The organism is Halomicrobium sp. HArcel3, assembly GCF_058933135.1.
This window is the reverse complement of sequence record NZ_JBZYDN010000003.1, coordinates 339,340-453,365: the sequence shown is the minus strand read 5'-3', so window position 1 is coordinate 453,365 and position 114,026 is coordinate 339,340. Positions and strand designations below refer to the sequence as shown.

The following is a 114,026-nucleotide window of genomic DNA, read 5'->3' as shown; positions in this document are numbered from 1 at the left end:
TGAGCGACTGTGCTCGAGGCCGCGGGCCAGTCACTAAACCCCTGACGACCCTAGCTGAACTGTGATCCCCGATATCACCGTCCTGGGACCGTACACGTACCTCGCGACGGAGGTGGCGTGGGGCACCATCGCCATCGCGCTCCTGTGGTACGCCGACGCGTTCCGCGCGGCCGCGCGCACCATCGCGATTCTATACCCCTTCGCGTTCGTCTGGGACTGGTACACGCTGGAGGTGGGCGTGTTCGCCATCCCGATGCGAACCGGCGTCGAACTGCTCGGGATTCCCATCGAGGAGCACATCTTCATGGTCGTCGTGCCCGCGATGGTCGTCGGCGTCCACGAATCGCTCCGCTCGTTCGACGAGGACAGTCACTGACGGACGGCGGACCGAGTCGCGGTGCGACTAGCGACTGGGTAAACACCTCACAGACCTGCCAACTCTGCTTGCCATTGTTACGCAAACGGTAGTGAGCGACGAACGCTGTCAGCATCGATCCGAGCGCGGATCACGCCCTCTTCGGGCGGTTACTAGGTCATTATATTCGTCAATACACACGGAAGATCACCGACGCAAGGTATTTGTGTTGGCGAAGTGATTTTGACAACGAGGTGAACCGATCTATGTCCGCCACCCCCCACATCGAACTGTACGTCCGCTCGCTTCTCCCCACCGGCGCCCACGAGCGCCAGGAGGCAGTCGTCGATCAGCTGCAACGGCTCGACCGAGAAGACCAGATCGGCGACTTCTCGGTCATCGTCTGGGGCAAACAGGTCGCTCGCGACTCCGCCGCCGCCCACACCGAGGAAGGCCAGTACATTCTCAATCGCGTCGCCGAGTTCAAGCAGTGGGCGCTCTCGAACAACGTCTCGCTCGAATCGTTCTACCAGACGAGCACTGTGGACAACGAAGTCACCGAGGACGCCTACACCGCCATCACGCTCCCCGTCATGGGTCTGGCAGAGTACAAGAACGGGGAGCTCCAGCACGTCGCCCCCTGTACGAAGGGCGACGTCGTGCACACGATCATGGATCGGCTCGAACGCCTGGAGCACGGCGAACCGTCCGCACTCGAACAGGAACGGCGGACCGCGAGCGTGGTCTGAGCGTCGAACGACCGAGCGGGCAACGAGTTCTCCCGATTCTCGAACCTACGCGCTGGCGGCCGCGCTGGCGACCGGTAGCTCGACCGTGAAGGTCGCGCCCTCGGCGTCGCCGTCTTCGACCCAGACGCTCCCGCCGTACTGCTCGACGAGCGTCGAGACGAGATAGAGGCCGATACCCGTCCCGCCGCTTTCGGGCCCCATTTCACCCTTGCCGAAGATATCCTTCTTGCGGTCGTCGGTGATGCCCGGTCCGTTGTCCGCGACGGTTATTCGAACGACGCTGTCGGCTACCGTCGCCTGGACGGTTACCCGCGGCGTCGACGCGTCGTTGTGACGAACGGCGTTGGCCAGCAGGTTACCGAACACCGACTGAAGCGCCTCGTTCGCCTCGACTGGAACGGCAGGGAGATCCCCCGATACGCTGATCTCCGCCGCCTCGAACACCGCCTGCTTCTTGGCGACTTCCGCGGCAATCACCTCGGAGACGTCGACGTTCTTCAGATCGACGTCGCCGCCGCGTAGCGAATCGACGAACTCGCCCACGTTCGCCGTGAGTTCGGCGATGTGGTCGCAGGTGTCCCGGATGCGGTCGACGTGTTCCTGCCCTTCGTCGTCGACGTGGGCAGAGAGCGCATCGGACCACCCGAGGAGGAGCTGGACGTCGTTGTTGATGTCGTGGCGGACGAGCCGGTTGATCAGCGCCAGTTCCTCGCTCCGGGACTGTAATTTCTGCTCGTGTCGCTTCTGCTGTGTGATGTCCCGCGTGATGAACTGGACGGTGCTGGCGTCGTCCGTCTCCCGGAGCGGCGTGACGACGTTGTGAAAGTGACGGACGCCGATGTCGTCCTGGAACGTCACCGCGCTACCGGCCGTGACCGCCCGTCGACCGTGTTCGAGACGGCCAGCCGCGACGTCGGCCGGCAGGACGTCCGACAACTGCTCGTCGATGAGTTCTGCCCGCGTTGTCCCGTGCGCCCTCGCCATCGAGTCGTTCGCCGCGAGAATCCGGCCGTCCGTCGTGACCTCGACGATTTCGTCCGGCGTGTTGTCGACGAGTTGCTCGTACTTGCGCCGCGCCCGGTGCTGGGAGACGACGTTGTGGATCCTGTTGGCCAGCAACTGGAGTTTGTCCTCCTCGATGATCCGGTTCTTCAGCAGGTAGTCGTCGACGCCGGCGCCGATGGCCTCGCTCGCCACAGTCTCGTCGCCCCTGCCGGTCAGCAGGATGAACGGGACGTCGAACTCCTCGTCGATGCGCCGGAACAGTTCCAGCCCGTTCATTTCCGGCATCTGGTAGTCGCTGACCACGCAATCGATCTGCTGGTCGCGAACGACCGCCAGCGCCTCCTCCCCGGTCTTGGCCGTCTGCGTGGCGATGTTGTGTTTCCCACCTAGCGTCTCCGCCGTTATGGCGACGAAGAACTCGCTGTCGTCGACGACGAGCACGTTGGCGAGACCGGCATCTTCCATGCGTATGGCTGGAATTCGTCCGATTTAACTCGTCTGGCCGAGGTATCTCTCCTGATAATCACGGTGCGGATCGCGTCCGACCCACGCGTCACTGGCGAAGGACGGCGGCGCAAAAGTAGTGGGTTTGGGTAGAAGCATAATATGTCATTTCGCGCCACCCCTTGGTTCACCAAAGGAGGGGCGATTCACGAACTCCTTCCCCCGTACTTTTCTGTTCTCGAACTGGCTTTGCTGGTCATAGCGGTGCTTCTGGATACTGACTCGTCTCCGCGCTCAGCAATCTTCTCTCCTACCATTCCGCAGTAAAGGTTCTAGATGATTAACCCGGTACAGATCTGATGCCGTTACCAGGATCACAAGTAGGCGCCCGCATAGAGACAGTCAATATAGCCCACTTATCAAGATTGTGTCTATTTGATTTTCAGTCGAGTCGGGCAATAACCCTATCTCTACAAGTTCACTACTTAAGTATGTGGGAAGTGTCTATACGACAAAATTTCAAACCAAAAAGTATATTAAATTGTCCTTTGGAATGTAATTGTATGTCTGATAACAGATCATACAATCGCCGTAAGGTAATCAAGACTGTAGGACTGTTCGGTTCGTTAGGAGCGATCCCTGCTACTGCGGCCGCATCAAATGATGGTAAGAATCACTTCGAGGTGGTTGATGAAGCTGGAAATTTCTCAACGTGGAAACTTTGGCTTGATAACGATAACACAAAAGACATTGTTGAATTGATAAAAAATACTGGTAAAGCTATTGAGATCGGATCGGCAGCACTTCTTGCTGCAACTGGCGGCTCAGCCGCGGCCCCTGCAGGGGCAGCAGCGACCATCGGTGCTATACTTCTTGGTTCGGCGGGATACATTAGCGATGAAAATGAGGGTAAAGGAATTATTTTAAAAATGCATTATCAGGGTGCGAAAAGACTGTGGTCCGAAGTTGATTCACAGGGTGAGGGAACGGACTGGAGCCCAATCTAAGAATAGAATACCTGTTGAACTTGGCGTGAAGCAGAAGAATCACTCTTAAAAAGAGTGCTAAGAAGTATAGCAGGCCTGGCCCTGCGTGAAAATTAATCCATTTTTCAACTTGTATATTGGATTAATGAAAATCAAACTGAATACACGTTGGATTGTTTGATTTGAAAAACTTTAAAAAGAAACAATGGGTTTGGGCAGATTTGAACTGCCGGCCTCCTCCATGTCAAGGAGGTGTCATAACCAGCCTAGACCACAAACCCTCGCTGGCTTCCTCTGCACTCATTCGTAAATCAGGGGTATAATTGAAGGTTTCGAAATCGCGGTTCCGTATGGGGGTGTTGACGATGCGCACGACCAGCCCTCGTGACACGATGTTCTCCTTGGCATTACGATCCGCGTGGGATGAGAATATAGAGAGAGTGCGGTGGCACTAGCATCCGCGCGAACGAAGTGAGCGTGGTTCAACCGACGGCGAGACCGCAGGTCGAGCCGTCGGCCTTTTTTCATCGACGTTCGTCAGAGCGAAGTCGTACGAGAGAGCGGAGCTCTCTCGTGATGACGAGGGACCTACGGTCCCTCGAACCACTCTGACGCAGCCCATCAGAAGTGCTTCGCACTTCTGAGGACGTTTTTTGTGGGGGGTTGAGCGCTCGACGGAGGAGAGCGCGATGCCCCCCACGAAAAAAGGTCGGTCGAAGGGCTTATGCCGATGTACTGATTCGTACATTACAACACGAAAGCGTCCATTGGTGACACACAATGCAGGACTACATCGAACGCGTGACCGAGGGAGAGGACCTGAGCCAGGACGAGGCGCGGACGGCCGCGACGGCGGTGTTCGGGGACGCCACCGAATCACAGATAGGGGCGCTCCTCACGGCGCTCCGGGCCAAGGGCGAGACCGAGACGGAAATCGCCGGCTTCGCCGAGGGGATGCGCGGTGCCGCGCGGACCATCGAACCCGACCGGACGCCGCTGGTCGACACCTGCGGCACTGGCGGTGACGACTACAACACGATCAACGTCTCGACGACGAGCACGTTCGTCGCCGCTGGCGCTGGTGTCCCCATCGCCAAGCACGGCAACTACTCGGTCTCCTCGTCCTCGGGGAGCGCCGACGTCCTGGAGGAAGTGGGCGTAAACGTCGAGGCCGAACCGCCCGCCGTCGAGGCGGCCATCGAGGCCGACGGCATCGGGTTCATGCTCGCGCCGGTGTTCCACCCGGCGATGAAAGCGGTCATCGGCCCGCGCAAGGAACTCGGGATGCGGACCATCTTCAACATCCTCGGGCCGCTGACGAACCCTGCCGGCGCCGACGCGCAGGTCCTGGGCGTCTACGACGACGACCTGGTTCCCCTGATCGCAAACGCGCTCGCGCACATGGACGTCGAGCGCGCGATGGTCGTCCACGGCTCGGGCCTGGACGAGATAACCATCCACGACGAGACGACCGTCGCCGAGGTGTCGGGGTCGTCCATCGAGGAGTACACGCTCCACCCCGAAGACATCGGCCTCCAGCAACACGACATCGAGGCGGTCGCTGGCGGTCAGCCGTCGGAAAACGCCGCCGACATGCGCGGCATCGTGGAGGGGTCGGTCGACGGCGCCAAGCGCGACATCATCCTCGCCAACGCCGGCGCGGCCGTCTACGTCTCCGGCGAGGCATCCTCCCACCGCGAAGGCGTCGAGATGGCCGAGCAGGCCATCGAGTCCGGCGGCGCGGCCGACAAGCTCGACGACCTCCGGAGTGCGAGGGTATGACGCGGGTGAAGGTCTGCGGCATCACGAACCCCGGAGACCGCGACGCGGTCGTCGCCGCCGGGGCGGACGCGGTCGGCGTCATCTCCGGCGTCTCCGTCGACACGCCCCGAGAGGTCGACCAGCAGACGGCCGTCGAACTCGTCGCCGGGGCCCCGCCGCTCGCGACGAGCGTCCTCGTTACGATGCCCGACGCCGTCCAGAAGGCGGTTCGTCGCGTCGACGCCGTCCGGCCCGACGTCGTCCAGGTCCACGCCGGACTGGATCCGAACGAACTCGGTGCACTCGGCCGCCGGGTCGACGCGAAGGTGATCGCGGCCGTCGACGCCGAGCAGTCCGACGTCGCGCAGTTCGCCGACGTGGCGGACGCGCTGCTCGTCGATTCGGTCGACGCCGAAGGCGGCGGCGGCACAGGCGAAACCCACGACTGGAACCGGACGCGCGAGTTCGTCGCAGACCTCAACGTCCCCGTAATCCTCGCTGGCGGCCTCACGCCCGATAACGTGGCCGAGGCCGTCGAGACTGTCGAACCGTTCGCCGTCGACGTCGCGTCGGGGGTCGAATCCGAAGGCGGCCTCAAGGACCACGAGGCCGTCGAGCAATTCGTCGCGGGTGTGAGAACGGCGGATCCCGGCGGTCCCGGTGCGGAGGTGTCGACGTGACCCTCGACGTCTCCCGCGAGGAGTTCGTCGACCTGGCTGCGGAGGGGGACGGACCCACGGTCGTCCGCGCCGTCGCCGACCTCGACGTGGCCGTCGAACCCCTGGCGGCCTACGCCGCGCTGACCGGGCGGACGTCGGACGCCGAGGGCGCCGGCGACAGCGACTACGCCTTCCTGCTGGAGAGCGCCGAGAAGGTCGCCTCCAGCGACCCCGACGGCGCCTTCGCCGCGACGACGGACGACCGGCACGCCCGCTACTCATTCGTCGGCTACGACCCGGACGCCGTCGTCACCGTCGACGCCGACGACACTGCCGTCGAAACGCTCGACGACCGACTGGACGGACTGATCACGACCAACGGCGGCGACGTGCTCGACGACCTGCGGGCCACCATGCCCGACGTCGATTTGCGGGGCTTCCCGGCACACGACCGTCAACTGCTCGACGGCGGCCTCGTCGGCTTCCTCGCCTACGACGCCGTCTACGACCTCTGGCTCGAGGAGGTCGGCGTCGAGCGGCCCGACTCCCGGTTTCCGGACGCCCAGTTCGTCCTGAGCACGGCGACGCTCCGGTTCGACCACGCCGAGGATTCGGTGTCGCTGGTGTTCACCCCCCTCCTCAGTGACGGTGCGGACGGTCACGATGGTGACGATGAGGTCGCCGACGGTGACGACGCCGGCGAACGCTACGACGAACTCGTCGCCGAGGCCGAGCGCGTCGAGGCGGCCCTGACGACCGCCGACGACCTGGAGACCGGCGGGTTCACGCGGGAACACGAGGACGCTGGCCCGCGCGACGAGTACGAGGCCGCCGTCGAGAAAGCCAAGGAGTCGGTGCTCTCGGGTGACATCTACCAGGGCGTCATCTCGCGCAAGCGTGAGCTCTACGGCGAGATGGACCCCATCGGGCTGTACGAGTCGCTCCGCGATATCAACCCTTCGCCGTACATGTACCTGCTCGACTTCGACGGCCTGAGCGTCGTCGGCGCGAGCCCCGAGACGCTCGTCTCCGTCGCGGGCGACCTGATCACCTCGAACCCCATCGCGGGCACGTGCTCGCGCGGAACCAGCCCCGTCGAGGACCGCCGGCTGGCCGGCGAGATGCTCGCCGACGACAAGGAGCGGGCCGAGCACACGATGCTGGTCGATCTGGCGCGCAACGACGTCCGGCGGGTCAGTGAACCGGGTTCGGTTCGCGTCGAAGAGTTCATGAACGTCCTCAAGTACAGCCACGTCCAGCACATCGAGTCCACCGTGACGGGGACGCTGGCCGAGGACTGTGATGCTTTCGACGCGGTGCGGGGCACCTTCCCCGCGGGGACCCTGTCTGGGGCGCCGAAGATCCGCGCGATGGAGATCATCGACGACCTCGAACGCGAACCACGGGGGCTCTACGGCGGCGGCGTCGGCTACGTCTCGTGGACCGGCGACACGGACTTCGCCATCGTGATCCGGTCGGCCACCGTCGAAGAGACGGGAGACGGCCGGCAACGAACGACCGTTCAGGCCGGCGCCGGCATCGTCGCCGACTCCGTCCCCGCGAGCGAGTACGAGGAGACCGAGAAGAAGATGGGCGGCGTCCTCGACGCCGTCGAGGCCATCGAGGAGCCGGCGAGGGCCGAGTCAGCGGGTGACACCGCGCCCGGGGAGGTGACCCGATGAGCGCCACGGCCGTGGACGCGAAGCGGGTTCTCTTCGTCGACAACTTCGACTCGTTCACGTACAACCTCGTGGAGTACACGTCCGAACACGCCGAGACCGAGGTGCTGAAGAACACCGCGTCGCTCGACGAGATTCGGGCGGCCGACCCGGACGCGATAATCATCTCGCCCGGGCCGGGCCACCCGAAGAACGACCGCGACGTCGGCGTCACGATGGACGTCCTCCGCGAGGTCAGTCCCGAGGTGCCGACGCTCGGCGTCTGTCTCGGCCTGGAAGCCGCCGTCTACGAGTACGGCGGGACCGTCGGACGGGCCCCGGAACCCATCCACGGCAAGGCGTTCCCGGTCGACCACGACGGCCGCGGCGTCTTCGCCGGCCTCGACCAGGGGTTCCAGGGCGGGCGCTACCACTCGCTCGTCGCGACCGAGGTGCCCGACTGCTTCGAGGTGACGGCGACGACCGAGGCCGAAACGGACGACGGGACGGTCGAACTCGTGATGGGCGTCCGCCACCGCGAGTACCCCATCGAGGCGGTGCAGTTCCACCCCGAGTCCGTGCTGACCGCTGTCGGCCACGACGTCATCCGGAACTTCCTGGACGGCGTGTGAGGGCAGCACAGGCGATACCCACGCCCAGTTCTGTTGCTTAGACCGCGACGGCCAGCGGGGCGCCGACCATCCCGAGCAGCCACAGCACGCCGACGACGACGAGTGCGACGAGGACGAGTTTCCAGGCGATCTGGAGGACGAACCGGCCGACCAGGATGACCGCCGCGAGGGCGAGCAAGCCGAGAAGGATCGAGGGAACGGAGCCGAGGGGACCCAGCGTCTGTAGCATGCCAGATACTATCCACTCGCGAGACAAGTATCTTGTCGCCGAGGCAGGGAACGGGCGTCGCGATCGAGTCCCGTCTACCCAAGACCTATAAGAATCAATATGTAAAACGTGGCGAGCGGACGCCGAGTCACTGACTCGACCGTTCACCGGGTGGGTCCCGACGCATAGCGGGCACCGATTCGTTCTCGGATTTCCACTGCGAACCGGGAGACGACACCCACCTCACAGAGATCCAGTGTCACTTTCACTGCGGTCTAAACACCATTATTATGCCACCGCTAAATTGTACTGTACGGACGCGAATCACGCGCGATGGCCACTGGGCCGCGGCTGATATAACCCACCAGTGATATATTCGAATAGAGAGCGAACACCCACCGACCGAAGGGTTATTGGGTCATCCAGCAGAACACGGTTTCCGTCACAAATGAGAGGATATCGGACAGACGCCGAGAGGGGAATAGCCCGACAGACAGTCGCTGTCGGCAGGAGGACTGACGAATGAGCGACGCCGACGTTTCCGCCGACGAAATAGACCTGCCGATCAAACGCACCACCGGTGACACGCTCGAGGAACGCCTCACCGGCAACGCGTATCACAACATCCTGCCCGCCCGATACCTCCGCAAGGACTCGGACGGCGAACTGATCGAGTCCCAGGAGGACCTGTTCGTCCGCGTCGGCCGCAACGTCGCCCTCGCCGAGGCCGTCTTCGAAGCCCGCCGACGGGACACCACGGTCACCGTCACGCCCGACCAGCTCAAGCCCGACCACCCGCGCCGCGACGAACTCGCCGCGGAAGTGTTCGGCGCCGGGACGACCACCGAGGACGACGTCGAGACCGACCTCTCGGTGTACAACGTCAACAAGTTCGCCTACGAGACCGTCGTCCCCGAACTGCCAGATGAGATCCGCGAGCACGTCGAGACGACCGCCGCCGAGTTCCAGGAGGCCATGGAGAAGCTCTCGTTCATGCCCAACTCGCCGACCCTGATGAACGCCGGCGACGAACTCCAGCAGCTCTCGGCCTGCTTTGTCGACTCGCCCGACGACGACATCGACGACATCCACCAGACGGCCAAGGAGGCCGCTCAGGTGTTCCAGTCCGGCGGCGGCATGGGCTACGCCTTCTGGCGCCTGCGCCCCTACGGCGACCCCGTCGGGTCGACCGGCGGCATCGCCAGCGGTCCGATCACCTTCATGCGGACGTACGACCAGATGTGCGAGACCATCGCGCAGGGCGGCGCCCGTCGTGGCGCCCAGATGGGCGTCATGCGCGTCTCCCACCCGGACGTCATCCAGTTCATCCACGCCAAGAACAAGGACGTCTCGCTCGCCGAGACCCTCCGACTCAACGACCCCGACGACTTCACGCACAACAGTTTCGCCGAGGCCCTGGAGGAGTCCCGCGAACTCATCACCGACGACGGCCAGGTCCCCAAGCACCTCCGGAACGCCGTCGAAGGCCACCTCTCTAACTTCAACATCTCCGTCGGCATCACCGACGACTTCATGGAGGCGGTGAAGGCAGACGAGGAGTTCACCTTCACCAACCCCCGCACCGGCGAGGCACACGTCGCCACCGAAGAGACGAAGGAACTGTACGAGATGTTCGACCTCGGCGAGTACGTCGAGGTCGGGGAAGAACTGTCCGTTCCCGCCGAGGAGCTCTGGGAACGCATCGTCGACGGCGCCCACGAGAACGGCGAACCGGGCGTCATCTACCTCGAACGCGTCAACAAGCGCCACTCCTTCGACGTCGAGGAACACCCCGACCACCGCATTCTCGCGACGAACCCCTGCGGTGAGCAGCCCCTCGAAGAGTACGAGGCCTGCAACCTCGGCCACATCAACCTCTCGACGCTCGCGGACATGGAAGCGCCCGACTGGCGCATCTGGTCCGAACAGCACCGCGACGAGTACGACTCGCTGGAAGACGCCGTCGACGCCTTCCTCGCGGACGCACTCGACGAGGCGGAACTCGACCGTCGCATCCAGCTCGGCACCCGGTTCCTCGAGAACGTCGTCACGATGTCCGACTTCCCGGTCGACAAGATCGAACAGAAGGTCCGGGAGATGCGAAAGATCGGCCTCGGCATCATGGGCCTGGCACAGCTGTACATCCAGCTCGGCGTCAAGTACGGCTCCGACGAAGCCGACGAGATCGCCCGCCAGATCATGACCCAGATCAACCACGAGTCCAAGTGGACCAGCCACGAACTCGCCCAGCAGCGCGGGCCGTTCGCCGACTGGGAGGACTCGAAGTACGCGAACCCCACCGAGTACCGCGACTGGTTCGAGGGGCAGACCGGTCTCGACGCCGACGACTGGGAAGACGGCTTCCCCGTCCGGAACCACAACACGACGACCATCGCACCCACCGGCACGACGTCGATGGTCGGCAACACCACCGGCGGCTGTGAGCCCATCTACAACGTCGCCTACTACAAGAACGTCTCCGACGACGTCCAGGGCGACGAGATGCTCGTCGAGTTCGACGACTACTTCCTCCGCGTGCTGGAGGACAACGACATCGACATCGACGCCGTGAAGGAAGAGGCCCAGGAGCAGATGGCCAACAACGAGTTCGACGGCGTCGACGGCCTCACCACCGTCCCGGACGCCGTCGGTGAGCTGTTCGTGACGACGGGTCAGCTGACCCCGAAGCAACACGCGGGCATCCAGTGTGCCTGCCAGCAGGGCGTCGACTCCGCCATCTCGAAGACCGTCAACGCGCCCAACGACTCCACCGTCGAGGACGCCAAGGAAGTGTTCGAGTACATCTACGAACACGGCGGCAAGGGCGTCACCTACTACCGCGACGGCACCCGCTCGAAGCAGGTGCTCACCACGCGCGCGGACAACACGGAGTTCGCGGACATGGACGAGGGCGAGATCGTCGCACAGATCGAGGAGGTCTTCGGCGGCATCGAAGGGTTCCTCGAGAACGAGGCCGTCCAGGCCGCCATCGACGACTCCGTCGCCGACCTGCTGGAGGTCGCCGACGGCGAGAAGACCGTCTTCGCCGAGAAGCAGACCCGCCCGGACGTCCTCCACGGCGTCACCCAGCGCATCGACACGGGCTACGGGAAGCTCTACGTCAACATCAACGAGGACCCCGAGCAGGAGCGACCGTTCGAGCTGTTCGCCAACATCGGGAACTCCGGCGGGTTCACCGCCTCCTTCACCGAGGCGCTGGCCAAGACCATCTCGACGGCGCTGCGTTCGGGCGTCGACCCCCGCGAGATCGCCGACGAACTCCAGGGCATCCGCTCGCCGAAGGTCGCCTGGGACAAGGGCGAACAGATCCAGTCCATCCCGGACGCCATCGGCACCGCGATGCGCCGGTACCTCGACGGCGAGGTCGACAAGGCCTACCCGCAACAGACCACGCTCGAGGAGACCGCCGACGACGCCGACGGCGAGTCGGCCGACGACCCGAACCGCGACGCGCCCTCGCCCGAGACGGACGGCGGTGGCGTCTCGGCCGAGAGCGGCGGACAGGACGCCGGTCCGAGCGACGCCGACCAGCAGTCCATCATCGACGCGGGCGAGAGCCCCGAGTGCCCCGACTGCGGCGCGATGAGCCTCTACTACTCCGAAGGCTGCAAGACCTGCGAGTCCTGTGGCTGGTCGGAGTGCTAGGAGAAGGTACGTCTTAGTGCGGTAATTTCTGCGGCCCTTTTCGGATTGTCGGCCGAGTCGACGATGCAACTGCAGAGACGTCGAACACCTCGAAAGCCCCCGGTCGCTCGTCGGCTACGACTCGCTGCGTGCACTCACTGCGTTCGTGTGCTTACTTCGTCTCGCTCGACGAGCGACCGGCCCCTTTCAGTCCCACCCGACTGGTTGTGGCACCGAGCAACAGGAACGTGGATAGTGACTCACCGCACCGTCTTCGACACCCACCCGGTCGCGCCGTTGGGGAACGCCTCCCTCCGGGTACCGGACTGGAGCGTGCCGTCGTCTTCGACCGCGCGGACGACGACTTCGTGGCTTCCACCTGGTGGGTCGTACTCGTCGACCCACTGTCGCCAGACGTCTTCTCCCGGGAGGGGGTCGGAGAGTCGAGCCTCGTTCCAGGAGTCCCCACCGTCAGTGGAGATCTCCACTTTCGAAACGCCGCGCGTCCCGGCATAGGCGTGGCCGGCGACCTGTTTGCGGCCGTCGTCGAGGTCGTTGACGGCCCAGAGCTTGGCGACCGTCGACACCGGGCCGGTGCCGTGCCAGCCGCGTTGCTCCCAGTACCCCTCGGCGTCGCGTTCGAGGAACTCGATCTCGGTGAGCCACTTGACCTGGACCTCGCCCCAGTGGCCGGGGACGAGCGCGCGGAGGGGGTAGCCGTGGCCGCGGGGCAGGTCGCGGCCGTTCATCTCGTAGGCCAGGAGTCCGCCGCGGAGCGCCTCGGTGGGAAACACCTGGAAGTAGCCGTCGGCAGCGTGGAGTTTGACGCAGTCACAGTCGCCGCCGGGGTCGGCCGCATCGATCAGTTCCTCAGTGGGGACGCCGGTCCAGAGCGCGTTGTCGAGTTTCTGGCCGTTGAGCGAGTCGCCGACGCATCGCAGGGTCGAGAACTCGGTCCGCTCGTCCATCGAACGGAGGTCGTCGAGTGAGTACGTCACCACGGACTTGACCGCGCCCGTCACGGCGAGCGACCAGTCGTCGGGGTCGACCCGCGGGTCGGCGGCGTTGATGTCGACCTGGTAGAAATCGCGGCTCACGAGGGGTTCGATGCCGGAGACGTCGAGGGAGCGCTCGGACGCCAGTTCGAGGCTCTCGCGGACCGATTCGGGAACGTCCGCCGAGAGCGGCTGATCGGGACGGCTCGACGGCGATGACCGCGTGAGGGCGACGGTCCCCAGTCCGAGCGCGGCGGCGACGCCACCGACGACGCGACGCCGCACGGGGTCCGGGCTGCCGCCGATGCTCGCCGTCGCCACCGGCAGGAAGCCGGCCGTGGAGACGACGAACGCCGCACCGGCGGCCGCACCCGTTGCGGAGGCGAAGTTGACCGTCACCAGGGCGGTGGCGGCCCAGACGAACGCGGCCCCCAGCACCACGGGGACGGCCCGGTTCCGGAGCTGGTCACCGACGCGAATCGCCAGCCAGACCAGCACGGCCACGGCGAGTGCAGTCAGGAACGACGCGAGCAGCAGGTTCAGCTGCTGGCCGACGCTGCCGAGCCGTTCGATCGCGACGGCGACGACCGGGCCCGGCATCGCACGGGAGAGGACGCGTTCCAGCGGCGAGCCCAGGAACGCGGGCGCGAGCCCGACCGCTGCGTAAGAGCCGGCGACGGCACCCACGCCGGCGAGCACGGCCACGAGAGCGTCCGCGACCGCGGGGAAACGCGTGGCCTCGGTCATGGCCGGATCGAAGGGTGTGAGCGACTTAACGGTTCTTCGGATACCGTGCCGAATTCCACCCCGCAAGAGCCAAGCCGCCGCGGGTCGACGCGACGAGTATGACCGACAGTGGTGGTCGGCCGTGCCCGATGTGCGAGACACCCATGTACCACCGCCACTGCAAGTACGTCTGTCCCGTCCACGGCGTCGTCTACGACTGCGCCGACACGTTCTACTGACGGGCCCAGCTATCAAATCTGGGAACTCACGACCCGAGTTTATAGTGGTCGAGCGGCGACTCTCCTACAATGACCGATGCGGATGGAGGCGAGATTTGCGTCCTCCACGTGGACGACGACGCCGACTTCGCCGAGATGGTAGGGATGCAGTTACGACGCCAGAACGAGGAGATCTCGGTCGTCACCGAAACGAGCGTCGACGACGGCCTGGCGCGCCTCCAGACCGAGGACGTCGACTGCGTCGTCAGCGACCACGACATGCCCGGGAAGGACGGGCTCGCGTTCCTCAGAGCGGTGCGCGAGGCCTATCCGGAGTTGCCGTTCGTCCTCTTCACCGGGAAGGGGAGCGAAGAGATAGCCAGCGACGCCATCTCCGCGGGCGTCACGGAGTACCTCCAGAAGGAGACGGGGACCGACCAGTACGCGGTGCTGGCGAACCGCATCGAACAGGCCGTCTCGTCCGACCGGGCCAAGCGCGCGCTCGAGGAGTCCGAGCGACGGCTCTCGACGCTCATCTCGAACCTGCCGGGGATGGTCTACCGGTGCCGGAACGAGCGCGGATGGCCGATGACGTTCGTGAGTGACGGGGCGGCGGCGCTCACCGGGTACTCGGCCGACGCCATCGAGTCCGGCGACGTGAGCTGGAACGAGGACGTCATACGCGAGGCCGACCGCGAAGCGATGTGGGAGCAGGTCCAGAGCGCCGTCGGCGCGGACGAACCGTTCGAGGTGACCTACCGCATCGAGACCGCCGACGGCGAGGAACGCTGGGTGTGGGAGCGCGGTCGCGCGGTCGAGACGGCGGACGAGACGGAGGTCATCGAGGGGTTCATCACGGACATCACGACCAGGAAAGAGCGCGAGCGGGAACTCAGGGAGGAGCGGGAGTTCACGGAGACGGTTCTCGATTCCCTGGACGACGTGTTCTACCTCGTCACACCCGCCGGATCGCTCCGCCGCTGGAACGAGCGCTTCGCCGAACTCACTGGGTACGCAGACGACGAGATCGCCTCGATGAACGTCTTCGACTTCTTCCCGTCGGAGTACCACCAGGAGATAACCGAGGAGACGAGGCACGCGCTCGTCGAAGACGACGTGGCCGAGTTCGAGGCCGAGCTCGAGGCGAAAGACGGCGAGCGGATCCGTCTGGAGTGTCGCGGGAGGCCGGTGACGGACAGCGACGGCGAGGTCATCGGCGTCAGCGGCGTCGGTCGGGACGTCTCGGAGCGGAAGGCCCAGGAGCGGGAACTCGAAGCCTTCGCCAGCCTCGTGAGTCACGACCTCCGCAACCCGCTCAACGTCGTCCAGGGGCGCGTCCAGCTCGCACTGGAGAGCGGCTCCGTCGAGAACCTGGCGGCCGCCCGCGACGCCGCCGACCGGATGGAACGGCTCATCGACGACGTCGTTCGACTGACGCGACAGAACCACGAAGTCGGAGACGTCGAGCCCGTCGAGGTGGCCGACGTCGCGACCGACGCGTGGGACCAGTTCGAAGCAGACGGGTCGTCACTGACGGTGGAGACGGCCCGGACCGTCGAGGCGAATCCCGACCGCTTCCGCGAACTCCTCGCTGAGCTCTTCCAGAACGCGGTCCGACACGGTTCGGACGACGACGAGCCGGTCGCCGTCCGGGTCGGCGACACCGACGAGGGATTCTTCGTCGCCGACGACGGGGTCGGTATCGACCCCGACCGCCGCCATGACGTGTTCGAGGAGGGGTACACGACCAGCACGGACGGCACGGGGCTCGGCCTGCCGCTCGTCGAACGCATCGCCGCTGCCCACGGCTGGACCGTCACGGTCGCCGAGAGCGAGGAAGGTGTTCGCTTCGAGATAGCCGTTTAGGAAGGCTGGTCCCGCCAGACGTGCCGATACGTCGGCCCGGCCAGGACGAGCAACGCGACCGCGGCGGAGACGACGACCACGTGGAGACCGGCGCCCAGTCCCTGCATCGAGAGCTGACGCATCGACGCGCCAGCGAGGACCTCCAGGACCACCCACGGAACTTCGCCGACGAACGTCCCGACGACGAACGCGCGTGAGGACACGCCGGAGACGCCCGCGCCGTAGGAGACCGGGTCGGCGGGAATCGGCGAGAGACGGGCCGCGAGGACGCCCCGCGTCGCACCGGTGACCTCGACGACTCGGCGGCCGGCGGCACCGAGCCGATCGACGATCGTCTCTGGGGAGTCTTCCGGGTCGTCCACGCCGACGTAGCGAGCGAAGAGGAACGGCGGGACACACGTCAGGGTCGCGCCGACGAGGGCGACCGGGACACCGTACGTGACACCGAGGACGTAGCCGACCAGCGCGGAGATGGGGCTGATCGGCCAGGCGAACAGCGGGCGGACCAGATAGAGGACGACGAGCGCGCCGCCGAAGAGGACGGGACGCGTCGAGAGCCCGGCCAGTTCGGCGAGCAGGCGCGCCGGCGAGAGGAGAATCGTCGCCACGAGCGCGACGCCGACGAGCAGGACCGACCCCGCAACCTGGCGCCGCGACAGCCAGTTCATCGAGTGAACACCGCGTTCGAATCGTCAAACCTCTTGTGGTCTCCCGGGTCCGAGCCGTCCCAAACGCTTAATCCCGGCGGCGGCGTCGCTCCCGGTCGTGACGGACGACGACCGCATCGAACTCGGCCTCGAACTGCTCGCCCACCTCGAACACGGCGAGCTCTCGGTCAAGGAGGCGATGGACCGCATCGAAATCGTCACGACGAGTCCACAGTTGCAGCGGGACATCCTCGACGAGGCGGCCCGTCGCGGCGTGGTCGAGCGCGAGGGCGGGACGGTCCGACCGGTCGCGGACGGGACGTACGTGAGTTTCGAGAGCGACGTCGTCGTCAAGGAAGGCGAGTTCTCGTGTCAGCGCTGCGGCGCCGGCATCTCGGAGGGCCACTTCGTCCAGTTCGACGCCGACGAGATGGGGCCGTTCGGGTCGACGTGTATCAGAAAGGTGCTCGGTCGGGAGTGATACTGTCGGTTGTACCAATTTTCAGCAGGCACACGCCACCCAGGGTGAACTGGGGCTGAACGAACTGACGACGCAAAACACCGGAAACGAATTACAACCGACAGTACGAGGTGGTGGCCGCTCAACGACCGCGGCGGAGTTCCTCGATGAGCTGCTTGACGGTGCGCTGTTGCTGCTCGAGGAGCTCGTTCTGCTGTTCGACCGCGGCCGTCAGGTCTTCGAGCTGGTCGGTGACGGCTTCGAGATCGTCGCTGCTGGCGGCCGTGGACTCCGCGGCGGTGCTCGCGGCGTCGGCGGCCGACTCCAGATCGACGGTCGAGGCGGCGGTCTGGGCGGACTGGCCGGTCGAGGAGTCGCGCTCCCGCGTCGCCGTCGAAGCAGTGCCGGTGCTGGCCTGCTCGGACGATGGTTCCGGTTCGGCGGCGGATTCCTCGTCGTCCGAGTCGCTGACGAGCGGGTCGATGCCCGAATCGAGGCCGAGGCCGCTGGAGTGGTCGTCGCTCTCGTCGGCGTTGGGATCCGCCGTCTCGACGGCGATTTTCCGGTTGAGCGCGTCGAGCGAGTCGACGTCGTGGTAGTCGAACAGCGCCTCCTGGAGCGTCCGGCGGACGACGCCGGCCTGCTCGTTGGGCGCCTTGATGCGTTCGGGGCGCCCGTCGGCCTCGATGACGACGGCCGTCGCGACGCTACCGTCCTCGAAGTGCAGGCCCGTCACGTCGTCGTAGTCGTACACCTCGAAGTCGCCGTCCCAGGTGTAGCTGCCGACGTGTTTGAGTACGCGCTGCTGGGCGACGACGAGCGTGAGTTCGCTGAAGCGGAAGACGCCAGTCACGGACTCGTCGTCGTCGAGCACGCCCTCGATGCGGAGGTTGCTCTCGACGAGGCGTTCGAGCACCGGGTCGGTCCGGTTGCCCGGGACGGTGAACTTCTCCTCCCGGTCGACGTAGGTCATCGTGTACTTGGTCTTGCGTCGGCCTTCGGAGACGGCGAGCCGTTCGAAGTCGTGTGCGTACTCCGAGACGCCTTCGTCACTCAGGAGTCCCTCACTCCGGTAGACGAGCGATCGCGTCGGGGTGAAACAGATCGCGTCATCGTCACCGAGCGACACCCCAGCCTGAATCTCCTCGTCCCCGAGCGACTGCCGGACGAGGTCTGGTACGTCCATGCTCATGACGTACTCGTCCGGTGGCTTAAATCCGCGGGTGAAACACCACGACCGAAGCCCGGTCTCGACGGTCGAACGTGACGGCCGACAGACCCCTCGAATGCCGGCGATTTGTGACTTCATCGGGTTCGGTGATCGACGGGACGGCGAGGCACGAGACCGACTGACGGAGCGCCACTCAATGAGAACGTTAAAGACGACCTCCGGCCAACCACTGATTGCACCCGCGCCCGGGTGGCTTAGCTGGACATAGCGCCGCACTCATAGGGTCGTCAGACTCGCGCGGCACCATTCCGGCATGTCTCGGTGGGCTTTCGTCGAGCCTGTGACCTGGGGCATGCGGAGATCGAGGGTTCGGAGCCCTCCCCGGGCATTTTCCACAGTCGCGAACGCCAGTGAGCGACTGCGCCGGAAAATGCCCGGGGAGACGCGGAGAACCCGTAGGTCCTCGCGAACGCACGTGAGCGAGGGTACGAGAGACGAACGAAGTGAGTCTCTCGGGAGTTCGGAGCCCTCTCCGGAGGTTTTCGGTGGTTTCGGCGCCCTCGCGGGCACGATACCGTTCGACCGGGCTCGTGGGGCGACGGACGTGAAACCGGTCCCTCTCTCACGGGAGAATTCATCCGAGGAGGTTCTGGAGCGTCAGGACGACGAAGAGAGCGATGACCGCCTCGGAGATGATCCACGTGTTGTCGTTCATCCAGTCACGGATCTCCGGGAGTACTGCTTCCGCCCGCCCACCGATGAGGAGCACACCGAGCGAAGGAAGTGCGAGAATGAAGAGCGTGAGCGAGACGAATCCGGCCGCGTCCGTGACCGGGTCGGCGTTCGCCGCGAGGAACGTTCCGACGCTGATCGAGGTGACGACGTTGGTCGGGAAGACGCCCAGCAGGAGGAATCCCAGCTTGAACGAGAACCCGGGTGTCGCGTTCGTCAGCTTCCCCATCCACGTCGGCGGCTCCGATACCTCCCGCTTTCGGTAGGTGTCGACCCCGGCGTAGAGGAGGAGCACCAGGACGACGAGGTAGAGCAGTTGTCGTGCGCTCGCACCAAGCAGACCGCCACCGCCACCGAAACTACTCCCGAGTAGGTAGGCGAGGGAGACGACGAGACTGATAGAGAGGGACGCACCGAAGACGTAGGCCGCCGAGTTGGTCCGCCATCGCTCACTCGTCGCGAGGAAGATGGAAGAGAGTATCTGTGGTCCCGCGATCATCACGATAGACAGGGGAAGCACTTCGACGAGGCTCACGGGTCGTTCTCACCGGAGTTCGATCCGTCACCACCGGTCGGCTGAGCGACACGGGCGAACGATCTGTCGTGTGTCATTGTTTGGAGTCACGTGTTCGTCCGGACCGGCCTCCGAATGCCGCCCGGGGAGCGTTCCACGTGCTACCTACACCGGCGGTACCGTTTAATGTTACTGAGGTAACAATTATTCGCCCGTCTCCCGTCGCATCCTCGATTCCGGCCCCATCAGCCGTCCACGGCGGCCGCGTACCCCTCGACACCGGCCCGGAAGACCGACCGGAAGCGCTCGACGTCGAGGTCGACCGCGACCGACGTGTTGGGTTCGGCGTCGCAGACGCCGTACCGGTCGCAGACGACTGCGCCGTGGGAGGGGCCGCCGGTGGTGTCGACCTCGCAGAAGTACTCCTCGAAGGTGACGACGTCGGGGTCGACGAGGGCTGCCGCGACGGCCGCGTCGTGAACGGCCAGTCGGTCCTGCCCGACGCCCTGGGCCGCCTCGGGGTAGCCGATCCAGTCCGCGACGGCGGCGAACCCGCCGCCCCGATCTTCGTACGTATCGATCGTCTCGGGCGCGGGCGAGGCGCCGTTGGTGACGTCGAGGCCGACCATCCTCGGGTCGGCGTCCTGGATCACCCGGCTGGCCGCCGCCGGGTCGTTGTGGAAGTTGGCCTCCGCGACGGGGGTGACGTTGCCGCTCTGGAAGGCCGCGCCGCCCATCAGGTAGATTTCGTCGACCATCGCGGGGAGGTCGGGTTCCTTCGCGAGGGCGAGCGCGAGGTTGGTCTGCGGACCGACGGCGGCGATAGTCAGATCGTCGCCGTGTTCGCGGGCCTGTTCGACGACGAAGTCCGCGCCGTGCTCGTCGATGGGCTCGGACGTCGGGTCCGGGAGGTCGCCGCGGAGGCCCGCGTCCCCGTGGATCCACTCCGCCGTCGTGAGGTCGTCGACGAGCGGCCGCTCGCAACCGCGCGCGACCGGGACGTCGAAGTCGCCGTGGTCGAGGATCGCGAGGGCGTTCCGGGTCGTGTTGGCGACCGTCGAGTTGCCACAGACCGTCGAGAGGCCGACGACGTCGACGGCGTCGTGGCCCAGCGCCATGGCGAGCATCACCGCGTCGTCACAGCCCGGGTCGGTGTCGAACAGGACTTTTGGCGTCATCGGTTCTAACAGGGACAGTACCAGTCACTGACGGTTAACAGTAGCGTCGAAACAACCGGCGCTATCGCCGGGCGCGCCTCACCAGCCCTCGAACTTGTCCCGGCGGTAGAAGTCCAGTTCCTGGACGACGTTCGGGGGCTCCTGCTCGGCGGCGAAGGCGATGGCCTCGGCGACGTCCTCCGGTTCGGCGGCCTCGTCGGGCGAGAGGACGTCTTCCGAGGCCTGGTCGTCCTCGGATCCGAACTCCGTTCGAACCTCCGTCGGGTTGACGACCGTGACGCCGACGCCGTCGGAACCGACGCTGCCGGCCAGCGACTTGGCGAACCCGCGGGCCCACCACTTGGTGGCGGCGTACACCGGGTTGCCCGGGCGGGGGTACTGACCGGCCATGCTGGCGAGGACGACGAGGATGCCGTCCGTCTCCCGGAGGTGCGGAATCGACTCCCGGGCGGTGAAGAACAGCCCCTCGCAGTTGACGTCCATCATCTGTCGGAAGGCGTCCGTCTCCATCTCCTCGACCGAGCCCTCGCGGGCGAGGCCGGCGTTGGCGACGACGGTGTCGAGGCGGCCGAACTCGGCGGCCGCTGCTTCCACCAGGTCGGCCACCTGCTCGTCGTCGGTGACGTCGGCGGTGTGGACGAGGACGTCCACCCCGTACTCCTCCCGCAGCGACTCGGCCAGTTCCTGGAGTCGTTCCTCGCGGCGGGCCGAGATGGCCACGTCGGCGCCGCGGCTGGCGAGTGCGTGTGCAGTGGCGCGGCCGATGCCCGAACTCGCGCCGGTGATCAGTGCGCTCGTCTCCGCCAAAGTGCTCATAGCAGGGGTGAGGGACTCTGGTGGCTTAATCCCCACCGCCGTCGAACGCGGTGACCGTCTCCAGGCCGTCCCTCGTAATCTGCAGTCGCTGGTTCGCGGCGACGTCCTCGAAGGTCTGCTCGGTGCCGTCCGGCCAGGAGACAGCGATGTCGACGCTTTCGGCCGAGCCGAGACCGACGTGGCTGACGCGGCTGTCCTGCGAGAGGTAGTCCGTCCGCCCGTTCTGGACGACTGTCGTCGTGTCGCCGCCGGCGTCCACCTCGACGGTCGCCCCGAGGGCGAGTTCGCCGTCGTCGCCGACGGCACGGAACTGGACGCTATTGCTCTCGTTGACCGTGTTCTCGTAGACGACGTAGGGCTGGTTGTAGTTGGCCGTCACGACGTCCTGGTCGCCGTCGCGGTCGTAGTCGAGCGTCACCATCCCGCGGCCGTCGTGTTTGTCGAAGCCGCGGTCGGAGGCGTCGAGCGAGGTGTAGCCGCTCCCGTTGTTCTGCCACACCATCGGATAGGGGTAGTGGGGGTCCTCCTGGTCGATGGTGACGACGTTCTGGGTCGTGTGGATCAGGTCGGGCCGACCGTCGTTGTTGAAGTCGGAGAGGCTCGCCGCCCACCCCCAGCCGCCCTGCCGGACGCCGAACTCGTCGGCCTGGTCCGCGAACTCGCCGTCTCCCTGGTTGACCATGAGCGTGTTCCCCTTCGTCCGGCCCGAGTGAATGACGTACGAGAGGAAGTACTCGACGCGCTCGTAGCGCTCGTGGCCCATCGTCTGGGGCGAGATGGGGAGATAGATGTTCGTGACGAAGACGTCCTGGCGGCCGTCACCAGTCACGTCGGCGACTTCCGAGGCCATCCCGTTCCGTTCGGTCGACCCACGCAGGTTGCGTTTGTCGAACGTCCCGTCGCCCTGGTTGACGTACAGCACGTCGCTGTTGTAGTCGTTCGCGACGTGGATATCGGGGTGCCCGTCGCCGGTGAGGTCCGTGAAACTCGCCGCGAGGCTCCATCGGTCACCGTCGATGTCGGCGTCGTCGACGCGCTCGAACTCACCGTCCACGTTCTCGTAGAGGATGTTGGGGTTGCCGTTGTCGTCCTGGACGGTCCCGTTGGGCGTGAAGTAGCCGGCTGGCTTGCCCACGCGCCAGTTGCCCGCCTGGTAGAGGAAGATATCGCGGTCGCCGTCGCCGTCGTAGTCGGCGGCCGCTGCGCCGAGCGGGTAGGTCACGTTTCCGAGGCCGGTGTCGACGCGCTCGAAGGAGCCCTCGTCGTTGTGGAGCGTGACGACCGACCCGTTGGTCGGCAACAGGAGAATGTCCTCCCAGCCGTCGCCGTCGTAGTCGACGATCGCCGCGCTCTTGAACGTGCGATTCAGGGGTGGGAGCGCGTCGCTTTCCTCGTAGGTCCCGTCGTCGTTGCGGAACAGCGCCGGCCGCTCGTCGCCGATGGCGAGCAGGTCGGTCCAGCCGTCGTCGTCGAAGTCAGTCGCGTAGATGCCGGCGTTCCCGTTGCCGAAGCCGGTGTCGATGCTGTCGGAGTACGACAGTCCGCTCTCCGCGGTGGCGTTGCGGAACTGTATCTCGGGTGGCGATTCGCCGAGCGCCGAGCAGCCGGCCGTGACGGCCAGGAGCGCGACGCAACAGGTGACGAGCGCGATTCGCGCCCGCTGTGTGTTCTGGGTCACGTTAGATAGTCGGGAGTGCCCGCTGGTCTCGCGGCGGGACGACGTAGCTGCCGCGCGCTCTCGTCTCGAGGTAGTCGACGATGCCGTGGTCGTCGTCGGCGACGTCGACGTCGTACTCGTCGACGTTCATCGCCGTGCGCGTCTCGACGAACGCGTCCATCGTGGCCTGGATCGAGTGGAAGTTGAAGCCGACGCCCTCGGCGACGTCCGTGGCCACGCCCTCCGTCCGGCGGAGGATCTGTGGCCGAAAGTCCTCGTCGCGTGCACGCGCCACTTTCTGGGAGTGACCGAGCCGACCGTGTTCCTCGGCGATTTCCTCGACGTTCTCGGTCATCTCCTCCGTTATCTCGCTGGTGGAACCGAGGCGGTCACCGACCGGTCCGACGTCGGCCGGGTCCTGCGTTGGCGAGAACATCTCGGCGAAGCGTTCCTCGTCGTCCTGTTCGTACCACCGGTCCAGGTCGATGTGCAGGCGGGAGGCCGCGAGCATGGTACCGCCGGCCATCGGACCGTCGTCGATGGTGACCGCCTCCTCCGAGGGCTGCGTGTCGCGGAACCCCGAGCGAAAGCCCATCGACAGCGGCGCCGACGGCGGTATCGAGTCGTTGTCGACCTCGTCGGCGACGTTCCCGCGACCGACGACGCCGGCCCGGCGTTCGCGCCGTTCAAAGATATCCTCGAAGGTACCCTCGACGGCCTGGCCGTTGATCCGGTCGCGTTCGCCGAACAGCGCCTCCTCACAGCCCAGCAGGATGGAACCGTAATCGCTGTTGAGCACGAGGAAAGCGTCGTGTGGGTCGGCCATCGACGGGTCCTCGCCGACGGCCTCGAGGACGTCTTCCGGCGGGGTGAGCCCCTCGACGCTGGCGTCCATCCGGTCGAAGTACCGCGGCGAGTAGCCGAGTAACGTCAGGAGCCCCTCGTTGAGCGACGCCGACGTCGCCCCACCGGTCCCCCACTGGTGTGCTCGCTCCAGGGACTGTAACGCGGCCTCCACCTCGCTCCGTTCTTCGTCGGTCGGCGGCACCGATCCCACGTATTCGAGGCCGAGGACGACCTGGTGTTGCGGAATCGCCGTGTTCCCGTGGGCGTCCGTGACCAGGTACTCGTTCCAGTTGTGCTGGCCGTCGGGAAGCGACGCGGGGTCGGACCCGGTGGGAAACTGGGATTCGCGCTCGGTGTCCTCCGACACCATCGGGGCTTCCCGACCGAGACAGGCAGACAGCGCCGCCGACCCACCGATCGCCACTGCAGACGCGACGAAGTCTCGTCGAGAGATGCCGCGAGAATCACCCGAAGGCATTGCCATCCATTCCCAATCACCGCTCAAATATCTTTCGCGTCGGCCGCTGGGCGTCTGAAGGCGGCCGGATCGGCCGGCAACCAGTCCTGGATACCGCTACGATCTGGGCGACGTTCGCCCCCGCTGCGGGGCCCGGTTCGCCGACGACCTGCGACCCAACTCGGTTTCCGCTGACGAGCCCGGTGGCTGCCAATTTGTGACCGGGTACCCAAAGGAATATATGGTATAATTATCCAATCAAGCCCATGGAACGGGAGGAGCGCCACGCGACAGGTGGGACGACGTCTCGACGACGGCTGCTCGAGACGATTGCGGCAGGGAGCGTCGCCGGACTCGGTGGGCTGGCCGGCTGTATCTCCGACGGGAGCGGCGGCACGCCGACGCCGGATTCGGCGCCGACCTTCCTTCTGTCGACGGTACAGTCCGGCCCGTACTCGCGTCTCGGTGACAAGGAGCGGAACGGATTCGAACTGGCGGTCAAGCACATCAACGAGGGTGGCGGACTCGTCGAGGCCGGCGCGTTCGACGAGCTGGCCGGTGACGGTCTCCTCGGGCACCAGGTAGAGTCGACGATCGTCGACAACGAGGGAAGCGGAGAGACGGCGCGGTCGAACGTCCTCCCCCACGTGACCGAAAACGGGGTGACGATGATCTGTGGCGGAGCCAGGGCGAGCACCGCCAGGGCCCACCGCGATATCGCTATCGAACACGAGGTGCCCTTCATGGCTGGGACGTGTCTGCTCGACGCGCTCAGCGGGGAGGAGTGCGCCGCGACGATGTACCGGGAGATGTACTCCTCGCGTGCGCTCGTGCGAGCCCTCGGACCGACGCTCGCCACCAGGACCGGCGAACGGGCCACCTACGTCCAGTTGTACGCCGATTCCCCGGAAGGGAAGGACCTGCAGAACGCGGTCGACCGGTACTTCGCCGACTCGGGCACGCCCCGCTGGGAACCGCGGGGGAACGAGGCCATCCAGCCCGGCTCGACGGGCTACGAGGACGACCTCACCCAGATCACACGCGGTCGACCTGACGCCCTCTTCCTGAACCTGTTCGGAATCGACGCCATCAACGCGCTGACGGCCGCCCAGGACGTCGTCCCCGAGGAGACACAGGTCGTCGTCCCCTTCATCGACGACTCGCTGGGCTACGTCGTCGGCTCCGAGGTCGCCGACGTCCTCGGAACGATGCCGTGGGAAGCCGGCCTCGACGGTGAGTACGCCGAGGCGTACGATTCGGCGTACGTGAGCAACTACGGGACGATCGCCGGCGGCGACGCCGCGACCGGGTCCGGCACGGCGCACGTCACCTACACCCAGACGCTCCAGTTCGCCGCCGCGGCAGCGCGCGCCGAGTCGTTCGAGCCCGGCGCCATCCAGTCGGCGCTGGAAGGCTACGAATACGACGCCGGCGGCGGAGACCAGCGCCTCCAGGCGTGTAACCACCAGGCCAGCCGTGCCGTCCCGGTCGTTCGCGGCAGGTCCAGTCAGGACTCCGGCGGGAACTACTTCGAGCTACTCGACCACCGCGATGGCGTCGTGCCGACCTGCGAAGAGGAGCCCGCCACGTCCTGCTCGCTGTAGCTCCGGGTCGACTTTTTTCGACGATCTGACGCCCCACGAGCGACAGTGACCGGCCCCGTCAGTGGAGACGCGAGACCGCAACCGATGCGTCACCGGGTGACGGGACGCAGAGCTGACTGGATCGAGCGCGGGAACGATATCGAAAAAGGCGTCGGGGACGGCTAGTCCGAGAAGCCGGACTCCTCGCCCACGTCGGTGTTCGTCCCGGTGTCTGCGAGGTTGCCGTCGCTCAGTTCGGGACTGTTCCAGTACGAGTGGTCCTCGTCCTCGCGGAAGCAGGCGACGCGCTGTTCGCCGGCCTGGTAGTCCGGCGGGGTCTCCTGCTTACACACTTCTCTGGCCTCCGGACATCGCGTGTGGAACCGGCAGCCGCTCGGCGGGTTGACCGGGTCCGGGATGTCGATCTTCCGCATCGGCGGGTCGCCGGTCTCCCTGAGCGAGAGGTCCGGCGTCGCCCAGCGCAACACGTTGGTGTAGGGGTGACGCGGGTCGCCGATCATGTCCTCGGCGGGACCGATCTCCGCGAGTTCGCCCAGGTACATGACGCCGATCTTTCCGCCGGCGTGGGCGGTGAAGTACCGGGCGTTCGAGAGGTCGTGTGAGATGAAGACGAAAGACGTGTTGAACTCGTTCTGGAGTTCGTGCATCAGGTCCATCATCTCGACACGCAGGGAGACGTCCAGCGCGCTGATGGCCTCGTCGGCCAGGATGACGTCCGGGTTCATCAACAGTGCGCGGCTCAGCGCGACGCGCTGTTTCTCGCCGCCAGAGAGCTGGTGGGGGTAGCGTTCGGCGAAGTCGGCCGCCGGGTTCATCCCGACGCGTTCGAGCAGCGCGTAGATCCGCTCGCGCTTCTCGCTCCGGCTGAGTTCTGCGTTGACCTGGTTGAGCGGCTCGGAGAGGATAGAGAGGATACGCCGGTTGGGGTTGAGCGAGGCACCCGGGTCCTGGTGGATGATCTGCAGCGACGTGCGGATCTCCTTCCAGGTGATGTCGGCGTCCGATTTCCCGTCGCGGACCTCCCAGATATCGTGGCCGCGGAACTTGACGCTCCCGCCAGTCGGCCGCTGGAGGCCGATTGCGGTCTTGCCGAGCGTCGTCTTGCCACAGCCGGACTCGCCGACCAGCGAGAGGACGTCGCGTTCCTCGAGCGTGAGGTTGACGCCGTCGACGGCACGAACCGTCTTCGTCTCGCCACCGAAGTCGAGCAGGCCGGGTTTGTCCTCGAAGTGGACCTCGACGTTCTCGAGTTCCAGCAGCGGTGGTTCGCTACTCATCAGTCGTCACCTCCGCTGGCCGCGCGGTCACCAAGCGAGTCCGCGTAGTTCAGCGAGATCTGGTCGATCGCCTCTTCCCAGTGATAGCAGGCGACCTCGTGGTCCTCGCCGGCGTCGAAGAACTCCGGCACCGTCGACCGACACTGTTCGTCGGCGAGCGGACACCGCGGGTGGAACGCACAGCCCGTCGGGACGTTGATCGGCGCGGGCTGGTCGCCCTCGATGGCCTCCATCTCGTCCAGGGGCGCGTCGAGGTTCGGCGTCGAGTTGAGCAGCTTGCGCGTGTACGGGTGGGCGGCGTGTTCGATCAGCTCCCGCGTGGGGCCGACCTCGACCAGCTTGAAGGCGTACATGATGGCCATCCGGTCGGCCAGCGCGGCGACCAGCGGCAGGTCGTGCGTGATGAACACCATCGTGAGGTCGTACTTCTCCTGGAGGTCCTCGAGCAGACGGAGGATAGAGCGCTGCATCAGCAGGTCGAGCGCGGCGGTCGGCTCGTCCATCACGAGCATCTCGGGTTCGAGCACGAGGCTGAGCGCGATGAGGGCGCGCTGTTGCATCCCGCCCGAGAGCTCGTGGGCGTAGGACTCGAGGATGCGTTCGGGTTCGAGGTAGAGGTCCTCGAGCAGTTCGTGGGCCAGGGCCATCCCCTCCTCGACGTTCGCGTCGTGGGCCTTCAGCGTCTCCACGAAGTGGTCGCCGACTTTCATCGTCGGGTTGAACGAACTCATCGCGCCCTGGAAGACCATCGAGACGTGCTCCCAGCGCAGGCTCCGGATCCCTTCCTTGTCGAGGTCGAGGATCTCTATCGGTTCGTCGTCCGGCGGGTTGTACCGGATCCCCCCAGTGAGGAGACCGGGGTCGGGGATGGCGTCGAGCATCGACGAAGCGAGCATCGACTTGCCCGAACCGCTCTCGCCGATGATACCGACGATTTCGCCGCGGCCGATGTCCAGCGAGACGTCGTCGAGCACGTAGGATTCGCCCTCGTCGTAGGTCACCGAGGCGCCTCGCATCTGGATGATTGGATCCTCGACTCCGCGCTCGGAGCGAGGGTTGCTATTCTGCGTCGCCATTAGACTCCCACCATGAGTTGAGTGTCATCATCTTCTTGTGTAGTCGTTTCGGACTCGCCGGAGAGTCGAGTCCGAACTCGGGGGGTAAATGCGCGGTTGCGTCCCCGGGTGCGTCTGAACGTATCGACGCCGAGAAACGCGACGGTCCGGTCGACCAGACCGGCAGATCCGAGCGGCAGAAACGGAATCGCCCCGAGCGCGATTCCATCGGCTGCCAATGTTGCAAGAACGGCCCGCGCAGTCCGTTCGAGACAGAATCTCACACCCGATTACTTTCGCTTCATAGCTATAGTAATTGTGGTTTATCCCACCAGGCGCGGGGAAACGCCCGTCGGGTTCCCGGCGGACTAATGGCCATCCGGCGACGTGGTCGAGTCGTCGGAGACGCCTGTGAACGGGCGTCTCCGTGGCGGACGCCCGGTTCCGGATTTGCAAACTTATTTAACGGGATGGCGGGACGTTTGTGAACGATGCAGACCAACGGTGACGACCACCTCTATCAGCGGCCCGACGCCGCCGTCGACCGCCGCGTCGAGGACCTCCTCGACCGGATGACTGTCCAGGAGAAGGCCGGACAGCTGGTCGGGACGTGGGGCGGCAAGATGGGCGAGTTCAACAGTCTCGACGACGTGAAAGACGCGGTTACCGAGCACACGCTCGGGGCGGTAGCGACGTTCGGATGGGGCGGGTCCATCGGGACGGAGCCCGGCGAAATCGTCGACACCGTCAACGAGATACAACAGCTGGCACGCGAGGAGACCCGTCTGGGGATCCCCGTGCTGTTCAACGTCGACGCCGTCCACGGGCACGCGTACGTGGCCGGGTCGGCCATCTTCCCGAACGGGCTGGGGACCGGGGCGACCTGGGATCCAGACCTGGCGGAGAGAGCGGCCGATATCTGTGCGACCGAGGTCCGTGCGACGGGGGCCCACCAGAACTACTCGCCCACCTGCGACGTGGGCCGTGAACCCCGGTGGGGTCGCGTCTTCGAGACGTTCGGCGAGAGCCCGCGGCTGGTCGGCGAGATGGCCGCCGCGAAAGTCCGTGGGTACCAGGGCGACGGGATCGGGGGCGAAGAGAACGTCGTCGCGACGGCGAAGCACTTCCCGGCCTACAGCGGCCCGGAGCGTGGCGAGGACGCCGCGCCGGCCGAGATATCAGAGTACCGGCTCTGGAACACGTTCCTCCGCCCGTTCGAGTCGGTCGTCGGCGAGGGCGTGACCTCCGTGATGCCGTCGTACAACTCGACGAACGGCGAGCCGATGCACGGCTCCCACCGGTTCCTCACCGACCTCCTGCGGGGCGAACTCGGGTTCGACGGCCACACCGTCTCTGACTGGGGCGGCGTCCGGCACCTCCACGAGGACCACCACGTCACCGAGGACTGGCGCGAATCGGTCTACCGCTCGCGGGAGGCCGGCCTGACCGTCGCCTCTGTCGGGACGACCGGGCACGTCGACCACCTCGTCGACCTGGTCGCAGCCGGCGACCTCGACGAGTCCACCCTCGACGGGAAGGTCCGCCGCGTCCTCGCACTGAAGTTCCGCATGGGACTGTTCGAGGACCCCTTCGTCGACAGGGACGAGGCACTCGAGACCGTCGGGCACGAGGACCACCGCGAGGTGGCCCGCGAGGCGGCGAGGGACTCGATGACGCTCCTGAAGAACGACGACCTGCTCCCCCTCGACGGCGCCGAGGACGTCTTCGTCGCCGGGCCCAACGCCGACGACAAAGTGAGCCAGGTCGGCGGCTGGAGTGTCGACGCCGAGGAACACGTCGCCGGCGACAGCCTGCTCGACGCCATCGAACACCACGCGGACGGCGCCGTCACCTACGAACAGGGCGCGACGGTCAACGAGGCACGCGACGTCGAGGCCGCGGCGGCGAAGGCTGCCGAGGCGGACGTCGCCGTCGTCTCGCTCGGCGAAGGCTGGTACATCCACGAGTTCGGCCCCCAGGACCAGGCCGGCGTGGAGACGGGCGAGTGGCCCCACCGGTCGAACCTCCGCCTGGCCGACGCCCAGCGCGAACTGGTCCAGGCGATCCACGAGACCGGGACGCCCACCGTCGGCGTCCTGATCACCGGTCGGCCGCTGATCGTCGACTGGATGGCCGAGCACGTCCCGGCGATTCTCATGGCCTACTACCCCGGTTCCGAAGGGGGGCACGCCATCGCCGAGACGCTCTTCGGGGACAACGAGCCGTCCGGTCGCCTGCCGGTCACGATGCCGTCCGACGAGGGCGACCTCCCCCAGCACCACGACTACCAGCGCCAGCCGCGACCCATCGGCGACGACGAGCACCCCGACACGTACGACCCGCTCTATCCCTTCGGTCACGGGCTGAGCTACACCGAGTTCGAGTACGGGGACCTCGACGTACTGTCCCGGGAAATCGGTCCCGGCGAGGCCGTCGAACTCGAAGTGACGCTCTCGAACGTCGGCGACCGGTCCGGTACCGAGGTCGTCCAGGCCTACGGGTCCCAGCGCTCGCCACAGCTAGTGCGACCCAACAGTGAGTTGCTCGCCTTCGAGCGCGTCTCGCTCGACGCCGGCGAGACGAGGACGGTCGAACTGTCCATCCCGGCCGCGGAGATGGGCTACTATCGCCCGGGCCGGGGCCACGTCCTCGAACGTGACACCTACGAGCTAACCGTCGCCGACGAGACCGTCAGCGTCTCCGTGGACGGGACGTACCTCTAGGCGGCCACCAGACAGGGTCGCTGAACCGGGCGTCGGAGAAGCGTCAGTTTCCGCCGGGGAGTTCGTAGAAGAGCCCCTCGAAGGACGTCACCCGGGCAGCGGTCTCGTCGACTCGGTTACGGAACTCCTCGACGCGAGTCGTTATCTCGGCGTAGGCGTCGCTCTCTGCCAGTTCCGCTCGGCTCTTCTGGGCGTCGAGCGTCGCCTTCTTCGAGACGAGGGCGAAGTACTCCTGCATCTGGTCGTCGTAGGTATCGCGCGTGAGCATCTCCTCGACCGATTCGGTCAGTGCCTCCCGGGTGACGGGCTTGATCAGGTAGTCGTCGAACGGCATCTCGACGATGTCGAACCCGGGGTCGACGGCGGTCACCATGACGATTCGACAGTCGAGGCCGCGTTCGTCCAGGACTTCGAGCACCTCGTCGCCCGACCGGCCCGGCATCTGTCTGTCGAGGAAGAGGACGTCCACGTCGTCGTCGGCGAGTTCGAGGGCCTGGCTCCCGTCGTAGGCGACCTGGACGTCGTGGTCCACGTCGAGCCAGTTCGCATAGAGGTCGGCGACGGCGCGCTCGTCGTCGACGACGAGCACCCGTCCGGACCGGTTCGTTGGTGTCATCGGCCCAACACGTCCCTCCGTGGTATCAGCGTCCCCCGAATCATACGCCTCAGTCGTTGATCGATATCGACCATAAAACCACCCCGTCGATTATCACCTGTGGATCCATATCAGAAGTCGGCCACCGCACGACTCGTGCATTCCAGTCTCGTGGGCGACGGACGTTTCTACGAGGCATCCGAACCTCGACTCGACAGGAGGCGACGGCACCACGATGACACGATCGAACGACCCGGCCGTTGTCGACACCGTCGTCGTCACGGCGGCGGATCTCGTCACTGCGCTCGAGGCGAGCCGGCGGACCGGGAACGCGGACACGGTGCTCCGGATGACGCCGCCGTTCAGCGGTCGGATGCGAGCGCGCCTCCACGTCCGCCAGGGACGCGAGACCGAGGACCAGGCACCCGTTGTGCTTCCGGCGGAGGCGTTCGTGAACGACCGCTGTCCGGCACCGCCCGACCCTGACGGCGTCGAGGACGCCCTTCGCGCCGACCCGACCGAAACGTACAGCGTCGAACGCCATCGGGAACGCTATCGGGTCGCGCTCCAGCAGTGGCGGTCGTCGGTCCCAGAGTACGTGCGCACGGAAACCCAGTTGCCAGGGACGGACGAGACGATTACCATCTCTCTACTCGGGACCGTCCCGGACGAGTGAGACGGCGCCGAAACCGGGCGTCGCCGAGCCGTGATCGAACGTCCAGAAATCGCGAGACGGCCTGAGCGTGGGGAATGAAAAATATCGACCGATGTGAGTCGGTCGTGAAACGTGCTAGTCAACGTTTGCCACGTTGAAACGGTGTGAAACGACCCGAACGCTCGGCCGGTTATATGGGGTCGGCACTGGTGGCATCTGGTGGGTGTCCCCGATGTCCAACTCCTCCGCAAACGACCTTCGCACCGCCCTCCAGGCCGCAGGAACGGTCGTCCGCCCCGGCGAGAACGTCCTCGGACCAGTACGTATCCTCTCGTTCTGGGTCGCGGTCGCCCTCCCGTTCCTCTACCTCCCGCTGTTGGCGAGCGGCCTCGGCAGTAGCTCCGTCACCATCGCGTTCCTCGCCCTCCTCGCGGCGAACGCCGTGACGCTCTTCGTCGGCCACCCCCACCGTCGGGAATGACACTCGCTCGACGGTGGAGACGGTCGATTTTCCACCCCAGTGCCAAACGTTACCACTGGCAGTATATTTATCAGCCTGCACCGTGAAACGTATTTCATGGCCGCTTACGGCCGGCCGTCACTGAGAGACCTGTTCGACGAGTCACCGACGCCGCACATCGCGCATCCGCCGCGCACACACCACCGCGACTTCTACATCGCTACCGACGGATCCTACACGGACGCGAGCGGTGGGCTCGGTGCCGTCATCGAAACGCGAGACGGCGAGCGCGTCGCTCGGCTCTCCCTCCCGGACAACGCGCCGGACAACAACGTCGCGGAGTATCGGGCGTTACACCTGGGCCTCGACGTACTCGCGTCTCGTGCGCCAGCCAGCGCCAGCGTCGGACTCCTCATCGACCACGACGACCTGGCTGCGAACGTCAACGCCGCGATGCTCGCGGCCGACGACCCCGCGTCGGTGTCCCACCACGACGTCTCCGTCCCCGTCGCGACGGGACTCCACTGGCGCGGCATCCGCGCCCGGATCAACGGCTTCGAGGAGATTCGGGCCGCGCGCATCCCGAGCGACGTCAATCCGGCCCACGCGCTGGCCAACGCGCCCGACCAGTACGCCCACGTCAACGACGAACCCGCTCGTTGCGTCCTGCCCGAGTCCCCGGGCGTCGACGAGCGCGTCCCGCCGCCGTCACGGGCCAACCGGGGCGGAGCGAGCGACTGAACGGCAGTCTAAACACTGCCTAAAGTCGGAGCGATTACTCGTTCTGTGCGTCGACTACCGCCACGCCCGCGAGGTTGACGATGTCTTTCACTTCGTCGCCGCGCTGGAGCACGTGGACGGGTTCGTCCATGCCGACGAGCATCGGACCGATAGCCTCGGCACCGCCCAGACGCTGGAGCAGTTTGTACGCGATGTTGCCCGCTTCGAGGTTGGGGAAGACGAGGACGTTCGCCGGCCCGTCCAGGTCCGAGAACTCGTAGGTGTCGGCGAGGATGTCCTCGACGACGGCCGTGTCGGCCTGCATCTCGCCGTCGACCTGGAAGTCGACCGCGGGGTCGTTCCGAAGTCGCTCCGCGGCGCGACGGGGTTTCCGTGAGCCCGGGCTGTCGACGCTCCCGAAGTCGGAGTACGACAGCATCGCCGCGCGCGGTTCGACGTTGAACCGGCGGGCCAGGTCGGCGGTGTGACGGGTGATCTCGGCCAGGACCTCCGCGTCGGGGTCGGTGTTGACGGTCGCGTCGGCACAGAAGACGACTCGGTTTTTGAACGTCAGCATGTAGACGCCGGCGGCGTAGTCGGCCTCCGGCGCGGTGCCGACGACCTGCAGCGGTGCGCGCAGCGCCGACGGGTAGTGGTTGGTCAGGCCGGTCAGCATCGCGTCGGCGTCCCCCATCTCGACCATCACGCTGCCGAGGTAGTTACCGTCCTCGACGAGGTTGCCGGCCTCGTGGCGCGTGACGCCCTTGCGCTTCCGAAGTTCGTACAATCGGTCGGCGTAGGCCGCCAGGTCGCCCTCCGCCGGGTCGACGATATCGGGGGCGAAGTCGAGGCCGAGCGTCTCGACGATGGCGCCGATCCGGTCACGGTCGCCGATGAGGACCGGTTCGGCGATGCCCTGGTCGACGAGCTGGGCGGCGGCGCGGATCATCTTCTCGTCGTCGCCCTCGGCCAGCACCACGCGTTTGGGGTCGTTCTTGGCCTTGTTGAGGACGACGCGCATCATCTCGCGGGACTTCCCGAGACGGGCCTCCAGTTCCTCGACGTACGTGGGCAGGTCGACGTCGGTACGAGCGACGCCGGTCTCCATGGCGGCCTCGGCAACCGCGGGGGTCACCTCAAACAGGACCCGAGAGTCGAGGGGTTTCGGGATGATGTAGTCGGGGCCGAACTGCAACGGGTCGTCGCCGTACGCTTTGACGACGGCGTCCGGGACGTCCTCGCGGGCCAGGTCGGCGAGCGCCTCCGCAGCGGCGACTTTCATCTCCTCGTTGATGTCCGTCGCGCGAACGTCCAGCGCGCCGCGGAAGATGAACGGGAATCCCAGGACGTTGTTGACCTGGTTCGGGTAATCGGAGCGCCCGGTCGCCATGATGACGGTGTCGTCGCGGGCGTTCTTCGCCGCCTCGTACCCGATCTCCGGGTCGGGGTTGGCCATCGCGAACAGGATGGGCGTGTCGGCCATCGACCGGACCATCTCCTGGTCGACGATGCCGCCGACCGCGAGGCCGACGAACACGTCCGCGCCCACCATCGCGTCGGCCAGCGTCCCGCCCTCGCCCTCGGTGGCGAAGGGTTCGACGTACTCGTGGAGGCCCTCTTCCTCGACGCGGGCCTCGGTGATGATCCCGCCCTCGTCGGCCATGGTGACGTTCTCGGGGTCGACGCCGAGAGAGACGTAGAACCGGGCCGAGGCCAGCGCCGCGGCGCCCGCGCCCGCGAACGTGACGTCGATGTCAGAGAGTTGCTTGCCGGCGATGTCCACCGCGTTCAGCAGCGCCGCGCCGGAGATGATCGCGGTGCCGTGCTGGTCGTCGTGGAACACCGGCACGTCCATCTGCTCGCTCAGCCGCCGCTCGATCTCGAAACACTCCGGGGCGGCGACGTCCTCGACGTTGATACCGCCGAAGGTGGGTTCCATCGGCCGGACGGTGTTCACCATCTCGTCGACGCCGTCGACGTCCAGTTCCACGTCGAAGACGTCGATGTCGGCGAAGCGCTTGAACAGGACGCCCTTGCCCTCCATGACGGGCTTGCTTGCCGCTGGACCGATGTCACCCAGCCCCAGCGTCGCGGAACCGTCCGAGACGACGGCGACGAGGTTCCCCCGGGCAGTGTAGGTGAAGACGTCGTCGGGGTTCTCGTCGATGGCCCGGCAGGGGGCGGCGACCCCCGGAGAGTACGCCAGCGAGAGGTCCCGCTGGGTGCTCGTCGGCTTCGTCGTCGAGATGGCGATCTTGCCGGGCGGGTCGCTACTGTGGTAGTCGAGGGCGTCCTCGTCGAGTCCCATGGGTCAACGCCAGCAGGAACGAGTATAAAGCTCGTGTTGCGCCCAAATGTGACGGGAGGCGAGCGAACACGCCCCGTTTCAGAAACCGGGATCGAAGAGGGGGACCTATATACCTCAGGACCCAAGCCGGCGCCATGGATCGCCGGTTTCGGAACCTCCTGTTCGGGTCGACCGCGGCGACGCTCGTCCTGATGCTGGTCGGGCTCTACACCGCCTTCGTGGGGGCGGGACTGACCTGCGAACGCCGCTGGCCGTTCTGTGACGGCTGGCTCGGGCTGTTTCCCGCCAACTGGACGAGCTTCGTCGAGTGGTCCCACCGCCTGCTGGCGATGCTCGTCGGATTCGCGCTGCTGGCGACGCTGTACCTGGCCTGGCGCGAGCAGGACGACCGCCGCGTGAAGTGGGCCGTCACCGCCGCCGTCGGACTGTTACCGTCCCAGATCATCCTCGGCGCACTCACCGTCACCGAGTTCACCGCGGTCATCACCGCCGCCCACTTCGTCACCGCGTCGCTGATCATCCTGTGTCTGGCTGCCGCGTGTGCCTGGACCGTCGAGACGCCCTCGGTCGAGACGCTCCGGACACTGGTGATCGCCGCGATCGCGCTCGTCCCGCTCCACCTCGTCCTCGACGGGTCCCTCGTCGTGATGCCCCTCTGGGCGCTCGTCGGCTTCTACGCCGTCTCGTTCCTGCTCTCGTGCGGGCTCGCAGCGGGGGCGCTGTGGGCGCACGCGCACGGCCTCGGTCGGACCCGGTCGCTCCTCGCCGTCGGGAGCGTCGTCACGTGGTTCGATATGCTCGTCGCGCGCCGGAAGTTCGGCCTCGATCAGGCGCTGACGGACGTCGGTGCGGTCGTCGTCCTGCTGGCGCTCCTCGCCGTGGTCTGGACGCTCTCGAAGCGCTCGACGGGCAGCGCTCTCGCCGGCGTTCGAGCCGACTGAAACGAGCAATTGGGGGGTCGTGAACGCGGACCCGTGTGAGAATTGACCTGCGACGGCCGACGTCGCACAGGCCACGGGACGATTTCGGACGCACACGTCGAATAGTCTGAATCTCCCCGGAACAGCAGCGACGCCCCCGTTTCCAGATACTCGCCACTGACGAACGTCACATGGGATCGAATTTGACACCTCCTACGGCACGGAATCACGGCCGACGCCCGGAAGGGACCGCGACGGCCGTTTGAACGGGGAGAGTGCCGCGGTTTGCCCGACGTTACCGCTGGCAATCGGATCCAACTGTGGGAAACGATAGGCGCGGTTTATGCGCGTCTTGTCGGTAGTCTCGTGGCATGGAATCGCACGACGACGGAGCGACAGAGCCGCGAACACGCGCCCACCGGGTCGCACGCAGGTGGCCAGTCGTCGCCGTGACGCTGGTGATGGTCCTCAGCGTCTCGGCCCCGATGGCGATCGGGGGAGTGGGGGCAGCACCCGTGGAAAGTGTCGCCGACGCACCGCCGGCGAACGTCGGGGACGGGCCCGCCCAGCAGACGGACGGTCCGCCAACGGACGGCCCCCCGACGGACGAGCAGTGGACCACCCCTCCGGCGCAGGTCGGCCAGACAGAAGCTAACGGGACGGTCGACGGGGAGAAACGCGAGGCCGCGGAGGAGGGCGTCGACGAGGCCGTCGCGGCGCTCCAGCGGCAAGGCGTCTCGGTGAACCAGACCCAGCGCGCGGCGGCGGTCAACGGGACCGTCGACGCGGTGGCCCAGCACCAGAACGCCTCGGTCGAACAGGTCCAGAACGCCTCCTACGGCGCGGTCACCGGGGCTTTCCTCCAGAGCCAGAACGTCAGCGCCGAGCAGGTCCAGAACGCGACGGCCGGCGGGGCCGGCGGCGCGCTCTCCCAGTACCAGAACGCGAGCGCGACCCAGCTCCAGCACGCCGCGTTCGGCGCGAGCCACGGCGCCGTCGCCCAGCGGCAGAACGCGACGATAGAACAGGTCCAGGTCGTCGCCCAGGGCGCGGCGGCGGGCGCGGCCCACGAGGCGGGCAAGCGCGACGAGAACGAGTCGCGGGAGAAAGCTCACCCGGGCGCCATCCGTGAAGCGGCCCAGGGCGCGGCCTTCGGCGCGCTGACCCAGACGCAGAACGTCTCCGTCGAGCAGCGCCAGTCCGCGGCGGTCGGCGCCGCCGAGGGCGCGCTCAGCCAGAACCAGTCCGTCGCGGTCGAGCAGCGCCAGACCGCGTCGGTCAAGCAGATCCAGGTGGCTGCGATGGGCGCCGCCGAGGGTGCGCTATCGGTCACCCAGCAACAGGCAGTCACCGTCGAGCAGGTGCAGGCCGCCGCACGCGGGGCCTGCAAGGGCACGCTCGAACAGAGCCAGTCGGTGTCGGTCAGCCAGATCCAGTCGGCCGCATACGGCGCGGCGAAGGGTGCCATCAGCCAGTCACAGACGGCGAGCGTCACCCAGATCCAGCACGCGGCGACCGGCGCGGCGAAGGGCGTGCTCGTCCAGTCCCAGTCAGTCAGTATCACCCAGATACAGTACGCCGCAACCGGCGCCGCGAAGGGCGCCGCCAGCTCGGCCGCCCAGAGCCAGGTCGTGAACGTCGAACAGATCCAGGCCGCCGCGGCGGGCGCCGGCCAGGGCACAGTCATCCAGATCCAGGAGATCAACATCGTCCAGATCCAGATCATCAGCGAGAGCGCCGCCGGCGGAGCGCTGTCGCAACACCAGACGGCCAACGTCGTCCAGATCCAGTCGGCCGCCCGCGGGGCCTCCGAAGGGTCGCTCGCGCTGACCCAGCGCCAGGAAGTCACCGTCGAGCAGACGCAGATCGTCACCCGGCGGGCTGCCTCCGACACCGCGGGGACCGCCGCGCAGCTGAACGTCGACGTGGACGTGACGATATACAACTACGCGAAGGGATCGGCGCAGGACCCCGACGACGGGCAGGACGGCGCGGCCGACGGCGACGAGCAGCTCCGGAGCCTCTTCGCCTCGGCGGAGGGCGAGACCATCTTCCTCGCGAACCCCAACGACGTCGCCGTGACGGTGACGATAACGAGCGACGACGGCGACGTGGAGACGGTGACGCTGGCACCCGGCGAGTCGACGAACCTCCAGCGCGACCGGGGAACCTACACCCTCACCGCCGAGACCGCCGACGGCCAGGACGTGGAACTCGCGGGCCGGGCGGAACTGACCGTCTCCGTCGGGGACGCGCTGCAGTCCCTGACCGCGAGCGTCGAGAACGGGAGCCTTTCGGTCGTGAACCCGAACGACGAGCGCGTCACCGTCGAGGTCACCGGCGACGAGGAGACGTCGTTCCAGGTGCCCGCCGACTGGGACCTGACCCGAGCGTTCGGCCCCGGGAACTACACGGCGACGGCGGAGACCACCGATGGCACGGCCGTCCAGATAAACGATCAGGACGCCTTCGAGTTCAGTATCGAGTCCGCGGACCCCCCCGACACGCCCCCGGAACCTCCTGAACCCGTCGACGTGAACGTCACCGTCAGTAGTGGCAACATCTCGTTCGACAACCCGAGCCAGACGATCGTGACGGTCACGGCGACCGACGAGAACGATTCGGAGCAGACCGTCGACGTGCCCGGCGGCGAGAACGTCACGGAAGCGTTCGATCCCGGAACCTACGAACTCACTGGTTCGGCCGCCGACAACCGCACCGTGACCCTTGACGGCCAGGCGGAGTTGACGGTGAACGTCTCAGAAGCACCACTGCCAGAACCGGACGAACCCATCGATCTAAACGTCTCGGTGAGCGGGCAGAACGTCTCCGTCGAGAATCCGAGCGGGACCAACGTCACGGTCACCGCGACGAACGAGTCAGACGGCGAGCGAACCCTGAACGTCAGCGCCGGTGCGAACGTCACCGAGCAGTTCGAGCCCGGAAACTACACGCTGACGGGTGAGAGCGACGACGAGCGCGAGGTGCTCCTCGAGAACGAGTCGGCCCTGGACGTACAGGTCGCGGAACCCGACGAGGACGTCGACAGCCTGAACGTCACAGTCGAAGGTGAGAACGTCACCGTCGACAACCCGAACGACGTGGCCGTGACGGTCACCGCAAACGCGACGGACGCGAACGCGAGCGACGCGGCGAACCGGACTGTCGACGTCGGTCCCGAGTCGAACGTCACGGCGGCGTTCGAGCCCGGAAACTACACGCTGACCGCGGTGGCCGACGACGGCACGACCGTCCCGGTGAACGGCGAGACGGAACACGTGATCACCGTCGAGGGTGCGGAACAACCCGAGGACGGTGAGCGAACCATCGACTCCTGTACCGTCGTCGACGAGGCCGGCCAGTACGAACTGGCGGGCGACGTCGAGGGCGACACCGACGGCGTCTGTCTCAGGATCGAAGCCAGCGACGTGGTGATAGACGGGAACGGCAGCACCCTCGCCGGCGACGGCGGGGAGAACAACACCGGGATCCAGACGTACGATCCCGACGGGAACGACGTCGAGAACGTCACGGTCCGGAACCTCGAAGTCCGGAACTGGAACAACGGTGTCGAAATCGGCAACTTCAGCGACGACGTGCCGGCACAGGCCCGACTGGAGAACGTCACGATAACCGAGAACGACGGCAACGGTGCGTTCCTCGTCAGCGCCAGCGGGACAGAGTTCGAGAACGTCTCGTCCACCCGGAACGGTGCCGGGATCCGCCTCTGGGAGACGGAGAACGTGACGTTCGAGCGGATCGACGCCTCCGCCAACGACGGGTACGGGCTCCACCTCTGGGATCTGGTCCAGGATAGCGAGTTCAGCCAGGTGAACGCGAGCGGGAACGGGCTGGAGGGCGTCTTCGTCGGCGTCGGCGCGTCGGGCAACACGCTCTCCGGATTCGTCGTCGCCGACAACGGCGAGACCGGGATCCACTTCTCGGACAGCGCCGAGAACGTCGTGCGCGACTCGCTGGTCGCGGACAACGACGGCGCCGGGATCAGCTCGAACTTCATCAGTACCCAGACGCTCGACAACGTCACCGTCCGGAACCACACCGACGCCGAACTCAACCCGCGTGACACCGGCTTCGAGCCCGGACCGTTCACGGCCACCGACCTGCGACTGGCCCCCGTCGGCTCGCTGGCGTTCGACGAGGAGGCCGTGACGCTCGACGTAGTCGATAGCGACGAACTCCCGTCGCTCCCCGAGAACGCGACGACGATTCAGGACGGGCTCAACGTCACCGAACTCGAGAACAGCACCGACGCGACGCTGGCGTACCAGGGTGCGGACCCCGACGCCGAGGTCGAACTGTGGCGCCACGACGGGAGTGAGTGGACCCAGGTGGAGACGTTCGACGCCGGCGACGCCAACGGAAGCGTCGAGACCACCCTGACAGCGGACGGAGTGTACGTCCTGGCACAGTCCGAGGAGGCACCGGCCTCGTTCTCCGTCTCTGACCTGGCCCCCGCCGAAGCGAACGTCAGCCAGGGCGAACCGATCGACGTCTCCGCGACGGTCGAAAACGTCGGCGGCGAGTCCGCCACCCAGCCCGTTGAACTCCGGATCAACGGGACGGTCGTCGACGATCAGGAACTCGAACTCGACGCCGGTAACTCGTCGAACGTCACCTTCGAGGATGTCGACACGAGCGGCCTCGCACCCGGCGAGTACGAACACGGCGTGTTCACGCCAGCGGACAACGCGACGGGGACGCTCACGGTCGAAGCCGAGGCCGAACCCGGCGTGGAGTACCTGAACTGCACCACTGCACAGGTCGACGGAAGCTACGACCGACTCGGCGTCACGCTCGGCTACTACGCCGAGGACGGGAACGCGACGAGCGAGTACACCTGGACGCCCACTGACGTGCCGACCGATCGACCGGTCGACGGCCAGACGGTCGTCACCGTCGGCGAGCAGAACGAGACGACGGTGACCGGGGATGGCACGCTGATGATCCAGCTTTCGGACCCCGGCGCGTTCGGCGACGAGAACCGGAGCTTCGTCGCGAACGTGAACACCTCGGCGAGTCCGACCGGCCAGGAGGACCTCTCGGTCGCACAGCCGAACGCCCAGCAGTGCCGCGAGGACGTCCGTCCCGAACTGCCGACCCTCGCCAGTGAGCAAGTCGAGGTCGTCGACAACGAGACGGCGCTGGTCAACTTCAGCTACGAGAACCCCAACGACGCGCCGATGGAACCGGCCGAGAGTCAGTTCACCAGCGGTGACGTCGCCGGCGAACCGCCCGCAGTGCTCGACGCCGGCCCGAACTTCGTCGTCGTCGAGTGGACGCCCGTGTCCACGGCGGAGTCGGTCACCTGGACGCTGAACCTCTCGAACTTCGACCTGCTGAACGTCTCGTCGGCCGGGCCGACCGCCGCCGACGTCCCGGGCCTGCTCGAACCGCCCGCGGAGACCGAAACGCCGACGGAGACGGAAACGGCGACCGAGACGGACAGCCCGACGCCGACGGAAACTGCGACGCCAGAAGCGACCGAGACGCCGACCCCTGAGGACACGCCGACGCCGACGCCGGAGGAGACGGAGACGTCGACCGAGGAACCGACGACACCGTCCACGACGCCGACTACCGCCACGGGGGACGAAAGCTGAGACAGCCCGCTCCGGACACATCGAAACGTGGTCACGCCGAGCGATACAGGGACGCAACAGCGCGAAACCACGCGAGACCTCCTGTGGATCGGAAATTCCTTTCCGGCCGTGCGGCGATAACGGAGCTATGGCCCCAGTCATCGGTGCAGCGCTCGCGCTTCTACTGACCGTCCTCGTGGCTCTCATCGTCGGCATCCGGTACCGGCGAGACGCGGTCTCCACCGGACGGGCGATGTTCAGCGCGGGCCTCTTGCTCGCCGGCGTTTCGGCAATGCTCAACGGACTCTCGATCGGTGGCCCGATAGCGTCGGGAACGACGGTCAACCACGTCGTCGACGCTCTCTCACTCCTGGCCGCTCTGGCGAGCGTCTACGCCCTCTATCGCGGCTGGCGGATCGGCTGGGAAACGGATCCGGTCGCGGAGGGATGAGGCGACTCGGACGTGGAGACCGAATCCCCGCTCGCTGGACGGGCACCATGATGGCCCCTGAATGTGCGACGCTGGCCAGTACTCCATTCCTGTGACGTGGCCGTCACAGCCGCTCGACGGAACCGTGAACGCCTGGGACTTCGACGCCGACCGAGACTGCCGTCCTTCCACGGTACTGAAGAGACGGTCGGCGGGCGAAGGTAACGGTGACCTCGCCGCCGTATCTCACTCCGACTGAACTCCGTCCCTGAAGCGTCATCGACGACAACCGCGACTCACCGGTCACATAAAGTCCGAGAGCCCGGACTGGCTCTGGTCATCCTCGGCGTCCTGTGAATCGATAGAATCGTCGTCCTCGTCGTCCGCCGCCTCGGCGTCGTCTGCACCGTCGTCGAGTGTCACCTGGTCAGCGTCCTCGTCGTCAGCGGCGCCGGTGGCGTCGTCTGTCTCGTCCCCATCTCCGGCCTCACCGGCGTCGGTCTGGCCGGCCATCGCGCCCTCGAAGGCGCCGTCGGAGTGTTCGACCGCCTGCGCTTCTTTCAGTTCCTCGGCGTCCTCGACGATGGACTGGACCTTGTTGGTGTCCTTCCCGCTGCCGGTGACGAAGGAGACGTGGGAGGCCTCCATGTCGTACTGGGCCGCCATGGCGACGGTGAGTTCCCGATTCTTGCAGTGGTGGGTCATCGTCGCGAGGAACGGCATCACGTCGCGGCGGGCGGTGCGCATCGAGACGCCGTTGACCGCGGCGATCTGCTGGGCGATGTGGTCGCGCGTGTTGCGGGTGCCCTTCGAGCGGCCGAGCTTGGACCAGTAACTCGGTGGGCCGTAGCGCGTCCAGCCGCTCTTCTTGCCGTCGCGCGAGGCCGCGACGCCGGCGGTCATGTTGTCGCCCGCGTACTTCCAGAAGGTGTAGTTCTGGGTGGCGCGAACGCGGCCGAGCCAGCGGTCCGCGTTCGCGAGGAACCCGTAAGCCTTCGCGAGTTCAGCGCCCTCGTAGTCCTTGGGCATGTTGTCCTCGATCCAGTTGATGAGGTCGTCGGGCGTCTCGTCGACGTCGTAGGAGGCCTTCAGCGCCTCCTCCGCGCCGGCGGTCTTGATGACCTCGTCGAGGTAGTCGAAGATGCCCTCGCTCTTGTCGCGCTCGCTGGTGACGACGTCGTCGGCGGCGAGGTGCTCTTTCCCGTCGGCCAGCGCCTGGAGGTCCTTGACGGCGCCCCGGAGGTCGCCGTCGTTCATCTCGGCGATCTGTGTCAGCGCGTCGTCGTCGAAGGTGACGTCCTCCTGGCGGAGGATGTCGCGGAGCACGGGGACGATGGAGCGTTTCCCCACGTCGCGGAACTCGATGTCCTCGCACGAGTTGCGGAGCCCGTTGCCCATGTCGTAGAACTCGTTGGCGATGAGGATCATCGGCTGGCCCGCCTCCTTGACGAGCGAGGTGACGGCCCGCGACCCGCCGCGGTCGGCGTTGCCGTGGATGTTGTCCGCCTCGTCCATGACGACGAGTCGACGGCCCGCACCGCCCTCGGTGAGCGTACCGCTCTTTGCCGCTTCGCCGGCGACCCGTTCGATGACGTCCTTCGTCCGCGAGTCGCTGGCGTTGAGTTCGATGGTCGGCCACCCCATGTCGTTGGCCAGCGCGTGGGCGGCGGAGGTCTTCCCGATGCCCGGCGCGCCGTGGACGATGACGGCTTTGCGGTGGTCCTCCCACGAGTCGGCCCACTCCTTCAGTTTGTCCCGGGCCTTGTCGTTGCCGCGGACCTCGGCGAGGGTGCTCGGACGATACTTCTCCGTCCAGTCGGTCATTACAGGGAGCAGGCGGCAGGCGCGTTTATTGGTTGCGGAGCGCTATTCTTCGTCTACGGTTCGGAGATCCAGGCGGGGAGCGAACGACTCGTACGACTCGTCGCTAGAGACGACCGTGTCACCGTCCGACTCGACCAGGTGGAGCGCGTCGAACGGTGTGAATCCGTGGTTCTCGACGTACGTCGCCGCGGCGACGACGGTGTCGACGTCACCGCGGATGTCGACGAGGTTGGCGGCGTTCGCCACGACCCGTTCCGTATTCCGTTCCTCTCGATAGGCGACCATCAGCAGTTCGATGAGGGAGAACTGGGACGTCCACAACTCGTCTCGATGTTCTCGGTACACTGTCTCGGCCGCATCTCCAAGCCAGTCTTCGTCCTTGATCAGCGCGAGCAGAAAGTCGGTCTCAGCGTACATCTATCGCCCGGCCTCGTCGAGGGCTGCTTCTCGTCCGTCTCTACGAAGTTCGTCTACCGACCTGTCGACGTCCGAAAACTCGTCTCTGAGCGCGTCGAGCGGGTCGTCGGCGATGGGAACTAATTTGATCCCGTCGGGAAGCTGAACGACGTGATACCGGTTACCGTATCGCTCGCGTACCTCCTTCGGAAGTGTGAGACGACCGCGGTCGTCCAGCGATGCATCAGACATATTCCGTAGTATGGTGGGCGAATGTAAAAACATTCCCCGAATGGGGAATAATACCCATCAGAACGAGGGCGGGTGAGGCCCCAGGCTGGTGCCCCCCGCGTTTTTCCCGGTCCGGGGAAAATACTCGGGCATGTACGACCGGATTCTGTTCCCGACCGACGGTAGCGACGCCGCGAACGCGGTGCGCGACTACGTGCTCGACCTCGCAGCGGCCGAGGACGCCACCCTGGAGGTTCTCTACGTCGCGAACTCGAACGAGAACAGCGTCACCCGGGTCGGTGGCGAAGTGGTCGACGCGCTGGAGCAACACGGCGAGGAGGTCGTGGCCGACGTCGAGGACCGGGCAGCCGACCGCGGCGTGGACGTCCGCTCCACGGTCGAACAGGGGGACCCCTCCGGGACGATACTGGCGTACGCGGACCACCGCGACGTCGACCTGATCGTGATGTCGACCCACGGCCGGCGAGGGCTGGACCGGATGCTCCTCGGGAGCGTCACCGAACGCGTCGCCCGGAAGGCGGGGCGGCCGGTGCTCACCGTCAGGCCCGACGACGACGTCCCCCGGCGGTACCCACCGGAGTCGGTGCTCGTGCCGACGGACGGCAGCGCCGTCTCGAAGCGGGCCGTCGACGAAGGGGCCGCACTCGCGGCCGAGCGGGACGCCACGCTCCACCTGCTCACGGTGATCGATCCCTCGGTGTTCGGTGGCGACGACTACGCGGTGATGCCGACCGACGTCTTCGAAGAACGGGCGGAGTCGATCCTGGACCGAGCGGTCGCGCGAGCGGAAGACGCCGGCGCCACGGACGTCGTCCGGGCGACGGAGTTCGGGAATCCACGGCGGACGATCGGTCGGTACGCTGGCGAGGAGGCGGTCGACCTCGTCGTCATGGGGACCCACGGGCGAAGCGGCGTCGACCGGTTCCTCATGGGAAGCGTCACCGAGGGCACCGTGCGGACTGCGCCGGTGCCGGTGCTGACCGTCCGGGGCACGGACGACTGACGCGGCGCGGCCGACAGACCATGTCGAGTGAGTCCGGCGTCCCGGAACCGTCTCGTAGTGTCGGTTGTACCGATTTTCAGCGGGGACACGCCACCGAAGGTGAACTGGGGCTGAACGAACTGGTGATCGGGGAACGCTGGAGACGAATGACGACCGACACTGTCGGTCTTTCTGTTCACGCGGCAGGTTCCCCCAAAACATATACCGACACCACGCGCCGTTCGACCCGATATGCCCACAAGTGAATCGCGAACCGGACTGCTCGGCGGCATCGGCGGTGGCGTCGCCGCGTTCGGACTCGGCTACCTCCTCACGTACGCGCTGACCATCTCCACGGTCCGCGACTCCTCCATCGCGCAACTCGCCGAGGCGTTCGGCGACGGCGGCGCGGCCTGGAAGATGGTCGGCTGGGTGTTCTTCAACGCCCACGGCGCCACGACGACGCTGAACGTCAACGTCCCCATCTTCGGCGGCACGTCGGCCGTGAACTTCATCGCCGAGTCCGAGGCCTTCTCGACCGTCCTGTACGGGATTCCACCGGCGCTGCTCCTGATCGCCGGACTGGCCGCCGCGCGGATGGCCGGCGCCACCGAACTCGGCGACGCGCTCCGCATCGGGCCGGCGGTCCTCGCGGGCTACCTCCCGCTCGCGCTGATCGGTGCTGTCCTCTTTACCATCAGCGTCGAAGGGTCGACGGGTGAGCCCACGCTCGTGACCGCGATCGGTCTGGCCGGCGTCGTCTACCCCGCCGTCTTCGGAACTATCGGCGCGGCCGTCGGAACGGTCCTCGCATCGGGAGAGAGTCGACGCGAAGCGGCGGCGTGACCGACGTTCGATACCCTTTTTGCCGCGTCGGATAACTACACCAGTAGTTCAATGACGCGCGGCCCTCGCGAGGAACTCGCAGAGAAGATGGCTGGCGAGGTGGCTCTCTCGAACGACCCCGGCGAGACCATCCGCAAGTGGCGCACCGACTTCGAGGTGTCCCAGACCGAACTGGCGAGCAACCTCGACGTCTCCCCCTCGGTCGTCTCCGACTACGAGAGCGGGCGCCGGGACAACCCCGGCATCGGCGTCGTCCGCCGGGTCGTCGACGCCCTGCTCGACATCGACGAGGACCGCGGCGGCGAGTTCATCCACCAGCACGCCCGCGTGCTCTCCTCGGGGTTCGACTCCGAAGTCGTCCAGGACCTGCGGGAGTACTCGGCGAACATCCCCCTCGAACGCTACTACGACGCCATCGGTGCGACCGAACTGGTCGCCGGCGACAGGGACACCGTCGCGGGCCACACGGTCATCAACTCCATCGAGGTCATCACGCGCCTCTCTTCCGACGAGTTCTACCAGCTCTACGGCCAGTCGACCAACCGGGCGCTCGTGTTCACCAACGTCACCCGCGGGGAATCGCCACTCGTCGCCCTCCGGGTCGTGACGCCGACGCCCAACGCCGTCGTCCTCCACGGCCTCGACGAGGAAGACCTGTGGGACCACGCCGTCGACCTCGCCCGCATCGAGGGGTTCTCGCTCGCCATCGCCGACGGCGACATCGACGACATGCTCTCCGGGATGCGGGAGTTGCCCTGAGACCAGTCGCGAGTCGTCTCTAGCTGTCCAGTCCGGCCGGTTCGACCGGGTCGAGGTCCCGTTCCACGACGAAGTCGGCCAGGAACTCCGCCCGTGATCCGATCTCGTCGGGGTAGTGCGAGTCCGTCCCCAGCGTCACGCCCACGTCGTACTCCCGGAACGCGTCGAGGAGCCCCTCACTCGGATGGACCAGGTCCAGATCCGTCAGTGCCCGCCCGGCGTTGATCTCCGGCACGGTCCGCGACTCGGCGAAGGCCTCGGCGACCCTGTCGTACTGGGCCTCGGTGGCTCGTCCGCGCAGCGGTCCAGTCCGCTCGATCAGGTCCGGGTGGGCGGCGACGTCGAACAGTTCCGACTCGACGAGCGAGACCAGCCGGTCGAAGTACTCGTCCACGAGCGCGTCCAGCGCGTCGTCGGACCGGTCGGCGAAGTACGACGGCACCTGGACGTTGACGCCGTCGAGTTCGTGGACGCTCCCGACGGCGTAGTCGAAGCCGGCCTCGTCGAGGAACGACCCGATGGCGCCCTCGTCCCGTGGGTCGTAGTCCATCTCGACCGAGTCGTAGACGACCAGGTCGAACTCGTCGCAGAGCCGCTCGATCCCCCGCCGCCGGCGTTCGTAGGTCATGTCCAGGTTGAACGCGTACTCGGCCCGCTCGCCCCGGCGGTCCTCGCGCTCGGTGACGGTGCAGTGGTCGGCGAAGCCCACGCCGTCCAGCCCCGCCTCGTCGGCGGCCCTGGCCATCTGGAAGAGGAACCGCCCGTCCGAGTAGTTCGAGTGGACGTGATAGTCTCTCACGGTCAGACAGGAGGACGCGGTGGGTAAAGTGGATTTCGTCGACAGGACGGGCAGATATCTGGCCGGTCACTCGTCGTTCTGGTCGCTGTCGTTGGTCATGCTCTGGTCGATTGGGTTGGTGACTGTATGAGTGGTCGACTAGTCTTTGCGGGGACTCGTTTGACCCGCTCGAAGAATCGGAGTAGTCGATCTCGACAACACGTCGAAAGCCCCGGCGCGCTCTCAAGAGCCGGAACCGGAACTGACGACGACAGTTAGAAAGCCCTCGGCGCGCTCTCGGGAGTCGCAAACGAGACCGCCAGCAATAGCTCGAAAGCCCTCGGCGCGCTCGACTCGCGCGGCTCGTTGCGCGCCTCCCTCCGGTCGGTGCTTACGTCGCCGTGCTTCGTCGAGCCCGCCTCGCCCTTTCAGTCCACCAGGGTCCGCGCTGCTCGCGCACGGAGCCGCTCGCGATTGGAACCACCACACCTCCCCGGATTCGCGCCTCGCTCACGGCTGGCGCCGTTCGCGTTGAGGTGGCGCTACGCGCCACCCTCCCGGCGCGAATCACGCGTCCTTCCGCAACCGCGCGGCGGTCGGCCGGGAGCGAGTAGCCGAGCGACGGGCGGGCCGAGTGCAGCGAGGGCCGCCGGACGGGCGAGCGGGAGCGAAGCGACACGCGAGCCGCGAGGCTCTCGCGACCAGGGGAAGGGCAGGGCTGCGGTGCTGTGCCGTGCCTGGAGGACTGAAAGGGCGAGGCGGGGTCCGGGAGCCCCGGACCGATAAGCGCCCGCGAGAGCTTCGCTCTCGCGTAGTCCTCAGCTCCGCTGAGGGCACCGGAGCGCAGCGAGGAGCGCAGGTGGGCCGCGGGACCGGAGCACGCCGAGGGCTTTCGAGGTGTTGCTGTCGGTATTCGTTTCACTAGTTCAAACGAGAATCACCCACTCACTACACACGCACAATCCACCACTCAAAAGCCCGCAGAGACGTCCTAACCGAGAGTTCCGTTATCGAACGTACCGGTACTTCCGCTCGCCCATGCGGCCCCAGCCGTCGAAGACGAACTCTTCGCTGGGGGTGGTGAGTTCCTCGACGTCGGTCTCGGAGTCGTGGTTGTGGGCGTCGTGGATCCGCTCGTACTCCTCGAAGGTGATCTCGTAGCGGTCGGCGAGCTGTTCCTCGACGTTGAGCTCGGCTATCTCGTCCTCCCAGCCCGGGACGACGGTCTCGTGGTGGATCTCTGCCTGGGCACCGGAGCCGTAGGAGGCGAGCAGCAGTTTGGCGTCGTCGAGGTCGCGGTCGTTCCGGCTGGCGTGGCGGAGGCCGGCGGCGCGGGCGACGTGGACCGAGCCGGTGTACCAGTTGCCGACCTCGCGGGCGATCTCCAGGGTCGGCTCGATGGTCTCGGCGTACCAGGCCTGGTAGCGCTCGGTCTCGGTGAGCGCGTCGGTGTACTCGGTGACGGCGTCGAAGTACTGCTCCTGGGTCTTGAACTCCTCCGGGCGGGGCTGGCGGCCGATCTCCTCGGCAACGGTCAATTCGACGTCGGTGTCGCGGATGATGTGCCGGTAGCCCAGCGCAGCGGCCTTGCGGACCATGCCGGGGAACGGCGTGTGGAAGGGGATGAGTTCGAAGTCCTCGGGGTGGACGCCGCCGACCTGGCTCTCGTAGTCTTCGAGGGCCTCACGCAGGCGAGCGAGGTACACCTTCATCGAGCGCTTGCCGTCGACGGAGGGGAACTGCTGGTTGGGCTTGAGGAAGTCCGTCTCGTCGGCGCTGCCGAAGCCCTGCTCGGTCGAGAGCTCGACCAGGCTGGGATCCTCGTCGACGAGCATCGCCACGGCACCGGCGCCCTGGGTCGCCTCGCCGGGGTCGTCGCGGGCGTACAGCGCCGTGTCGGTGGCGATGACGATAGCCTTCTTCCCGCGGTGGCGGCCCGCGCGGATCCAGTTGTAGGCGTCGTCGAGGCTCTGGGTGCCGGCGATGCAGGCGAATTTCCGCTCGCCCTTGTTCGCGTGGTGGAAGTCCTCGTCGTACACCGATTCGAGGCACCCGGCGACGTAGGTGGAGACCGGCTTGGAGTTGTCGAAGGCCGACTCCGTGGCGACGTCGATGCGGCCGATGTCGTCGGGCGTCAGCCCCTTGCGCTCCATGAGCCGGTGGGCGGCATTGGCCCCCATCGTCACGATGTCCTCGTAGACGTCGGGGAACGACGACGCGTTGAGACCCAGGCCCTTCGTGTACTTGCCCGGGTCCTCGTCCTGTGCCGGGGCGAACGTTTCCGCGAGGTCGAGTCGCAGGTTGCCCGTCCAGATTTCGATGGCGTCGATACCGACTGCTGTCATACCAGGCCACTCACCGCGGCGCTATAAGTTACTGTCGACTGGGATTTCGACGGGTGTCGAATCCGGGAGCGTCGTCAGCACGATTCGTACGCCGACTCGGGTGGGTCGTCCCCGTCGGCGGTGTCCGTGACGGTGCGACAGGCACGGTTCCCGGCAGCGTCGGTGGCAGCGATCGTAATCGTGTGATCACGGCCTGAGGCCTGGTACGCACGAACGTTCTCGTACGTTTCGTCACCTGATGGGCCGGTATAGGACCCCTGAACCGTCCCGGAGCGATTGACCCACACCGTCGTCTCGACCAGTCGGTCGTCGGTCACGGTCCACTGGACCCGGAACGATTCGACGTACTCCCAGTAGATCCAATAGAAGCCCCCCTCACTCTGGTCCGAGACGTCGAACGTCTCGATGCTCGGTGCTGTGGCGTCGACGGTAAGCGAACTCGTCGTCGCCGAGTCCGTGTTCCCAGCCCCATCCGTCGCGGTAACGGCGACGCCCTGGTCGCCTTCCGTCGGTGAGTCGCCGACCACGAACGACCCATCGTAGGTGCCGTCGTCGTCACCGTCGCTCAGCGCCACCGTTCCCGCGTCGAACGCACCTGCGTCGGCCGTGACCGAGTCGACGCCCGGACCGGCCTCGGCGACGTCGGCCGTAACGGACACCTCGTCGCCAGGAGCGACGAGTTCGTCGCCGTCGGCGGCGGTGAGCGCGACGTCGCCGAGTTCGACCGCGGCACCGACGGACACCGTTCTGGTCACGCTGTCGGTCGCTCCTTCGGCGTCGACGACGGTCAGCGTGACCGTGTAGTCGTCTCTCCCCGGGAACGCGTGAGTCACCCTGGGATCTGTCGTGGTCTCGTCGACGGTGCCGTCGGCGTCCCAGTCCCACCGGTACTCGACGATGCCCTCGTCGTCGACGGACGCGCTCGCGTCGAAGACGGCAGAGGCGTCGGATTCCGGCGCCCCTGGCGCGACCGAGAGGCTGGCGAACGGCGCTCGATTCGCCGACCCTCGCGGTACGATCGCGTGCTCGCGTACCAGGACCGCGTTCGCAGAGTCATCGACGAGGAGTACGACGACGTCGGTCCGTTCGGCGAGTCCGTGGCTCCGTTGCCACACCTCCGCTGGTTCGAATCGGTCGTCGCCGTTTCCGTCTACGGCGCCGGGCGCGACGGCGTACCGATTGGAGGAGCCACCGCCTCGAACGGCCACTATCAGGTCGGCCATCGCCACGGTGTCGCCACCTGCGTGCGTGACGACGACGTCCGTCGGCGTGAGTTCCACGTCGGCGTCGACGAGGGGGGAAGCCGTCTCTGAAACTCCCGAACTGCCGATATAGAGGACGCTCCCGGCACCGACGGAGATGACGACGACTGCAGTCAGGAGGAGGATACCGACGGTGCTCGACTGGGCGCGGGCTGGCTGCATTGTCGACGACTCTTCGAGTAGTCGATCAGTTTCCCTCATCACGTTACCGGCGCTGCTACCAGGTCTGAGAACGAGAAGCCACGACGAACAGTCTCCACGCTGTGAGGGAGCGGTCGACCGGTGTCTCTGTCTCAGGCTGCAACATCATACGTCGCGGCGCTGCCGTCCTGGAAGTGAAACGTCACTGTGACCGTCTCTCCGCTCATCGATCGCGCGTTTCCACCGTTGTTCCGGAACTGATAGATGTCGACGGTCGCGGTGGATCCGGCGTCGATGGTTGGCTCGTCAGTCATCGACGCGCGGGTCCCGATGGCGAGTGAGTTGCCCGGATCGTTGCCGTATGGCGTCCCATCGGCGTCGTATGCACCGGGGGTATCAGCATCCACGTATACCTCGTGCTGGCCGCGTTGGAAGGTACCGCCGTTCCCTTCAGCGATCTGATTGGCAGATCCGTCGCTCGTGGAGTTGACGGTGACGGCGGTCACGGTAGCCGACGCGGTGCCACCGTTTTCGATATCGAAGGTCACGCCACCCGACCAGAACGTGCCCCCGCTGCTGGACACCAGGCTCACCTGACTCGCGCTGTCACCGCCGCCGCCACCGCCGCCATCAGTGTAGTTCTCCACCGTGATTTCGACGACGGCGCTGCCCTCGCTGGTCGAGGCCAGGACGTCGACGGTGCCGTCTGCCTGTGCTGTGAGTGTCGTCGTTGCGGCGCCCTCACTATCAGTCGAACCCTCACCAGGCGAGACGGTGCCGACCGACGAGTCGGAGACGGCGTAGTCGACGTCGACGCCCTCGTAAGTCGGGTCGATCACCGACTCCAGCGCCAGCGTGTCGTCGTCGCTGGCACCGACGTCCCAGGTGCAGGCGGACTGAGAACAGTCCGAGAGGGAAGCGCCGCCGTTGCCGTCCGTGTCCTGTGGGTTCGTCCACGAGACGTCGTAAGCGCCGGCGCCACCACCACCGCCACCGGCGCCCTGGACCCTGACGTCGACGGTGACGTTCTTCGGCCGCTCTCCGTCGAACGGGCGGGCGTCGAGGGCCGCGCTGGCGTTCGTGGTCGCGTTGATCTGGTGGGTGTCGGCGCTCGTACTCCCGGTGGTCTCGTATGTGAACGTCGCGTGGCCGTCCGCGTCGGTGTAGACCGTGTTCTGGACGAGTGAGCCCGTGTTAACGCCGCCGACGCTGGCGTTGACCGACACGCCGGCGACGGGGTTGTTGTAGGCGTCGCGGACCTCGACGGTGACGTCTCGAGACTGCCCTTTCGTCACCGGTTCGACTGGGCCGCCCTCGCGAGTCAGGTACGCGGGCGGTTCGCTCCTCACGCGCGTGCCGACGCCGACTTTGGTGAGCTGGAGCCGGTAGGTGACGCCGGGGTCAAGCGTGATTCTGACGGTCCGGAACTCGCCGGGAGCGTCCGAGGGCGGTTCAGTCACGTCGCGGACGTGCGCCTCACCGTCGAGAAGGGTCTGCCAGCGCGAGGCCGGCAATCGCGAGGTGAGATTGACCGTCACCGGCGAGTCGTCGTTCGGCGCCTCGACGAGAACGGTCTCCTCGGAGCTACTGACAGGCCGGACGTCGACGCTGGTCGTTCCGGTCGAGGTCCGTTCGAGCGAGCCGTTGACGGCCACGAGCGAGATGGTCCGTCCGTCGACGACGGTCTGGCCCGCCGTGACGATGGTCCCCGAACGGAACTCGTTGTAGAGGACGGAGTGTTCGTAGACGGACAGCGGCGCGCCGTCGTAGACGTTGTACGAGGGGTCGTAACTGACGACGCCGGTGTCGTAGCTGCGCAGCGACCCGTCCCACACGTCGCCTGTCTCACCGGTCGCCGTCGCGTTGCGGATGGAGAAAGCGACCCGCCCATCGCCGGTGCCCTCCGTCCGCAGCGACCCGCTGGGCGGGCCCGGATTCTGTGCCAGCGCGCGACTCGGATACGTGGTGCCGAGCGTCACCGACGTCGCCGTCGTGCTCCCGCCGCCGGGCATCGAGACGATGGCGTTGCGCAGGTCCTGCAGTTCCCCCTGGACCTGCTGGTTGTGACTGAACTCGACGGCCTGGTTCTGCTGTGGGACGACGAAGGCCTGGTACGACGAGAAGGCGATGATGAGCGTCGCGAACAACAAGACGGCGCCTATCTGCACCGACTGGCCACGCTCGTCGTCCCGGAATCGCATCGCTGAGAGGTTTTTCGAAGGCGGATAAAAGTCTCCCTCCCCGACTACAGCTTTTGATAGTGGCTCGCAACTGCCGTCGAGCGGTCAGCCGTTCTGCGGGCTCGTTCTGGTAGTCCGTGTGACCATCCAGTGATTTGTCTTCGGTGGTTGATACAGTGTGTTTAGAGCGCGATTTTGGGTGTGCGAGTTGACGACGCGACCGTGAATGACAACACCTCGAAAGCCCTCGGCGCGCTCGACTCGCGCGGCTCGCTGTCGTTCGAGAGAGCGGAGCTCTCTCGTGATGACGAAAGGCGCGCAGCGCCTTTCGAACCACGCTCCTCGCTCCGCTGCGGTGCTAGCGTCGCCGTGCTACGTCGACCGCGCCTCGCCCTTTCAGTCCACCAGGGACAGCCGTCGCTCGCGCCATGAAGACGCTCGCGGTTGACTCCACCACTCCTCCCCGGATTCGGCGCGTCCGCGCCGAATCACGCTTCCTCCCGCGACCGCACAGCGGTCGGCCGGGAGCGAGTGGCCGAGCGAAAGCGAGGCCCTCGCGACTAGGGGAAGGGCAGGGCTGCGGTGCCTGGAGGACTGAAAGGGCGAGGTGGGCTCCGGGAACCCGGGCGACGTAAGCACGCGAGGAACGAGCGCGCGCAGCGAGCCCCGGGACCGGAGCCCGCCGAGGGCTTTCTGGTTGTTAGCGATCTCCTTTCTTTCAGCACTATCCCACCAAAACACCCGTTCACTTCACACAGCTACTCAGCAGTCGAATCGACACGGATCACACCGAACGACGCGCACATGAAGAACACTTCCCAGCCACTCACGTTACCCTCGAAAAACCGCGTCTCGGCTCAGTCCTCGGCGTCTTCGTCTTCTTCGACGAGTTCCGGGTCGCTCATGGCGGTCTGGAGGCTGTCGAGGCCGTTCACCCACTCGGAGACCAGTCCGTACTCCAGTTCGCCGATCGATTCCATGTCGAGTTCGGCGCCGTCGATGACGAGCGTGCCGGCCTGGACGCAGTAGCCCAGCGCGGCGTCGAGGTCCTCCTCGGCCTCGGCGTCGGCCGCGGCCTGGACGTACTCGACGACGGTCCCCTCGGCGGCGGGACCTTCGACGACGAACTCCTCGGCGGCGTAGAAGACGCAGACCAGCGAGGTCTGGACGCCGTCGATGAGCATCACCTTCTCCTCGTCGTCGATGTCGACCTCGTCCAGAACGATCTCGCGCACGCCCTCGACCTCCTCGAGCGCGGTCTCCTCGTCGACGACGTCGTCCTCGAAGTCGGTGATGATCTTCGCGATCGCGATCGCGGCGTCGTCCTGTAAATTCAGCAATAGGCGCGCCGAGTCCTCGTTTTCCGGATCCACCTCCTCCTCCTCGATTCGGTCTATCCAGTTTTGCCACCGTTCCTCTGTGTAATACTCCCCCGGCGGAGTGCTCATATCTCCCCGTACACAGCGCCGGGGATAGTACTTTCGACCCCCGATATCTCGTTATCGATTGACACACTGGAGCGGTCGGATCCCAGCAGGCGAGGTGTTCACCCGTTCGAAACGCCGACGGGCTGGCCTCCGAAGCCATACGCTTTACCGGCCTCGACCTGTATCTCCAGTAACTAATCACTCCGGAGACCAGCAATGCACATCATCATCGTCGGCGCCGGCCAGGTCGGATCGAACATCGCGGCCAGTCTCGCTGCCGAACACGACGTCGTCGTCGTCGACAGGAACGGGCCGGTCGTCGACGACCTCACGTACTCGATCGACGTCCTCGCGATAGAGGGCGACGGCGCCTCGCTCGCGACGCTTCGAGAGGCCGGGATCGACGAAGCAGACATGCTGATCGCTTCTACCGACGACGACGAGACGAACCTCGTCATCTGTTCGACGGCCAGGTCGGTCGACGACGATGTGTTCACGATCGCTCGCGTACGCAACGTCGACTTTCTCGAAACGTGGACACACTCGAACGACGCCTTCGGCGTCGACTACATGGTGTCTACGGACCTGCTGGCTGCGGAGGACGTCGTCCGCGTCATCGGTCTCCCGGCCGCCCTCGACGTCGATCCGTTCGCGGGCGGGGCGGTCCAGATGGCAGAGTTCGGCATCGGCGAAGGGAGCCCCGTCGCCGAAAAGACGGTCGCAGAGGCCGACGAGTGGGAAGCGCTCACGTTTGCCGCGTTGATCCGTGACGGCGAGGTGATCGTTCCGGACGGAGAGACCGTTATTCAGGTCGACGACAGGGCCATCGTCATCGGTCGACCCGACAGCGTACACTCGTTCGCGGAGAGCGTCGCGCCCGCGGAAACGCCCGACCCGGACGACGTCGTCATCATCGGTGGCAGTGCCATCGGCTACCAGACGGCCAAGATCCTCGAAGAACGAGGACTTCGGCCTCGGCTCATCGAGCACGATGAGACACGAGCGTGGGAGTTGGCCGAAGCCCTGCCGAAGACGACCGTCATCAAGCACGACGCAACCGATGCGGAGTTCCTGACCGCCGAACACGTTGACCGAGCCGACGTCGCGGTCGCCGCCCTCGACAGCGACGAGAAGAACCTGCTCGTCTCGCTGCTGGCGAAGACGCTCGGTGTCGACCGGTCCATCGCCATCGTCGAGAACGGCGACTACACCGACCTGTTCGAGCGAGTCGGCGTCGACGTCGCCATCAACCCGCGCGATACCACCGCCGAGGAGATAATCCGCCACACGCAGGCCGGCCAGATCGAGAACCTCTCGCTCATCGAGGGGCGGCAGGCGGAAGTTCTCGAGTTCGAGGTCGACGAGGAGAGCATTCTGGCAGGTCGACCGATCCAGGACTCCGCCAGGGACCTCCCGGACGGCGTCGTCATCGGCGCGATCACTCGCGGCGGTGATTACGTCATCCCACGTGGGGAGACGGTCATCGTCCCGGGAGACCACGTGGTGTTGTTCGTCGCAGAGGGCCTCGTCGCCGAGGTCGCCGAGAAGGTGTAAACCGTCGATACCCGGGACGGCTTCCGCCGACTACGGATCTCGTCAGGGTCGGAGCCCGTAGATCAGCGACCGGGCGAACACCAGCACCGGGATGATCTCCAGTCGGCCGATCCACATGTTGAAGAGGAACATCGTCTCGGCCAGCGGCGGCATCGTCGGGCCGGTGATACCTGAAGAGAGCCCGACGTTGCCCTGGGCGCTGGCGACCTCGAACAGGACGTCGGTGTAGTCGTAGGACGGGCCGACGAGGTTCACGAGGACGACAGTGGAGGTCAGGAGGATGAGCAGCCAGAGCATGCTCACGATGGCGGCCTCGCTGAACTCCTGTGTCATCTGATCGCGGTTCAGGCGCTTGTCGCCGATGGTGGCGGTGACGACCGCCGAGGCGGGGAGGAACACGCGCGAGAACTCCCACTGGATGCCACGGGAGATGAGGTAGCCGCGGATGATCTTGATGCCGCCGACCGTCGACCCGGCCGCGCCGCCCAGCGTCATCGTCCCGGAGAGGATGACCTTGGCGCCGGGACCCCAGTCGCCGATGGGCGCGGACTGGAAGCCCGTACAGCTGAGCGCGCTGACGAACTGGAAGGTGGAGTCCCGGATCGCGTCGACCTCCGTCGGGGCGAGCGCGAGCACCGGGACGCCGACCCAGTCGGCCTGGAAGGCGTCGGTCATCACGGTCAGGTTCTGAAGCGACAGGACGACGATACCGCCCCCGAGCAGGAGGAACAGCCAGCGCGTCTGGACGTCGTCCCAGAGCTGGCTGTAGTCTCGGTCGTATAGGAGCACGTAGTGGATGGGGAACGCGATGGCACCGGCGGTCATTATCGGGAGGAGGACGAACTCTATCAGCGGGGAGTTGTACGTCCCGATGGAGTTGTCCGTCACGCTGAACCCGCCCGTCGTCAGCCCCGTCATCGCGTGGTTGACGGCCTGCCAGCCCGCCTCCCAGAGGGGGAGCTGTGACCCATAGTCGCTCATTCGGATCGCGCCGAACAGCAGGACGATCGAGACGAACGTGTAGATGAGGAGGATGCGCCAGACCGTGCGAACCGTCGAGATGATGCTCGGGTGGATCTTCTCCTCGCGGGCCTCGCTCCGGTAGAGTGCGTAACTCCCGCTGCCGGGACGGGCGAGGATGGAGACGGTAAGGACGATGACACCGACGCCCCCCACGTACTGGATGAACGAGCGCCACCACTGGATGGCACGCGGGAGCGACGGTTCGTGGGAAGCCATCGTCAGGCCGCTCCCGGTCCACCCGGACATCGACTCGAACATCGCATGCAGCGGGTTCCGGAAGTACACGAGGCTCGACTGCGAGGAGACCCCGAGAACTGAAGCGGCGTCCCAGGTCGCTCCGGCGGGGACGAACGAGGCGTATAGCTCCGCGGGGACGAGGTGTGCCGAGAAGAAGAATGGGAGCGCGCCGAAGAACGCTGTGGTGAACCAGCCGGCCGCGGCGATGATCATCCCGTGTTTCATCTTCGGCGGTCGGGCGTCGGCCAGTTCCCAGCGGAGGAATCCGCCGATGCCGCCTGTGAACCCGGCAGCGAGGACGAATCCGAGGGCCACGTAGAACTCCCGGAATGCGACGGCGATGACCGCGGTGATGGCCATCATCACCGCCTGCATCGCCAGGAGCGCGCCGACGTCCCTGGCGATTGTCGCGACGTCCTGACTCCCGACTCGGAACCGTGCCATGCTACGCGTGGTCCTCGTAATGACCGAAGAGATCGGTGACGTCCGGCGTCGCTCCGTCGGCCGAGTACACCGTCAGCAAGTCCTCGGCGTGGATTTCGGTGTTCCCGCGCGGGGTGATCGGGTCGCCTGCCCCGTTCCGCTCGATAGCGACGACGAGGACTCCCTGGTCGAGCAAATCATCGTCGGCCGCCTCCTGCAGCGTCATCCCCGCGATCGGCGCGCCTTCGTCGACGGTTATCTCGAAAACCTCTGCCGTGTCGCCCACGCGCATGTAATCGACGATAGCAGGTCGCTTGACTCCACGGTAGAGGTACTCCGCGATGAGCGCCTGGGGGTTCTCGATGGTGTTTACCCCAATCTGGCGGTAGAGATTCATGTGTTCGGTGTCGTGGACCACGGAGACGATCGCGGGAATCTCCAGTTCCTGTGCCAGCAGACAGACCATGATGTTCGTCGCGTCCTTGTCCGTCGTCGCGATGATGGCGTCGGCGCGGTCGGCGCCGGCCTCCTCCAGCGTCTCCTTTCGCGTCGCGTCCTCGTTCATCACCAGGCAGTCGAAGTTCATCGCCGCGCGGTCGGCGCGGGCCTCGTCCCGCTCGATGGCGACGACCTCGTCCCCGCCCTTCGTCGCGATGTCGATGAGCGGCGTGCCGATGTCGCCGGCCCCGACGATGATGAGATACATTTGAGGTGTGCTTTTCCGCCCTCCCAAGAAAGTGTACCGTTCTCGTCTGTGCCGCAGTAACGCGCTGTAACCCACGGTTTTCGCGGAAAGGGATTCACGTGATGGGCACGGCGTCGCCGGCCCCCAGGGGAGAGAATTAGACTGCTCCGAGGGGGAACGATTTATGCAACGGCAGTCTGTATTTCGCGCAGATGAGCATCAACTCGGAAGAAAAGCCATGGCCGCAGACCCTCGCACACGACGACCTGGACTGGCCAACCAGCGACCAGCGTGTGCTCGTGCCGTTTCACGAGGCCGTGAACCTCCCCGAAACCAGCGAACTCGGGGCGAGTATCGCCTTCGGGTCGGCGGGGGAACTCTACCTCCTGCACGCGGTCGATTCCGACGAGAGCGACGGCAGCGACGCCGCTCGCGAACTGGCGAGCGTAGACCTGTCGGTCCAGGAAACGTTCGGCGTTCCCGTGACGACCACGGTTCGAGAGTTCTCCCCAGGCGTTCTCCAGTCCACCATCGACGCCCACTCCATCACGACTACCGTCGTCGACGAAGACGAGGAGTCACTCTCCTCGAAGGGGGGCGGCCCGAAGAACTGTCACACACTCGTCGGAACGGGAATGGACGCGTTCGACGCGCCGTCGAGCGTCCTCGTCCCCGTAGCGAGCGGGCCCCACTCGGGACTCGCGACGAAGATAGCCCATTCCATCGCCCGGGCGTACGACTGCTGGCTCGAACTGTTCCACGTGATCCCGGAAGGCCCCTCTGCGGAGATCCAGGCCGATGCAAACGACCTCCTCGAAGCGTACGAGTACCGACTCGACGACGACGTCGAGGTGGACCACCACGTCCACGAGGCCGACGATCCGGCCGAGGCGATCATCGAGCACTCCGAGTACCACAGCGTGACGGTGATGGGTGCGCCGCAGAAGGGTAAGCTCAGACGGTTCATGTTCGGTTCCACGACGGACGACGTCACGGAGAACGTCGGCCGCGGCCCGGTTCTCACGGCCCGTCGGAAAGGGGCCGGATCTGGGCTGTCCAGATGGTTCTAAACGGAACGGTGTCGAAGTCGGTCCGTTTCGAAAACACGTGGTTCCTCCTGCGAGAGCCTACAGGTTCGCGCCGACAACGCCTGTCAATCGAACCAGCAGCCGCTGGTACCCGATCATGTAGACACCGGCGTACAGCGCCACGGCGCCGACGCCGACGAGCCAGAGGGAGACGGGCTCGAAGCCGGACGCGAGCGCGGCGAAGCCGGCCCGCTCGGCGAGGACACCGAGGGTACTCAGGAGCACCATCGCGACCAGTTCGACCGCGACCGTGAACAGTTCGACGAGCGATTCGGGTGAGAGTTCGGGCATACCTTCCGTTGGATACCGGACGGTAATGACAGTTCCGCCCCGTCGCCGCTCGACGACGGCGACGGTCGAACAAACTTATAACAGATCGGGAATCTTCTCGAACTAATGGGACGATACGGTAACATCGACTATCCGACAGTCACCAAACGAGCCTTTCTCATCGGCGTCTCGCTGTTCCTGATCGGCGCCATCGGCGAAGTCGTCGGCCAGACGTACTTCGCGCCGCTACCGGCCTGGGAACAGACGCTACTTGTCGGCGCCGAGGGCGTCGGCGTCCTCGTCGCGCTTGTGGCGCCTATCGTGTTCGGTGTTGTGTTGCCGCTAACGGAGTGAGGCTGGGGCCGACCGAAGGGAGGGCCCAGCTAATGGTGAACGGCGAGCGGAGCGAGCCGTGAGCAGGCCGGCGCCGAACGAAGTGAGGGGCCGATGTTTCAGCGAGCGGGAGCGAACGGAGTGAGCGACACGCGAGCAGGCTGCCGCCGACCGCAGGGAGGGGCCAGCTAATGGCGAACGGTGAGCGTAGCGAGGGCGCAGCATCCTCGCCAGCGACGTGGCAATTTGAACAACCCTTTTACGAACCCACCTGAACCCTCAGCTATGGCATCGCCACGAATCCTCATTCTGGGCCCGCCGGGCGCCGGCAAGGGAACCCAGTCGAGCAACATCGCCGAGGAGTACGACGTCGAGCACGTGACGACGGGGGACGCCCTGCGGTCGAACAAGGGGATGGACATCTCCGACATGGACACCGAGTACGACACGCCGGGCGAGTACATGGACGCCGGCGACCTGGTCCCCGACGAGGTCGTCAACGCCATCGTCGACGAGGCGCTCTCGCAGGCCGACGGTTTCGTCCTCGACGGCTACCCGCGGAACCTGGAGCAGGCCGAAGAGCTGGAGGGAATGACCGACCTCGACGTGGTCCTCTCGCTGGACGTCGACCGCGAGGTGCTCGTGGACCGGCTCACCGGTCGCCGGGTCGACCCGGAGACGGGCGAGAACTACCACGTCGAGTTCAACATGCCCGAGGACGAGGAGGTCCGGGAGCGACTGGAGCAGCGCGACGACGACAACGAGGAGTCCGTCCAGAACAGACTGGACGTGTTCGAGGAGAACACGGCGCCGGTCATCGACCACTACGCGGACCACGACGGATTCGTCGCCATCGACGGCGAACAGACGCCGGACGACGTCTGGGCGGACATCCAGGCCGCCATCGACGAGGGCGTCTAAGCGCGCACCGACCGAGAACGTCGCCCCGATCTGACCTCGTCCGCGGACTAAAACGTTGATAAAGGACCGTCGCTGAATACTCTAACAACAATGGCACGCACCGCGCAGAAGGTGGACTCGCTCGCCGCCGAGGGCGACAGTATGACCGACGCCCTCGCGGCGGTCCTCGACGTCGCCGAGGAGAACGGAACGGTGACCTGGGGCGACGTCAGCGACGACCTCACGAGCGGCCAGTGGGGACGCCTCATCGAGAAAGGACTCCTCGTCGACGCCGACGGCGAGGGATTCGTCCTCGAAGACCCGGACGGCGTCCGCGACGCCCTCGAAGAGAGCGACCCGTCGGCCATCGGCGACGACGGCGACGACGCCGAGGTCGAGTGGACCCAGTGGGACAAGATCGCCGCCGTCGGCGCCATCGCGATGTTCGCCGGCTACTCGGTCCAGAGCGTCCGCGGCGTCGTCGGGTCGACCATCGACATCTTCCTCGGGCCGCTCGAAGCGGCGCTGCCCTTCTACGTCGTCGTCCTCATCCTCGCCGTCCTGACGGGGCTGTACTCGACCATCCTGCAGGACAAGCTGATGGACTCCGAAGTGATGGGCCAGTACCAGGAGCGGATGTCCGACCTCCAGGAGCGGCGCAAGGACGCCAAGGAGCGCGGCGACGACGCCGAGCTCGAACGCATCCAGGAGGAGCAGATGGAGGCGATGGGCGACCAGCTCGGCATGTTCAAGGCACAGTTCCGCCCGATGGTGTGGATCATGCTGCTGACCATCCCCGCCTTCCTCTGGATGTACTGGATGATCCGCGACGGCCACCTCGAGACGGCGAGAGAGACTGTCATGGTCCTGCCGCTGTACGGGGAAGTCACGGACTGGCAGGAGGGTGTCATCGGCCCGCTCCAGGCGTGGATCCTCTGGTACTTCCTGTGCTCGCTGGGCTTCACCCAGCTCATGCGAAAGGCGCTCAACGTCCAGACCACGCCGACCGGATCCTGAAGCGCTCGGCGGTCGCAGTTCTCGTTTTCGCGGTTCGTGGCCCTCGTTCGTCGCACGTGGACGGTACCGTCCGTAATTCCGCCGGCCGGCTCACGGCTCGCTTCGCTCCCCGTTCGCTCGTCCGTCCGCCCTTCACTCCGTTCAGGCCGGACCTGCTCGCGGGTCGCTTCGCTCCCCGCTCGCTCGTTCGTCGGCGCCGACCGGAACAGACAACCTCTTTAGCAGGGCACCCCCGAATCGGTATATGTTGATAACCGTCTCCGGACCGGCCGGCGTCGGCAAGAGCACCCTCGCGGAGGGGCTCGCCGACGCGCTCGGCTACGACCACGTCAGCGGGGGTGACATCTTCCGGGAACTCGCGGACGAACGAGGCGTCTCGCTCGTCGAGTTCAATCGCCTCGCGGAGGAGGACGAACAGATCGACCTGGACCTCGACCGGCGGCTCCGCCAGATCGCCGAAGAACGCGAGGACCTCGTGGTCGAATCCCGTCTCGCCGGGTGGATGGCCGGCGACCACGCCGACCTGAAGCTGTGGCTCGACGCACCGCTTTCCGTTCGCGCCGCCCGCATCGCCGACCGCGAGGACAAGTCCGTCGACGAGGCCAGAGAGGAGACGCAGGCCCGCGCCGGCAGCGAAGCGCTGCGCTACGAGGAGTACTACGGCATCGACATCGACGACCTGGCCATCTACGACCTCACCGTCAACACCTCCCGCTGGAGCATCGACGGGGTACTGGACCTGGTCCGGGGCGCCGTCGAGGCCTACGACCCCGAGTCCGACGAGGGGAAGGCGCCCGTCGAGGGCGTCGAGTACGAGTTCTGAACCGCCGACACTCTCACGAGACACCTTTCCATGACCACGCGCGGCCCGCCCGAAGACCGAACGCCCGCCGACCTCCTCACGTTCGGCGTCGTCAACCTCGACAAGCCGCCGGGACCCTCGGCCCACCAGGTCGCCGGCTGGGTCCGCGACATGCTCGACGATGCGCTGGAGGGAACGGACCACGCCGTCGGCCGCGTCGCCCACGGCGGCACCCTCGATCCCAAGGTGACGGGCTGTCTCCCGATCCTGCTCGGCGACGCCGCCCGCGCCGCGCAGGTGTTCGACGACGCCGTCAAGGAGTACGTCACCATCCTCGAACTCCACGACCGCGCGCCCGCCGACTTCGACGACGTCCTCGCGGAGTTCGAAGGGCCCGTCTACCAGAAACCGCCGCGCAAGAGCGCGGTGTCGCGCCGACTGCGCGCACGCGAGATTTACGACCTCGACGTACTGGAGAAACAGGGCGATCGACGGGTGTTGCTCCGCGTCCGCTGTGAGTCGGGGACCTACATCCGAAAGCTCTGCCACGACGTCGGCCTGGCGCTTGGCACCGGCGCGAACATGGGCGAGTTGCGTCGCACCGCGACCGGCCCGTTCGACGACACCTCGCTGGTGACGCTGCAGGACCTGGCCGATGGCGTCGGGTTCTGGAAGGAGGACGACGACGTCGACGCGCTACGGGAGGTCATTTCGCCGGCCGAGCGAGCCTTCGAGCCGTTCCTCCAGGTGACCATCGCGCCCTCCGCCGCTGCCGAGGTCGCCGAAGGCGCCCAGGTGTACGCCCCCGGCGTCATCGACGTTCCGGAGGGCGTCGAACGCGGCGCGTTCGTCGTCTGCTACACGCCCGACGGGTCCGCGGTCTGCCTGGGGAATCTCGTCGGCGACTGGGAAGCGGAGTCCGGTGTGGCAGTGGAACTGGAGCGCGTGCTGGTCTGAAGAGGGAGTGATCCCGGCCGATTCTACCCGACGGAAAGCGACACCCTTAATTCGTGGACTGCCATCTTCCCTATTGCCGGGACCGTGGGGTAGTGGTATCCTATGCGGATGGGGTCCGTATGACCTGAGTTCGACTCTCAGCGGTCCCACTTCAATTTCTGTTGGATGCATATTCCTGGCAGTCTGAGGCTTCTGCGTCCAAATTCAGTGAAAGCTGTGAGTGGTCTAAACCCGTCGGTTTACGTTCGGGATAGTGCGCGTGAGCCAGCCCGCTACCGAGCAGCACGCCAGCAGCGCCGGAGTCCGAACGCGAACACGAGAGCGCCGAAGATCCAGAAGGAGAGCATCGCAGTCGGTGGAATCACGCCCGAGCATCCCCCCGCGGCTCCACCGAGCGTGAATCGACACGCCTCGCGAGCGAGCGCGAGCAACAGGAAGAGCAGGCCCGCGAACGTGGCGGCGGCACCGAGCAGGAGCTGATTCGCGTCGCGACGCCGCGATTCCAGCGCATCCCAGCTGTCGCGGACCGCCTCGCGTTCCCAGGTCGCACCGCGCTCCATACCAGAATGTACGTCATTCATTGACAAACGCGTTTCGAACGCACCGAGAGACCGTGACGGGTACCCGTCACGCCGATACGGTTATTGATACCGATGTGCAAGTGTAAACTCGCTTACCGTGAACCGACGGTCCCTCCTTCGACTCGGATTCGCGTTCCTCGTCGTCGCCGCCGTCGCGACGGTCGGGAACGGCATGCTTTCCGCCGACGCGACGGCGTCCGACCCCGCGGCGGCCTTCGAGGAGGGCGAGCGGGCCGTCGACCCGCCCGGGGAGACGACGGTGATCACCACCAGCCAGCACGGGAACAACTTCCTCGTCGCGTTCGCACCGGACGGCACCGTCGCCTACTACGACGACGAGTACGCCTTCTACAACGAGGTCGAGCGGGTGCCTGGCACGAACTCCGTCGTCTACGTGGCGACGGAGCAGCTCAATCGCGAGCAGTGCGCCGCGACGGAGCCGTGCAACCGGAACGTGATCGAGCGGGTGAACCTCACGACCGGCGAACGCGAGTTGCTCCACGAGCGGACGAACCCCCGGGACCGGAACCAGTGGCACGCCATCGCGCTGCTGGACGACGAGGGCCGGCACGTCGCCGTCGGCGACATCGCGTTCGACCGGGTGTTCGTCGTCGACACGGAAACCGACGTCATCGAGTGGGAGTGGGAGGCACAGACCGACTACAATCTATCCAGCGGCGGCGTCTACCCGGGCGACTGGACGCACCTCAACGACGTCGAGGCCCTGCCAGACGGCCGGCTGATGGTCAGTCTTCGCAACCACGACCAGGTCGTCTTCCTCGACCGCGAAGACGGCCTGCAGGAGAACTGGACGCTCGGGGCCGACGACGACCACTCCGTCCTGCACGAACAGCACAACCCCGACTACATCCCGGCGTCGGGCGGTGGCCCGGCCGTGCTCGTCGCGGACTCGGAGAACAACCGGATCGTCGAGTACGAGCGGACCGACGGGGGCGACTGGGAGCAGACCTGGGAGTGGTCCGACCTGGACCTCCGGTGGCCCCGCGACGCCGACCGCCTGCCCAACGGCCACACGATGGTCGTCGACTCTAACGGCGGTCGCGTCTTCGAACTCGACACCGAGGGTGAGATCGTCTGGCAGGTCGAGATGAAGGGCGCCTACGACGTCGAGCGCTTCGGCGTCCCTGCTGACCGCGACGGTATCGAGACGGCGAGGGAACTCGGTCTCCCTGGCGAGTCGGCCCAGGACACCTCGGCTCGGGAGTCGGTCCCCGAACCGCGCGACGTCCCGGCGGGGTCGATCGGCGCGCTGGAGGGGGTCGTCCCGAGCATCCTTCTCAACGGATTGCTGTACGTGCTGCCGCCCTGGTTCGGGATCCGGGAACTGGTGGCGACGGGTGTCCTCGCGGCCGCAGGAGTGGTCTGGGTCGGCGCCGAACTGCGGTGGCGGGGCTTCCGCCTCCGGTCCCCGATCGAGGGACGACAGGAGTAGGGATTCGCGGAGAGAGAAACGCAGTCAGAACCCGTAGTCGTCGTCGGGTTCGTCCTGGCGGGCGGCGGGGTCCTGTTGCTCGTTGACGCGCTGGTCGAACAGGTTCTCGCCGGGGTCCTCGCCGGGTTCCTCGGCGGGCCCGTACGCCGAGATACCCATCTTCAGAAGCTCTTCGTAGGCCTGCTCGCGGTTGAGGAACTCGCCCTGCTCGACGAGTCGGGAGATGTCGCTGTCGATGCGGTCCGGCAGGTCGACTTCGGTCTTGGGCATACGTTCGGGTCGGTGAGTCTCCTATGTCAACGTTGTGCTCTGCCCATCAGTCACCGATTCGCCCGGAACGGCGCGCTCGGTCGACGTACGTCCTTCTCCAGGGGGCTCAGCATGCTGCGCACGGTGAAAAACTGGACGCCGTCTTCCGCGGTGTAGATCCCCATCACCTCGACGACGGGACTCGTCCGCCCCCACGTCATCGTATCGACGCGGCTGAGTTCGCTCTCGTCCTTCGAGGGGTGGCTGTGGACCGTCCCGATCAGCCGCGGGTTCTCGCCGGCGAGCGCCTGGTCCGCGGTTTCACCCACGCAGGTGAACTCTATTCGGTCGGCGCTCTTGGAGAGGGGTTCCGCGTGGACCACGTCGTCGACACGGACGTGGGTCTCGTTGACCGAGCCGTAGAGACACCAGCCCACCTCGTGGTCGGGGTCGTACTCGCGTGCGAACGCGGCCTCGTCGTCGCCGTCGATGACGACCGTCCGGTCGTCGGCGTCGTAGCCCATCTCGCGAAGCGACAGGCCGACACTTCCGAAGTACCAGACGAACACCAGCTGCGTGGCCAGGAGCGCCACGCCCAGGACGACGACGACGCGCGTCAGCGTCCGTTTGGTGTAGCGAGTCTCGATCCAGTCGTACCACCGATTCAGCGGCCTCACCTGCGGACCACCTCCCTGGTAACTGAAACGGGCAGATCGATGGCCCGTGCGGAGATGTCAGCGTGTCGTCTCCACGTTCGAGGCATCTACACACCGTCTCTACCAGTTTTACAAAACTGTACCGTCCACGTCAGGCCATCACAGTGCACACTGGAGATCAGATACGTACCAGGTACACGCTTCTGGCTAGCGTGGTGGGGAGGCGAGGGTTCGGCAGGTGCTACTGTCGCGCCTGAACACGAACCTCGAGAGGGAGCTTCTCCTCGATTTTCGTCCTTCGAGAAATCTTCGACTTCTCTCACTTCCGGTAGACTCACTACGTTCGTCTACCGGCTTTCGTACCGCCTTGCGGCGGTACTCAATCCCGAAAATCTCGCTTCGCTCGATTTTCGACCCTCGCAGAGACTCCGTCTCCGCTCAGTCCCACTTCGCGCCGGGATTCGTCACCGCGCCGTTCGACGCCGAACCGAAGTCGCGGTGGTACTTCGCCAGCACGCCGCTCTCGTAGTTCGGTTCGGGGTCGTGGTCCTCGAGGCGGTCCTCGATTTCCTCGTCGGTGAGGTCCACCGAGAGTTCCAGTTCGTCGATGTCGATAGTGATCACGTCGCCGTCTTCGAGCGCGGCGATGGGGCCGCCGGCGAAGGCCTCGGGGGCGACGTGGCCGATCGAGAACCCGCGGGTCGCGCCGGAGAAGCGGCCGTCCGTGACCAGCGCGACGTCTTCGGCGTGGCCCTGGCCCGCCGCGGCGGAGGTGACGCCGAGCATCTCGCGCATCCCGGGCCCACCCTGGGGCCCCTCGTTGCGGATGACGATGACGTCGCCGGCCTCGACGCCTTCTTCCTGGACGTACTGCATGGCGTTCTCCTCGCGTTCGAACACGCGGACGGGCCCCTCGTGGTAGAGGTGGTCGTGGCCGGTGATCTTGATGACCGCGCCGTCGGGCGCGAGGTTGCCCGAGAGGATGCGGATGGCCCCCTGCTCGTTCTTGGGCTCGTCGATCGTGTAGAGGAAGTCCGCGTCGAGGTCCGCGATGGCCGGCGGATCGGCCGCTTCGAGTTCCTCGGCGATGGTGTTGCCCGTGACGGTGAGCGCGTCGCCGTGGAGCAGACCCGCGTCGTGGAGCTCTTTGAGGACGACGGGGACGCCGCCGACCTCGTGGAGGTCGTTCATCACGCGCGTGCCGCCGGGCTGGAGGTCCGCGATCTTCGGCGTCCGCTTGCTGATCTCGTTGAACTCCTCGATGTCGAGGTCGATACCGGCCTCGGCGGCGAGGGCCAGCAGGTGGAGCACGGCGTTGGTCGACCCGCCGATGGCCACCTGCAGCGCGATGGCGTTCTCGAAGGACTCCTTCGAGAGGAAGTCGGAGGGGCGGCGGCGCTCGGAGACGACCTCGACGGCGAGGCGTCCGGCGCGGTCGGCCTCCTCGTAGCGTTCCTCGTGCTCGGCCGGTGGCGAGGCCGCACCGAGCGGCGAGAAGCCCAGCGCCTCCGCGATGGAGGACATCGTGTTGGCGGTGAACATCCCGCCACAGGAGCCGGCGCCGGGGCAGGCGTTGCGCTCCATCTCGTCGAGTTCGTCTTCGGTCATCTCGCCAGTGGCGACCGAGCCGACGCCCTCGAAGACGTTCTGGACGGTGATCTCGCGTCCGTCGTGCTCGCCGGGCATGATCGACCCGCCGTAGAGGAAGACGCTCGGAAGGTCCGTCCGGACCGACGCCATCATCATCCCGGGCATGTTCTTGTCACAGCCACCGATCGTGACGAGGCCGTCCATGCGCTCGCCGAAGGAGACGAGTTCGACGGAGTCGGCGATGATCTCCCTGGATATCAGGGAGGCCTTCATCCCCTCGGTTCCCATGGAGATGGCGTCGGAGATGGTGATGGTCCCGAACTCGATGGGCATCCCGCCCGCGTCGTCGATGCCGTCGTAGGCAGAGGCCGCCAGGTCGTCGAGGTGGACGTTACACGGCGTGATGTCCGCCGCCGGGTTGGCCACGCCGACCATCGGCGAAGACAGGTCCTCGTCGTCGTACCCCATCGCGCGGAACATCGCCCGGTGGGGCGCCCGCTCTGTCCCTTCGGTGACCTCTGAACTCGGGAAGTCCTCGTCCTTCTCGGGACGCTGTTTGCGTTCCTGCTGACTCATGTCCGAAACTGTGTGACGCCGGGCCTTAAGCACACGGACTACCGTGTTGGTCGTCCCCAGGTCGCCCGCCTGATGCGGGACGACGCCGGAAACGGCCCGCTCGGACGGTTCATTCGCTCCCGACCGTTAGCGCCACGGCGATACACAGGGCGGCGACCACGAGGAGCATCGGGACGGCCATCGACGCTCGACCGAGGCCCGTCCGGTACAGCGCCAGGCTCCCGACGGCAGTCACGACCCCGACGAGCGCCGTCGATCCGACGTGGACCAGTTCCAGCCTGGTCGTCCCGGCCCCCCGCCCGAGCTGGTTCCCGAGGTCGATCGCCGTACCCCCGGCGTCCCAAGCCACAACGGCAGCGACTGCTCCGCCGAGGACGAACAGCGGCGGCGTGTTCGCGACAGCGCCCGCGAGGACGCCGACGACCAGTCCCGCGCTGCCGGCCGTCACCGGGGCGTGCCGTCCGGTGAGGACGCCGACGGCGACGAGGGCGACACCGAGGCCGCTCGCCGCGAGTGCGACCCAGTCGTACGGTCCGCTCAGGAGGAAGGCGACGATCGCGGCGGCGACGGCGACGACGCTACTCGACCGCGTCGGCCCCCGATCGACGCCCGTCATCGCGACCACCGCCGGGTCGACCGAGCCAGCGCCACCGCGAGCGGGTCGTCCCAGCCCCAGTCGACGACTGGCACGCCGCCCGACCGCAGGTCGGCCATCCGGAACCGCCGGACGACCGCGGCGAGGCGGTTCCCCGTGGTCTGCCGACTGGTCGGGTCCGGGCTCACGACCGTCACCGGGTAGCCGTGCGCTTCGAGCCGCGTCGCCGCCAGGACGGCGTCGTCCGAACAGAGCGGCGAGAACAGGACGACCTGCGCATCGCCCGGCAGCCGACGCCGCAGGCGTGAGAACCAGGCGTAGAACGACGGTGACGGCGGCCGTCGCCCAGGTGCGAACGCGGGATCGGTTGCCAGCAGTTCGCGCACGCGGGTTCGATGAACCTCGCCAGCGCCCGGGGGGATCCAGCAGTCGCCGTCGGCGAGCGCCGCGACGCCGACGCGGTTCCCGTCGTCGAGCAGCGCGGTGAACGCCTGTCGCGCGCCATCGACGGACCGGTCGATCGCGGTCGCTTCCCGGGGCTCCGGACCGACGGCGGCGCCGTCCGACGCGTCGACGACGAGGACGACGGTCACGGACCGCTCCTCGCGGAGTTCGAGCGTCGCGAGGTCGCCGCTCTTCGCCCGCCGGTTCCAGTCGATTCGGTGCAACGGGTCGCCCGGTCGGTACGGCCGCGTCGCGAAGAACTCCGCCCCCTCGCCGCCGATGTCAGTCTTGGCCCGGCCGGTGAGCCCCGTCGGCTGCCTGCGGACCGGGACGGCCGTCTCGACCGGTTCGAGCGGCGGAACGCACTGGATAGGCGTCGCCTCGGCGGGCGACACCGTCCGCTCGCGTTCGGCGGTCCCCGCGAGGTTCCGAGCGACCACGTGGACCGGGTCGAACGCGTGACTCCCCCTCCTGGCCTCGACGGCGTACTCGTACGACACCGTCTCGCCGGCGCGGAGGGCCGTCCCCAGCCGGGGCGAACCGTCGACCACCGACAGCGCCGGCGGGACGCCGTCGACGAGTCGGAGGTCCGGAAGCGTCCGGTCGCCGTCGTTGGTCACCGAGACGGTCACTGTGACCGACTCGCCGGGCGACGGCGTCTCGGGCGAGAGCGTTCGCTCGACGGAGAGCGTCGGCGAGGGCGCCGTGGTCGAACGCGCGTAGGCCGCGTAGCTGATCCCGACGACGCCGACGAGGAGCGCCGTCGCCTGCTCCGCCAGGACGCCGACGGTGATGCCGACGAGCGCGACGGCGCTGACCCCGCGCCAGTGCCCTGTCGACCGACGCCTGGACTGGTCGGTGTCGTCCCACGTCGATGGCGGCTCCCCTGTCTCCACGTCGCCCGTGAGACGCTTCCCGATGCTCGCCAGACGCGACCGCGAGCGGAACCCGGCTGCGCTGTCCGCCGTCGCTGGCCCGGGCGGTAAGCCGGTGACGGCCGCGATAGCGTCGGTCGTCCGCCGAATCCGCCGCTGATAGGCGGACTCGGTGGTGAGCCGGGACCGGAGCCGGGACCAGAGCGGAACGGTGTCTCCGTCGTCCTCCGCGAGGAAGGCGGCGGCGACCGGGTCGTCGGTCCATATTCCGGTCGCGATTCGTTCCCGGGCTTCGGTTTCCGAACAGTCGTCTGACCGCGTCAGCGCCTCGACCGCGACCCGTCGCAGCTGGGACCGCCGGCGACCGCCCTGGGCGTAGCGGTAGCCGTCCGGATCGAACTCGTCGAGCACCGCGCCCAGGTTCGCACCCGGGGACTCGACGTCCGCCGATAATTCGGCGTCGGCGGTTCCCGCCCGTCGGATCTGTCCCCGGTAGCGAGCACGTCCGACGCGCACGATCTGGACGAGCGCCAGCAGTCCGACCACGACGAGGACGGCGCCTTCGGCCCCGAGCGCGACCAGTCCGGGGACCGCCAGCGTCGCGAGGCCCAGGCCGAACGCGAGCATGCCCGCGACGGCCAGCAGTCCGGACCGGTTCACGGCTCGGCCTCCGCGTACTGGTCCTCGATGCGACGGAGCAGCGCGACCGCTCGCTCCTCGTCCGCCGGCTCGGGGTCGCGTCCGCCGTACCGGACCCCCTCGAAGAGGTCGGTCAGTTCGCGGACGTCTCCGGGGTCCATCCCGGCGTCGACGGCCGCCGCCTCGAACTCGCCCGCCGTAGTCGACTCCGGGCGGGAGACGTCGAGGGGCGACGTCATCTCGCGCCAGGCCCGGTACACCTCGTTGTCGAGGTCGTCGCCGGTCTCGATGCGCTCGGCCGCCCGGCCGGCGGCCCGGCCTACTGCGGCGGCCGCCGTCGACCGGTCGTCGTCGGACGAAGCCGTCGGCGTTTCGGCAGATCGCTGCCGGACCGTGACCACCGCGGCGAGACAGACCAGCGTCAGGGTGAACACGACCACGAGCGACAGGAGCGACGGGTCGGCCACCGACTCACCAGCGGCGCCGCCAGCGGTGGCGTTGTCGACCAGCGGCGCCACGGACGGAGAGGGAATGCGCTCCGGGTTCGCCGAGAAGAACCGGGCCAGCAGGCCCCCGACGGCGCCGAGTGCGAGCAGCCCGACCGCGACCCGGAACGCCCGTCGCCGGTTGACGAAGAGGTACCAGAGCGCGACGAGAACGACGACAGTGACGAGGAGCGTCGCGATTTCGGTCAGGAACGGTATCTCGACGGTCTCGGTCGAGCCGACCGAAAACGGTGACGACGGCTGCCCGGCGCCGTCCCCCGTCCCGACACTGCCAGACCCGCCCGAGCCGGACCGCTCCGGCCGGAATGCCGACGGCAGCGTCGCCGCGGTGAGCGTCACCGCGAGCACGCCGCAGACCGCGAGCGCGACGTTCCTGACGGTTTCTCTGGCCACAGTCCACTAGCCGGGACAGAGCGGCTTAAATGGAACGCGGCCCCACGAGTGCGACGCACGGCGACCAGCGCGGACGAGTGTCTGCACAGTGCCCACTGTGTTCGAGTGCCACACGGCGGCCACCGCCGACGAGTGCCCTACCTTCATTTCACCCCCGACCGAACCCAGGCCATGGCCACGGTCACGACGGCGGCGCGGTTGCACTTCGGGTTCCAGAACCTCGCGCTCGCCAACGAGCGTCTCTACGGCGGTGTCGGGGTCGCACTGGATGGTCCCGAGCTCGAAGTGAGCGCGCGTCCCGCCGACGAGGTTCGCTGTGACGACCCGGCCGCGGAGTCGTACGTCCGGCGCGTCGCCGCGACGCTGGACGTCGAGGGGGCCGAGATCACTGTGACGAAGCGCTTCCCGCGCCACGTCGGCTTCGGGAGCGGAACGCAGCTCGCACTCGCATCCCTCGTGGCCGTCGCGCGTGCGTACGACGTCGATGTCGACCCGCGCGAGCTGGCACCGGACCTGGGCCGTGGCGGGCGCAGCGGCGTCGGCGTCGCCACCTTCGAATCCGGCGGCTTCGTCGTCGACGGCGGCCACCCGACCGAGCGCTTTACCTCCCGACCGCCGGAGAACGGCGCCTGGACCGTCCCCCCGGTCATCGCCCGCCACGACGTCCCCGGCGACTGGCGGTTCGTCCTCGTCGTCCCGGACGCCGCGTCGGGCGCGAGCGGGGCCGACGAGGACCGCCGGATGCGCCAGTCCGTCGAACGCGCGGACCCGGGCATCGCCGACGACGTCGCGGCGGTACTCACGCGAGAACTGCTGCCCGCCGCCGCGGAGGGCGACCACCGCCGGTTCGGGCGAGCGGCGGCCCGCCTCGGCCGGCTCAACGGCGCCTGGTACGCGGACGAACAGGGCGGCGTCTACCGACCCCCGGCCGGGCGAATCGTCGAGCGGCTGTCCCAGAGCCCCGCCGTCGCCGGCGCGGGCCAGTCCTCCTGGGGGCCGGCGGTCTGGGGGCTGACGACCAGGGGCGACGTCGACGCCGCCGAGACGGCCGCCGAGATGGCGCTCTCGGACCTGGGCGTCGACGGCGACGTGCTCACCGCGACGCCACGCAACGACGGCGCCACGGGACGGGACGGCCCCACGCTGGGGTAGTCGCTGTTATCACAGACGATTGCTGCAGGCAAATCGTTAAGCGGAGCGAGCGGTCACCGGACACCATGGACCGGATCCCCTTCGGTGTTCGCCAGCTCGACACCATCGTCAACGGCGGGGCACCGACGGGGAGCGTCGTCTTGCTCGCCGGCGAGGCGGGCGCCGGGTCCCGGGAGTTCATCCACACGAGCGCGCTGCTCAACGGACTCGGCACCGTCGGCGACGACCTGTACGACCTCTACTACGGCGAACCGGGCGCAGAGGCGATCCAGCCCGGAGAGGTCCACTACATCTCCTTCACCGACAGCAAAGCGGCACTCGCCGACGAGATGGGGCTGGCGATGGACGACGACGTCGTCGACCACGGCCTCGACCTCGTCGAGTTTCACGACATGTCCGAGCGGTACTTCCACGTCAGCCCCGTCCCGCGTGAGTGGTACGCCGAGAAGACCCGGACGATAACCGACCTCCGCCAGCGGAGCGACCGGGAGGACCTGCTCGGTGCGCTCGGGTCGACACTCAGCGAGGTCGCGCCGGGCAACCTCGTCGTCATCGACTCGCTGTCGGACCTCATCGCCACCCGCACGGAGGAGGTCGACTGGGCGGACATCAACTTCCTCGTCAAGGGCCTCCAGAAGGCTGCCCACGAGTGGGACGGGCTCATCCTCCTCCACCTCAACCACGAGACGCTATCGCCGACCGAGTTCGGCCAGCTCTCGGAGGCCGTCGACGGGACGATGCACTTCGAGTGGGAGTCCGGCGGGTCGACGCGGGCCCGCACGCTCGTCGTCAAGCAGTTCCGCGGGGTGCTCTCACAGATCGAGGACGAGGACATCGTCAGGTTCGAGACCGACATCGGCGACGCCGGCTTCGACATCAGCGACGTCCGGAAGATCAGGTGACGGGGAAGTCGGTCAGGTGACGAGGCGGAAGATCAGGTGACGGGAGAGCAGATCGGACGACGGGGATATCGTGAGTTGAAATCGGCCCCAAACCCTTACCTAGTAGCTGCCGAATCCAGCTTGTAATGGCGAGCGAGTCGCGAGAGGACCCCGTCGTCGGCGTCGACGTTCCCGACGAACTCGACGAGTGGCTCGACGAGCAGGCCGCGAGGCTCGGGCTGGACCGCGACCAGCTCGTGGCCCAGATCCTCGCTTCCTACCACGCCGCCGCGACGCTCGACGGCGACCTCGACGCGACGGAGTTGCTGGATCTGGACGCAGACGACTTCGTCGACGTGGAGAGCGCCGTCGCCGAGGCCGTCGAGCAACAGGTCGAGTCCCGGCTCGACGACGTGGTCGAATCCCACGTCGAGGCCGCACTCGACGACCGGCTTGACGACCGACTCGACGAGCGACTCGACGACCTGGACGCGGAGTTCCAGGCGAAAATCGACGACGTGCGCGAGCGCGTCGTTCAGGTCAAGCAGGAGACCGACGCGAAGGCGCCGAAGGCCCACACGCACGACGAACTCGCGGCCGTCGACGCCCTCGACGCCCGGGTGAACGAACTCGCGACCGACCTGGCGAGACTCCGCGAGGACGTCGACGACCGCCTCGACGACGTCGAGGACGGGATCGAGGCGCAGGCGGACGCGGCCGGTGAGCTGACCGACCGCGTCGACGACGCGGCGGAGAAACTCAACCGCGTCGCCTGGGTCGTTAGCGACCTGAAGGAGGAGACTGCCGGCCGGGACGCCCACGAGAAGGCCGTCGACCGCATCCGACGCGCCGCGGCACAGGAGGGCGTCTCGACCGCGACGTGCGAGCGCTGCGGCGAGGCCGTCCACGTCGCGCTGCTGAACGAGCCGGAGTGCCCCCACTGCCAGGCGACCGTCTCGGACGTCCGCCCGGCCGGTGGCATCCTGCGCAAGAAGGCCCGACTGGTCCCGGCCGCACAGCTCGAAGCCGGCGAGGGCCACGACGAATGACCGACGACCCGTCCGAGGGGGAGGATTCTGCCGATGCCGGTGACCCGTTCGACCGACTGGGGTACCCCGCCGACCGCGACGGCGACCCCTTCGAGCGACTCGACGACGACGTCCCCGCGGACGACGGAACTCCGGACGCTCCCGTCGACGACCCCTGGGTGCCGCCGGGCGAAGACCGCCGCGGCGAAACTACGGGCGAGGGCGGTTCCGCGACGGGCGACGACTCGTTCGAGGACACGGCGGACACCTTCGAGGACACGGCGGACACCTTCGAGGAGACGAGCGACCCCTTCGCCAACGTCGCCACCCCGTCGGAGAGCGCGTTCGAGGGTGCCGGCAACGTGTTCGAGCACGTCGACGCGGGCGCCGTCGACCCGGACCAGGTCTGGGAGTCGATCACCGCGGAGGACGACGACGAAGCCAGCGACGACGCCGAGCCGTCGGTGCCCGACGAGGGCCGCTACAGCGACGTCTCGAAACACCGCTTTTGCGAGGGCTGCGAGCACTTCTCCCCGCCGCCGGACGTCTCCTGTGGCCACCACACCGCCGAGATCATCGAGTTCCTCGACATGGACACCGTCCGCCTGCTGGACTGCCCTGTCGTCGCCGAGCGCGACGAACTCGAACGAAGTGGATGAGGACTGGGAGTCAAAGCAATGAGGCGCATCATCGACGCACCCAAGAGTAGTAACAACAGCCCGAAATCCCCGGCCCGGTAGCCTCCCGCGACTCGCTGTGGTCCTCGTTCCCTCCGGTCACTCCGGTCCTTGCTTCGTCGGGGTTCGGCTACCGGGCCGCCCCTTTCATTCCCGCCCATCGGATGAACCACCGGATGGGACTGAAAGGGGCCGGTCGCTCGTCGAGCGAGACGAAGCAAGGACCGCAGGTGAACGGAGTGAACTGAGGACCGCAGCGAGTAGCAGCCGACGAGCGTCCGGGGGCTTTCCTTTCCTGGTGGCGAACGCAATTGAATCAGCGCGCTAACCGTCTTCGCCTCCAGAGCCGAGAGTATAACAGGGACGACGAACTAATCCCTCTCATCAATGCAGTTCTGCGACGACTGCGGATCGATGATGCACGCGGACGGCGACGTGATGGTCTGCAAGTCCTGCGGCGCGGAGGTCGCCAAGGATCAGGAGAAGGCCGACGCGTTCGTCAGCACCGAGGCCCAGTCCGGCGACGAACTCATCGAGACGGAGGAGGGCGCCAACTTCGAGGGGAAGCCGACGGCCAAGGACGTCACCTGCGACGACTGCGGCCACGGCGAGGCCTGGTACGAGATCAAGCAAACGGGTTCGGCCGACGAGCCACCGACGAGATTCTTCAAGTGCAAGGAGTGCGGCCACCGCTGGCGGGGGTACAACTAGTCGAATTTTCAGCGACCTGAAGACATTTACCGGTCCCACCGGCGAGTACTGCCATGCGACGACGCGCCCTCCTCGCGAGCGTCGGCGGTTCGCTCGCGGCGCTCGCCGGTTGCATCGACTCCCTGAACGATACAGGCGACCTCCCGACGGAGCAATCGCCCCGAGACGGGACGCCGTCCGAATCGCCGACGGAGACGGACGCCGCGGCGTCCGTGACCGTGTCGTCGGTCGTCCACCAGTGGGGGTACGTCGTCCCCAGCTCGCCCGATTCGATCGGCGTGATGAAGACGGACACGCGGTACGTCGTGGCCGACGTGGCCGTCGAGGACGGCCCACTCGACCGGGACACGTTCGCGTGGACCGACGGGGAGAGCGAGGTGCGGCCGACGGTCCTCGAAGAGTTCTATCGGACGGACTGGGGCGAGGACCAGTGGTACGAGGGAGGACGCGACCGTGGCTTGCTCCTGTTCGAGTTGCCCGACGACCCAGCAGCCGACGCGCCCCGACTCCAGTGGCCCGGCGGCGGGTGGGACGCCGACGAGTCCCTGGTTGGACAGCTTTCGGCGCCGCGACCGACGATGAACGCGTCGCTGTCCCTGGAGGACGCGACAGATGGGGCGACCGAACGGACGGTCGAGATCGCAGTGACGAACGAGAGCGACCACGAGGGGCGCTACCTCGGCGCACTCAATCGAGTCGGCCCGATGATCGCCTACACGCCCGTCGCGCGCGTCACGGGGCTGGTCGGGGCCGGCGAGACGGAGACGCTGACGGTCGCCGACGACTGGATGGAGTACACGGTGACCGAAGATGGCGACGGGTCGGCGAGTGTCACCTACCACCTCGACGACGCCGACGGGGGCGACACGCTCGAGGTGGAACTCGACGGGTGAACGAGCTGACCGGTCCGGAAACAGGCGGTGTCGTCTCCCCGTCCGACCGGGGTCAGTACAGCAGGACCCAGGCCACGATCACGACGAGAGCGCCCAGCGCGGTCGAGCCCACGGCGTGGGTCCGCAACTCGTCGAGCAGGTCGTGGGAGTGCTCGTGGAGCGAGCAGACCTCGTCGATCTCGCTGCCGGCCTCGCAGTTGGGGAGGAAGTCCATCGCGACGTGGAGGAAGATGCCGGCGGCGAAGCCGAAGACGACGGCGTTGATGGCCGGTGCCTCGGGCATGGGGAGGACGGCCGTCGGAATCGCCGTGATGCCGACGCCGGCGGCGGGCAACAGCAGCGCCGTCGCGGACTTGCCGCGGCGGGAGAGTCGACGGGCGGCGGCGTAGCCCGCGGGGCCCTTGTGCGAGACGATAGCGAGGCCGAGCAACAGGCCGAGTGTCGGCATCGAACCGTAGACCAGGCCGATGATGAGCCCCGCCGAGAGGGCGTGGGCGGCGATTTCCGCCGTCGAGACGTCGAAGGAGACGTCGAGGTGCGTGAGTCGGTGGCCGATCGTGTGGGAGCTGTAGCCGACGGCGACGCCCGCGGCGATGCCGATACCGCCGAGCTGCGGTGCGCCCGCGGCCGTCCCGATGCCGATGGCCTGCGGGACCAGGAACATCGCCGCGCTGGTGATCATCGCACCGCTCGCGAGTCCGTAACCCCAGACGAGCCGGTATGGATTGGTCTCGTTCGCGCGGGCGCCGAGCCACGCACCGAGTACCATCGCGACGAAGGCGACCCATCCGATGACCAGTACTTTCTCGGCCCCACCGCTGACCGCGAACGCCGAGAGCGCGACGAGCAGGACGGTGCCGACGACCCCGAGCGTGGAGACGCGCCCGGACGAGTCGTTAGTATCGAACCACTGCATACTACCCATTCGTTAATAACTCTGTTGCCGCATTTAATAAGAGTGTCGGTCGGGTGTTGGGCGCCCCGAAGACGCACGGTTCAGTGGAAATTCGACGCCGTCGGGGCTCGTCTGATAGTGGTGGTTGTAACTTTTTACGGGCGTCCACGCGAACGGAGTGAGCGTGGGCTCGACGGACGAGCAGCGCAAGTCCGTCGGCGTTCGACGGTACCGGCCACGTCGAACCCGGTACGGGCTTACAACCACCACTATGAACCACCGGCGAATACCGTACGGGCCGTCAGGGACTTCCCCCGGTATCGTCAACGGCAACCGATGACAGCACTCTTCTCGCCGCTGGAACTGCGCGAGACGACGATCCCGAACCGCGTGATGGTCTCCCCGATGTGCCAGTACTCCTGCGAAGATCGGGACGGCCTCGCAACGGACTGGCACCGGACTCACCTCGGGTCCCGCGCCGTCGGCGGCGCCGGGCTCGTGATGAGCGAGGCGACGGCAGTCGAACCGCGTGGTCGCATCACGCCGGAGGACCTGGGCATCTGGAGCGACGACCACGCCGGCGCACTGGCGGACACGACCGACTTCATCCGTGAGCAGGGGAGCGTCCCGGCCATCCAGCTGGCCCACGCCGGCCGGAAGGCGTCGAAGACCCGCCCGTGGGAGGACAGCGAACCGGTCGACCCCGACGAGGGCGGCTGGGACGTCCTGTCACCGAGCGGGAACCCCTGGCCCTACGAGGACGAACCGCCAGCCACGCGAGCGATGGACCAGGAGGACGTCGAATCGGTCGTCGACTCCTTCCGCGCCGCGGCCGAGCGGGCCCTCGACGCCGGCTTCGAAGTAGCCGAAGTGCACGCCGCCCACGGCTACCTCCTCCACGAGTTCCTCTCGCCCGTGACCAACCACCGAGAGGACGACTACGGGGGCGACTTCGAGGGACGTTCCCGCCTCGCTCGGGAAGTCACCGCCGCCGTCCGTGAGGTCTGGCCCGACGAGAAGCCCGTCTTCGTCCGCATCTCCGCGACCGACTGGCTCGACGAGCGCGACTCCTGGACCGTCGACCAGTCGGTCCGCCTCGCCGACCGACTACACGACGTGGGCGCCGACCTGATCGACGTGAGCAGCGGCGGCATCGTCCCCGACTCGTTCCCCGAGTACGCCGGTCCGAACTACCAGCTCCGACTCGCCGAACGGGCCCGCGAGGAGAGCGAGTCCGATATCGCCGTCGGCGCCGTCGGCGGCATCACGACGCCGGAACAGGCCGAGGCCGTCGTTGCCAACGGCCGCGCGGACCTGGCCATCGTGGGTCGAGAACACCTGCGCGACCCCTACTTTGCGCTGCACGCCGCCGAGCAGCTCGACGCGACCGACGAGATAGAAGGGCCGGTCCAGTACAGGCGCGCGTTCGGGTTCTGAGCCGCACGAACCGCACCCCTGCCGACACCGCCCGCGACCCACAGCCGATACCCGAACTGTTTTGCGACGATCGTGTGTAGCCGGGCACATGACGCGCGACGAACTCGCGACAGCGAGCGACCTGCTCGCATCGGCCGCCGACAGCACCGACGACGAGGACGACGCCGAACGCCTGGCGAGTCTCTCGGACCAGCTATCGAACCTCGCAGAGGCCGAGCGCGGCCCGGACCACGGCCGCCTCGCCCGCATCGAGAACGCGCTCAACGACCTGGAGGGGACCGCCGGCGACGACGACGCCGAGACGATAGCCGACGCCCACGAGCACGTCACGGAGTACCGCTCCGGCGTCGAGGGCGTCTGAAGAAAGGACGTTCGAACTGCATTCTCGGACCGCCCGTTCACCGGAGTCGCTCGTACACCCGGACCGCGACGGAGGCGACGGTCCCCAGACCCGGTGCCTTCGTCGACAGCGCCGCCGCACCGAGCAGCGTCGCTCCGCGACGGGTGTTGCCCCGCCGGAACGCCATCGCCGCGTCGAGAACCGTCGTCGCGATGCTCAGCTTCTTCATCGAGTTCCCTGTCAGGTTCGCCATGAGTCGCTTCGGGGTTAGGTCGCGACGTGCATACCGGACCGGCTTGTATCTGCCAGGAACGATGTGAGTTCCGGATACCGGTTCCGCGTGCGCAATTCTGGTTCTGACACGGATAGTCAATAGAGTGTGTGTAGTGAGCTATTTGGGGAATTCGAGTTGTCAGCGTAATCGAGGACAACAACCCGAAAGCCCTCGGCGCGCTCGACTCGTGCGAACCCGCTGTGCGCGCTCGTTCCTCGCGTGCTTGCGGGTTCGCACGAGTCGACCGCACCTCGCCCTTTCAGTCCACCAGGAGAGCAAGCTCTCCTGAGCCCTGGCTCGCTTCGCTCGCCAGGACACCAGGAATCAGCACCGCTCGCGCACGGAGGCGCTCGCGAGTGACTCCCACTCCTCCCCGAATTCGCGGCGTCCGCCGCGAATCACGCGTCCTGACCGCCCCGCAACCGCCCGGCGGTCGGCCGGGAGGCCGTCTCGTCGGCCGACCAGGGGGAGGGCAGGGCTGCGGTGCTGTGCTGACCCTGGTGGACTGATAGTGGTAGTTGTAACTTTTTACCGGCGTTCGACGTGGCCGGTGCCGTCGAACGCCGGTAAGGGCTTACATCTACCACTATGAAAGGGCGAGTGGTTCTCGACCCTCCCGGGTGAAGGTGAGCCGAGTGAAACGAGGCGAACGTCGGAAGACGAGCGAAGCGAGTCTTCCGGAACAAGCACCCACTGGAGCGCAGCGAGCCCCGGAGCGGTCGAGAGCCGTGAGGGCTTTCTGGTTCTTGCTGTCAGTGTTCGTTTCACTGACTCAATCAAGAATCAGCCACTCACTACACATCAGTACTGGACGGCGAATCACGCCGACCACCGCAACGACCTGAATCAGCAGCCCACTCGGAAACTAGTCCTCGACCAGCAGACTCTCTGCCAGAATCGGCACGAACGTCCCGATGTCGGTGACCATCCCAACGGCCTGGGCGCTCCCGCGGTCCAGCAGCTGGGTCACCGTCGCCGGATTGATGTCGACGCAGACGACGCGGGTCGTCGAGGGGAGACAGTTCCCCACGGCGACAGAGTGCAGCAGCGTCGACAGCATGAGCACCATGTCGGCCTCGTGAGCCTGTTCGCGGATGGCGTCCTGGGCCTCGACGGCGTCGGTGATGGTGTCCGGGAGCGGGCCGTCGTCGCGGATGGACCCGGCCAGCACGAAGGGAACGTCGTTGGTGACGCACTCGTACATCACGCCGGACTCGATGAGGCCGTCGTCGACGGCGGGTTCGATGCCGCCGGCGCGGATGATCTCCGAGATGGTGTAGATGTGGTGTTTGTGGCCCTTGCGAGGGTGGTCGAGGCTCTCGGTGTCCATCCCGAGCGAGGTGCCGTAGAGGTCGCGTTCGAGGTCGTGGACGGCGAAGCCGTTGCCCGCGGAGAGCATGTCGACGAAGCCCTCGTCGACGAGACGGGCCAGGTCCTCGCGCGCGCCGGAGTGGACGAGCGCCGGGCCGCAGACGGCCAGGACCTTGCCGCCCTCCTGTTTGGTCTCCTCGATAGCGTCGGCGATCTGGTGGATGGTCGAGACCGACGGGCGCTCCGAAGAGACGCCGCCCTGCATGAAGCCGAAGGCGCCCTCCTTGTCGCGGGGGCGCTCGGGCGGTTCGACCTTGATGCCGGTCTCGCCGGTGACGATCAGGTCGCCCTCCTCGACGGCGTTGAGGACCTTGGTGTACGCGGTGGGATTCTCCCCATCTTCCACGACGACGGCGCAGTCCATCTCCACCTTCTCGACTTCGACCCATTCGCCCTCGTAGCGGATGAACGTCGGGTGGTTCGTCGTCGAGTAGAAGCCGGTCGGGACGATCTGGTCGCCCGGTGCGGGCGTCAGTTTGGCGTCCTTGGGATCGGCCGGGTTCGCGCCGTTCTGATGGAGTTCGTGGACGATGGACTGGAGCTGTTCCTCGTCGTCGGCCTCGACGAGGAGTCGCGCGTAGGAGGACTCGGTCTTGTGGCGGCCGATGTCGAACTCCTCGACGGAGAAGGAGCCGCCCATGTCCATGACGATACCGAAGGCGGCCTGCATCATCCCCGAGTCGATGATGTGGCCTTCCAGTTCGATCTCACGAGAGACGGTCATGGTGGGAAAGTAGGGGAGCGGCGTCAAGACCGTTTTGGAGCGGGAAGCGCCGCCGGGTCGAGACGCTTTGGCTGGATCGCCGCCGAGACGTCGGCGTCGTGCCGTCACATCTATCCGCGCGAACGCCGACCGATCCGTATACGGCCCCAAACAGTTGGGACCAACAGCTTTCACGAATGGCCCAGACTTCGGACGCAATGGCCGACGGCGGCGACGGCGAGGAGCCGGTGTACTACGTCATCAGCGACCTGCACATCGGCGGCGACGAGCAACTCGAACACGTCGAGTTCCTCGAGGAGTTGCTGGAGTTGCTGGAGCGTCTCGAGACGACCGACGAGAACGCCGAACTGATCGTCAACGGCGACGCGTTCGGGCTCTGGGAGTTCACCGCCATCGACGGCCCGGCGAAGTTCGACGTCCTCGTCGACCGGTACCCCGAGCTGTTCGACCAGCTCCGCGCCACCGGCGAGTCGATCCCCATCACGTTGCTCCCTGGCAACCACGACCACGAACTGGCCGCCTACGACGAGTACGTCGAGCGGTTCGCCGCGTACAACGTGGACCTCGTGCAGGCCCAGTCGATGACCCGGCCCGTCGGTGACCAGGTCATCCACTTCGAACACGGCCACCAGCAGGACCCCAACAACGAGATCGAAGACTGGGGCAGTCCCCACGCGACACCGCTGGGGTACTACTACAACACGCTGGTGACGAGCAGGGCCGGCCAGCTCTCCGACCGCGGCCGGTACAACTGGCTGAAGGACGTCCAGGCCGTCACGCCGACCGAGCGGATGCCCGCCTGGCTGCTCTCGAAGTACTTCTACCGCGAGATGAACCCGTTCCTGCGGTACGCGCTGGTGCCGTTCCTGCTCCTGTTCAATATCAGCGCGTTGCTGGCGGTGCTGGCGGGACTCGACCTGGCTGGCGTCTGGTCGATGCCGGTCGACCAGGCCGAGGCGTTCCTCGGCCAGTTCGGGATGGCCGGCACCGCCCTCTGGTTCCTGCTCTCGGTCAACGTGGCCGTCGCGGGGCTGCTGGTGCTCGTCGGCATCCCCCTGTATCTCATCCGGCGGGACGCCCGCAAGACCATCCAGCGCTTCGGCGTCTTCGAGACGGCGCTGACCGTCGACGCCGAGGCACCCTACGCGGAGCGGGTCCGCGACATCGCCGACGAGCGCCCGGAGACCGCCGTGTACTGTTACGGGCACACCCACCGACCGAACGTCCAGACCGTCGACGGACGCCTGCTGGTCAACACCGGGACGTGGCTGAAGCGACTCCACCGCCGCGACGGCATCATCGGCGTCCTCCCGCCGGTCTTCTACCCGTCCTACCAGCTCTGTGCCGTCCGTATCGCGGCCGAACCGGAGGGCGTGGCCGTCGAGTACGAGGAGATCGCCAAGCCGAGCCCCGGCGCCGAGGAACTCACCCTCACCGAACGGCTCCTCACGCTGGGTCGCGAACCGGACCCGGACCTCCCAAACCGGTCCGTCGTCGAGCGAGAGGTTCGGACCCCGACGTCGGCGCCCAGGGCGGCGGACGGATCTGGCGATGGGGAACGCGAGTAGCGGCTAGCCGGATCGATAGCGAACAGGCGACTGACTGCGTCCTGTGGAGTGAAACGACACAGGGCTCGGAAGACGAACGAAGTGAGTCTTCCGGCGGACGCGAAGCGGGTCGTCGCACACCCGCGGACCGCTTCGCGGTGCTTTCTCAGGGCATACGCACCGCTGGTCCCGTCTTTACTGATAAACTGCCGGGCGGAGAGAGGGGGCTGGCCGTCTCTCAGGCCAGGTCAGTCCGACAGCGGACGCGCCAGTCGCAGTCGGTGCTGGCGGCCAGTCGGTCGTAGAACCGGCGCAGGCCGGCCGACTCCGTCGCCGGGAGCACGTGCAACCGGACAGAGCCATCGCGAATAGAGACGCGGAACACGTCGGCCGTCTCGTCGTCACGGACGAGCCACAGCGCCATCGGCAACTCCAAGAAGTCGCCCGCCCGGTAGGGGCCGTCGGCGAGGACCGTCTCGACGAGCGACTCCAGGTCGGGCCCGGTGAGGTCACTCTCCGGCGTCAGGCGGAAGACGGTCTCGCCCTCGTACTCGAGCGCCCCGCGCCTGGGGAAGTGGCGTTCCGGATGGGCCGGGATGGCAAAGGACGGCTCCGACGACATGGGCTACGAACGGATTCGTCGCCATCGGATTTAAACTCGCGGTCGGTCAGGACCGCCGTGCGGCGACCCCGTAGGCGACGAGGACGACGACAAGGAATCCCAGCCCGAAGAGGAGAAGCCAGTCGACGACGTGGAGCAGTGGCGCGAAGAGGGACGGCCCGGTCCCGAGAGCGCCGCGGATCGAGAGGGGGACGGCGACCGTGGCTGCGACGAGAGTCGCCCCACCGACGGCGTAGCAGGCACGAAACGCCCGGTAGGGGGCGGCTGTCTTCCTGCCGTTGTACCGCCGGTCGAGCAGCCAGTAGAGGGCGACGACCGGCGCCGCGACGAGGACGAGACTGATCGCACCCAACACGGCGACTCCCATGGCGGCCCGATTCGGTCGAGCGGACAAAAATACCGGGGTCACTTGTGCGACTGGACCGTCGGTCGAGCGGACGCTCGGTCGATGCGGCGGCGCGCGATACGTCTCAGTATCGGGGGTCGCGACGACGCGAGAAAGGGACTCGACGGGAACGCAGGGGCGACGACGTCACCGCGGAGCGGCGCTCACTCCGAGGGGTTGTTACCGCGCTGGAAGAGGTGGAGCATCTGCCACATCGCTTCCTCCGTGTCCTGGCCGTCGGTCGCGTCTTCGATCTGTCGGTACAGGCTGTCGGACACCGATATCTGCGGCATCACCGATACCTTGTCGCTCGGACCCCATAAATCTCTGCGGACTCGGAATCGAGTTAATCGTATGTAGAAGCGGTCTACGGCCGGTTTTCGAACGTTTCGAAATTGGTGTTTCGGCCGGATCAGGGCCTGTCACGGGCTGGGTCATAGTGGTGGTTGTAACTTTGTACCGGCGTTCGCCGGCATTGGCCACGTCGAACGCCGGTACGTGCTTACAACCACCACTATCAGTTCGTCGTCGTGATCTCGACCACGTCGCGGTGGTCGAGCACCGCGTCGGCGGCCACCTGCCGCCGCGACCGGACGTCGTGGGCGTGGAGGAACCCGTCGCCGATGTCGGTGTGGAGGAAGTACGCGAAGTCCTCTGCGGTCGACCCGCCCTCGAGGACGAAGCAGTCCTGGAGGAAGGTACCGTCGTCTTTCGGTTTTCGCGCGCCGGGGAAGACGGCGATGGCGTCGAGTTCGTCGAACAGCGCCGTCTCGATGACTTCCTGGACGCCGGTGCCGTCGAACTCGTCGACGAACTCGCGGACCTGTTCGAGGCCGGCGGCCTTCTCCTCGGGGATATCGGCCGTCACCTCGAAGTCGTCGTCCCCCGGCCGGTAGTCGAGGACGCCCTGCTCGTCGCCGTTCTTGAGCGCCTTCTCCGCGTGGGCGCTCACCGGGACGATGGAGAGGTGGTCGTACTCCGGGTCGCTGGTGATCTCCTGGTAGTTCGCCTTCGCTTCCGGGGTGTCCATCTTGTTGGCCGCGACGACCATCGGCTTGGTGCGCTTGCGGATCTCCCGGGCGAGCGCTTCCTTGTCCTCGTCGTCCCACTCGTCGGGGTCGAGTGCCAGGTCGAGCGAGAGGATGACCTGCTTGATCTCGTCTTCGTTCGTCCGGAAGGCGCTCATCTGCGTCGCGAGGTCTTCCTCGATGGCCTTCTCCTCGCCCTCGTACCCCGAGCGGTAGCGCTCGATCCCCTTCTCCAGGACGTCGAGGTACCACATGTCGAGTTCGTTCTCCAGGAAGTCGACGTCCTCGCGCGGGTCGTGGCCCTCGGTGGCCTCGCCCTCGATGTCCGTCGTGCCGGAGAAGTCGACGACGTGGACGAGCACGTCGGCCTCGTTCAGGTCAGTGAGGAACTGGTTACCCAGGCCGCGCCCCTCGTGGGCGCCGGGGACCAGGCCGGCGACGTCGACGAGGCGGACCGGGACGAACCGGACCCCCTCGTCGCAGTAGCCCGTGTTGGGCGTGCACTCGTGGTCGAACTCCGGGGCGGCGCAGTCGACGCGGACGTACGCCTCGCCGACGCTCGGGTCGATGGTCGTGAAGGGATAGGCCCCCTCCGGGACGTCGTTCATCGTGGCGGCGTTGAACAGCGTGGACTTGCCGACAGAGGGCTTGCCGACGAGTCCGATGTCGAAACTCATTGGCACCTCTCGGGGGATCGCGGGCTTAAACGCTGTCAAAGCGACCGGGAGCGCCTGAGAGTGACACACGCACGCCAGACGCCCCGCGCTGGCGGCAGTCCCGCGGCCGACGCACCGTTCTCTCCGCTGATAGTTGGGCGTCAAGGCTAAGTCGGCCGGTACGTGAGTGATAGCAAATCCGTATGCCGTCTGTGACTCTGAGCACTTCACCGACCGACAGATCGCGCGTCCGACAGCCCCGGCCCGGCGAGGTGTCGTCGTGAGCCTGGCGCGCAGACTCGCCGTCGTCCTCGTCGCGCTCCTGCTCACCACCACGCTGGTGACGGCCAACGTCGTCGCCGCGGCCCACCTCACCGTGCTGGACCCAGCGTTCGTCACGACCAGCATGGAGGAAGAGGGTGGCTACGCCTTCGTCGAGACCGCCGTCGAGGACGCGGCCCTGGGCGCCGCGCCGGCCAGTGCGACCGGGCCCGTCAACACCAGCGAACTGCTGGCCGACGCCGTCTCGGAAGAGTACGTCGCCGCCCAGACCGACGCCAACGTCGACCGGGCCTACGCCTATCTCCACGGCGAACGAGAGGACCTGAACCTCTCCGTCGCGACCGGGCCGATCCGGGAGAACCTCTCGGCGGGCGTCGAGCGCGAACTCCGGAACGCCTCGCTCGCGGACCTTCTCCGCCAGAGCGACGCCGAACTCGACGGCCCCATCAACGCCTCGACGCTGGAGCGCCTGACCGCCAACGAGAGCAGTTACGAGGCCACGAAGGCCGAGTTCAGGGAAACGGTCCGCGAGCGCGTCCTCGACGAGGCGGTCGACCGGGGCTTCGAGCGGGCGAGCAACGACGAACTGCTCGGCCTCGTCGTCGAGGACTACGACCCCCGCGACTACACCGAGGCAGAGAAAGAACGGATGGTCGCCGAGCGGGAACCCGAAATCCGTGTCGCGCTCCGGGACTACATCGAGCGCGAGCGCGGCGACGACATCGACGACGCCGTCGAGGACCAGATCGTCATCGTCCGCGAGCAGGGGACGACCGACCCCGCCGAGGCCGAGACGGAGCTAGAGGCCGCCACCGCGTCGATCCAGAACAGCGTCGTCCACGGCCTCACGACGAACGAGTCCTACCAGTCCTTCCAATCGAACCTGTCGGAAGACCGGGCCGAACTCGCCGGCGTCGCGGCCGCGGAAGCCGATTCGCGGCTGGCCGCCGAGATGCCCGACCGCGTGGACCTGACCGAGAACGTGAGCGGCGCGGGCGAGCAGGGCTTCGAACAGGCCCGCACCGGCGTCCAGTGGCTCGACCGACTCGCGTTCGTCCTCCCCGTCGTCGGGCTCTCACTCGTCGGCCTGCTCTACGCCCTCCGGCGCTCCGTCGCCGCCGTCGCCTCGGACACCGGCCTCAGCTTGCTGGCCGCCGGCGTGCCGACGGTCGTCGGCGTCGAACTCGCCCGGTCACGGCTCCAGTCGATGGCCACCGACGCCCCCGCCGAACAGCAGCAGGCGATGGACGTGCTGGTCGGCATCGCCGAGCGCGTTATCGGGACGGTCGGTGACGTCGCTATCGTGCTCTCGGTGGCCGGCGTCGTTCTGGTCGCCGGTTCGCTGGCCGTTCGTTACGGCGCGGTCGACGTGCTCCGGGAAAAACTGGGAGACGGCAGCGACGACCGCGGCATGCTCTGAGGACGGACTATCAGCAACCGCTGATCTATCCCTGCGATTCGACTCGCTCACGGGTCAGGTTGTTCCCCGCTCGCGGATTCGTCGGCCGTTCGTCGACCGCGGCCCTTCGCTGTGCTCAGGCCCGCTCACTCGGCGCCGACCCTCTCTCTCGCTGCCGCGACGACAAGCGGCAGCGTGATGGTCGCGTCGGCGTAGACGGATGCGTTGCGGGCTGCCTTCTCCAGTTTCCCCCACGACCGGGCCTCTTCCAGCGTCGCACCGGAGAGCCCGCCAGTCTGGGGCGTGTCCATCGTCAACTGGACGGCGTAGTCGTAGGCGTCCGGGGAGACGAGCATCGTCTGGAGGACGTAGTTCTTCGGGACGCCGCCGCCGACGACGAACGCGCCCGTCTGCTCGGCCTCGGCCGCGATATCGGACAGCGGCGTCATGTCCGCCAGTGCGTCGAGCGTGAAGTCGGTGACCTGGGACTGCATCCACGCCTGGATGCCCAGCACCGAGTCCTGGACCGCCGGGCAGTGAATCGGGACGTCGTGTTCGTACGCCGTCGCGGCGACGCCCTGGTGTTCGTCGACGTCCTCGGCGTCGTTGACATCCGCGTTTGCCCGCCCGAGTTCCTCGGTGAGCCGCTGGATGGAGACCGCGCCCTCGTCCTGGGACTCCGCCTGGAGGGCCGGGAAGACCTCGCTCCGGAGGTGGTTCTCGAACAGCGCGAAGTGCTCCTGGGGCAGGTAGACGTTGTAGATGCGGTCGACGCCCTCGTCGCGCAGTCGCTCGTCGTGTTCCCGCTCGGTCTTGCCCGCCTCGTGGACCGCGCCGTGGTGGTGCTTGCCACCGATGGCCTCGATGGCGTCGTGGGTCAGGTTCGCCCCCGTGGTCACGAGCACGTCGACGTGCCCGTCGGCGATGAGGTCCGCGACGATCTGACGCATCCCGGTGGGCACCATCGCCCCCGCGAGGCCGAGGAACGTCGTCACGTCGTCGTCGAACATCTCGGCCGTGATGTCGACGGCCTCGTGCAGGTTTGCGGCGCCGATTCCCGCCTTCCCGTACTCGTCGGCGAGTTCGCCCACAGTCATGCCGCCGCTCACCTGCGCGTGCCCGATCGGGTCGTGGTGGAACGTCTCCCGCGGCGTCTCCTCCTCGTGGTCGTCGGTCATACTCGTACTCGCCCCGGGAGCGATTTCAACGACGTGGTTCTCATCTTGACTCGGTTGGTTCATCCGACTGTGTAACGAGTGGGTGGTTCTCAGTTCAGCTAGTGAAACGGATCCCAACAGCAACAACCAGAAAGCCCTCGGCGCGCTCCGGTCCCGGAGCTTGCTGCGCTCCTCGCTTCGCTCCGGTGCTTGCTGCGCCCGGGTTCCCGGACCACGCCTCGCCCTTTCAGTCCACCAGGCACCGCAGCCCTGCCCTTCCCCTTGTCGCGAGAGCCTCGCTTTCGCTCGGCTACTCGCTCCCGGCCAAGCGGTTGCGGAGCGGTCAGGAAGCGTGATTCGTGCCGGACGGCGCGAATCCGGGGAGGGGTGGTGGAGACATTCGCGAGCGCGTGCTGAACGAAGTGAAGCCGCGCGAGCAACCCTGTCCCTGGAGGACTGAAAGGGCGAGGCAGGCTCGCGCCGAAGGGCAGTCGCTCAGCGGGCACTACCCGAACGGACGTGAGGGTATCCCGCTGAGCGACCGCGAGCGTGCCGAGGGCTTTCGACGTCTTGCTGCCTTCAATTGTGGCCAGAACTCGAACATATCACCCTGATCTGGTCTCATGGAAGTCCACGGTGTTCGATATCGGGAGCTATATCAGCGTGAGCGGGTGTCATTCGACAACGCAAGTGAGTCAGTCGCAACACAGAGTGGTGCAGCGAGAGCGGTATCAACGAGCCCACATGCCGGACGCGACTCCAGCATGCTAGCGGCGATACGCTCCAGGGCCGGTGGGTTCGAGCCGCTCGTCCTGGCCGCGCTCGTCTGGTTCCTCGGGAAGTTCCTGCGCTACGCGTTCCCGCCGCTGTTCGGTACCCTCGGGGAGACCTACGGCGTCTCGCGGACGGTGCTCGGGACGGCGTTCACCGGGTTCATGCTGGTCTACGCGGCGGCCCAGTTCCCCTCCGGGCTGCTGGCCGACCGGCGGGGATCTGTACGGGTTCTGGTCGGTGGGTCGCTGGTCACCGCCGCGGGCGCGCTGGTGCTGGTCGTCGACTCGCCCTTCGCAGTGCTTGCTGGCGGGATGCTCCTGATCGGGGCGGGGACGGGCGCCTACAAGACCGTCGGCGTGCGCCTCCTGTCGCGGACCTATCCGGCCCAGACGGGCCGCGTGCTCGGCGTGTTCGACACGTTCGGGACGTTCGGCGGCGTCGCGGCGCCGGCGGCGGTGGTGGTCGTCGCCGCACTCCCGCCGATCCTCGGGGCGCCCTGGCGGACGCTGTTCCTCGCGGGCGGGCTCGCGAGCGCGGGGCTGGCGGTCGCCGTCGCCGTTCGGGTCCCGCGGTATCTCTCCCCCGACGCGACCGGGGACGAGCGATACGCGACCGGTTCGGAGGCGACAGCGAGGCCAGCGGACGACGACGGCTCCGAAACCACGTCCTTCCGGACGTACGTCTCGCTGTTCCGGAAACCGCGGTTCAGCGCCTTCGTCGCGGTGACACTCCTCTTCTCGTTCGCCTACAACGGTGCGGTCGCCTTCCTGCCGCTGTATCTGGCCAGCGAGACGGCCCTCTCGGTGGCGCTCTCGAACCTGCTGTTCAGCGCGCTGTTCGTCGTCAGCCTGATCCAGCTGGTGACCGGCGAGGTGAGCGACCGGGTGGGGACGCTCCCGGTCATCGTCCTCACCATCAGCGTCGCGACGGCGGGCATGGTCGCGATTCTGGCGCTCTCGGCGACCGGCGGTCCACTGGTCCTCGGCGCGGCCGTCGTCGCCCTCGGTCTGGGCGCCCACGGCTACCGGCCGGTCAGGGGCGCCTACCTGATGGCGGTCATCCCCGACGCCATCAGCGGCGGGAGCTTCGGCGTCGTCCGGACGCTGCTGATGGGTGCCGGCGCCGTCTCTCCGGCCGTCGTCGGCTACCTCTCGGAGTCGGTCGGGTTCCGGGTCGCGTTCGGACTGCTCGCGGCGTCGCTCGGGACCGCCGCGGCGCTGTCGATGGTGCTCTGGATAGCAGAGCGCTAGTCGGCACAGCCAGGCGACGCAGAACGCGTCGCGAACCGACCTACCGACCCGTGGTCTCTGGGCAGTAGCGGCGGCGCACGTATCGCTCAGCGAGTGAACTGACCGAAGCCTGTCAATTGCGATGCGCGAGATCTTGAGGCCGTATGCATCGTGAGTCTCTCGCGTTCTCTCCCCGGTTTCGCTTCGTCAGCAATCCGGGAGAGAGTTCACTCCCGTCCGGCAGACCGATCGCGAACCAGACGGCCCGAGCTACCGCCAGTGTTCGGTCGGCCGCGGTTTCACGGATGGCCATCGACGCGGGCTGCGTTCGCGTCGTACTCCACCACACCGAAACGGGCCATCTTCGGAAGGTGAATGTGGTGGAGTGTGGACGCGACCTGCGTGACGACCGCGTCGGGGACGTCGTCCGCGTCGTTTTCTCGAGTGGCGACCGCCGCCGCCAGGGCCTCGACATCGATCGGGGTCGTCCGTTCGGCGAGCACCTCGAGCGTCGTTCTCCGCCGATCTGACGAGAGTATCTGGTGGTACTCGCTGTCACTCAAATGATCGACTCTCTCGCAAGCGCTCGTCCCTCGCTGTGTACACTGTCTCATAGTTGCGCTCTCCTCTCCAGCCGGCTTCGGCCGGTATACCTCCCATTCGGAGCCCGTCACCCGTAACGCCAGAGCATAAGTGATTAGGTAGGTGCCGGGATCACGCCCGACTCAGACGCGTACCACTTCGGTTTCTTTCCGAACCCTTCGATCCGAAATACCTGGCACGTTCGGCCACGTTTACTGGACAGACACCCTCCATCGGCGGAGGGTTGATAGGGACAAGCCACGAGAGCATACGGTAATGGCCAGTAGCGCGTTGACGCAAGCGCTTCGGGAAACCCTCGCGCTCTTCGAGGAAGCCGGAGCCCCACGGACGACGACCGAGGTAGCAGAACGCCTCGACCTCGGCCGACGGAGCACGTACGAGCGTCTGGAGCGTCTCGTCGACGAAGGCCGACTCGATACCAAGAAAGTCGGCGGTAACGGACGCGTCTGGTGGCGACCGCGCCAGGACCGCGACGCCGCCACGCCCGACTGGGAGGGGGCAGCCGAGTCCCTGATCGACGACGTCCTCGACGACGCCGAAGTCGGTGTGTTCGTCCTCGACTCGGAGTTCGAGGTTGCGTGGATCAACGAGGCCACCGAACGGTACTTCGGCTTCGAACGCGAGCGGGTGCTCGGCCGGGACAAACGGAGACTCGTCGACGAGTCCATCGCATCCGTCGTCGAGGATTCGTCGACGTTTGCCGACACCGTCCTGTCGACGTACGACGACAACACGTCCACCGAACGCTTCGAGTGTCACGTGACTCCTGGTGACGGACGCGACGAGCGATGGCTCGAACACCTGAGCGAGCCGATCGACTCGGGTGCATACGCCGGCGGCCGGGTCGAACTCTACTACGACGTGACCGACCGCAAACGGGAGGAGAACGCCCACCGGACCGACCGCAATCAGTTCGAATCACTGGTCGACGCGGTCGATGAGTACGCCATCTTCCTGCTCGACCCCGACGGCCGCGTGCAGACGTGGAATCCCGGCGCGGCACGCATCGAGGGGTACGACGCCGACGAGATCGTCGGCGAGCACATTAGGACGTTCTACACCGACGAGGACCGCGCTGCGGGCGTCCCGGCCGACAACCTGGCGAAAGCGACCAGGGAGGGGAGGATCGAAGCCGAAGGGTGGCGCGTTCGCGCCGACGGATCGCGATTCTGGGCGAACGTCACGCTCACGGCGATCCGAGACGACGACGGGGCTCTCGACGGATACGCGAAGGTCATCCGCGACATGACAGACCGCCGGGAGCAGGAGCGACAGCTGCGACGCGAGCGAGACCTCACGGACCGGATCCTCGACACGAGTCCGGTGGGTATCGTAGTCCTCGACAGCGACGGCGATCACGTCCGAATCAACGAACGTGCGAAGGACGTCCTCGACATACCGGACGACGAGGCCGAGTCGTATTCACCCAGCCAGCGGACGGTCTACGACGCAGACGGGAACGTCGTTGCGCCCGAGGAGCATCCTGCCGCCCGGGTGTTAGAGAGTGGCGAACCCGTCTTCGACTGGGAAGCGAAGGTCGAACTCCCGGACGGGAGGCACCGGTGGCTGTCCGTGAACGCGGCGCCGGTGTTCGATGCCGACGGAGCGATAGAACGCGTCGTCACCACCGGTGAGGACGTCACGCGGCTCAAATCACAGGCCCAGCGACTCGAACGCCAGCGCGACGACCTCGAGAGCGAACTCGAAACCGTCTTCGAGCGCGTCGACGACGGGTTCTTCGCGCTCGACGACGACCTCCGGTTCACGTACGTCAACGAGCGGGCGGGCGAGTTCCTGGAGCGGACGCCCGCCGAACTACGGGGGACGTACATCTGGGACGCGTTCGAACGGGGACCGAAAGCGGCGGCCGCCTTCGAGACGGCCCTCGAGACACAGCAGTCCGCCACGTTCGAGGAGCTCTACGAGCCCATCGACACGTGGTTCGAAAACCACGTGTATCCCTCCGAGGAGGGGCTATCGGTCTACTTCCGTGACGTGAGCGAGCGGAAGAAGCGCGAACGTGAACTCCAGCGCTACGAGGCGATCGTCGAGACGATGCGGGACGGAATCTACGTCGTGGACGAGGACGGCTTCTTCACGCAGGTCAACGACGCGTACCTGTCGATGACCGGGTACGGACGGGCGGAACTCGTCGGCGAACACGTGTCGACCATCGTCGACGAGGAGACGCTCGAGCGAGCGTCGGATTTCGAGTCGGAACTGGTGGACGGTGACCGGACGACCGCGTCGCTGGAGGCAGAACTCACCAGACCGAACGGGGAAACCTGGACCGGCGAGGCGACGTTCTCGGTGATGGACTCCGACGGCGACTCGGAGCGAATCGGCGTCGTTCGCGACGTGACCGAGCGCGTGGAACGCGAACGCACGCTCGAGGAGTACCGACGGTGGAACCAGACGTTAGTCGAGAACTTCCCGGCCGGCGCGGTCGCGCTCGTCGACGAAGACCTCCGCTACGTCACCTTCGGGGGAACGCCGGAGGGCGACGCCGACGTCTCGAGAGACGAACTCGAGGGGAGTCCGGTCCGAGAGGGACTCCCACCCCAGGTCGCAGCGGTCGTCGTCCCGCGCTACGAGGCCGCCCTCGAAGGCGAAGCCAGCAAGTTCGAGGAAGCTATCGACGGCAGGATCTACGAGTTCCACTTCGTCCCGGTCCGCGACGACGACGGCGACGTCTTCGCCGTCACTGCGATGTCCCGGGACGTCACCGACCGCAAAGAACGGGAGCGATATCTGGAAGACGCCAAGTCGCAACTGGAAGCCGCGACCGAGGCCGGCGCCGTCGGCACGTTCGAGTGGCACGTTCAGGACGACAAGATGGTCGCGGGCCCGTCGCTCGCCGACACGTTCGGCGTCGACCGGGACGCCGCCCGTGACGGCGTCTCTCTCGATCGGTTCGTCGAAGCGATCCACGAGGACGACCGCGAGCGGGTCGAACGGTCCATCGAGGCCGCCCTCGAATCCTGCGGGGAGTACGAGGAGGAGTATCGCGTCAGGAACGCCGACGGCGAACTCCGCTGGATCGTCGCCCGGGGGCGCGTCGAGTGCGACGACGGCGACCCCGTCACCTTCCCCGGCGCCATCACCGATATCACCGAGCGGAAAGCGGCCGAGATCGAACTGGTACAGCAACGGGAACGCCTGGCCGCCCTCGACGAACTCAACGGGGTCGCTCGCGAGATTACGGGGGCAGTCATCGACCAGTCCAGCCGCGAAGAGATCGAAGCGATCGTCTGTGAACGCCTCGCGGACTCGGATTCGTACCTGTTCGCCTGGATCGGCGATCGAGACGTTACCACGGAGACGGTGGATCTGCGGGCGGAAGCCGGCGTCGAGGGGTATCTCGACGACATCACGATCGCGGTCGACCCGGACGACGAGCGGAGCGAGGGGCCGACGGGCCGAGCGCTCCGGATGGGGACGACCCAGACGACCCAGGACATCCGTGCCGACAGCCGATACGACCCCTGGCGCGGGAAGATCCAGGAGTACGGCTTCCGGTCGTCGGCGGCCATCCCGATCGTCCACGAGAACACGACGTACGGAGTCCTGAACGTCTACGCCGAGCGCCCGAACGCGTTCGAAGGGAAAGAACGCGACGTCGTGGACCAGCTCGGGAAGATCGTCGGCCACGCGATCGCCGCCGTCGACCGAAAACGGGCGCTGTTGACCGACGAAGTCGTCGAACTGCAGTTCCAGATCGAGAACGTCTTCGAGTCACTGGACGTCGACGCTCCGGAGACGGAACCCATTCGCCTCGAACAGACGGTGCCGATCTCCGACGACGACTACATTTTCTTCGGGCGGACGACGCCGGACGGTGTCGAAACCGTGGCGGCGATGGTCGAGGCGATTCCGTTTTACGAGAGCGTCACCTTCCGCGACGACGGTGTCGAGACCGTGTTCGAACTCCGGGCATCCGAACCGCCGCTCCTGTCCGTCATCGCCTCGCTCGGCGGCTCCGTTCCCGAAGCCGTCATCGAGGACGGCGACTATCGCCTGACGGCCCACCTTCCACCGAGCGGGGACGTTCGGGCGGTAATCGACAACATGCGGGAGGTGTATCCCGATGCGAACCTCCTGAAGCGCCGCCAGCTATCGATTCGTGACCACGGCGAACCCGCGGTTCCGGAGGTGCTGTCTGACCTCACACCGCGACAGCGGTCCGCACTGGAAACCGCCTTCCACGCCGGCTTTTTCGAGTGGCCCCGTGAAGCCTCGGGTGAAGAAGTCGCGTCGTTGCTCGACGTTTCACCGCCGACGTTCCACCAGCATCGCCGGAAAGCTGAACGGAAGGTGTTCGAGTCGCTGCTCGCGTCCGGGACTTTCGCCTGAACGGCTCGGGGCGGAGCGAAGCAGACGCGTTTTCTTTCTCGGGACGCTGCGGCCACTATCTGCAACTGACAGGAACCAGCGCAGTCAGTCGCCGGGCGACGTCCGACGGAGCGGCGCCTCACAGCAGTTCGACCGGTAGCGGTCGTACTCCCGGACGAGTTTGCACTCGCGATAGCGGTGGGCCGTCACTTCGTCGCAGGACTCGCAGTAGAACGTCCACTTCGGCTCGGCGAAGGTGCGACAGTGGACTTCGGTGTCCATCTCCTCCGCCCGTCGCTTGAACTGTTTGCCGTGGCCGGTCGTGCCGAAGCGCTGGTACTGTTCGACGTGGACGAGTTCGTGGCGCAGGGTGGACTGCCACTCCTCGCGCGAGAACTCGTCGAAGGCGTCCCAGGTGAGGGAGACGGTACAGGGGAGCGGGCGGCCGTCCGATCCCTCGACCGCGTCCCAGTCGTAAGAGTCGCCGACCGACGCGTCGTCGAGGCGCGGGCGCTTGACCGCGGCGGCGCGGCGCCGGGCCCGCGTCGACACCTCCCACTCGACGAGGTCCAGGCGGACGTCGAGTACCCACTCCCGCCGGGCCTCGCGCGCGTAGGCCCGCGACCAGTCGACGAGGGCGTCGTGACTGGCTATCTCGTCGAACTCCGGCGCGCCGTCGGCGTCCATCACGCACGTCTCGATGCTCGACCGTATTGAGCGCGGTGGTCGCCGTCGCATCGGCGGCCCGCGTGCGTCGCGCCGGCGGTCATCCGGCGTCGCCTCCGCCACACTCCCACCACCGCTGCTCGAACGAGTGCAAAACGTAGCAGTACAATCCGCCCGACCGACGACAGATCGAACCGGACCCTACAGCCCGGTCGGACAGTCGATAAACGTCGTCTCCAGGCCCCACTCTTCGGCCAGGGACTGGAGCGATTGAACGCCGAACGTCTCCGTCGCGTAGTGGCCGGCGAGCACAACGTTGATGCCCGCTTCCCGGGCCTCGTGGAAGGCCTTCTGCTTGCCCTCACCGGTGACGAGCGCGTCGACGCCGGCGTCGGCGGCCTCGCCGAGCCAGTCGACGCCGCTGCCGGTGACGATGGCGACGTCCCTGATCTCGTCGGGCCCGAAGTCGAGGGCCCGCACCGCGCCGTCGCCGGTGTCGAGTTCGTCGGCCAGCAAGTTTCGGAGTTCGTCGACGGCATAGGGCTCGCTGGCGGTGCCGCGCTGGCCGATGACCTCCGGCCCGAGCGAACCGAACGGTTCCCGGTTGCCGAGGTTGAGCACGTCGGCCACGCCTGCAGCGTTACCGAGTTCCTGGTGGCCGTCGAGCGGGAGGTGGGAGACGTACAGCGGCAGATCGTGGTCGACCAGTGGCGCGATTCGGCGGTAGTTCGATCCGGTGACTCGCTCCATATCGCCCCAGATCAGCCCGTGGTGGGTGACGAGCAGGTCCGCGCCGGCGTCGGCCGCACGCTCGACGGTCTCGACGGCGGCGTCGACGGCGACGGCGACGTGCTCGACTGTTCCCGACTCCGGGCCGACCTGGAGCCCGTTCGGACTGGCGTCGAGGTCGGCGTACGCCGCGGTGTCGAGTCGCTCGTCGAGGCGTCCCGTCAGTTCCGAGAGTTTCATGGACGCTGTTTCTGCGGCCTCGGTCGTATGCCTTCGGGAAGCAAGCGCCAGGAGAGGCGGGGGAACCGGTTCGAGAGCGGGGCAGGTCCAGGACCGGAGCCGGAGGGCAGCGAACCCCGCAGTCAGGAGAGCTGTGCGGTGACGTCGGTCGAGGAGATCATCCCGACGTAGCCGTCGTCGACGACCGGCAGGTGCTGGATTTCGTACATCGTCATCATCGCCGCGACCTCCTCCATGTACAGGTCGGGCGTCACCGTCTCGACGGACTCCGTCATGACGTCGCTGACCACCGCTTCGGTCGGATCCTGGCCCTGGGCGACGCTGTCGAGCACGTCCGTACTGGTGATGATCGACCGCGGCCCCGTCGTCACGACGAGGGCGCTGATGTCCTTCTCGCGCATCCGCTGGGCGGCCTCCTTCACGCTCGCGGACGGCGCGATGGTCTCCAGTGGCGTCGACATTACCTCCCTGACGCGGGTCTTCTGCTGGGTGTCCATACGTGTATGCGAACACAGTCCGAGCTTATGTGTTTTGCTACCGAGTGACACAGTTCCAGGGGCGGGCAAAACGTATGGCCGACCCACCGGTCGTGCCGGCATGGAACTCGTCGAGGCGACGGCGGACGACGTCGACGTGCTCGCGGAGTACTGGTTCTCCCTCGCCAGCGAGATGGAGCAATACTCGACCCTGAACGACCTGGCTGTCGAGGGGCCGGCGGACGTCGAATCCGGATTCGAGGAGTTACTCGACGGCGACGACAGTACGCCGTTCCTGCTCGACGTCGACGGGACGACCGTCGGCTTCCTCCTGCTGCGTCGCGACGAACACCCGACGCGAGAGCTATCCCAGTACGCGAAACTCGTCGACCTGTTCGTCGATGAGCCCTACAGGGACCAGGGGTTCGGGAGCGAAGCTATCGACGCGGCGAAACGGGTCGCGGCCGAGCGCGGCGCCGAGTACCTCACGGTGTCCTGTGAGTGGGACAACGACGGCGCCAGACGGTTCTACGAGGAGAACGGCTTCACGGAAAAGCAGGTGACCTACGCCCAGGAACTGGAGACGACGGCCAGGGACGACGACAGCTAGTTTCCGTCGACGATCTGCCCGTTCTGCTCGCCGATGAGCCCGCGGTCGACGGCGGCGTCGACCACTTTGTCGAACTGCGACTCGCTCATGTCGTAGGCGTTGACCGCGACGGCCTTGATCTCCGCGCGGTCGACCGGGAACTCCCGGTTCTGGAGCAGGCGCATGACCTTGGTGTTCTCCAGGGCCGTCATGGACGGTCGGCCGTCGTCGGCTTCGCCACCGCTGCCGCCGCCGTCGGCGCCCGACGCGCCCGCCCCGTCGTTGGCGCCAGCAGACCCGCCAGCAGTCCCTCCGTCGGTACCGCCGCCGTTACCCCCAGCGGCGGACCCGTCGTCGTCCCGGATAGACTCCGCGTTGCCCGAGACGCTCCGCCGACCGCCCGCCGCGGTGCTCGTGGTGTAGGTGACGTCGTCGGACCCGTCGTCGGCGTCGGCCTCCTCGGTCGACGCGTTCCCGGTTACGTGTCCATCGGCAGCGGCGGCCGCGTCACCGGCGTCGCCGCTTGTGGACAGTTCGCCGGCGTCGACCCACCCCTCGTCGGCGAGCGGGTCCTCGCCCGCCGACGAATCGGCAGGGTCGGGTGTGCGGTCGTCAGCGGGGTCGGCCGATTCGGGGCTCTCGACGACCGACACGATCGTCTCGACGACGGTGCCGAGCTTCTGGCGACAGCCCTGGCAGAGCACGACGGTCTTCTGGTCGTCCGCCGTCGGGTGAAGGTCCTTGGGCACGACGGGGTACTCGTCCAGCGAGGCGTCGAGGGCGGCACCGCAGAAGTAACACGAGGACAGTTGTTCCATGTTGCGAGTGTGTGCGTAGTCCTGTGGCTTAAAACTCCCACCTCTGATTCGCGGTCCTCGTTAGTGTCGGTGAAATTCGTGTGGCGGGGGGCGACAACCAATCCGACGACAACCAGAAAGCCCTCGGCCCGCTCGCTAGTAGTCAACAACAGAACAGCAAACAGAAGAAAGCCCTCGGCCCGCTCGACTCGTGCGACTCGTTGCGCGCGCTCACTCCGTTCGCGTGCTTACGTCGTCGGACTTCGTCGACCGCGCCTCGCCCTTTCATTCCTCCAGGCTCAGCATCGCTCGCACGGCTTCACTCCGTTCAGCACGCGCTCGCGATTGATGCCACCAGACCTCCCCGGACCCCCGCGTCGCTCACGGCTAACGCCGTTCGCGCAACAGGTGGCGCTCCGCACCACCCTGTCCGCGGCGGGTCACGCTTCCTGACCGCTCCGCAACCGCAGGCGTCGTCTGACAGCGTATTAGAACGTATTCGCGTCCGCGTGGGAGAAGACGAACTCGCGGAGGAGTTTGGCGCCGAGGACCGCGGCCTGGCCGTCGTCGCGGTCGTTGACTTCGACGAGGTCGAAGCCGACGGCGTGGGGAGCGACGGCCCGGACGACGTCGCGCATCTCGCGCGGTTCCAGGCCGAAGGGCTCCTTGGTGCCGGTGCCAGGCGCGTACCCCGGGTCAGCGGCGTCGACGTCGACGGAGAGGTAGACCTGATCCGAGCCAGCAAAATTGGGCGTCCAGTCGGCGACGTCCTCGGGCGAGACGACAGTCACGTCCGACTCGGCGGCGCGGTCCCACTCGGCCTCGCTGCCGGTCCTGGCGCCGAGAATTACGGCCCGATCGGCGACGTCGAGGGCGTGGCGGGTGACCGTCGCGTGGCTCAGCGGGTTGCCGGCGTAGGCCTCGTACAGGTCAAGGTGGGCGTCGAGGCAGACGAAGACGTCGGGGTCGAGGGCGCGGACGGCGGCGACGGTGACGGTGTGCTCGCCGCCGACCAGCAGCGGGACGGTCCCGTCGTCGGCGTAGTCACCGAGCGTCCCTTCGAGGAAGTGGAGGTACTCCGCGACGTCGTCCGTCGGGCCGACGTCGCCGTGGTCGGCGACCGAGCAGTCGGTGAAGTGCCGGCCCGTCCGCTGGTCGTAGTCGTCGAACGGCGTCGAAAAGTGGCGGACGCGGCGCGGACCGAAGCGGGCGCCGGGTTCGAACGTCGTCGAGGCGTCCAGCGGTGCGCCGACGACGACGTAGTCGGCCCCTGCCGGGTCCGCGTTCGCGCCAGGAAACATCGTGATAGCTCCGCTTCAGACGATCTTCCGCTGCTCCTCGTACTCGAGGTACTCGATCTCGTCGTCGGGGTTGAGCTCCTCGTCCTCGGGGATGCGCATCGTGAACGTGTCGTAGGTCTCGAGGTCCATGACCTGGGCGTCGTCGCCGGTGACCGAGACGACCTGGCCCTGCTTTCGCTCGATGATGGGCACCCAGACCTTCTGGTCGACCGGCTGGGAGAAGGATCGCTTCTTCGCGTCGAAGACGCCCTTGCCCTCGACGCGGGCCTTCGCGCTGCCGTGTTTGCCCGGCTTGGCCGTGCTGTAGGCCGTAATCTTGCAGGGAGTGTCCTCCATCATCACGTAACTCCCCTCGTCGAGTTCGCGAACCTCGGTCTGCTGTCGTGGCATGTCTCCCGGTTATCTATCTGCCAGTATAAACGATTTGCATTCCCTTCGGCACCGTCGCGACGCCCGCTGGCCGGCCAGGAGGACCGGCCCTCGATTCACAGCTCGTGGCCACACAGCGGACAGAAGGCGTACGTCCCGTCCGACGGGACGTCGGCCTCGCACGCCGGACAGGTCTCGACGGCCGCGCCGTCCGACGCCGCCGCGTCCCCGGACCCGGGCTCGGGAGTGTAGATTCTCGTCTGGGAATCGTCACCCTCGGCGGCGCCCGGAGACGCCGCTTCGTCCGACCCCGAATCGGCGTCTCCCTCGTCGGTGGAGGATTCACCGGACGGTGCCTCCCCGTCACTGGTCGGTGTTGACGGCGCTTCTGTCGCGCTCGCCGGATCGGCGTCGGATTCAGCGGCTTCACTGTCAGCGGCTTCGTCGTCGCCGTCCGGATCAGCGTCCGCTTCCTCGGCACCGACGGCCGCCCGCGCTTTGTCCGCAGATCCTGGGGTATCGCTCCCGGACGAGGAGGTTTCAGCCGTGGACCTGGTCGACGCCGTCGATGCTGTCGGTGCCGCGTCCGACGTCGACGGATCTGCTTCCGGCGACGACGACGATGCCGATGGCGAGGCGTCCGACGAGGGAGAGGCGGGGGGCCGGGGCCCCAGGTCGACGCTCTCCCGCGGTGATCCGCTGGGAGCGTCCCGTCCCGCGCCGTCCGAACGGCTCCCCCGACTCCCGACCGGCGTCGGAACCGGCGGTGCGTCGGGGGGAACGCCGGTGTCGGTCCGCCGTCGTCGGTCCGCCACGTAGTCGCCCAGACGGTCCGTCGTCGTCAGCGCGACGTCGGTGAGCGTCGGGACCGAAACACGCCGCTCGACCGCGCGAACCCAGTCGTCGGGAACGGAGACGCCGACGGTGGGAAGATCAGGGTCGGGCACGTCGACGCGGTCCGTCCGCCAGAGGTACCGATAGACGCGGAAGGCCACAGCGACGAACAGCGGAAACGCCACCAGAAAGCGCCCGTCGCGGGGTAGCAGACCCCACCCGGGCGTCGCCAGGAGGAGGCGTCCGGCGTCGTCGAGCGGCCCGAACAGCACTCCCTCCGTGAGGAGCGTGACGAGCGTGACGAGCGTCGGGACCCCCACCACGACGCCGACGAGTTCCCCCAGGCGCACGAATCTGGCGGTGCCGGACCACGCGGCAATAGTTCGATAGGCGAGTGCGTGTGCGGAGACGACGGCGACGCCGAGCAGCGGCCACGGGGGTTGCAGGGACGCCGTCGCGTAGACGGCGTATCCGAACGGGACAGTGACGCCGACCAGCGGACCGACTGCGAGGAGGATCGGTCCATCGGGCCCGGGCGCACGGTCGAGAAACCGCCGGTACTCGACGACGACGAACCTCGCGGCGGCGAGTAACACCAGTAACGCTGCGACTGCGACGAGGTGAGTTCCGACGGTGCCGAACGCGGGACCGATCCCAGCACGGCTCGCGCCGGCGCCGATAGCGTGGACGGCCACCGCAGCCACCAGAAGGACGGCAGCCGTCGCGAGAATCGCGGATAGCCCCACGAGTAACTCGAGGAAGGCGATGGTGGCCTGTGCCGTCAGCGTTCGTTTCGCGGAGCGCACGTGAATCATTCGCGAGAGGGCGCCCGTAAATATTTTCCAACGTTCAGTTGCGCCTACAGGTTTCGGTCCGCTCGGGCGGCGTCACTCCCGGTATCGCCTCGAACCAGCCCGATCAGCGGCGCGTGGGAGATCGCAGCCGCAGCAAAAAACGAGACAGTTAATTTAACAGTGCACCACATCTTTTTTACATCCCTCCGTCAACTGGTCAAAGAAACATGTCCGATCAATCCGAACTGGCGTGTGTTTCGTGCGAGACGGCGTTCGACCCAGCACCGACCGGCGGGTTCTGTCCCGACTGCGACACGCCTCACCCGGACTTCGAGCACGGCGAGGCCGACGACGCGGACGACGCCGAGGAAACGGGAGACGACGAGATCGAGGCCGAGGAGACGGAAACCGAGGCGACCGAACCGGCCGACGAGGAGGCGACGGCCTCGTCCGACGACGGAGCGCCACCGTCGTACTGCCGTGAGTGCGGCGCGGCGATCGGTGCGGAGAGCGCGTCGTCGGACACGACGGAGTGCTCGGACTGCGGGCGGACCGTCGCCGCCGACGCGTCGTACTGTCCCGATTGCGGCACGGCGATCGAGGCCGACGAGACGGCAGACGGGCCCGAGGACGAACCGACTGTGGTGGCCGACGCCGACGGTAACGACGCGGCAGGCGATAGTGACGAGGCCGCAAGCGATGACGCGGCGACGGACGACGACGCGACGGCCGCCGAGGCAGAGACGCAGGACGCTGGAACCGAAGATGCACAGACGGACGTCGAATCGCCGGACTCCGAGGACGCAGAATCGGTGCCCGAAGAGATTACCCTCGTCGTCAACGGCGAGTCCTACACCTTCGGGGACGGCGACACCTTCGGCAGGGAGGACGAGGAGTGGCTCGAGGACCTCGTCGTCGCGGGCGGCGGTTCGGACGCGCTCTCCTACATCTCCAGCGAGCACGTCGAGTTCTCTATCGAGGACGACGGCGTCTACGTGACCGACGTGAGCCGGAACGGCACGCTCCTGAACTCCACGAAGATGGAGGGCGGGACCGAACAGGTCTCCGACGGGGACTTCCTCACGCTCGCCGGACGGGCCGAGGTCGAGGTCCAGTTCTGAGATCCGACCCGGTCACCGCCGAACGGACGTGGCACACTCGTCCGGATCGCCGGACGGGACGTAGACGCGCGTCGAATATCTAAACCAATTATCAATATCCGTTAAATTTATCTCCGAAAGCGTTGCCAGATAGGAGCATGCCGACCGAGATTTCCGCGACTGTAAATCGACCGTACGTTCCGGAGTCGGGTGGGGGGATCACCTGTGAGCTGGACATCACGCCGCAGGCACAGGGGCAGGCCGCGGAGCGCCACATCGCGCTGTGTATCGACAGCAGCGGGTCCATGGCCTACGACGACAAGCTGGACCACGCCCGCGACGCGACGGAGCTGGTCTTCGGTATCCTCAACGACGACGACTACCTGAGCATCGTCACCTTCGACGAGGACATCGAGGTGGTCATGGACGCGACGCGGTGGGGTGACATCGAACGCGAGGAGGCCGAAGAGCGCCTCCAGGAGATAACGACGACGGGCGGAACGGACATCTACTCCGCGCTCGAAGAGGCCGAAGGCATCCTCTCGGGGCTGGAGCGCGGCGAGTCCATCTCCAAGCGCGTCCTGCTGCTCTCGGACGGGCGGGACACCCGGGCGTCGGCCGCCGACTTCGAACCGCTCGCCCAGGACCTGACCGACGCCGGCATCTCCATCTACTCGGCCGGCCTCGGGACGAACTACGGCCAGGACACCATCCGCAGCCTCGGCGAGTTCTCCCAGGGCCGGTGGGCCCACGTCGAGAACCCGGCAGACATCCGCTCGTTCTTCGGCGACGTCGTCCAGGAGGCCTCGACCGTCCTCTCGAACAACCCCGAACTCGTCCTCGAGACCGTCGACGGCTGCGAGATCGGGCAGGCGTTCCGGCGGCTCCCGCAGGTCCAGAAGATCCCGCTCGAACACGAGGAAGGGAAGACGATCATCGGTCTCCCGGACCTCCAGGACCGGGAGGAACAGCAGGTCGTCCTGGAGATGGACGCGCCGCCGAACGACGTCGGGACCGAGGAGACGCTCGTCGACGTGACCCTGGAGGCGGGGTCGAACTCGGCCGAGACCGAAATCGCCGTCACCTACTCGGACGACGAGTCAGAGCTGTCGGTCCACGACGAGGACGTCACCGTCGCCTACTACGACACCGACCTCCGGACGCGGATCGCCCACGCCGACTCCCAGGACGAACTGGAGGCGGTCAAGGCCAAGATCGACGAGACCGAGGTCATCACGGGCGAGACGGAGATCGCCGACGCCCTCCACGAGAACGTCACTCGCATCGAGGAGGGCGACGAGAGCCAGGCCCGGCAGGTCAAGGAGAACACCACCGGCGTCTACGACCCCGATGAGTACTAGCGGACCAGTCGTCGCCGCGATGAGGAGCGGCGGCGATCGAGCCCACGCCGCGACGAGTGTGTGCCGACGACTCACCGTCGGCTGTGAGGATGTCTGAGGTATCACGTCCCATGTCCGAACCGTCCCCTGGCGACGAACTCGCCGACCGGTACGTGTTGCGCGAAGAGATCGGTCGCGGCGGGTTCGGCGTCGTGTGGAGCGCCGACGACCGCGAGAGCGGCGGTATGGTCGCGCTGAAACACCCCAACTACGAGGGGTCGACGCCGGACGAACTCGTCGAGAAGTACTTCGAGCGCGAGACGGACATCCTGGAGGAGATCCGCGAGGCCGGCGAGCACGACAACATCATGAGCTACTACGGCCGGGAGGAGGGCTTCGGCATGCCGTTCCTGGTCGTCGAACTCATCGAGGGCGCCGAACTCGGCGAGGTCGTCCGCGAGGACGGGCCGATCACCGACCCCGACGAGGTCCGCGAGATCGGGATCGGGATCTGTGACGCCCTGTCATTCCTCCACGACCACGACATCATCTATCGCGACCTGAAGCCCGACAACATCATGCTGAACGGGGACAGGGACCCGAAGTTGCTCGACTTCACGACGGCGAAGGGCACCGTCACGAGCGACGACATCCCCTCGTTCACGGGTAACGTCACCTCCCAGCCAGTCCAGGGCTCGACCGGCGACTCGACGGTGCCGGGCGAGTTCAAGCCGCCGGAGCTGAACCGCGACGCCGAGCAGCGCCAGGGGCCCTGGAGCGACGTCTACTCCATCGGGAAGCTGCTGTGCTTTCTCCAGGTGGGGTGGGTACCAGACGACGACAGCGTCGCCCCCAGTCAGTTCGGCGTCGACGGCGCCGACTATCTCGACGAGATCGTCAGGAACGCGACCCAGCACGACCACGCCGACCGGTACTCCAACGCCTCGATGCTCAAGACCGCTCTCGAGGACCGGGACGCGACGATGCCCTCGCAGGCCACCCTCGAGTGGCTCGGTCGCGGCGAGAAGTGGCGGATCAGCCCCGGCGACACCATCGGCCGAAAGACCGAGGACGGACCGCGGCCCTCGATCATGCTCGCCGACGGCCGGCACACGGCCCTGTCAGCGGTCCACTGTCGCTTCGTCACCGACGAGGACGGCGGCTGGCGGGTCGTCGACACCAGCCTCAACGGGACCTACATCAGCAAACACGACGAACAGGAGTGGCGACTGTTGCTCTCCGAGACGGGACGGGAGCGCCAGCGCCAGGCCGGCGAATCGATCCCCAGCGACCCGGACGCCAGCGCCGCACTGGAGCCCGGCGACGTCGTCGCGCTGGTCAGTCCGAGCTACCCCGAGCGATTCTACTTCCGATTCAGCCAGTGACCATGGAACACGCCAGCAGCGTCGACGTCGGCGCACGAAAGCGAGGGAGCGGCGGGATCAACGAGGACAGTGTGGCCTCGGCGGTCCTGGAGAATCACCACCGGGAGACGGGCCGGTCTGTCGGCGTCTTCGTGCTCGCGGACGGCGTGGGAGGTGAGGCCAGCGGCGACGTCGCGTCGTTCCTGGTCACCTCGATCGTCCGCAAGCGACTGACCGAGCGCCTCCAGGGGTCGGCGACGGACGTCCTGGAGCGGTTCGGCATCGACGCCTACCCCGCGGACCCGCCCACGGTCGACGAGGATCCACGCGCGGTCCTCTCCGAGGGACGGATCCGGAGCGCGATCAAGGACAGCGTCGACGCCGCCCACCGGAAGATCCAGGAGTACGCCTCGGCCATCGGCGGTCAGCCGGCGACGACGGTCGTCGTCGCGGTGTACGCCGACGGGAAACTCCACTACGGCTGGGTCGGCGACAGCCGCCTCTACGTCGTCAACACGAAACGCGGGACGATCAGACAGCTGACAGAGGACCACGCCGTCACCAACGTCCGGCTGAAACGGGGCGAGATCGAGGACGAGGCCTACGCTCGCGTCCACGAGGACGCCACCGCCATCACCAACGCCGTCGGCGGATCCAGCGCCGGGAAACCGAGCGTCGACGTCGAGTTCGGGACGACGGACGTCTTCCGCGAGGACGTCGTCATGCTCACCAGCGACGGCCTCATCGACGCCTACCCGGACGTCAGGCCGCTCCGCAGGGAGTACGAGCGGGCCGAGGACACCGAGTCGGTCTGTGAGAAGATCCGTGACACCCTGGTCACGGAAGACGAGATTATGGAACTCGTTCTCGGCGCCGAGGGCCTGCACAGCGCCGTGACGGACCTGATCGAGTTCGCCAACGAGCGCGGCGGAAAGGACAACATCTCTATCACGCTCGCCCAGGATCCGAACGCCCGGCCGACGCCGGAGTCGATGGTCTCCCGGGCCGAGACGGTCATCGAACCGGCCGACGACGGGAGCGAGGACGACGATGGAGGCGATGACGGTGACGGGAACGACTCGGCGGACGCGGACGCGAGTAGCGACGGCGCGAAAACGAGCGGCTCGGCCGATGACGACTCCCCCGATCCGGCGGAACCAGTGTCGACCGGCCAGGAGACGAGTTCCACCGGCGCGACCGAGTCCGAGACCGACGGGACCGGGTCCACAGGCGAGTCCGACGACCCGGAGAGCGCCGCTGACCCGGACGGGTCCGGAAGTCCGGCCCACGACGTCGACGTTGTCTCGCTCGGCGACGGGGCGCCGACGGCAGCACTCGCCGTCCCGAGCGAGGGGACGGTGTACGAAATCGCCGCCGACACCACCGTCGGACGGGACGCCGAGGCGGACCAGCGCCCCGACCTCGCGCTCGACGTCGCGACCGACGCACACGTCGAACCGATCCACGCGAGAGTTACGTTCGACGAGAGCGGCAAGGAGTGGCAGATCACGGACCAGAGTTCATCGGGGACGCACGTCGAGGTCGGCGACGGCGAGTGGCTGCTCCTGCTCTCCGAGGAGGGGCTCGAACGACACCGCGAGTCCGGCTTCGACCCCGACGCGGCGACGGAGCGGTCCATCGAGCAGTCGACCGCGCTCGAGGACGGCGCCGCCTTCGTCGTCGAGGACCCCCGTGAGGACGACGCGATCACCTGCCGATTCTTTACGTCCGTCGAACTGGCCCGAGAGCGCCTGGCCGACGGGTCGGTCCGGGAGGCCGGCTTCGAGCGGTTCGTGCTGTAGTCGTCGCCGTCTGCGAGAGTCGTCGGAGAAGCCAGCGGTCGGGAGACCGGTCGGCGGTCAGTTCTCTCCGTCGTCATCGCCGAACGTCAGCTGCTGGTCGGTCGCGCTGGACCCGGGCCCTGTCCCGGACCCGGACCGTTCGCGCATGCTCTGGCGCGTGAACTGGGGTTTCGCGCGGATGCCGCGGCGGCGACGGAACGAGTACAGCAGCGAGACGCCGACGAGGACGGTGAAGACTGCCGCGACGACGGTCGCTTCGAGTTCCTCGACGGCGTAGAGAAACGCCGTCGAGAACACGCCGCTGGCCATCGCCATCCCGAGCACGAGACGGCGGGCGAGCCCGCCGAACAGGCTGCCGGGGTCCTCGAGTTCGACGTTGACCCTGAGTTCGTCGCGCTGGATGCGATCGAGGGTCCCCTCCAGTTTCGGCGGGATGCGGACCGTCGACCGGGCCGCGTCCCTGAACTCGGTCGCGCGCTCCTCGGCGAACTCGCGGGCGCCGGCGGCCATGTGACCCTCCTCGCGGAGGTAGCCGGTGGCGACGGCGATGAAGTCGAAGTCGGGGTCGAGCGTGACGCAGACCCCTTCGACCACCGTCGCGACGCGGAGGACGAGCGCCAGGTCGGCCGGGAGGCGCAGCGGGAACTCGTACATCGTGTCCTCGACCTGGGAGACGATCTGCTGGACGCGGTACTGCTCGATGTCCTCGCCGCGGGCGTCGGCGATGGCCAGTTCCATCACCTCGCCCATCACCTGCCGGTCGGCCTCCGGCGAGAGCGTCCCCATCTCGACGAGGGCGTCGAGGATGGCGTGGATGTCCTGGCTGGCGACGGCGGTGTAGAAGTCGACGATCTTCCCCTGGACGAACGAGTCGACCCGGCCGGACATCCCGAAGTCGTAGAAGACGAGCGTGCCGTCGTCCTGGACCGCGAGGTTGCCGGGGTGGGGGTCGGCGTGGAACACGCCGTCGTCGATGATCATCTGGAGGTAGGTCCGCTGGAGCGTCTCCGCGAGCGCCGTCCGGTCGACCGACAGATCGTCGAGCGAGTCGACGTCGTTGATCTTCGTCCCCGGGACGTACTCCATCGTGAGGACGCGCTCGGTCGAGTGCGATTCGAGGACCTCGGGGATGCGGACGTCCGGGTCGTCGGCGAAGTTCCCGCGGATCTCGGTGAGCATCCGGGCCTCACGGTGGTAGTCCATCTCCTCGCGGATCGTCCGGTCGAACTCGTCGGCCAGCGTCTCCAGCGAGAACGAGCGGGACTCGTCGACGAAGTACAGCAGCACCGGGAGCGTCCACCGAACAACCCGGAGGTCGGCCTCGACGAGCGCCTCGATCCCCGGCCGGCGGATCTTCACCGCCACCGGGTCGCCGTCGACCTCCGCGCGGTACACCTGGCCGAGGCTCGCGCCGCTGATGGCGTCGACGTCGAACTCGTCGAAGCGTTCGTCGACCGGCCCGAGTTCCGCCTCCAGCACCTCCTTCGCGTCGGCCCACGGCGCCGGTGGCACCCGGTCCTGAAGTTTGGTGAACTCGTCGATGTACTCCGGCGGGAGGACGTCGGGCCGGGTCGACAGCAGCTGGCCGAGCTTGATGAACGTCGGGCCGAGGGTCAGCAGCGAGTCCAGCAGCGTGGCCGCGCGGTCGCGGCGCTGTTCGGCGGTGACGCGCCGGGACGAGCCGAAGAAGAGGAACCGGTTGCGGTCCCGGGCGTAGGCGAGCATCAGCGGGAGGAAGTGGCGCACGACGACGAAGAAGCGCCAGTAGGCGCGGAGGTTCACCAGCGGGCCACCCCTAGCGAGCGTCCTCGATGGGGATGGTCGTCTGTCGACCCGTGGTCGCCTTGGGCAACCGGAGTTCGAGGACGCCGTCCGAAACGTCCCCCTCGGCCCCCGACTCGGTCACGTCCGGCGGGAGCGGCAGTTCGGCGTCGAGGAAGAGCGAGCGGTCCTCGCGGACGTACTCGAACTCGTCGGGAACGGCCTTGGCCCGCTCGGCTTCGAGCACGAGTTTGCCGCCCTCGATACTGACGGTCAGCCCGTCGGCGGTGACCCCCGGCAGGTCCATCACCAGCAGGTACGCGTCGTCGGATTCCAGCACGTCGGCGAACACCGCCTCGGGCAGGTCTCGTAACGCGTCACGGAGCGCTGACATGATACACGATTGGGGAGCCGCGACGAAAAAGGCCGTGGTCCGCTGTCAGGTCCCGGGTTCGCGACCGGGAGCGCTCACAGCATCCCGACGCCGAACAGGGCGACGAAACCGAGGAACAGCGCCCCGAACCCGACAGTGACGACCGCCCCCTTGACGATTCGCCACGCCGTCGCCCGCTCTGGCGCGTCCGAGATAACGAACACCGGCGACTGTTCGCCGCGGCGGACGACGGCGTTCACGACGCCGGACCCCCAGCCGCCGACGGGTTCGTCGAACGCCTCGCCGTAGACGTACCCCGTCTCGCCGACGTCGAGGCGGCGCTCGACGAACTTCTGCTGGTTGCCGAGGTGCAGTTCTATGGGGCCAATGTCGAGCGCGCTGTCCTGGGCCTCGACGTCATCGGTAGCGTCGACGAACCGGCGGATCCGTTCGGGCGGTTCGTCGCCAGGATCGACCTTCGTGGTGTGGTCTCCGAAGTGGAGCGACGCCCCGGCGGGCTCGACCCGGACGCGAGCGTCGCCGTCGTCGAGGAAGAAGGGCACCGCTTGCCCGCCCTCGACGAGCGTCTCCCAGTGGCTGTTCTTGCCCGAGGAACGGAGTTCCTGGACCTCGTACTCGTAGGCGAGACACGACTGGCCGGAGAACGGTGCGGTGACGGTGCCGTCGTCGCCTTCGCGAGCGGTCCCTTCGATTTCGATCGGACCGGGATGGTTCGGGAGGGTGTACACGTCGACGGGGTCGTTTCGTACGATGTGGTAGACGACGCGGAGGTCACGGGCGCCGTACCAGACGATGGCGAGGCCCACGAAGAGGAACACCGCGAAGAGGACCATTGGGACCGAGTTCAGGGGCATGCGACCACACCCGGCACAGAGCGGCTTAAAACCCGCGCGTCCTGTCGGAGGAAGAAACGGGCGAATCGGTCAGTGGAGTTCGGTGAAGCTAGTGACCCGGTGGTCACCCAGCACGCACTGGCCTCGCTCGTGGGGGTCGTGGCGCTCGACGTGGACCGCGTCGAGGCCGGCGTTCCAGGCCGCGCCGACGTCGTCGGCGTCGTCGCCGGCCATAATTCCCGTATGGCCGTTGTACCCGACGCCCATGTCGGTCATCACCTGCTCGAGCGGGCCGGGGTCGGGTTTCCAGCCGATCTCCTCGGTACAGCACACCACCGAATCGAACCAGTCGCCGATGTCGAGTTCGGCGAGCACCGGGTCGGTGAGGTACTCCTGGCAGTGGGTGACGAGGCCGACGGGGCCGTCGATGGCGCCGACGAACCGCTCGACGTCGTCGTAGAGGAACGTCG

The 114,026-nt window shown here is 66.9% G+C and carries 99 protein-coding genes and 3 tRNA genes (1 of these 102 running past the window's edge); 49 read left to right on the top strand and 53 right to left on the bottom strand.

Annotated elements, in window-relative coordinates:
* Positions 1-61 precede the first annotated feature (61 nt).
* Both AC5FRV_RS11690 and AC5FRV_RS11685 read left to right on the top strand, forming a co-directional pair.
* Positions 62-376: a lycopene cyclase domain-containing protein gene (locus AC5FRV_RS11690; protein ID WP_493561266.1), complete on the top strand. Its 315-nt coding sequence runs from the start codon at positions 62-64 to the stop codon at positions 374-376.
* Positions 377-621: 245 nt separating this feature from the next.
* Positions 622-1,104 carry an HTH domain-containing protein gene (locus tag AC5FRV_RS11685; protein WP_493561265.1) on the top strand — a complete coding sequence of 161 codons (483 nt, stop codon included), beginning with the start codon at positions 622-624 and terminating at the stop codon, positions 1,102-1,104.
* A gap of 45 nt (positions 1,105-1,149) precedes the next feature.
* Here the strand turns inward: AC5FRV_RS11685 and AC5FRV_RS11680 are convergent, their stop codons facing one another.
* Complete coding sequence (locus AC5FRV_RS11680) at positions 1,150-2,574, bottom strand: ATP-binding protein (protein ID WP_493561264.1); 1,425 nt, start codon at positions 2,572-2,574, stop codon at positions 1,150-1,152.
* Between the two features lie 542 nt (positions 2,575-3,116).
* On the opposite strand from AC5FRV_RS11680, the gene AC5FRV_RS11675 reads away from it, so the two are divergent.
* Positions 3,117-3,560: a hypothetical protein gene (locus tag AC5FRV_RS11675; RefSeq protein WP_493561263.1), complete on the top strand. Its 444-nt coding sequence runs from the start codon at positions 3,117-3,119 to the stop codon at positions 3,558-3,560.
* 185 nt (positions 3,561-3,745) lie between these two features.
* Here the strand turns inward: AC5FRV_RS11675 and AC5FRV_RS11670 are convergent.
* A tRNA-Val gene (locus tag AC5FRV_RS11670) sits at positions 3,746-3,820 on the bottom strand.
* A gap of 499 nt (positions 3,821-4,319) precedes the next feature.
* On the opposite strand from AC5FRV_RS11670, the gene trpD reads away from it, so the two are divergent.
* Genes trpD through trpG form a run of 4 tightly spaced genes read left to right on the top strand, consistent with a single transcriptional unit; the run spans position 4,320 to position 8,249 of the window.
* Positions 4,320-5,321, top strand: a complete 1,002-nt coding sequence (trpD, locus tag AC5FRV_RS11665) for an anthranilate phosphoribosyltransferase (protein WP_493561262.1) — start codon at positions 4,320-4,322, stop codon at positions 5,319-5,321.
* Complete coding sequence (locus AC5FRV_RS11660; RefSeq protein WP_493561261.1) at positions 5,318-5,980, top strand: phosphoribosylanthranilate isomerase; 663 nt, start codon at positions 5,318-5,320, stop codon at positions 5,978-5,980. Before trpD ends, AC5FRV_RS11660 begins: the two co-directional genes overlap by 4 nt.
* A complete protein-coding gene (gene trpE, locus AC5FRV_RS11655; RefSeq protein WP_493561260.1) occupies positions 5,977-7,641 on the top strand; it encodes an anthranilate synthase component I in 1,665 nt (554 codons plus the stop codon). Before AC5FRV_RS11660 ends, trpE begins: the two co-directional genes overlap by 4 nt.
* On the top strand, positions 7,638-8,249 hold the full coding sequence (gene trpG, locus AC5FRV_RS11650; protein WP_493561259.1) for an anthranilate synthase component II: 612 nt from the start codon (positions 7,638-7,640) through the stop codon (positions 8,247-8,249). The genes trpE and trpG overlap by 4 nt, the downstream gene beginning before the upstream one ends.
* Before the next feature lie 37 nt (positions 8,250-8,286).
* Here trpG and AC5FRV_RS11645 read toward each other — a convergent pair whose 3' ends face one another.
* Positions 8,287-8,478, bottom strand: a complete 192-nt coding sequence (locus AC5FRV_RS11645; protein WP_493561258.1) for a DUF8029 family protein — start codon at positions 8,476-8,478, stop codon at positions 8,287-8,289.
* A gap of 501 nt (positions 8,479-8,979) precedes the next feature.
* Here AC5FRV_RS11645 and AC5FRV_RS11640 point away from each other — a divergent pair.
* Positions 8,980-12,123, top strand: coding sequence for an adenosylcobalamin-dependent ribonucleoside-diphosphate reductase (locus AC5FRV_RS11640; protein ID WP_493561257.1), 3,144 nt, complete (start codon positions 8,980-8,982; stop codon positions 12,121-12,123).
* Positions 12,124-12,362: 239 nt separating this feature from the next.
* On the opposite strand, the gene AC5FRV_RS11635 is transcribed toward AC5FRV_RS11640, so the two are convergent.
* Positions 12,363-13,844, bottom strand: coding sequence for a molybdopterin-dependent oxidoreductase (locus AC5FRV_RS11635; RefSeq protein WP_493561256.1), 1,482 nt, complete (start codon positions 13,842-13,844; stop codon positions 12,363-12,365).
* 98 nt (positions 13,845-13,942) lie between these two features.
* Between AC5FRV_RS11635 and AC5FRV_RS11630 the strand changes: the two genes are divergently transcribed.
* Positions 13,943-14,062, top strand: coding sequence for an HVO_2523 family zinc finger protein (locus AC5FRV_RS11630; protein ID WP_342713951.1), 120 nt, complete (start codon positions 13,943-13,945; stop codon positions 14,060-14,062).
* Positions 14,063-14,131: 69 nt separating this feature from the next.
* Positions 14,132-15,907 (top strand): sensor histidine kinase, encoded by a 1,776-nt coding sequence (locus AC5FRV_RS11625; protein WP_493561255.1) that lies wholly within the window; start codon positions 14,132-14,134, stop codon positions 15,905-15,907.
* On the opposite strand, the gene AC5FRV_RS11620 is transcribed toward AC5FRV_RS11625, so the two are convergent.
* Positions 15,904-16,575 (bottom strand): TVP38/TMEM64 family protein, encoded by a 672-nt coding sequence (locus AC5FRV_RS11620; RefSeq protein WP_493561254.1) that lies wholly within the window; start codon positions 16,573-16,575, stop codon positions 15,904-15,906. The two genes, AC5FRV_RS11625 and AC5FRV_RS11620, sit on opposite strands and share 4 nt — an antisense overlap.
* A gap of 97 nt (positions 16,576-16,672) precedes the next feature.
* Here AC5FRV_RS11620 and AC5FRV_RS11615 point away from each other — a divergent pair, with 97 nt between their 5' ends.
* On the top strand, positions 16,673-17,035 hold the full coding sequence (locus AC5FRV_RS11615) for a DUF5830 family protein (protein ID WP_177227192.1): 363 nt from the start codon (positions 16,673-16,675) through the stop codon (positions 17,033-17,035).
* Between the two features lie 121 nt (positions 17,036-17,156).
* On the opposite strand, the gene AC5FRV_RS11610 is transcribed toward AC5FRV_RS11615, so the two are convergent.
* Entirely contained in the window at positions 17,157-18,200 is a 1,044-nt protein-coding gene (locus AC5FRV_RS11610) for a DUF7115 domain-containing protein (RefSeq protein WP_493561253.1), read from the bottom strand.
* A 228-nt stretch (positions 18,201-18,428) separates the two neighbouring features.
* Between AC5FRV_RS11610 and AC5FRV_RS11605 the strand changes: the two genes are divergently transcribed.
* Positions 18,429-18,573: transfer RNA gene (locus tag AC5FRV_RS11605), tRNA-Met, on the top strand.
* A 246-nt stretch (positions 18,574-18,819) separates the two neighbouring features.
* Here the strand turns inward: AC5FRV_RS11605 and AC5FRV_RS11600 are convergent.
* From AC5FRV_RS11600 to AC5FRV_RS11580, 5 genes are all read right to left on the bottom strand, one after another.
* Positions 18,820-19,452 carry a GAP family protein gene (locus AC5FRV_RS11600; RefSeq protein WP_493561252.1) on the bottom strand — a complete coding sequence of 211 codons (633 nt, stop codon included), beginning with the start codon at positions 19,450-19,452 and terminating at the stop codon, positions 18,820-18,822.
* 224 nt (positions 19,453-19,676) lie between these two features.
* Positions 19,677-20,609, bottom strand: a complete 933-nt coding sequence (locus AC5FRV_RS11595; RefSeq protein WP_493561251.1) for a nucleoside hydrolase — start codon at positions 20,607-20,609, stop codon at positions 19,677-19,679.
* Between the two features lie 78 nt (positions 20,610-20,687).
* Positions 20,688-21,425 (bottom strand): SDR family oxidoreductase, encoded by a 738-nt coding sequence (locus AC5FRV_RS11590; protein WP_493561250.1) that lies wholly within the window; start codon positions 21,423-21,425, stop codon positions 20,688-20,690.
* A 25-nt stretch (positions 21,426-21,450) separates the two neighbouring features.
* Positions 21,451-23,103, bottom strand: coding sequence for a CRTAC1 family protein (locus AC5FRV_RS11585; RefSeq protein WP_493561249.1), 1,653 nt, complete (start codon positions 23,101-23,103; stop codon positions 21,451-21,453).
* Between the two features lies 1 nt (position 23,104).
* Positions 23,105-24,406, bottom strand: a complete 1,302-nt coding sequence (locus AC5FRV_RS11580; protein ID WP_493561248.1) for a DUF7405 family protein — start codon at positions 24,404-24,406, stop codon at positions 23,105-23,107.
* Between the two features lie 245 nt (positions 24,407-24,651).
* Between AC5FRV_RS11580 and AC5FRV_RS11575 the strand changes: the two genes are divergently transcribed.
* Positions 24,652-25,989 (top strand): ABC transporter substrate-binding protein, encoded by a 1,338-nt coding sequence (locus tag AC5FRV_RS11575; protein WP_493561247.1) that lies wholly within the window; start codon positions 24,652-24,654, stop codon positions 25,987-25,989.
* Between the two features lie 161 nt (positions 25,990-26,150).
* Here AC5FRV_RS11575 and AC5FRV_RS11570 read toward each other — a convergent pair whose 3' ends face one another.
* Both AC5FRV_RS11570 and AC5FRV_RS11565 read right to left on the bottom strand, forming a co-directional pair.
* Positions 26,151-27,266 (bottom strand): oligopeptide/dipeptide ABC transporter ATP-binding protein, encoded by a 1,116-nt coding sequence (locus AC5FRV_RS11570; RefSeq protein ID WP_493561246.1) that lies wholly within the window; start codon positions 27,264-27,266, stop codon positions 26,151-26,153.
* Positions 27,266-28,342 carry an ABC transporter ATP-binding protein gene (locus AC5FRV_RS11565; protein ID WP_089814690.1) on the bottom strand — a complete coding sequence of 359 codons (1,077 nt, stop codon included), beginning with the start codon at positions 28,340-28,342 and terminating at the stop codon, positions 27,266-27,268. The genes AC5FRV_RS11570 and AC5FRV_RS11565 overlap by 1 nt, the downstream gene beginning before the upstream one ends.
* Before the next feature lie 470 nt (positions 28,343-28,812).
* Between AC5FRV_RS11565 and AC5FRV_RS11560 the strand changes: the two genes are divergently transcribed.
* Positions 28,813-31,044: a glycoside hydrolase family 3 N-terminal domain-containing protein gene (locus AC5FRV_RS11560; RefSeq protein ID WP_493561245.1), complete on the top strand. Its 2,232-nt coding sequence runs from the start codon at positions 28,813-28,815 to the stop codon at positions 31,042-31,044.
* Positions 31,045-31,087: 43 nt separating this feature from the next.
* Here AC5FRV_RS11560 and AC5FRV_RS11555 read toward each other — a convergent pair whose 3' ends face one another.
* The gene (locus AC5FRV_RS11555; protein ID WP_493561244.1) at positions 31,088-31,660 is read right to left on the bottom strand and encodes a HalX domain-containing protein; all 573 of its coding nucleotides are present in this window, start codon (positions 31,658-31,660) and stop codon (positions 31,088-31,090) included.
* 214 nt (positions 31,661-31,874) lie between these two features.
* On the opposite strand from AC5FRV_RS11555, the gene AC5FRV_RS11550 reads away from it, so the two are divergent.
* The 3 genes from AC5FRV_RS11550 to AC5FRV_RS11540 all read left to right on the top strand — a co-directional run bounded on the left by AC5FRV_RS11550 (position 31,875) and on the right by AC5FRV_RS11540 (position 33,495).
* Positions 31,875-32,315, top strand: a complete 441-nt coding sequence (locus AC5FRV_RS11550) for a DUF8009 family protein (protein ID WP_493561243.1) — start codon at positions 31,875-31,877, stop codon at positions 32,313-32,315.
* A 211-nt stretch (positions 32,316-32,526) separates the two neighbouring features.
* A complete protein-coding gene (locus AC5FRV_RS11545) occupies positions 32,527-32,775 on the top strand; it encodes a DUF8028 family protein (protein WP_493561242.1) in 249 nt (82 codons plus the stop codon).
* 96 nt (positions 32,776-32,871) lie between these two features.
* Positions 32,872-33,495: a ribonuclease H family protein gene (locus tag AC5FRV_RS11540; protein WP_493561241.1), complete on the top strand. Its 624-nt coding sequence runs from the start codon at positions 32,872-32,874 to the stop codon at positions 33,493-33,495.
* Positions 33,496-33,529: 34 nt separating this feature from the next.
* On the opposite strand, the gene AC5FRV_RS11535 is transcribed toward AC5FRV_RS11540, so the two are convergent.
* Positions 33,530-35,782, bottom strand: a complete 2,253-nt coding sequence (locus AC5FRV_RS11535) for an NADP-dependent malic enzyme (RefSeq protein WP_493561240.1) — start codon at positions 35,780-35,782, stop codon at positions 33,530-33,532.
* 134 nt (positions 35,783-35,916) lie between these two features.
* On the opposite strand from AC5FRV_RS11535, the gene AC5FRV_RS11530 reads away from it, so the two are divergent.
* From AC5FRV_RS11530 to AC5FRV_RS11520, 3 genes are all read left to right on the top strand, one after another.
* Entirely contained in the window at positions 35,917-36,723 is an 807-nt protein-coding gene (locus AC5FRV_RS11530) for a COX15/CtaA family protein (RefSeq protein ID WP_493561239.1), read from the top strand.
* 350 nt (positions 36,724-37,073) lie between these two features.
* On the top strand, positions 37,074-42,323 hold the full coding sequence (locus AC5FRV_RS11525) for a right-handed parallel beta-helix repeat-containing protein (RefSeq protein ID WP_493561238.1): 5,250 nt from the start codon (positions 37,074-37,076) through the stop codon (positions 42,321-42,323).
* A gap of 127 nt (positions 42,324-42,450) precedes the next feature.
* Positions 42,451-42,753 carry a hypothetical protein gene (locus AC5FRV_RS11520; RefSeq protein WP_493561237.1) on the top strand — a complete coding sequence of 101 codons (303 nt, stop codon included), beginning with the start codon at positions 42,451-42,453 and terminating at the stop codon, positions 42,751-42,753.
* Positions 42,754-43,035: 282 nt separating this feature from the next.
* Here AC5FRV_RS11520 and AC5FRV_RS11515 read toward each other — a convergent pair whose 3' ends face one another.
* Genes AC5FRV_RS11515 through AC5FRV_RS11505 form a run of 3 tightly spaced genes read right to left on the bottom strand, consistent with a single transcriptional unit; the run spans position 43,036 to position 45,204 of the window.
* Positions 43,036-44,556 carry a replication factor C large subunit gene (locus AC5FRV_RS11515; RefSeq protein WP_493561236.1) on the bottom strand — a complete coding sequence of 507 codons (1,521 nt, stop codon included), beginning with the start codon at positions 44,554-44,556 and terminating at the stop codon, positions 43,036-43,038.
* A 42-nt stretch (positions 44,557-44,598) separates the two neighbouring features.
* Positions 44,599-44,973: a PIN domain-containing protein gene (locus AC5FRV_RS11510; RefSeq protein ID WP_493561235.1), complete on the bottom strand. Its 375-nt coding sequence runs from the start codon at positions 44,971-44,973 to the stop codon at positions 44,599-44,601.
* The gene (locus AC5FRV_RS11505) at positions 44,974-45,204 is read right to left on the bottom strand and encodes an AbrB/MazE/SpoVT family DNA-binding domain-containing protein (RefSeq protein ID WP_493561234.1); all 231 of its coding nucleotides are present in this window, start codon (positions 45,202-45,204) and stop codon (positions 44,974-44,976) included.
* A 130-nt stretch (positions 45,205-45,334) separates the two neighbouring features.
* On the opposite strand from AC5FRV_RS11505, the gene AC5FRV_RS11500 reads away from it, so the two are divergent.
* From AC5FRV_RS11500 to AC5FRV_RS11490, 3 genes are all read left to right on the top strand, one after another.
* Entirely contained in the window at positions 45,335-46,207 is an 873-nt protein-coding gene (locus AC5FRV_RS11500; RefSeq protein ID WP_493561233.1) for a universal stress protein, read from the top strand.
* Positions 46,208-46,438: 231 nt separating this feature from the next.
* Positions 46,439-47,032 (top strand): DUF7978 family protein, encoded by a 594-nt coding sequence (locus tag AC5FRV_RS11495; RefSeq protein ID WP_493561232.1) that lies wholly within the window; start codon positions 46,439-46,441, stop codon positions 47,030-47,032.
* Positions 47,033-47,083: 51 nt separating this feature from the next.
* The gene (locus AC5FRV_RS11490; protein ID WP_493561231.1) at positions 47,084-47,791 is read left to right on the top strand and encodes a helix-turn-helix domain-containing protein; all 708 of its coding nucleotides are present in this window, start codon (positions 47,084-47,086) and stop codon (positions 47,789-47,791) included.
* A 19-nt stretch (positions 47,792-47,810) separates the two neighbouring features.
* Here the strand turns inward: AC5FRV_RS11490 and AC5FRV_RS11485 are convergent, their stop codons facing one another.
* The 5 genes from AC5FRV_RS11485 to AC5FRV_RS11465 all read right to left on the bottom strand — a co-directional run bounded on the left by AC5FRV_RS11485 (position 47,811) and on the right by AC5FRV_RS11465 (position 55,945).
* Entirely contained in the window at positions 47,811-48,590 is a 780-nt protein-coding gene (locus tag AC5FRV_RS11485) for a PHP domain-containing protein (RefSeq protein WP_493561230.1), read from the bottom strand.
* A 986-nt stretch (positions 48,591-49,576) separates the two neighbouring features.
* On the bottom strand, positions 49,577-50,914 hold the full coding sequence (gene hmgB / locus AC5FRV_RS11480; RefSeq protein WP_493561229.1) for a hydroxymethylglutaryl-CoA synthase: 1,338 nt from the start codon (positions 50,912-50,914) through the stop codon (positions 49,577-49,579).
* 74 nt (positions 50,915-50,988) lie between these two features.
* Positions 50,989-52,338 (bottom strand): PKD domain-containing protein, encoded by a 1,350-nt coding sequence (locus tag AC5FRV_RS11475; RefSeq protein ID WP_493561228.1) that lies wholly within the window; start codon positions 52,336-52,338, stop codon positions 50,989-50,991.
* 131 nt (positions 52,339-52,469) lie between these two features.
* Complete coding sequence (locus tag AC5FRV_RS11470) at positions 52,470-54,518, bottom strand: Ig-like domain-containing protein (protein ID WP_493561227.1); 2,049 nt, start codon at positions 54,516-54,518, stop codon at positions 52,470-52,472.
* 836 nt (positions 54,519-55,354) lie between these two features.
* Positions 55,355-55,945, bottom strand: coding sequence for a DUF2150 family protein (locus AC5FRV_RS11465; protein WP_493561226.1), 591 nt, complete (start codon positions 55,943-55,945; stop codon positions 55,355-55,357).
* Between the two features lie 195 nt (positions 55,946-56,140).
* On the opposite strand from AC5FRV_RS11465, the gene trkA reads away from it, so the two are divergent.
* Positions 56,141-57,478 carry a Trk system potassium transporter TrkA gene (gene trkA, locus AC5FRV_RS11460; RefSeq protein WP_493561225.1) on the top strand — a complete coding sequence of 446 codons (1,338 nt, stop codon included), beginning with the start codon at positions 56,141-56,143 and terminating at the stop codon, positions 57,476-57,478.
* A gap of 42 nt (positions 57,479-57,520) precedes the next feature.
* Here trkA and AC5FRV_RS11455 read toward each other — a convergent pair whose 3' ends face one another.
* Both AC5FRV_RS11455 and AC5FRV_RS11450 read right to left on the bottom strand, forming a co-directional pair.
* Positions 57,521-59,182, bottom strand: coding sequence for a TrkH family potassium uptake protein (locus AC5FRV_RS11455; protein WP_493561224.1), 1,662 nt, complete (start codon positions 59,180-59,182; stop codon positions 57,521-57,523).
* Position 59,183: 1 nt separating this feature from the next.
* Positions 59,184-59,867, bottom strand: a complete 684-nt coding sequence (locus AC5FRV_RS11450; protein ID WP_493561223.1) for a potassium channel family protein — start codon at positions 59,865-59,867, stop codon at positions 59,184-59,186.
* A gap of 191 nt (positions 59,868-60,058) precedes the next feature.
* On the opposite strand from AC5FRV_RS11450, the gene AC5FRV_RS11445 reads away from it, so the two are divergent.
* Positions 60,059-60,916: a universal stress protein gene (locus AC5FRV_RS11445; RefSeq protein ID WP_493561222.1), complete on the top strand. Its 858-nt coding sequence runs from the start codon at positions 60,059-60,061 to the stop codon at positions 60,914-60,916.
* A 57-nt stretch (positions 60,917-60,973) separates the two neighbouring features.
* Here the strand turns inward: AC5FRV_RS11445 and AC5FRV_RS11440 are convergent, their stop codons facing one another.
* Positions 60,974-61,225: a DUF8151 family protein gene (locus tag AC5FRV_RS11440; RefSeq protein WP_493561221.1), complete on the bottom strand. Its 252-nt coding sequence runs from the start codon at positions 61,223-61,225 to the stop codon at positions 60,974-60,976.
* 105 nt (positions 61,226-61,330) lie between these two features.
* Here AC5FRV_RS11440 and AC5FRV_RS11435 point away from each other — a divergent pair, with 105 nt between their 5' ends.
* The 6 genes from AC5FRV_RS11435 (at position 61,331) to AC5FRV_RS11410 (ending at position 65,362) form a co-directional block, all read left to right on the top strand.
* Entirely contained in the window at positions 61,331-61,558 is a 228-nt protein-coding gene (locus AC5FRV_RS11435; RefSeq protein ID WP_493561220.1) for a DUF7860 family protein, read from the top strand.
* Between the two features lie 264 nt (positions 61,559-61,822).
* A complete protein-coding gene (locus AC5FRV_RS11430) occupies positions 61,823-62,458 on the top strand; it encodes an adenylate kinase (RefSeq protein ID WP_493561219.1) in 636 nt (211 codons plus the stop codon).
* A 90-nt stretch (positions 62,459-62,548) separates the two neighbouring features.
* Positions 62,549-63,454 (top strand): DUF106 domain-containing protein, encoded by a 906-nt coding sequence (locus AC5FRV_RS11425; RefSeq protein WP_493561218.1) that lies wholly within the window; start codon positions 62,549-62,551, stop codon positions 63,452-63,454.
* A 244-nt stretch (positions 63,455-63,698) separates the two neighbouring features.
* Positions 63,699-64,277 carry a (d)CMP kinase gene (gene cmk / locus AC5FRV_RS11420; RefSeq protein WP_493561217.1) on the top strand — a complete coding sequence of 193 codons (579 nt, stop codon included), beginning with the start codon at positions 63,699-63,701 and terminating at the stop codon, positions 64,275-64,277.
* 30 nt (positions 64,278-64,307) lie between these two features.
* Complete coding sequence (locus AC5FRV_RS11415; RefSeq protein WP_493561216.1) at positions 64,308-65,213, top strand: RNA-guided pseudouridylation complex pseudouridine synthase subunit Cbf5; 906 nt, start codon at positions 64,308-64,310, stop codon at positions 65,211-65,213.
* Between the two features lie 78 nt (positions 65,214-65,291).
* Positions 65,292-65,362 (top strand) — tRNA-Pro (locus AC5FRV_RS11410).
* A gap of 123 nt (positions 65,363-65,485) precedes the next feature.
* Here AC5FRV_RS11410 and AC5FRV_RS11405 read toward each other — a convergent pair.
* The gene (locus tag AC5FRV_RS11405) at positions 65,486-65,773 is read right to left on the bottom strand and encodes a hypothetical protein (protein WP_493561215.1); all 288 of its coding nucleotides are present in this window, start codon (positions 65,771-65,773) and stop codon (positions 65,486-65,488) included.
* 118 nt (positions 65,774-65,891) lie between these two features.
* On the opposite strand from AC5FRV_RS11405, the gene AC5FRV_RS11400 reads away from it, so the two are divergent.
* Positions 65,892-67,247, top strand: a complete 1,356-nt coding sequence (locus tag AC5FRV_RS11400; RefSeq protein WP_493561214.1) for an arylsulfotransferase family protein — start codon at positions 65,892-65,894, stop codon at positions 67,245-67,247.
* Positions 67,248-67,271: 24 nt separating this feature from the next.
* Here the strand turns inward: AC5FRV_RS11400 and AC5FRV_RS11395 are convergent, their stop codons facing one another.
* The 6 genes from AC5FRV_RS11395 to AC5FRV_RS11370 form a co-directional block, all read right to left on the bottom strand.
* Positions 67,272-67,517, bottom strand: coding sequence for a DUF7120 family protein (locus tag AC5FRV_RS11395; protein WP_493561213.1), 246 nt, complete (start codon positions 67,515-67,517; stop codon positions 67,272-67,274).
* Positions 67,518-67,567: 50 nt separating this feature from the next.
* Positions 67,568-68,173 carry a hypothetical protein gene (locus AC5FRV_RS11390; RefSeq protein WP_493561212.1) on the bottom strand — a complete coding sequence of 202 codons (606 nt, stop codon included), beginning with the start codon at positions 68,171-68,173 and terminating at the stop codon, positions 67,568-67,570.
* A 417-nt stretch (positions 68,174-68,590) separates the two neighbouring features.
* On the bottom strand, positions 68,591-70,318 hold the full coding sequence (gene ilvD / locus AC5FRV_RS11385; RefSeq protein WP_493561211.1) for a dihydroxy-acid dehydratase: 1,728 nt from the start codon (positions 70,316-70,318) through the stop codon (positions 68,591-68,593).
* Positions 70,319-70,427: 109 nt separating this feature from the next.
* Positions 70,428-70,934 carry a DUF7519 family protein gene (locus AC5FRV_RS11380; protein ID WP_493561210.1) on the bottom strand — a complete coding sequence of 169 codons (507 nt, stop codon included), beginning with the start codon at positions 70,932-70,934 and terminating at the stop codon, positions 70,428-70,430.
* The gene (locus AC5FRV_RS11375; protein WP_493561209.1) at positions 70,931-72,892 is read right to left on the bottom strand and encodes a DUF58 domain-containing protein; all 1,962 of its coding nucleotides are present in this window, start codon (positions 72,890-72,892) and stop codon (positions 70,931-70,933) included. The genes AC5FRV_RS11380 and AC5FRV_RS11375 overlap by 4 nt, the downstream gene beginning before the upstream one ends.
* Positions 72,889-73,770, bottom strand: a complete 882-nt coding sequence (locus AC5FRV_RS11370) for a DUF4129 domain-containing protein (RefSeq protein WP_493561208.1) — start codon at positions 73,768-73,770, stop codon at positions 72,889-72,891. Before AC5FRV_RS11370 ends, AC5FRV_RS11375 begins: the two co-directional genes overlap by 4 nt.
* A gap of 171 nt (positions 73,771-73,941) precedes the next feature.
* Between AC5FRV_RS11370 and AC5FRV_RS11365 the strand changes: the two genes are divergently transcribed.
* From AC5FRV_RS11365 to AC5FRV_RS11340, 6 genes are all read left to right on the top strand, one after another.
* Positions 73,942-74,922, top strand: a complete 981-nt coding sequence (locus tag AC5FRV_RS11365; protein WP_493561207.1) for a beta-ribofuranosylaminobenzene 5'-phosphate synthase family protein — start codon at positions 73,942-73,944, stop codon at positions 74,920-74,922.
* A 65-nt stretch (positions 74,923-74,987) separates the two neighbouring features.
* On the top strand, positions 74,988-75,824 hold the full coding sequence (locus AC5FRV_RS11360; RefSeq protein WP_493561206.1) for an RAD55 family ATPase: 837 nt from the start codon (positions 74,988-74,990) through the stop codon (positions 75,822-75,824).
* 125 nt (positions 75,825-75,949) lie between these two features.
* Complete coding sequence (locus tag AC5FRV_RS11355) at positions 75,950-76,852, top strand: hypothetical protein (protein ID WP_493561205.1); 903 nt, start codon at positions 75,950-75,952, stop codon at positions 76,850-76,852.
* A complete protein-coding gene (locus tag AC5FRV_RS11350) occupies positions 76,849-77,490 on the top strand; it encodes a DUF8135 domain-containing protein (protein ID WP_493561204.1) in 642 nt (213 codons plus the stop codon). Before AC5FRV_RS11355 ends, AC5FRV_RS11350 begins: the two co-directional genes overlap by 4 nt.
* Positions 77,491-77,895: 405 nt before the next feature.
* Positions 77,896-78,219: a transcription factor S gene (locus AC5FRV_RS11345; RefSeq protein WP_089814610.1), complete on the top strand. Its 324-nt coding sequence runs from the start codon at positions 77,896-77,898 to the stop codon at positions 78,217-78,219.
* A 53-nt stretch (positions 78,220-78,272) separates the two neighbouring features.
* Entirely contained in the window at positions 78,273-79,112 is an 840-nt protein-coding gene (locus AC5FRV_RS11340) for a hypothetical protein (protein ID WP_493561203.1), read from the top strand.
* Positions 79,113-79,164: 52 nt separating this feature from the next.
* On the opposite strand, the gene AC5FRV_RS11335 is transcribed toward AC5FRV_RS11340, so the two are convergent.
* Positions 79,165-80,037: a ZIP family metal transporter gene (locus AC5FRV_RS11335; RefSeq protein ID WP_493561202.1), complete on the bottom strand. Its 873-nt coding sequence runs from the start codon at positions 80,035-80,037 to the stop codon at positions 79,165-79,167.
* Between the two features lie 306 nt (positions 80,038-80,343).
* Between AC5FRV_RS11335 and AC5FRV_RS11330 the strand changes: the two genes are divergently transcribed.
* Positions 80,344-81,444, top strand: a complete 1,101-nt coding sequence (locus AC5FRV_RS11330; protein ID WP_493561201.1) for an NADH:flavin oxidoreductase/NADH oxidase — start codon at positions 80,344-80,346, stop codon at positions 81,442-81,444.
* An 88-nt stretch (positions 81,445-81,532) separates the two neighbouring features.
* Complete coding sequence (locus tag AC5FRV_RS11325; protein ID WP_493561200.1) at positions 81,533-81,805, top strand: DUF7553 family protein; 273 nt, start codon at positions 81,533-81,535, stop codon at positions 81,803-81,805.
* Between the two features lie 37 nt (positions 81,806-81,842).
* On the opposite strand, the gene AC5FRV_RS11320 is transcribed toward AC5FRV_RS11325, so the two are convergent.
* Both AC5FRV_RS11320 and AC5FRV_RS11315 read right to left on the bottom strand, forming a co-directional pair.
* Positions 81,843-82,037 (bottom strand): hypothetical protein, encoded by a 195-nt coding sequence (locus tag AC5FRV_RS11320; protein ID WP_493561199.1) that lies wholly within the window; start codon positions 82,035-82,037, stop codon positions 81,843-81,845.
* An 886-nt stretch (positions 82,038-82,923) separates the two neighbouring features.
* A complete protein-coding gene (locus tag AC5FRV_RS11315; RefSeq protein ID WP_493561198.1) occupies positions 82,924-84,153 on the bottom strand; it encodes an ornithine cyclodeaminase, nickel-pincer nucleotide-dependent in 1,230 nt (409 codons plus the stop codon).
* 197 nt (positions 84,154-84,350) lie between these two features.
* Here AC5FRV_RS11315 and AC5FRV_RS11310 point away from each other — a divergent pair, with 197 nt between their 5' ends.
* Positions 84,351-85,721 (top strand): metallophosphoesterase, encoded by a 1,371-nt coding sequence (locus AC5FRV_RS11310; RefSeq protein WP_493561197.1) that lies wholly within the window; start codon positions 84,351-84,353, stop codon positions 85,719-85,721.
* A gap of 217 nt (positions 85,722-85,938) precedes the next feature.
* On the opposite strand, the gene AC5FRV_RS11305 is transcribed toward AC5FRV_RS11310, so the two are convergent.
* The 4 genes from AC5FRV_RS11305 to AC5FRV_RS11290 form a co-directional block, all read right to left on the bottom strand.
* A complete protein-coding gene (locus tag AC5FRV_RS11305) occupies positions 85,939-86,322 on the bottom strand; it encodes a hypothetical protein (protein ID WP_493561196.1) in 384 nt (127 codons plus the stop codon).
* A 46-nt stretch (positions 86,323-86,368) separates the two neighbouring features.
* Positions 86,369-86,689 carry a hypothetical protein gene (locus AC5FRV_RS11300; RefSeq protein WP_493561195.1) on the bottom strand — a complete coding sequence of 107 codons (321 nt, stop codon included), beginning with the start codon at positions 86,687-86,689 and terminating at the stop codon, positions 86,369-86,371.
* Positions 86,690-86,871: 182 nt separating this feature from the next.
* Entirely contained in the window at positions 86,872-87,000 is a 129-nt protein-coding gene (locus tag AC5FRV_RS11295; RefSeq protein ID WP_089814588.1) for a DUF8556 family small protein, read from the bottom strand.
* Positions 87,001-87,224: 224 nt separating this feature from the next.
* The gene (locus tag AC5FRV_RS11290; RefSeq protein WP_493561194.1) at positions 87,225-88,412 is read right to left on the bottom strand and encodes a redox-regulated ATPase YchF; all 1,188 of its coding nucleotides are present in this window, start codon (positions 88,410-88,412) and stop codon (positions 87,225-87,227) included.
* Between the two features lie 259 nt (positions 88,413-88,671).
* Between AC5FRV_RS11290 and AC5FRV_RS11285 the strand changes: the two genes are divergently transcribed.
* Positions 88,672-90,093: a hypothetical protein gene (locus tag AC5FRV_RS11285; protein ID WP_493561193.1), complete on the top strand. Its 1,422-nt coding sequence runs from the start codon at positions 88,672-88,674 to the stop codon at positions 90,091-90,093.
* A gap of 125 nt (positions 90,094-90,218) precedes the next feature.
* On the opposite strand, the gene AC5FRV_RS11280 is transcribed toward AC5FRV_RS11285, so the two are convergent.
* A complete protein-coding gene (locus AC5FRV_RS11280; protein ID WP_493561192.1) occupies positions 90,219-91,250 on the bottom strand; it encodes a deoxyhypusine synthase in 1,032 nt (343 codons plus the stop codon).
* Between the two features lie 743 nt (positions 91,251-91,993).
* On the opposite strand from AC5FRV_RS11280, the gene AC5FRV_RS11275 reads away from it, so the two are divergent.
* The gene (locus tag AC5FRV_RS11275; RefSeq protein ID WP_493561191.1) at positions 91,994-93,253 is read left to right on the top strand and encodes an MFS transporter; all 1,260 of its coding nucleotides are present in this window, start codon (positions 91,994-91,996) and stop codon (positions 93,251-93,253) included.
* A 278-nt stretch (positions 93,254-93,531) separates the two neighbouring features.
* On the opposite strand, the gene AC5FRV_RS11270 is transcribed toward AC5FRV_RS11275, so the two are convergent.
* Positions 93,532-93,846, bottom strand: a complete 315-nt coding sequence (locus tag AC5FRV_RS11270; protein WP_493561272.1) for a DUF7344 domain-containing protein — start codon at positions 93,844-93,846, stop codon at positions 93,532-93,534.
* Between the two features lie 244 nt (positions 93,847-94,090).
* Between AC5FRV_RS11270 and AC5FRV_RS11265 the strand changes: the two genes are divergently transcribed.
* Positions 94,091-98,188 (top strand): PAS domain S-box protein, encoded by a 4,098-nt coding sequence (locus tag AC5FRV_RS11265; protein ID WP_493561190.1) that lies wholly within the window; start codon positions 94,091-94,093, stop codon positions 98,186-98,188.
* Between the two features lie 84 nt (positions 98,189-98,272).
* Here the strand turns inward: AC5FRV_RS11265 and AC5FRV_RS11260 are convergent, their stop codons facing one another.
* From AC5FRV_RS11260 to AC5FRV_RS11250, 3 genes are all read right to left on the bottom strand, one after another.
* On the bottom strand, positions 98,273-98,854 hold the full coding sequence (locus tag AC5FRV_RS11260; RefSeq protein WP_493561189.1) for a SprT-like domain-containing protein: 582 nt from the start codon (positions 98,852-98,854) through the stop codon (positions 98,273-98,275).
* Between the two features lie 180 nt (positions 98,855-99,034).
* A complete protein-coding gene (locus tag AC5FRV_RS11255; protein WP_493561188.1) occupies positions 99,035-99,802 on the bottom strand; it encodes a Nif3-like dinuclear metal center hexameric protein in 768 nt (255 codons plus the stop codon).
* A gap of 122 nt (positions 99,803-99,924) precedes the next feature.
* The gene (locus tag AC5FRV_RS11250) at positions 99,925-100,299 is read right to left on the bottom strand and encodes a CBS domain-containing protein (RefSeq protein ID WP_493561187.1); all 375 of its coding nucleotides are present in this window, start codon (positions 100,297-100,299) and stop codon (positions 99,925-99,927) included.
* A gap of 100 nt (positions 100,300-100,399) precedes the next feature.
* Between AC5FRV_RS11250 and AC5FRV_RS11245 the strand changes: the two genes are divergently transcribed.
* Entirely contained in the window at positions 100,400-100,888 is a 489-nt protein-coding gene (locus AC5FRV_RS11245; RefSeq protein WP_493561186.1) for a GNAT family N-acetyltransferase, read from the top strand.
* On the opposite strand, the gene AC5FRV_RS11240 is transcribed toward AC5FRV_RS11245, so the two are convergent.
* The 4 genes from AC5FRV_RS11240 to AC5FRV_RS11225 form a co-directional block, all read right to left on the bottom strand.
* Positions 100,885-101,685, bottom strand: a complete 801-nt coding sequence (locus AC5FRV_RS11240) for a DUF8528 domain-containing protein (protein ID WP_493561185.1) — start codon at positions 101,683-101,685, stop codon at positions 100,885-100,887. The two genes, AC5FRV_RS11245 and AC5FRV_RS11240, sit on opposite strands and share 4 nt — an antisense overlap.
* A gap of 467 nt (positions 101,686-102,152) precedes the next feature.
* Complete coding sequence (speB, locus tag AC5FRV_RS11235) at positions 102,153-102,965, bottom strand: agmatinase (protein ID WP_493561184.1); 813 nt, start codon at positions 102,963-102,965, stop codon at positions 102,153-102,155.
* A gap of 15 nt (positions 102,966-102,980) precedes the next feature.
* Positions 102,981-103,355, bottom strand: coding sequence for a translation initiation factor IF-5A (locus AC5FRV_RS11230; RefSeq protein WP_089814560.1), 375 nt, complete (start codon positions 103,353-103,355; stop codon positions 102,981-102,983).
* 95 nt (positions 103,356-103,450) lie between these two features.
* Entirely contained in the window at positions 103,451-104,974 is a 1,524-nt protein-coding gene (locus tag AC5FRV_RS11225) for a hypothetical protein (protein WP_493561183.1), read from the bottom strand.
* 215 nt (positions 104,975-105,189) lie between these two features.
* Here AC5FRV_RS11225 and AC5FRV_RS11220 point away from each other — a divergent pair, with 215 nt between their 5' ends.
* The 4 genes from AC5FRV_RS11220 to AC5FRV_RS11205 all read left to right on the top strand — a co-directional run bounded on the left by AC5FRV_RS11220 (position 105,190) and on the right by AC5FRV_RS11205 (position 110,568).
* Positions 105,190-106,083, top strand: a complete 894-nt coding sequence (locus tag AC5FRV_RS11220; RefSeq protein ID WP_493561182.1) for an FHA domain-containing protein — start codon at positions 105,190-105,192, stop codon at positions 106,081-106,083.
* A gap of 137 nt (positions 106,084-106,220) precedes the next feature.
* Positions 106,221-107,423 carry a vWA domain-containing protein gene (locus AC5FRV_RS11215; RefSeq protein ID WP_493561181.1) on the top strand — a complete coding sequence of 401 codons (1,203 nt, stop codon included), beginning with the start codon at positions 106,221-106,223 and terminating at the stop codon, positions 107,421-107,423.
* Positions 107,424-107,533: 110 nt separating this feature from the next.
* Complete coding sequence (locus AC5FRV_RS11210; RefSeq protein ID WP_493561180.1) at positions 107,534-108,787, top strand: serine/threonine protein kinase; 1,254 nt, start codon at positions 107,534-107,536, stop codon at positions 108,785-108,787.
* 2 nt (positions 108,788-108,789) lie between these two features.
* Positions 108,790-110,568, top strand: coding sequence for a protein phosphatase 2C domain-containing protein (locus tag AC5FRV_RS11205; protein ID WP_493561179.1), 1,779 nt, complete (start codon positions 108,790-108,792; stop codon positions 110,566-110,568).
* Between the two features lie 57 nt (positions 110,569-110,625).
* Here AC5FRV_RS11205 and AC5FRV_RS11200 read toward each other — a convergent pair whose 3' ends face one another.
* From AC5FRV_RS11200 to AC5FRV_RS11185, 4 genes are all read right to left on the bottom strand, one after another.
* Entirely contained in the window at positions 110,626-112,350 is a 1,725-nt protein-coding gene (locus AC5FRV_RS11200) for an ABC1 kinase family protein (RefSeq protein WP_493561178.1), read from the bottom strand.
* A 13-nt stretch (positions 112,351-112,363) separates the two neighbouring features.
* Positions 112,364-112,723: an Hsp20/alpha crystallin family protein gene (locus AC5FRV_RS11195; RefSeq protein WP_493561177.1), complete on the bottom strand. Its 360-nt coding sequence runs from the start codon at positions 112,721-112,723 to the stop codon at positions 112,364-112,366.
* Positions 112,724-112,797: 74 nt separating this feature from the next.
* Positions 112,798-113,577, bottom strand: coding sequence for a GIDE domain-containing protein (locus tag AC5FRV_RS11190; RefSeq protein WP_493561176.1), 780 nt, complete (start codon positions 113,575-113,577; stop codon positions 112,798-112,800).
* A 69-nt stretch (positions 113,578-113,646) separates the two neighbouring features.
* Positions 113,647-114,026: the 3' portion of an HAD family hydrolase gene (locus AC5FRV_RS11185; protein ID WP_493561175.1), read on the bottom strand. It continues 256 nt past the right edge of the window; the window shows 380 of its 636 coding nt (coding positions 257-636); the start codon falls outside the window, past its right edge — the gene reads right to left on this strand; it ends in the stop codon at positions 113,647-113,649.

Excerpts from the sequence above, each read along its gene's own strand:
- AC5FRV_RS11685 (WP_493561265.1), top strand. The coding sequence starts at position 622 with ATGTCCGCCACCCCCCACATCGAACTGTACGTCCGCTCGCTTCTCCCC.
- AC5FRV_RS11680 (WP_493561264.1), bottom strand. The coding sequence starts at position 2,574 with ATGGAAGATGCCGGTCTCGCCAACGTGCTCGTCGTCGACGACAGCGAG.
- AC5FRV_RS11675 (WP_493561263.1), top strand. The coding sequence starts at position 3,117 with ATGTCTGATAACAGATCATACAATCGCCGTAAGGTAATCAAGACTGTA.
- trpD (WP_493561262.1), top strand. The coding sequence starts at position 4,320 with ATGCAGGACTACATCGAACGCGTGACCGAGGGAGAGGACCTGAGCCAG.
- AC5FRV_RS11660 (WP_493561261.1), top strand. The coding sequence starts at position 5,318 with ATGACGCGGGTGAAGGTCTGCGGCATCACGAACCCCGGAGACCGCGAC.
- trpG (WP_493561259.1), top strand. The coding sequence starts at position 7,638 with ATGAGCGCCACGGCCGTGGACGCGAAGCGGGTTCTCTTCGTCGACAAC.
- AC5FRV_RS11645 (WP_493561258.1), bottom strand. The coding sequence starts at position 8,478 with ATGCTACAGACGCTGGGTCCCCTCGGCTCCGTTCCCTCGATCCTTCTC.
- AC5FRV_RS11640 (WP_493561257.1), top strand. The coding sequence starts at position 8,980 with ATGAGCGACGCCGACGTTTCCGCCGACGAAATAGACCTGCCGATCAAA.
- AC5FRV_RS11635 (WP_493561256.1), bottom strand. The coding sequence starts at position 13,844 with ATGACCGAGGCCACGCGTTTCCCCGCGGTCGCGGACGCTCTCGTGGCC.
- AC5FRV_RS11630 (WP_342713951.1), top strand. The coding sequence starts at position 13,943 with ATGACCGACAGTGGTGGTCGGCCGTGCCCGATGTGCGAGACACCCATG.
- AC5FRV_RS11625 (WP_493561255.1), top strand. The coding sequence starts at position 14,132 with ATGACCGATGCGGATGGAGGCGAGATTTGCGTCCTCCACGTGGACGAC.
- AC5FRV_RS11620 (WP_493561254.1), bottom strand. The coding sequence starts at position 16,575 with ATGAACTGGCTGTCGCGGCGCCAGGTTGCGGGGTCGGTCCTGCTCGTC.
- AC5FRV_RS11610 (WP_493561253.1), bottom strand. The coding sequence starts at position 18,200 with ATGGACGTACCAGACCTCGTCCGGCAGTCGCTCGGGGACGAGGAGATT.
- AC5FRV_RS11595 (WP_493561251.1), bottom strand. The coding sequence starts at position 20,609 with ATGACGCCAAAAGTCCTGTTCGACACCGACCCGGGCTGTGACGACGCG.
- AC5FRV_RS11590 (WP_493561250.1), bottom strand. The coding sequence starts at position 21,425 with ATGAGCACTTTGGCGGAGACGAGCGCACTGATCACCGGCGCGAGTTCG.
- AC5FRV_RS11580 (WP_493561248.1), bottom strand. The coding sequence starts at position 24,406 with ATGCCTTCGGGTGATTCTCGCGGCATCTCTCGACGAGACTTCGTCGCG.
- AC5FRV_RS11575 (WP_493561247.1), top strand. The coding sequence starts at position 24,652 with ATGGAACGGGAGGAGCGCCACGCGACAGGTGGGACGACGTCTCGACGA.
- AC5FRV_RS11570 (WP_493561246.1), bottom strand. The coding sequence starts at position 27,266 with ATGAGTAGCGAACCACCGCTGCTGGAACTCGAGAACGTCGAGGTCCAC.
- AC5FRV_RS11565 (WP_089814690.1), bottom strand. The coding sequence starts at position 28,342 with ATGGCGACGCAGAATAGCAACCCTCGCTCCGAGCGCGGAGTCGAGGAT.
- AC5FRV_RS11560 (WP_493561245.1), top strand. The coding sequence starts at position 28,813 with ATGCAGACCAACGGTGACGACCACCTCTATCAGCGGCCCGACGCCGCC.
- AC5FRV_RS11555 (WP_493561244.1), bottom strand. The coding sequence starts at position 31,660 with ATGACACCAACGAACCGGTCCGGACGGGTGCTCGTCGTCGACGACGAG.
- AC5FRV_RS11550 (WP_493561243.1), top strand. The coding sequence starts at position 31,875 with ATGACACGATCGAACGACCCGGCCGTTGTCGACACCGTCGTCGTCACG.
- AC5FRV_RS11545 (WP_493561242.1), top strand. The coding sequence starts at position 32,527 with ATGTCCAACTCCTCCGCAAACGACCTTCGCACCGCCCTCCAGGCCGCA.
- AC5FRV_RS11540 (WP_493561241.1), top strand. The coding sequence starts at position 32,872 with ATGGCCGCTTACGGCCGGCCGTCACTGAGAGACCTGTTCGACGAGTCA.
- AC5FRV_RS11535 (WP_493561240.1), bottom strand. The coding sequence starts at position 35,782 with ATGGGACTCGACGAGGACGCCCTCGACTACCACAGTAGCGACCCGCCC.
- AC5FRV_RS11530 (WP_493561239.1), top strand. The coding sequence starts at position 35,917 with ATGGATCGCCGGTTTCGGAACCTCCTGTTCGGGTCGACCGCGGCGACG.
- AC5FRV_RS11525 (WP_493561238.1), top strand. The coding sequence starts at position 37,074 with ATGGAATCGCACGACGACGGAGCGACAGAGCCGCGAACACGCGCCCAC.
- AC5FRV_RS11520 (WP_493561237.1), top strand. The coding sequence starts at position 42,451 with ATGGCCCCAGTCATCGGTGCAGCGCTCGCGCTTCTACTGACCGTCCTC.
- AC5FRV_RS11515 (WP_493561236.1), bottom strand. The coding sequence starts at position 44,556 with ATGACCGACTGGACGGAGAAGTATCGTCCGAGCACCCTCGCCGAGGTC.
- AC5FRV_RS11510 (WP_493561235.1), bottom strand. The coding sequence starts at position 44,973 with ATGTACGCTGAGACCGACTTTCTGCTCGCGCTGATCAAGGACGAAGAC.
- AC5FRV_RS11505 (WP_493561234.1), bottom strand. The coding sequence starts at position 45,204 with ATGTCTGATGCATCGCTGGACGACCGCGGTCGTCTCACACTTCCGAAG.
- AC5FRV_RS11500 (WP_493561233.1), top strand. The coding sequence starts at position 45,335 with ATGTACGACCGGATTCTGTTCCCGACCGACGGTAGCGACGCCGCGAAC.
- AC5FRV_RS11495 (WP_493561232.1), top strand. The coding sequence starts at position 46,439 with ATGCCCACAAGTGAATCGCGAACCGGACTGCTCGGCGGCATCGGCGGT.
- AC5FRV_RS11490 (WP_493561231.1), top strand. The coding sequence starts at position 47,084 with ATGACGCGCGGCCCTCGCGAGGAACTCGCAGAGAAGATGGCTGGCGAG.
- hmgB (WP_493561229.1), bottom strand. The coding sequence starts at position 50,914 with ATGACAGCAGTCGGTATCGACGCCATCGAAATCTGGACGGGCAACCTG.
- AC5FRV_RS11475 (WP_493561228.1), bottom strand. The coding sequence starts at position 52,338 with ATGCAGCCAGCCCGCGCCCAGTCGAGCACCGTCGGTATCCTCCTCCTG.
- AC5FRV_RS11470 (WP_493561227.1), bottom strand. The coding sequence starts at position 54,518 with ATGCGATTCCGGGACGACGAGCGTGGCCAGTCGGTGCAGATAGGCGCC.
- AC5FRV_RS11465 (WP_493561226.1), bottom strand. The coding sequence starts at position 55,945 with ATGAGCACTCCGCCGGGGGAGTATTACACAGAGGAACGGTGGCAAAAC.
- trkA (WP_493561225.1), top strand. The coding sequence starts at position 56,141 with ATGCACATCATCATCGTCGGCGCCGGCCAGGTCGGATCGAACATCGCG.
- AC5FRV_RS11455 (WP_493561224.1), bottom strand. The coding sequence starts at position 59,182 with ATGGCACGGTTCCGAGTCGGGAGTCAGGACGTCGCGACAATCGCCAGG.
- AC5FRV_RS11450 (WP_493561223.1), bottom strand. The coding sequence starts at position 59,867 with ATGTATCTCATCATCGTCGGGGCCGGCGACATCGGCACGCCGCTCATC.
- AC5FRV_RS11445 (WP_493561222.1), top strand. The coding sequence starts at position 60,059 with ATGAGCATCAACTCGGAAGAAAAGCCATGGCCGCAGACCCTCGCACAC.
- AC5FRV_RS11440 (WP_493561221.1), bottom strand. The coding sequence starts at position 61,225 with ATGCCCGAACTCTCACCCGAATCGCTCGTCGAACTGTTCACGGTCGCG.
- AC5FRV_RS11435 (WP_493561220.1), top strand. The coding sequence starts at position 61,331 with ATGGGACGATACGGTAACATCGACTATCCGACAGTCACCAAACGAGCC.
- AC5FRV_RS11430 (WP_493561219.1), top strand. The coding sequence starts at position 61,823 with ATGGCATCGCCACGAATCCTCATTCTGGGCCCGCCGGGCGCCGGCAAG.
- AC5FRV_RS11425 (WP_493561218.1), top strand. The coding sequence starts at position 62,549 with ATGGCACGCACCGCGCAGAAGGTGGACTCGCTCGCCGCCGAGGGCGAC.
- cmk (WP_493561217.1), top strand. The coding sequence starts at position 63,699 with ATGTTGATAACCGTCTCCGGACCGGCCGGCGTCGGCAAGAGCACCCTC.
- AC5FRV_RS11415 (WP_493561216.1), top strand. The coding sequence starts at position 64,308 with ATGACCACGCGCGGCCCGCCCGAAGACCGAACGCCCGCCGACCTCCTC.
- AC5FRV_RS11405 (WP_493561215.1), bottom strand. The coding sequence starts at position 65,773 with ATGGAGCGCGGTGCGACCTGGGAACGCGAGGCGGTCCGCGACAGCTGG.
- AC5FRV_RS11395 (WP_493561213.1), bottom strand. The coding sequence starts at position 67,517 with ATGCCCAAGACCGAAGTCGACCTGCCGGACCGCATCGACAGCGACATC.
- ilvD (WP_493561211.1), bottom strand. The coding sequence starts at position 70,318 with ATGAGTCAGCAGGAACGCAAACAGCGTCCCGAGAAGGACGAGGACTTC.
- AC5FRV_RS11380 (WP_493561210.1), bottom strand. The coding sequence starts at position 70,934 with ATGACGGGCGTCGATCGGGGGCCGACGCGGTCGAGTAGCGTCGTCGCC.
- AC5FRV_RS11365 (WP_493561207.1), top strand. The coding sequence starts at position 73,942 with ATGGCCACGGTCACGACGGCGGCGCGGTTGCACTTCGGGTTCCAGAAC.
- AC5FRV_RS11360 (WP_493561206.1), top strand. The coding sequence starts at position 74,988 with ATGGACCGGATCCCCTTCGGTGTTCGCCAGCTCGACACCATCGTCAAC.
- AC5FRV_RS11355 (WP_493561205.1), top strand. The coding sequence starts at position 75,950 with ATGGCGAGCGAGTCGCGAGAGGACCCCGTCGTCGGCGTCGACGTTCCC.
- AC5FRV_RS11350 (WP_493561204.1), top strand. The coding sequence starts at position 76,849 with ATGACCGACGACCCGTCCGAGGGGGAGGATTCTGCCGATGCCGGTGAC.
- AC5FRV_RS11345 (WP_089814610.1), top strand. The coding sequence starts at position 77,896 with ATGCAGTTCTGCGACGACTGCGGATCGATGATGCACGCGGACGGCGAC.
- AC5FRV_RS11340 (WP_493561203.1), top strand. The coding sequence starts at position 78,273 with ATGCGACGACGCGCCCTCCTCGCGAGCGTCGGCGGTTCGCTCGCGGCG.
- AC5FRV_RS11335 (WP_493561202.1), bottom strand. The coding sequence starts at position 80,037 with ATGGGTAGTATGCAGTGGTTCGATACTAACGACTCGTCCGGGCGCGTC.
- AC5FRV_RS11330 (WP_493561201.1), top strand. The coding sequence starts at position 80,344 with ATGACAGCACTCTTCTCGCCGCTGGAACTGCGCGAGACGACGATCCCG.
- AC5FRV_RS11325 (WP_493561200.1), top strand. The coding sequence starts at position 81,533 with ATGACGCGCGACGAACTCGCGACAGCGAGCGACCTGCTCGCATCGGCC.
- AC5FRV_RS11320 (WP_493561199.1), bottom strand. The coding sequence starts at position 82,037 with ATGGCGAACCTGACAGGGAACTCGATGAAGAAGCTGAGCATCGCGACG.
- AC5FRV_RS11315 (WP_493561198.1), bottom strand. The coding sequence starts at position 84,153 with ATGACCGTCTCTCGTGAGATCGAACTGGAAGGCCACATCATCGACTCG.
- AC5FRV_RS11310 (WP_493561197.1), top strand. The coding sequence starts at position 84,351 with ATGGCCGACGGCGGCGACGGCGAGGAGCCGGTGTACTACGTCATCAGC.
- AC5FRV_RS11305 (WP_493561196.1), bottom strand. The coding sequence starts at position 86,322 with ATGTCGTCGGAGCCGTCCTTTGCCATCCCGGCCCATCCGGAACGCCAC.
- AC5FRV_RS11300 (WP_493561195.1), bottom strand. The coding sequence starts at position 86,689 with ATGGGAGTCGCCGTGTTGGGTGCGATCAGTCTCGTCCTCGTCGCGGCG.
- AC5FRV_RS11295 (WP_089814588.1), bottom strand. The coding sequence starts at position 87,000 with ATGCCGCAGATATCGGTGTCCGACAGCCTGTACCGACAGATCGAAGAC.
- AC5FRV_RS11290 (WP_493561194.1), bottom strand. The coding sequence starts at position 88,412 with ATGAGTTTCGACATCGGACTCGTCGGCAAGCCCTCTGTCGGCAAGTCC.
- AC5FRV_RS11280 (WP_493561192.1), bottom strand. The coding sequence starts at position 91,250 with ATGACCGACGACCACGAGGAGGAGACGCCGCGGGAGACGTTCCACCAC.
- AC5FRV_RS11275 (WP_493561191.1), top strand. The coding sequence starts at position 91,994 with ATGCTAGCGGCGATACGCTCCAGGGCCGGTGGGTTCGAGCCGCTCGTC.
- AC5FRV_RS11270 (WP_493561272.1), bottom strand. The coding sequence starts at position 93,846 with ATGAGACAGTGTACACAGCGAGGGACGAGCGCTTGCGAGAGAGTCGAT.
- AC5FRV_RS11265 (WP_493561190.1), top strand. The coding sequence starts at position 94,091 with ATGGCCAGTAGCGCGTTGACGCAAGCGCTTCGGGAAACCCTCGCGCTC.
- AC5FRV_RS11260 (WP_493561189.1), bottom strand. The coding sequence starts at position 98,854 with ATGGACGCCGACGGCGCGCCGGAGTTCGACGAGATAGCCAGTCACGAC.
- AC5FRV_RS11255 (WP_493561188.1), bottom strand. The coding sequence starts at position 99,802 with ATGAAACTCTCGGAACTGACGGGACGCCTCGACGAGCGACTCGACACC.
- AC5FRV_RS11250 (WP_493561187.1), bottom strand. The coding sequence starts at position 100,299 with ATGGACACCCAGCAGAAGACCCGCGTCAGGGAGGTAATGTCGACGCCA.
- AC5FRV_RS11245 (WP_493561186.1), top strand. The coding sequence starts at position 100,400 with ATGGAACTCGTCGAGGCGACGGCGGACGACGTCGACGTGCTCGCGGAG.
- AC5FRV_RS11240 (WP_493561185.1), bottom strand. The coding sequence starts at position 101,685 with ATGGAACAACTGTCCTCGTGTTACTTCTGCGGTGCCGCCCTCGACGCC.
- speB (WP_493561184.1), bottom strand. The coding sequence starts at position 102,965 with ATGTTTCCTGGCGCGAACGCGGACCCGGCAGGGGCCGACTACGTCGTC.
- AC5FRV_RS11230 (WP_089814560.1), bottom strand. The coding sequence starts at position 103,355 with ATGCCACGACAGCAGACCGAGGTTCGCGAACTCGACGAGGGGAGTTAC.
- AC5FRV_RS11220 (WP_493561182.1), top strand. The coding sequence starts at position 105,190 with ATGTCCGATCAATCCGAACTGGCGTGTGTTTCGTGCGAGACGGCGTTC.
- AC5FRV_RS11215 (WP_493561181.1), top strand. The coding sequence starts at position 106,221 with ATGCCGACCGAGATTTCCGCGACTGTAAATCGACCGTACGTTCCGGAG.
- AC5FRV_RS11210 (WP_493561180.1), top strand. The coding sequence starts at position 107,534 with ATGTCCGAACCGTCCCCTGGCGACGAACTCGCCGACCGGTACGTGTTG.
- AC5FRV_RS11205 (WP_493561179.1), top strand. The coding sequence starts at position 108,790 with ATGGAACACGCCAGCAGCGTCGACGTCGGCGCACGAAAGCGAGGGAGC.
- AC5FRV_RS11195 (WP_493561177.1), bottom strand. The coding sequence starts at position 112,723 with ATGTCAGCGCTCCGTGACGCGTTACGAGACCTGCCCGAGGCGGTGTTC.
- AC5FRV_RS11190 (WP_493561176.1), bottom strand. The coding sequence starts at position 113,577 with ATGCCCCTGAACTCGGTCCCAATGGTCCTCTTCGCGGTGTTCCTCTTC.